Below are 112,182 nucleotides of genomic sequence, written 5' to 3'. Positions count from 1 at the left end.
CCGACTGCGATGACGACAAGCTCGACGAAGACAACCTCGATGAAGACAGGCATGACGATCGCCGTGCTCGGCGCCACCGGCATGGTCGGCAGCCGGGTGAGCACCGAGGCCCGTGCTCGCGGGCACCGGGTCCTCGCTCTGTCCCGTAACCCCGCCGGCGACGATCCGGACGTGACGCCGATCGCGGTGGACGCGACCGACTACCACGCCTTGCACGATGCGCTGGCGGGCTCCGCCGCGCACCGGGCCGCGGACGCCGTCGTGCTGACCGTACGCACCGAACCGGCCGACCAGGACTTCCTGGTCGGCGCGACCCGCACGGTACTGGACATCACCGCACAGCTCGGGATACGCGTCCTCGTGGTCGGCGGCGCCGGCGCGCTGCGCAGCCCCGACGATCCCCATCTCCTGGTCGCCGACAACCCGGCGTACGTGCCCGCCGAAGTGCAGGCGGTCGCCGCCGCCGGGGTGGCACAGTTGCGGACCTGCCAGGCCCACGCCGGTGCCGACTGGGTCTACCTCAGTCCACCGGCCCTGTTGGAGGCCGGTGAACGGACTGGCCGCTACCGGCGCGGCACCGACACCCTGCTCACCGACGCCGACGGGCGGTCATGGATCAGCGCCGAGGACCTGGCCGTCGCCGTCCTCGACGAACTCGGAGCCCCCGGCCCCGAACGCCTCGTCACCGTCGTCCACAGCGACGCAGTCGCTGGATAGGTCGAACGCCCCGACCGGTACGGCTCGTCCAGCCGCGTCAAGCACAGCCCACTCCAGCCCCGCGTCGGGACAGCCGGTTCTGCAACCGCTCGAACGCCAGACGACCTGCGGCGACCCATACGACCAGTTCACCGTCCAGCCCGGTGCCCCACGGCAGCTGTGCGAGGGCCGCCGCCCAGATCCCGGGGAACGCCGGCCCCACTCAGCGTCGAGCAGCACCACCTCCCCCCCGTGGACGGTGACGACACGCCAGCTGGTCCTCCGCTCGGGGGGGCCAGTTCCTTGCCCGGCAGACCGCCTTCGGTGAACAGTGACGCGGGTACCGGCTCGCCGTCGCCGCGAGGGTCACGACGATGCCGAAGGCGGACGGGAACGGTCAACGAGAACCGGGGGCTGGTCGTCGGACGGAGGTCAGAGCGTCGTCCGGATCGCCTGGTCCATGAGACGTTGCAGATACAGCCCGCGCGCCGCGTCGAGTTCCGTCGGCTGGTTCGTGCGTACGGCGGTGGCGAAGCTGCGCCGCAGGATCGGCCAGCACTCCTCGTGGTCGATCTCGGCCGTGTCGTAGGTCAACGGGGCTTCGCGACCGAAGAGTTCGACCCGGGTGAGCGCGCGGTCGACGGCGACGGAACCGGACAGGGACGCCTGACTGACGGCCCCGTTCTCGTGCTCGCAGGTCAGCTCGATCCACCGGCGGGGGTCGCCGGAGCCGCGTATCGCGGTGATGGGCGAGACGGCGGTGTCCAGAAGGTCGAGCAGATGCGGGCCGAGATCCAGCAGCGCCCCGTGCTCAAGGCGCCATCCGGTCGCGAAGTCGCCGCCGAGGAACGCTCCGTGGAGGTAGCAGGAGCGGGCGCCGCTGACCTCGCGACTCCGCGCGGCGTCGAGGAAGGCGTCGGTGACCGGGTGGTAGCGCTTGGTGAGGACGAGTTGCGAGACCACGCCTGCGGCGAGCACCGCGTCGGCGACACGCTGCGCCGCGGGCAGATCCGGACCGAGAGGCTTCTCCAGCAGCAGCGCCTTCCCCCGCCGCGCCGCCGACGGCGCCAACTCGGCCTGCACGGCGGGGGGAACGGCGAACGCCACAGCCTCGCACCGGTCGAGGAGGTCGTCGAAGGAGGCGGCGACGTGTGCCCCGTAGGGTGCGGCAGTCTGCCGCGCGGCGTCGGGGCGGCGGGCCCACACCGCGGCGAGCCGGGTCTCCGGCCCGGCGGCGAGCATACGGGCGTGCATGGCCCGGGCCCAGGGGCCCGCGCCCACGAGGCCGACCTCGACGGGGCGGTCCGTCCAGGAGGCAGAGATGACGGTCACGGTCTTCCTGTCTGTACGAGAGTGCTGCGAGGGCGGGGTCCGGCTGCCCCCGCCGCTGGGGCGGGTCTGCGTGGGCGGCCCGTTCAGGCCGCGAGGGAGCCGAGCCGGGCGTCGGCCCGGCCGGGGGAGTAGAGGATCTCGACGACCATGGCGGCCGCCCCTATGACGCCCGCGTGATCGCCCAGGCGTGAGGTGACGACCTGGAGGTTGGCGGTGGCCCGGGGGAACGCGCGCTGGTAGAGCAGCTCCCGGACACCGGTCATGAACGGTGCCCCGGAGAGCTCGCCGGCGATCATGAGGACGCCGGGGTTGAGCAGGCTGACCACGGTCACCAGGACCTCGCCCGCTCTCCGCCCGGCCTCCCGGGCCAGCCGGACGGCGTCGGGATGCCCTTCGGCGAGCAGGCGCTTGACATCGGAGGCCGACTCGGCGTCGGTGCCGAGGGCGCTCAGGTCCCTCGCCAGCGCCCGGCCGCTGGCGACGGCACCCAGGCAGCCGTGGGAGCCGCACATGCACAGGACGTCGGACCGGTCGTGCAGGCGGATGTGGCCGATGTCGCCGGCGCCGCCGTCGATCCCGCGGTACACCTTGCCGTCCACGACGACGCCGGCGCCGATGCCGGTGGACACCTTCACGAGGACGAACGCCGTGCAGTCCCGGTGGTTGGCCTGCTGCTCGGCCAGCGCCATGAGGTTGGCGTCGTTGTCGACGAACACGGGAACGGGCCCGTCTTCCAGGCTCCCGCCGACGTGCTCGGCGTAGGCCCTCTGCAGGCGCTGCGGGATGGGGTACCGGTCCCAGCCGGGCATGATCGGCGGTTCGATGACCCGGCCCGTCTCCCACTCCACGGGACCGGGTACGGACAGCCCGATCCCGCAGACGTGCTCGGCGTCGACACCGGCGGCGGCGATGAGGTCCGGGAACCACCCGGCCAGTTGGTCCAGCACCACCTCCGGGCCCTCGGCGATGTCCAGCGGTCCGGTGTTCTCGGCGAGGATGGTGCCACCGAGATCGAGGACCGCGGCACGGGCGTACCTGGTCTCCAGGTCCACGGCGATGACCGAGGCGTGCTTGGGGTCGAAGACGATCCGCTGGGACGGGCGGCCTCCGGTGGAGGAACCCGTGACGTGCTTGAGCCATCCCGCCCGGTTGAGCAGGTCCAGTCGCTGGCCGACGGTCGAACGGGACAGCCCGGTGATCCGCTGGAGATCGGCGCGGGTGTTCGCGTGGCCGCCGCGGATGAGCTGCAGCAGCTCGCCCGCGCTGATCTGGCTCGGTGTCAGCATCGGTTCCCTCGTGGTGTCAGCTCTTGTCGGCACCGCTGGTCAGGCCCTCGGTGAGCAGCCGCTCGGCGGCGAAGAACAGGAGTACCACAGGGATCGTCAGGACCACCGATCCCGCCATCAGCACGGTCTTCGGCACCTCGACGCCGTTGGACAGCTGGGCCAGGCCCAGCGGCACGGTCCACTTGCCCGGGTCCGCGGCGAGGAAGAGCAGGGCGAACAGGAACTCGTTCCACGCGATCATGAAGACGTACAGCCCGGTGGCCATGAGGGAGGGCAGGGCCAGGGGCAGGACCACCTTGCGGACGGTCTGCAGCCGGCTGCACCCGTCGAGCGCCGCCGCCTCCTCGATCGAGGAGGGGATGGTGACGAGGTAGTTCTTCAGCATGTAGATGGCCACCGGCACGGTCTGGGCGACGTAGACGACGGCGAGGCCGAACAGGCTGGAGGACAGGTGCAGTCTGGCGAAGACGACGAACAGCGGGACGGCCAGCAAGGTCGCCGGGAACAGGTAGACGGCGAGGAAGAGGGCGCTGACCTGACGGTGACCGAAGAACTTCAGCCGGCTGATCGCATAGGCACCGGGCACCGCGGCCAGCATGGTCAGGGCGACGGTGCCGAGCGAGACCAGCGCGGAGTTGAGCAGGAACTTCAGGAAGCCCTGGCCGCCGTCGTCGGTGGAGCGCAGTACGTCGCGGTAGGTGGAGAGGGTGAAGTCCTTCGCCGACACCCACAGGGAGCCCGGGTCGAGCAGCAGCGCGTCGATGGGCTTCAGCGACAGCAGCAGCATGTAGTAGAAGGGCACCACCGTGATCACGGCGAGGAACGCGATGACCACCCAGCGCGCGACGCCGAAGAATCTCTCCTCGAACTGAGCCCGGCTCATCACGACTCCTCCTGGACCTTGTTGCCGAAGAACTTGAAGTAGAGGCCCATCAGGATCATGAGCGAGACGGCCAGGACCAGGGCCTGGGCGGCCGCGGCGCCCACGTCGTAACGGGCGGTGAGGAAGTCGTAGACCCGCACGGCCGCGACGTCGGTGCCGGCGCCACCGCCGGTCAGCAGGTACACATCGTCGAACTTGTTGAAGGTCAGGATGAAGCGCAGGACGCACAGCAGCGCGATGACCGGCATCAGCTGGGGCAGCAGGATGTGGCGGAAGCGCTGGGTGGTGGTCGCGCCGTCCACGAGGGCGGCCTCCTCCAGCCCGCCGGGCACCGCCTGGAGCCGGGCCAGGATGAACAGGAAGGCGAAGGGGAAGTACCGCCAGGTCTCGAAGGCGATGACGGTCAGCAGGGCCAGGGGCACGTCGAAGTGCAGGCCGAGCAGGTGCACTTCGTAGGAACGGGTGGACAGGAAGGCGATCGGGTCGTCCCAGCCGAACAGCCGGTGACCCCAGTTGTTGACCACGCCGTACTGCGGGCTGAGCGCCACCTCCCAGACGAAGGAGACCGCGACGACGGGAGCGACGTACGGCAGCAGCATCGCCGCGCGCAGCAGACCACGGCCGCGGAACGGCCTGCGCAGGGCGAGCGCGGCGACCAGGCCGAGGGCGACGGAGCCGAACGTGGCGCCGGCCGTGTACAGCAGGGTGGTGGTCAGGCTGGACCAGAAACCGGCCGAGCCGAACACCTGGTCGAAGTTGTCCAGGGTCCAGTTGCCGAACAGGCCCATGCCCTGGATGTCGACCAGCTTGGCGTGCTGGAACGCCAGCAGGACGGTCCACAGGATGGGCAGGATCACCACCACGAGGACCACGACGAAGGTGGGTGAGACGAACGCGAGGCCGGCCCGGTTGGCGCGGCGGCTCGCCGTCATGGGGCGGCGGGCGCGTTCGGCGGGCCGGTCCGTGGACCTGCCGCCGGTGTGCCGGCGCTGTGGTGTGCCGGCTGGGGCTGTTGTCATGAGGGGACCTTTGCGACGTGCAGGAGGGCGGCTACTGGAGGGACTTCTGCAGGGCGGTGACCTCGTCGTCGGCCTCGCCGGCCGCCGCGGAGGGGGAGATCTGCCCGCTGGTCATGGCGCCGATCGCCTTCGGCACGGGCAGTTCGCCGTTGGTGGCGCCGACGAGCGCGCCCTCGCCCTGGGTGATGCCCCAGCGCCGCATGTCGCTGACGCCGGCGGCGAGCTGGTTGAGCAGGCTCGCGGGGTACACCTTGTCGAAGGGCTGCTTGGTGTCGACGCCGATGCTGCTGTGGCGCCAGGCCTCCAGGTAGCGTCCGGGTTGCGCGGCGGTGCCGGTCCGGACGGGGATCTTGCCCTCGGGCGCCATGCCGAACCAGGACTCGTAGCCGGTGCCCATCATGTACTCGATGAACTCGCGGGAGGCCGCCGTCTCGGCGGTCTTGGTGGTCACCCATGAGGTGATCTCGCCGAACTGGGCGGGCCGGGCGGCGTCGGGGCCCTTCATCGCGGTGACGATGCCGCTGTTGCGCGACAGGTAACGCGGGTCGTCCTTGCACTGCGGGCAGCTGGGCAGGGCGTCCTTGCGCAGGCCGGCGAGTTCGTCCAGGAGGAACGAGGACCAGAGGATCGAGGAGGACTGGCCCGCGAAGTAGGTGGCGCGGGTGGAGTCCACGGTCTGGGTGCCCGGGGCGCCATAGGTGCGGGCCAGTTCGTCGTAGGTCTTGAACGCGGTCCGGCACTGCGGCGATTCGAGGGCGACCTGGTGCCGGCCGTCGACGAGCTGGCAGTCGTCGGCGAGCGCGATGCTCTCGAAGCTCTGCGAGGTGAAGGCGTCTCCCGGGTCGGTGGCCACGGAGACGCCATAGTGCCCCTTGCCGGTCAGCGCCTTGGCGCCGGCGACCGCCCGGGCGTAGGTGTCCGGAGCCTTGAGGTGTTTCTCGTCGAACTGGTCCTTGCGGTAGACCAGCAACTGCAGCCAGGCGTCGGACGGCACGCCGAGGCTCCGGCCGCCGTCCGAGGTGAGCCTCAGCGCGTTGGCGTTGAAGGTCTGGCGGCCCAGCCCGTCGATGATCTGCCGGGGTATGTCGGTGTTGAGCAGGCCGTTGCTGTACATCTGCCAGACCTGGCCCATGGGCGCGGCGCCGATGACGTCGGGCAGCGAGCCCGAGGCGGCGGCCGACATGATCAGCTGGGGCATCTGGCCCTCGTCGACCCCGACGAGATGCACCTTGATGCCGGTCCTCTTCTCGAACCCCTTGACGATCCTCTGCGTCACGGCGACGCGATCAGGGAGGTTCTCCTGTGACCAGACCGTGATCTCCCGGTCGGGTCTGCCCGGCCCTGTACTGCTGGCGCAGCCAGTGAGCAGCCCCAGGCCCAAGGCCGCCGTGATGCCCACCGCGATCGTCTTCGATCGCCGGCTCATGGTGTGCATTGCATGTCCTTGCTACGACTTCCGTCTGTTGAAGACGCATCACAGCATCACTTTTGCTGGTTGACAAGACATAAGCTCGGGATATTGTCGACGCAACCGCACTCGCAACCCCTTCCGGAGCCATCCGTGGAACGCGTCGTCCAATTCACCGGCCCCCGTCAGGTGGAGGTAACCGAGCAGGCCGGAGCCGCTCTGCCGCCCGGCCACCTGAGGGTCCGCACCCGCTACTCGGGCATCTCGGCCGGTACCGAACTCACCGCCTACCGCGGAACCAACCCGTACCTGACGCGGACCTGGGACCCCGGGGCCCGGCTCTTCCGCGACGGCGCGGCCGGCATCCAGTACCCCGTGGCCGGCTGGGGCTACTCCGAGGTCGGGGAGGTCGTCGAGGTCGCCCCCGACCTGACCGGGACCCCGGACCTGCCGCAGGCGGGCGACCTGGTGTGGGGCATCTGGGGCCACCGCAGCGAGGGCATCGTCCCCGCCGAGCGCATGATCGGTCACACCCTGCCCGCCGGACTGGAGCCGCTCGCCGGCGCCTTCGCCCGGGTCGGTGCCATCGCCTACAACGCCGTCCTGGCCGGCGACATCCACCTCGGCGAGGACGTCGCCGTCTTCGGCCAGGGCGTCATAGGACTGCTCACCACCCGCCTGGCCCAGCTCAACGGCGCCCGCGTCACCGCCGTCGACACCCTCGACGGCCGCCTCAAGACGGCCGAGCGCTACGGAGCCCGGCACACCCTCAACGCCCGCACCGACGAGGTCGCCGAACGCATCCGGGAAGCCACCGGGGGCCTCGGCGCCGACCTCGCCATCGAGATCAGCGGCGCCTACCCCGCCCTGCACACCGCGCTGCGGTCGGTCGCCGTCGGCGGCCGGGTGGTGGCCTCCGGCTTCTACCAGGGCGACGGCATCGGCCTGCGCCTCGGCGACGAGTTCCACCACAACCGCGTGCAGCTCATCTGCTCCCAGATCGGCGGCGTCCCGCCGCAGCTGTCCCACCGCTGGACCGTGGAGCGCCTCCAGCAGACCTTCCTGCGGCTGGTCGCCGAGGGCCAGGTGGACGTCACCTCCCTGGTCAGCCATGTCGTCCCGGTCGCCGACGCCGCCGATGCCTACGTGCTGCTCGACGAGCGCCCCGCCGAGGCGCTGCAGGTCGTGCTGGAATTCTGAACGCTTCGAAAGGCCCCTCATGCTCAAGACCGCGGCGCAGGAACAACTCCTGCCCGGAGACACCCTGCAGGCCAAGTGGGAGTTCGCCCAGGAGGCGGGCTACGACGCCATCGAACTGCGCGGCAAGGGCGACTTCCACTTCGCCTCCCGTCTCGACGAACTGAAGAAGGCCCGCAAGGACGGCGTGGTCATGCCCACCGTGTGCGTCGACATGCTGCACTTCCTCGGCGCCTTCGACGCGGACCTGCGCCGCGACGCCGTCGACCAGATGAAGTCGCAGCTCACCGTGATAGCGGAGATCGGCGGCCGGGGCGCCCAGACCCCGGCCTCGTACGGCATGTTCTCCCGCCGCCTGCCGCCCTTCGAACCCCCGCGCACCGAGGAGGAGGACCGCGAGGTCCTGCTCAGCGGCCTGACCGAACTCGGGGAACACGCCCGCAAGGAAGGTGTGACGCTCTTCCTGGAACCGCTGAACCGGTACGAGGACCACATGGTCAACCGGCTGGAGCAGGCCGCCGACCTGATCCGCGCCACCGGCCTGGACTCGATCAGGATCGGCATCGACAGCTACCACATGAACATCGAGGAGAGCGACCCCGCGGCGGCGATCCTCGCCCACGCCGACGTCATCGGCCACGCCCAGGTCTCCGACTCCAACCGCTTCCAGCCCGGAGCCGGCCACCTCGACTGGTCCGCCTGGCTCGGCGCCCTGCACACCATCGGGTACGACGGCCACCTCGCCCTCGAATGCCGGCTGACCGGCGACCCCGTCGAAGCCGTCCGGTCCGTCCCCGCGTTCCTCAAGAGGTCCGGCGCGTGAAGTCCCTCCTGGACCGACCCGCGCCCACCGCCACCGCAGACCTGACCCTGCGGCGCGGTGCGGCGCGGGTCCTCATCGACAACTGGACCGGCGCCTCGACCGTTCCTTCCCGCACCCTCTACCCCCACCAGTGGAGCTGGGACTCCGCCTTCATCGCCATCGGGCTGCGCCACCTCTCGGTCCGCCGCGCCCAGCAGGAGCTGGAGTCGCTGCTGTCCGCCCAGTGGGCCGACGGACGCATACCCCACATCGTCTTCAACCCCGCCGTACCGGACGACGCCTACTTCCCGAGCCCCGACTTCTGGCGCTCCTCCACCGCCGGCCGGCCGGCGGGCGCGCCGGCGTCACCCGAGACGTCCGGCATCGTCCAGCCACCGGTGCACGCCCTGGCGGCCTGGCTCGTGCACCGCGCCGACCCAGCGGAGTCCCGCCGGCGCGGCTTCCTCACCCGGGTCCGCCCCCGCCTCGCCGCCTGGCACGACTACCTCCTGGGCCACCGTGACCTCGGCGGTGGCGGACTGGCCGCCGTGGTCCACCCCTGGGAACCGGGCATGGACAACAGCCCCTGCTGGGACGGGGCGCTGCGACGCGTGGAACCGGCCGCTCCGGACGCCTTCCGCCGCGCCGACCTCAACCACGGCCATCCCGCCGACAGACCCACCGACCTGGACTACGGCCGCTACGTCCGCCTGGTCACCGACTACCGCGACGCCGGCTACGACGACCGCGCCGCCCGGCACGCCTTCGCGGTGGAAGACCCGTGCTTCAACGCCCTGTTGATCGTCAGCGAACGGGCTCTCGCGGCCATGGCACGGGAGACCGGCGCGGACGCCTCGGCGCACTCCGCCCGCGCCGACGCCCTCACCCGCCACCTGGTGACCCGGCTGTGGGACGACAACGCGGGCCTGTTCCGCGTCCGCGACCTGGCCACCGACACCCTGGTCGGAGAAGACTCCGTCACCGGCCTGGTACCGCTCCTGGCCCCCCACCTGCCGCCGCACGTCGTCAGCCGCCTCGTCGACACACTCACCGGGCCGCGCTTCGACGCACCGGCCACCCAACTGCTCCCGAGCTACGACCTGACCGGCCACGCCTTCGACGCCCAGCGATACTGGCGCGGCCCCGCCTGGTTCAACACCGCCTGGCTGATCCACCGTGGTCTGCGCACGCACGGCCGGGAGCAGGACGCCGAACGGCTGCGGCGGGGATTCCTCAGCGAGGCGGGACGGTCCGACTTCGCCGAGTACGTCGACCCGACCACCGGTGCGGCCCGTGGCGCCCGGCACTTCTCGTGGACCGCCGCGCTCACGCTCGACCTGCTGTGCGCCGACCCCAAGGAGCCCACCCCATGACCTCGGCCGACACCCTCGTCCAACTCGTGCGGGACGCCACCTTCGCCCGTGTCGACACCGCCGGGGCCATCCACGGCAGCCGCGGCACCGCACCCGACGGACTGTTCCTGCGCGACGGCCGCCACCTCAGCCGCTGGCACCTGACCGTCGACGGCACCGAACCCGTCGCCCTGGTGCCCGCCGACGCCACGACGGACGACACGGCCGTCTGCGTCCTGACCCCGAGAGGCACCCGGGACAACCCGCCCGCCTACACCGTCTTCCGCGAACAGACCCTCGGCGCCGGTGAGCTCACCGAACACCTGCGCCTGGTCAGCAACCGTCCCGAGCCGGTCACCGCCCGCGTGGAGATCACCGCTGACGCCGACTTCGCCGACCTGTTCGAACTACGCGCGGACGACCGCCACTACGCCAAGCCCGGTGCCCGCCGCGAGACCCGCGCCACCGACGACGGAGTGGTCTTCGACTACCACCGCGCCGACTGGCACTCCCGGACCATCGTCGTCAGCCACCCGGCCCCCACCGGTCACGACACCGTCCCGGACCTGCCCACCGCCCGCACGCTACGGTGGGACCTGCCACTCGCCGCGCACGGCGAGGCCGAACTGCGGGTGACCGTCCGCGCCCTGCCGCACGCACTGCCGGCCGGGGCTCCCGCCGTCGCGCGGCCGCAGCGTGGGACGACGGCGTCGGCCGACGACCTGACCCGCACCTGCGAGCGCGGCTTGGCCGACGTGGACCTGCTGACCATCGCGGTCACCGGCCTGGACGGAGAGGAGGTCGCCGTCCCCGCCGCCGGCATCCCGTGGTTCCTCACCCTCTTCGGCCGCGATTCACTGCTGACGTCGTACTTCCTGCTGTCCGAGCGGCCCGGGACGGCAGCCGCCACCCTGAGCGCCCTCGCGGCGACCCAGGGCCGTCACCACGACCCCGTCAGCGGCGAACAGCCCGGACGCATCGTCCACGAGACACGCCACGGCGAACTCGCGTACTTCCGGCAGATCCCCTACGGCCGCTACTACGGCGCCGTCGACGCCACTCCGCTCTTCCTCGTCCTGCTCCACGCCCACTACGAGACAACCGGCGACCCGGCCCTGGCCGTACGACTGGAACGGCACGCCCGAAGGGCCGTCGACTGGATGTTCACCGACGGCGGCCTGGACGAGCACGGCTACCTCGTCTACCGGCCCGACCCGAACGGTCTGGTCAACCAGAACTGGAAGGACTCGGCGGGTGCCATCTGCTTCACCGACGGCACCCAGGCCCTGGGACCCGTCGCCGTCTCGGAAGCCCAGGGTTACGCCTACGACGCCCTGATCCGCACCGCGGAACTGGCCGCCGCGGTCTGGCAGGACCCCTCCTACGCGGACCGCCTGCGCCAAGCCGCCGCGGGCCTGCGCACCCGCTTCGCCACCGACTTCTGGATGCCGGACACCGACTTCCCCGCGCTGGCACTGGACGGCCGGGGACGCCAGGTCGACGCCCTCGCCTCCGACGCCGGCCACCTCCTGTGGTCGGGAATCCTCGATCCGGCACGGGCCCGCCGGGTCGGACAGCGGCTGCTGGAGCCGGACTTCTTCTCCGGCTGGGCGATCCGGACGCTCGCCGCGGGCCAGAAGTCCTACCACCCGCTGTCGTACCACCGCGGCAGCGCCTGGCCGCACGACAACGCGGTCATCGTACTGGGCCTGGCCCGGTACGGACTGGCCGATCACGTCCGCACAGTCGTGGACGGCCTGGTGGCGGCGGCCGCCGCCCACGGCTACCGTCTGCCCGAGGTACTGGCCGGCTACGACCGTACGGCCACGGTCCGCCCGGTGCCCTACCCCCACTCGTGTTCCCCACAGGCCTGGGCCGCGGCGACCCCGCTCGCCCTGCGAACGGCACTACGAATGCTGTGAAGCCGGCAACTCCCCCCGGACGCCTGCCGCCCCGTGTGACGGCCGAGCCTGGGTGGCATGGGCAAGCCGATGTCCGGCCCCCGGCGGCGAGAGGTGGGCACACTCGCGTCGACCTCTGCGGTGGTGCACTTCGCCGGCGTCCGCGAGAGCCTTCGCCACGATGCCCCGCCACCCGCCGAGCGCCGGGGCCCCGGCGGTTCAGCAGGCGCACCGACTTGCGACAGCCGCTGTCCCGGGCGGCGCCGCCCGCGGCACAACGCCCCAGGGCCGGGCGCAGCGGGAGCTGAGCGGGTGGGGGTGCGGCCGGCGGTGCGACTCCGCCATCGCGGTCGGCTACTGCGGTTCAAGGTCTGCCCGGTGCTCGGCGTCTGCCGATGATCCGCAGCCGCGCACCGGGGGAGCAAGGCCAGATCGGTCGAGGCGATCACGCTCGGGACCGAGTTGTGCACGATCCGGCACTGACGCCGTCTGTGATCGCTGCCGCACGCCACGTCTCCCTCAGTTGTCTCCAACGGATCCTCCAGCAACAAGCCCAGGGCGAGACAGTCGCCGCCTGGATCCGTGCTCGACGGCTGGAGGGCGCCCGCGGTGACCTGGCCGACCCCTCCCTGCGCGGTACGCCCATCTACGCCATAGCGGCACGCTGGGGCTTCCTCCGCGCTGACCTCCTCCACGCTCAACCCCGGCTTCACCCGCGGGTGCTATTCCCCCACTGTCCATGTCGGATCAGGCCAGACTCTGATCGCGGACGCGCGGCTTCGCCTCAACGGCGTTGACGAGTGGTGGAGCGCCTCCTGAGCGACCGTTCCGGCAGGATCTGGCTGCGGTGGGCACCAGCGCGGTCAGGTCCGTTGCGTGCGGCCGGACGTGGCCGCCGACCGACTCGACCTGGTCGTAACCGCCATCCGGCCCTCGCATCAGATGCGCCTCGCCATACCGCTGGTCGATGAGGAGTTGCTCCTCGTCGGCCCGCGGTCCTTGGCCCTCAACGCCCTCCACCTCGCGGTACGCCGCGGCGCGCCGGCCAACCCGGCTGGGCGGAGGCGGCGCCGCATCTACGTCATGGCGTGAGGGAGGTCAGGGTGCCCCCTTCGACCTTCAGGGCCGCGCCGGTGGTCGCCGAGGCACGGTCGGAACTGGTGAACAGGATCAGATCGGCGACCTCGGACGGCTGGATGAGCCGCTGGATCAGCGATGTCGGCCGGAACCGGGCGATGAACTCGCGCTGTGCGGCGTCGAAGGTCTCCGCCTCGGGGATGAGGGCGGTGATGTACTCCTCGATGCCTTCGGTGTGCGTGGGGCCCGGAAGCACCGAGTTGACGGTGACGCCGGTGCCGGCGGCGGCCTTGGCCAGGCCGCTGGCCACCGCCAGCAGGGCGGTCTTGGTCATGCCGTAGTGGACCATGTCGAGCGGTGTGTCGATGGCCGTCTCACTGGAGACGAAAACGATGCGGCCGAACCCGCGCTCCATCATCCCGGGCATGTACTGGCGCGCGAGCCGGACGCCGCTGAGGACGTTGACCTCGAAGAAGCGACGCCATTCCTCGTCCTGGATCTCCAGGACCGGGGTGGAGGCGAAGATGCCGGTGTTGTTCACCAGGACGTCAACCTCCGGCACCGCCTCCAGCAGTGCCTGTGCGCCCTCCGCGGTGGAGACGTCGGCGGCGACGGTGACGATGTCCGCGCCCGGCACCCGGAGGCGGATACCGTCGGCGGCCGCCTTGAGCCGGGCTTCGTCGCGCCCGTTGAGGACGGTGCGGGCCCCCGCCCGGGCGAAGGCTTCCGCGGTGGCCAGGCCGATCCCCAGCGTCGAGCCGGTGACCAGGGCGGTACGGCCGGCGAAGTCGATCTGCATGAGTCTTCCCTTGGGTGAAGCGGCGCCCGGACTGGCGCGCTTGGCGACGCATCCGATGAGACGGATCGTTCTCTCCGAGAATGAGACGGAACGTTCTCTCCTGTCAAGCACTTGCTGGAGAGAACGATCCGTCTCATAATGAGGGCGGTTCATTCCCGCTCACGCGACAGGAGGCTCCAGGTGCGACGACCGGCCGAGGAGACGCGACGGCACATCCTGGACGTAGCGGGCGACCTGTTCTACTCCCGCGGCGTCCGCGCCGTCGGCATGGACCTGGTGATCGGCACGGCAGGCGTCGCCAACGCGACGCTGTACCGCCAGTTCGCCAACAAGGACGAGCTGGTCACCGCCTACCTGGTCAACCGGAACGAGCACTGGTGGCAGCGCCTCCGCGAGGCGGCGGCAGCAGCACCCAGCCCCCGCGCCCGCATCAAAGCCCTGTTCGACCTCACCCGGCAGGACATGGCAGAGCCCGGCTACCGCGGCTGCGCCACACTGAACATCACCAGCGAGTTCCCCGACGCGGACCATCCCGCCCACGCCGCAGCCGTCGCCCACAAGACCGAGGTGCAGACCTGGCTCAGCGAACAGCTCCGCGCAGCAGGCGACGCGAACCCCGACGACACCGCCGGCAAGCTCCTGGTCATCCTCGACGGTGCCCAGGTCCTCGCGGCTGCGATGGCGACCGACACCCCAGGTGACCACATGATCCAGCTGGCGGAACAGCTCCTCGACGCGCGGCTGCCCGCACCTCTGTGACCGGATGACGACGGTCACTATCCCGGTGATGTGGGAGTGCCGTCTCGTCGTCGGCGGCCGCGACCGTCGATGACGGCCAGGCCCGGCTCCGCCACGTGCACGTCGCTGATCGGCTTCATGCCAGGCACCACGCGTCGCACCGCCCGAAGTTCTTCCCTCCTGGCGTGTTCACCCGACCGAGCAGGGCTGCCTCGCGGCGACGACGAAAGCGATGCGGCACCCGGGAAGGCCCCGAGAACTCGTAGGCACGCGGGAATGTTCGCCGGGCGGGGTGGTTGAACGACTCGTGATGGTGAAGGGAACAGTGTCCCCGGGCCTCATCCATTGCATGCGAGGACGATCGTTCGGCTGAAGCCTCGCATTGCCTTTCGCCGCGTAGGCGACCGCCCTTAACGATCACACCGCTTTGCGGGTTCGCCCCGGCCAGCACGTTGGCCGGGGCGCTCTCGTTTCAGTCCGATGTCCCACCCCGTCGGACCGGTTCGAGGGAAACGGAAGTTCGCGACCCGGCGTCTGATCTCCGCGAGAAGGTCGTCGGGTATGTGTGCCTACCGAAGTCCGGGGTCGAGTACCGGGACCCCTCGCGCAGCCGGGGTGCATACCACGCGTCGTGCCTCCCGACCGCCGCCGAGACGTTCAGCTGAAGTGGATGTCGCTGAGGTCGATGGAGACCATGACCTGATCGAGGACGGGATGGCCGTCGGCGTCGCGGCGGTAGGCCCGGCGCTTGGTGGGCAGGACGATGCCGTCCGCTTCCACGCAGTCGTAGACGTACTGAGCGGCCGGGAATCCGCCTGCGATGTCGACGTGATAGTCCTGTCGGCGCAGCAGCCGGTCGGGGCCGAAGTAGAAGTCCTGGTGGGTGCTGTGGCTGGCGATGTCGGGTGGGAACGTGGCGCGCAGTCCTCGCCAGAGTTCGTCTCCTTCCCGCCAGGGCTCGATCTCGGTGACCGTGAAGCCGGGCATGGCCAGCAGGAACGGCGTGGTGAGGTAGGTCCACAGGGCGTAGCCGTTGAAGTAGGCGCGGTCCAGCGGGTCCCAGGGCGTTTCCAGTGTGTGGCCGCTGAAGGATGCCCGCGGGTCCTCGCGAGCAGCCACCACTCGCCCGTCGAGCTTGTCGACGCTCACCCGTCCGGGCGTGAAGTCGGTTTTCTGGTCAGGAGCGCCGAAGGGCCTGACCGAGGCGTGCTCCTCGTGGAGTAGCACGGTCATTTCACGGGGTTCGGGATCCTGCGGCAGGCCCTTGGCGGCGAACAGGTGCCCTCCGCTGACAAGGGTGGCGCGCGCCTGGGCCAGGGAACGCCAGCGTGTGTTTCCGCCGTGGGCTTCGATCGCCGATGTGTTGTTCACGGCCGAGCGAGCGCGATGCGTCGTTCCGGCCGACTGCCCGGAGGCTGAAAGCCTGCGGTTCGGACGTATCCGTTGGAGTCCGCACATCCGCCTTGAGCTATTTCGATGCGGCGAGCGCTATTCGGGCTGAGCCGCCGCCACGGCTCAGGTGCACACCGAACGCGGATGTCGCCAGGCCCAGTACGGCGGCCAGGCCCCAGACGACCCGGAAGTCGTGAAGGGAGGCGGCACCGACGTGCGAGCCGACCACAGCGACCAGGACCGCGACGCCGACCGAGGTCGAGATCTGACGGACGGAGTTGACCAGCGCCGACCCGGTCGCCGCACGGTGCCCCGGAACGGCGTGCACACCGGCGGCCACCAGCGTGCCCAGGGCCAGACCGACGCCCGCACCGGTCAGCAACTGGCTGGGCAGCATCCCCCGCCAATAGTCCGGCGTGACGGAGGCGAAGCACGCGAACCACACCATGCCGCCGGCGAACAGCAAGCCGCCCGCGGCGACCAGCGGACCGTGTCCGAAGCGCTGCGCGGCGCGGGCGGTCAGGAGGGTCACGACCGGCACGAGGGCGGGGCCGGGGACGAGAGCGACACCGGTGCGCAGCGCGCTCCAGTGCCAGACGTCCTGGCACCACAGCACGTTGGACAGCAGCATGATCGCGAAGGCGACGCCGAAGACGAGGCTGCCCGCGTTCGCCGCTCCGAAGCGCGGCAGCCGCAGCAGGTCCAGTTCGAACAGCGGGTGGGGGTGTCGCAGGGACCTGAGGATGAATGCGGCGCCGCCGATCACGGCAACGGCCAGGAGCAGTACGGTCCCGCCGCTCGTCCAGCCCCAGTCGGGTGCCTGCACCAGCGCGCCGGACAGTGCTGTGACCGCAGAGATGAGCAGCAGGGCGCCGAGGAGGTCGGGCAGCGGCCCCGTCTCTCGCGTGGCCGGCTTCGGCAGGACCGATCGGCCGGCGGCGAGCGCCGCGATCCCGATGGGCAGGTTGACGGCGAAAACCCACCTCCAGTCCACCGCGGTCAGGAGTCCGCCGGCGACGGGCCCGGCGGCCGCGGCGAGTCCGCCGACCGCGGCCCAGTTGCGGGTGGCGTGGGTGCGGCGCTCGGCCGGCACCGTCGCCAGCAGCAGTGCCAGGGACGTCGGGATCTGGGCGGACGCTCCGACGGCCTGCACCACGCGGGTCACGACGAGGGTTTCCAGGTTCGGGGCCAGGGCGCAGCCCAATGACGCGAGGGTGAAGACGGCGATTCCGGTGAGGAAGACCGGCCGCTGGCCTATGCGGTCACCGGCACGCCCGGCAACGACCAGCAGAGCGGCGAAGGTGATCGCGTAGGCGTTGAGGACCCAGGACAGCGAACCGAGGCTCACGCCCCCGCCGCCCTCGGAGAAGGTCTCTCCCATGGCTGGAAGCGCGACGTTGACGATCAACAGATCGAGATTGGTCATGAAGACGGCCACCAGGACGACCGCGCCGGCCACGCCCGGCCGCTTTGAAAATCGAAGCATCTCAGTCATGTGGCAAGCCAAACACAGGTGAGTTTGGAAATCAAACCAGCCAGAGAGACAATGGGGTGGTGACCACGCGCATAGATCCCCAGGACATGACCGGACGCCCCTGCTCACTCGCCGCCGCCCTGCAGGTCATCGGTGACCGATGGGCTCTGCCGGCGATCCGCGAGGTCATGCTCGGCAACCATCGGTTCCGGCAGATCGCCAGGAACACCGGAGCCCCCTCAGACCGCCTGGCGGCACGCCTGAAGGCGCTGGTGGAGAGCGGTGTCCTCGAACGGCGCCCGCTGCCGGACGACGCACGCCACAACGGTTACTACCTGACGGAAGCGGGGCGCGATCTGGGGGGCATCACCCGTGAGCTCATCGGCTGGGGCGACCGCTGGGCCGTCACCACGCCGCCCAGCCGACTCCTCCACCGCGACCACGAACTCGTCACCCAGACGGTCTGCGAGACCTGCGGTGAGCGGGTCCATGGCGAGGACATCCACCGGGAGGAGCTCACCCCCGGCTGGGACCAGTCCGGCCCGGTGCAGTACGCGACGGCGAGCACATCTCATGAAGCCAGTCAGAGCTGAGCGCACTTCGGCCATCGGTGCGGTGCAGTGAGGGGCGATGACCGGATGGCGGTCAGCACTCCAGCAGGCGTAAGGCGTTTCACCGTGTTCTCAGCAGCAATCGGCCTCGCCCGGAAATCCTGAGCTCAACACTGGCCGAACTGCACGTGCGCAGGACTGCTTTCACCGCTTCCTCACGCCCGGTGGCCCGGTCGGTCGACGCACGCCGAAGCCTGCCGCGAGTTCCCGAGGCCGTCGCACGACCCACTCCATGATCCCCACGTGCCGGAATTTCGGTGGGCGGTCTCGTCTTCGGCCCATACCGTGCGACGTAGAACCAAGGAGGATGAGCTGGTGCGCCCAGTGCTGTTGGTGGATGTGGACGGACCGCTCAATCCGTATGCCGCAAAGCCGCACCGCCGGCCCGAGGGCTATCAGACGCACCGCCTGCTGACGCCTCGCTGGGAGGCCGCCGAGCGGCGGCGGCTGACGGAGTGGGGGCTGCCGAACGCGCCCGTGAAGCCGCTGCGGGTGTGGCTCAACCCGGATCACGGCCCGGCGCTGGATGCCCTTCCCTTCGACCTGGTGTGGGCGACGACGTGGGAGGAGGAAGCCAACGTTTTCATTGCGCCAGTTCTGGGGTTGCCCGAGCTGCCCTTCATTCCCTGGACCTCGCCGCGGACCCAGCCCGGCGGCGGTGTGTTCTGGAAGACGCCGGAGATCGTCGCGTGGGCGAAAGGCCGTGCGTTCGCTTGGATCGACGACGAGATCACACAGGCCGATCGTGCCTGGGTGGAGGAACACCACGACGGTCCCGCCCTACTGCACCGGATCGACCCCCGATGCGGCCTCGCCATCGATGACTTCGCCGCACTGACGGCATGGGCGACCGGCCTGGACTGACTTCACCGCCGGTCGGTAGCCGCCCCCGACGCCGTTCCGCACGAACATTGCGGGACGGCACAAGTAGCCGAGGGCGTCATGCGCGGTGATCAGTTCGTGGTTCTCCGTGGGGATGGCCGCCGGCGTGCGGGCGACCTCCTGGGCGTTGGCGACGTCCTCCCACGCATGCGGGTCCATGCCGCCGTGGACGTGCCTGCCGATGACGGCCTGGGGCAGCAGCCAGACCTCGTCGCCGCGCGAGCCGACGAACGCGTAGGGCTTCTCCTTCGGCACGGCCTCCTTCGCCCGGTCGAGGACGTTGAGGACGACCTTGTCGGCGCCGTGCTGCGGGCGCGCGCCGCTCTTGGCGTTGTCGGCACCGTGCTGGGTGCGCGCGCCGCTCTTGGCGTCGTCCGCGCGGACGTAGACCTTGCCGCTCTCGGGTTGAGGGTGACGTCGACATGCCCGCCGTCGGGCGAGGTCGCCCGGGAAGTGCCGAGTCGTTACCGTCCTGCCCTCCCTCCCGCAGCCGGGGAGAGCCCCGCCGCCCCCGCCCACGCGCGTGGCCGTCAGCCGGCTGCCAGCACCTCGACACCGAGCGTCCTGACCTGCTCGACGACCGTGTCGTGGGGGCCGGCATCGGTGATCAGACCGCTGACCTTCTCCCACGGCAGGACGCGGAACCGCGAGGCCGTACCGATCTTCTCCGACGAGGCGAGAATGTAGGTCTCCGCGGCCCGGGCGGCCAGGGCGCGTTTCATCGCGGCCTCCTCGGCGTCACCGGTGGTCAGACCGGCTTCGGGGTGGACGCCGGTGACGCCGAGGAAGCAGAGGTCGGCGGAGACGTTCTGTGCCGCCTCGACGGCCGCCGCACCGCAGGCGACCGCCGAGTGTTTGAAGAGGCGGCCACCGAGCAGGAAGAGTTCCGCCAGCGGATGGTCGAGCAGTGCCGCGGCGATCGTCGGACTGTGAGTGATCACGGTGCATGCAAGATCGTGCGGAAGTGCGCGCGCGACGGCGAGCGCGGTGGTGCCGCCGTCGAGGATCAGCGCACCGCCCGGCCGCAGCAGCCCGGCAGCGACCGCGGCGACCTTCCGCTTGCCGTCCGGAGCCACGGACTGCCGGGCGGCGTAGTCCGCAATGGCCGGCGAAACAGGCAGCGCCCCGCCATAGACGCGCTGGCACAGGCCTTCGGCGGCGAGGTCGCGCAGGTCGCGCCGCACACTGTCCTCGGAGATGCCCAGCCGGGCGGCGACATCCTTGGCGACGATCTTGCCCTCGCGGGCGAGCAGACCGAGCAGGTGGTCGCGACGTTCAGCAGCCAGCATGCACACTCTCTCCTGTTCTTGCACGTTTCTGCATGTAGTGTAGCCGTCATGACCGACAAGCCGATGCTGATCCTCATAGCCGGGCCCTACCGCTCCGGCACCGACGGCGACCCGCAGGCCATGGCCGCGAACCTGGCCCGCCTCGAAGCCGCCGCCTGGCCCGTGTTCGCCGCCGGGCACCTCCCGGTGATCGGGGAGTGGATCGCCCTGCCCGTGCTGCACTCCGCCGGCGCGGGCCCCACGGACCCGCTGGCCGACCAGGTGCTCTACCCGACCGCCGACCGTTTGCTCGCCCACTGCGACGCCGTGCTCCGACTCCCCGGCGACTCCACCGGCGCCGACCAGGACGTCGCCATCGCCCGCCGCCGCGGCCTGCCCGTCTACCACCACGTCGACGAGATCCCGCACCGCACCCCGCAGGAGGCCGCGTGACCGCCCGCCCCGGCATCGACATCCCCGACCACCGTGGCCGCACCGGCCTCGACCAGGCCGGACGCGGCCTGGACCGCAACCCCGACGTCGTGGTCCGCGACATCGAGCTGACCTCCCAGGGCTGGCACGTCCTGCGCCGCACCACGTTCGACTACCGCCGCCGCGACGGACGTTGGCAGACCCAGCAGCGCGAGACCTACGACCGCGGCAACGGAGCCGTCGTCCTGCCCTACGACACCGGACGCGGTTGCGTCCTGCTCACCGGCCAGTTCCGCTACCCCGCCTACGTCAACGACCACCCCGACGGCATGCTCATCGAGGCGGCCGCGGGACTGCTCGACGCGGAAGACCCGCCCGCCGCCGTCCGCCGGGAGAGCGCCGAGGAACTCGGCGTCACCCTCGGCCCGCTCACCCACGTCCTCGACGCCTACATGAGCCCCGGCTCCGTCACCGAACGCCTCCACTTCTTCGCCGCCCCCTACACCCCGGCCGACCGGACCGGAACCGGCGGCGGGCTGGAGGAGGACGGCGAGGACATCGAGGTCCTCGAACTGCCCTTCGCCGACGCCCTCGCCATGACCCGCGACGGACGCATCGTCGACGGCAAGACCATCCTGCTCCTGCAATGGGCGGCACTCCACGGACCATTCGCTCCCACGGGGCGGGGGTGACGGTCTGTCCCCCGCCGCGGCGGGCGGCCACCACGCACCGGTGCTGTTCGGGGGACCCCTCACCCCACTGGGCCGGCCTGGTTGTCACGGTCGTCACCGTGCCCGTCTCCCTCGGCCATGTGCGGCTGCGCCGCTTCGTCCTGGCCTGAGGACGGGATGCGATTCCGGCCGCCCGTCCTGCCGCTCCGCCGCGGGCTGGAGGGAGTGCCGCCGGTGGATGCCGGGGATGCCATCGGCGTCCGCGTCGAGATCCTCCTCCGCGGACAGGCGCCGGTGGACCGCGTTGCTGCGGCGCGGCAGCAGACCGGCGAGCGTGGCCGAGACGACGGAAGCGACGAGGACGGCGGCTGCGCCCCGGTCGCCGGTGGCTGGACCAGGGAAGGCAAGCTCACGGATCAGCAGAGCGACCGTGAAACCGGTGCGAAGACATCGGTCCAGGCCGGCTCCGGATTGAGCTGGGCGCGGGTGAGAAGGGCTGCCGAGTACGTGCCGAGGGAGACGCCGAGGGCCGTCAGATGCCGACCGGACTTCCCGCGAAACACCCCGCGTGATGTGCTGACGCGTCGGGCGCACCCACCCGCCCGATTCCTCCGCGAGCCCACCCAGGGTGTTGACCACGGCCTCCCTGTGGGTGGCCCTCACATGCTGGTTGTACGTGGTGGCACCACGGCGACCGGGCAGTCGGTGTGCCGGAGCACGGTCTGTGTCACGCCGTTGAGGGGCGGTCGGAGGGGCCCGTGCCGTCGAGGGGAGCCCAGGACGAGGAGGTCGGCCGTGGCGGCGTGAGCGAGCAGTACGTCGACGGCGGGGCCCTCGGCGACGACACAATGGACCGGCACGCCGGGATGCTCGCGTTCCGCGTCGCGCAGGGCGTCGTCGAGCAAGGCGGCTGCCCGCTCCTCGTGTTCGTGTGCGGGGCTCCCGACGAGCAGTGGATGTGCTGGGGGCCTGTGCGCGGGACGGTGCCAGGCACGTACGACGTGCAGCGGGCAGTGTCGGGCCTCGGCCTCTCGGAAGGCGAAGCGGACCACCACGGTGCTGCCGGCGGTGTCGCCCACGCCCACGACGATGGGCCGGTCACCCGGCGGGTTCCTCGGGATGCCGCGCACGACGACCACTGGGCAGGGCGCGCGCATCACCAGGGAACGGCTGACCGAGCCCAGCAGCGCACCGGCGATCGGTCCTCTGCCCCGGCAGCCTGTCACCACGGCGGTGGCGCGTCGGGCCTCCCGCAGAAGGGCTGCCTGGGCGTCCTCGGGAACGATCTCGCCTGCGATCTTCACACCCGGGTGATTTTCCCGGGCCCGGTCCGTGGCATGGTTGAGGATCTCCTGGACGAGCCGGTGTTCGAAAGCGGCCTCTGCGGAGTGAGTGAAGGCGGCGGGTCCCTCATAGCGTTCCCACAGGGAGGCGTGCACGAGGCGCAGTGGCAAGCGGTGCAGGGCCGCCTGGCCCACGGCCCAGTCGATCGCGCACAGGCTGCTTTCTGATCCGTCGACGCCCACGACTACAGGCAGCGTCATTGCGTCCACCGCCTAGCTTGCGCCCTTATGTACCCCTGTCGATACTTTACAAGCCTTTTAGTGTCTCTTGTGGATTATTTTGGATTGATCGGGTCGTGCAGGGATGCACAGGGGAACGCATTCCGGCCCGGGCGTCATGCGTCAGGCGGTTGCCCGGCGCCGTGCCGATGGACCGGCGGATCGGGGTCGGTCGCGCGAGCCTTCTCGGCGGGAGAAGAGTCGGGAGCCGGACCGGAGCCGGACCAGGGACGGTCATCTTCGGGGCCGGACGGGATGGGACGGGCCACGCTCAGCCCGACCGAAACGGCGAGGACGACGACGATGACGACAAGGCTGAGGAGTGAGGGGATCTCCGGGACGGCGGTGCTGATGGTCTTGTGGGACGCCTGCAGGACGAGCTTGACACCGATGAAGGCGAGGATGAGCGCCAGGCCCTTGCTGAGGTAGTGGAAGCGATCCAGCAGACCGGCGAGCATGAAGTACAAGGCGCGCAGGCCGAGGATGGCGAAGGCGTTGCTGGTGTAGACGATGAAGGCGTCACTGCTGACGGCCAGCACGGCGGGCACGCTGTCGACGGCGAAGACCAGGTCGGCGGCCTCGATCGCGGCGACGACGGCGAGCAGCGGCGTGGCGACGCGTTTCCCGGCCTCCTTCACGAAGAAGTGCGTCCCCGCGTACTCGTCGCGCACGGGGACGATCTTGCGAAGGAGCTTCACGGCGATGCTCTGGCCGGGGTCGAAACTGTCGTCCTCCTCGTGGAGGATCTTGTACGTGCTGTAGAAGAGGATCGCCGCGAAGACGAACAGGACGGCTGTGAAGCGGCTGACCACGGCCACACCGGCCGCCAGGAAGATGCCGCGGAAGACGAGGGCACCGAGGACGCCGAGAAACAGTACGCGGTGCTGGTAGGCGCGCGGCACCTTGAAGTAGCCGAAGATCAGCGCGAAGACGAAGAGGTTGTCGACCGACAGGCTCTTCTCCAAGAGCCACGCGGTCGTGTACTCGACTCCGGCGGCCGTGCCGACCACCACGAACACCAGGGCGCCGAAGGCAAGAGCCAAGCCCACCCAGACGCCGCTCCAGGCGGCGGCCTCCCGGAAACGGATGACGTGTTCCCGCCGGTGCGCGAGGAGATCGACCGTCAGCGACGCCAGCACGGTGACGGCGAAGACCATCCACAACCACAGCGGTACGTCATGCACGACTCGGACCTCTCCAGCGCGGTCGATCGGCAGTCTTCTTACGAGTGTGCTGCATGAGACGGAAGTTGTCCCTCCGGTCCGTGATCGGACACTGAGCGGCGGGGGCCCGACCTCCCCGAGGTGCGCGGGCTCGACGCACACGGATGAGGCCAGAGTGCCGTCCGGGGCGCCGGCCGGACACACGGTGGTGTGGACGGACCGGAACAACGAGATTGCCGCCGACCCCTTGACCGCCGAGCAGACCAGGCTGCACGCGATCTCCGGCGGCGTGATGGCCGCGTCCGGTGCGAGTGGTGTGGTGTCGGCTACTGCCTGGGCGGTGCGGCAGGGGCTGGAGCGGCACCGTACGGCCCGGTGGGCCTCGGAGCGGGAGCAGATGAATACGCAGAAGGGACCGAAGGCAGGCTGACCCTGTGGAAGGCACTCCACTCGCGTGGGCAGCTGCGGGCGGTAACGGTGCTTGACCCGCACTTCCGCCGGGCCAGATGCCGTGCGGCGCGTACCCGGTTCGGCGCCCCCTGTCTCGACCGCAACATCCGCTGTCTCGCCGATGACGGGCGCATCGTCATGATCGGGGGCGACGTGTCCCCGGCCAGGCTGGACGTCGCGGCATTGATGGCGCGACGCTGGAGGGTGTCGGTGACCACGCTGCGCGCCCGCGGTCACGAGCAGAAGGCGAACATCGTCCGTGCCGTACGGGCGAAGGTGTGGCCCATGGTGGAGACGGGACTCATCCGCCCCGTCGTCGACAGCGTCGTGCCGATCACGGACGCTACCCGGGCCCACCGGATCCTCGAAGAGGGACGCGCGGTGGGCAAAGTGGTCATGACCGTCTGACCTCGCGAGGCCGTCGCCTCGGGACCCGACAGGTGACGGGAGCGGATTCGTGCGGACGTCGCGAGCACAGGGAAGCCCTGGGAAGGAAGGCAGCGACCGTCATGTACCGCTGGTCACTCGCCGGGAGCGGAGGGCATGCGGCGCTGGGCGCCGGACGCGGAAGTCCCCACACGCAGCGCGACCCTCTTCACCTCGGGATCGGCATCTGCCTTCCGCACACTTGCTGCGAGCATCCGTTTCTGCCTGAAGTGCTCACGCAGCGCGGACCGTAGAAGGCGGTCGAACTGCGAGCCACGGGCGGCCTCCAGGGCCCGCAGCTCGCGTGTGCTGACCATGCCCGGCATCTCGTGACCCGCGTGGGGGTTGTCGTCGGGTATGCCGACGTCCGCCAACAGGGCCCGCAGAGCGACGAGTTCGGTGCGATGGCCCTCAGCGACGTCGGCCGCCCAGTCCAGCAGGCCCTTGTCGGCGGTCCGGCCCCGTGTCAGCCGCAGGATGTGGTGCGCCTGGTCGTCCATGGCGATCATCAGCTGGATCCAGCCGATGTCCGTGGCGTTGAGGCCGCCGTTCGCGGTGGCGGTGCCGCTCTGGTTCTCCCCGCCACCGTGAGCGGAGGCGTGCGGTGCGGCGGTCGTCGTCGCGCTCGCGGGCGGAGCGGACGGTTGCGGCGAGCCGGCGCATCCCGGCACGGTCAGGGCGCACAGCAGAGCCGCGGCAAGCAAAGTCGCCTTCGGTGCGCCGGCCGCGGCATCCGCCATGTCTGCTCCTTGACCTCGTCATTGTGCCGGACGTTCGGTGCGATGTGCGATGCACGAAATGTGCGATGTGCGATGTGTGATCCGCGATCAGGACGGATTGCCGTCCGCTCCGCACTTGACGATGGCGTTGATGCAGTTGGTGACCCTGCGGGCGAGTTCGTTCTCGGGCCAGGCGTTGAAGAAGTCACCGTGCATGGTGTAGCCGGGACCGGACGACAGTCGCAGGCCCTGGGTGCTTCCGGACACGGGATAGCGCAGGACCTGGCGGAGCTTGGGCACGGGCACCGGGTGGCTGGCCGGGCACGCGCCGTTCACCGGGTAGGCCATGTGGCTCTTGTGGTCGGCGGAGTCGAGGTCCTTGCCGTTCCAGCACTGCGGGAAGTCGAGGTACGACTCCAGCATCGAGCCCGCGGGACAGGTGACGAAGTCCTTGGAGGGGTTGACCTCGCCGTGGTGCAGGCAGGACCACCGAGCCACCGACGTCGGGTCGTCGACGCCCGTGGCCTTGGCGTTGCCGGCCACGATCCGCAGCCCCTGCGGGAACGGCCGGATGCGCTGGATGACGTCGTCCCGGACCCCCTCGCCGAGGTAGTAGAAGGTGGTGCCGGTGGGCTCGACCGGCTGATCGTTGCGGTACATCGTCGGGACCCAGTACGACGACGAGTCGGTAGCCGGGTTGCAGGTGGAGGAGGAGCCCAGCAGATCGGTCACCTCGGTGTGCGCGTTCGTCACATGGCTGCCGAAGAAGCTGTGCATGTGGGAAGCGCCAGGTAGGCCGGGAAAGACGATCGGGTCGTCCGGAAGCCGGTGACTGTACGGGCACTCCGCGAGGAACTCTGCGACACGGACGACCTGGGCGCCCTGGGGAGCGGCGTCGAGATCGGTGGTCTTCGGTCCGGTGACGGTGGACGCGGAGCCGGTGTACCAGGTGGCGAGGATCAAGCCGAGCGCAGCCAGGGCGGTCAGGCAGGCGCGTCGTGCGCGGGAACGCCCTGTGGGCGGGCGGGGAGAACGGTCGAGCACGGCATTCCTCCTGGGGGAAATGGTGGGGGTGCTCTGTCCCGGGACCGGTTCCGGAACCGGTCCCGGCCCTCACCGTGAGTGAAGCGACGTGTCATGCTGCCGTCAAGACTTCGCGCGATCCCGGATCCGACGAGCTTCGGTGCCTTCAAGAGTTCACGGCTTCCTCCGGGTGTTGACGCCGTGGGGACGCCGCTGTTTCACTCGGCGTCACACGGGTCGTCCTGGTTGCCGGTCACGGCGTCGGGTCCCGCGCGGCGGAGGGGTGCGGTGCGTATCACCATCGCGGATGTGGCCCGAGCGGCCGGTGTGAGCAAGACGACCGTCTCGCGGGTCCTCAACACCCGGGGTGAAGTGGATCGTTCGACCGCCGCCCGCGTCCGCGAGGTCATCGACCGGCTGGGGTACGTGCCCAGTTCGGGTGCGGTGGGTCTGGCCCGCGGACAGAGCCGCACGGTCGGCATGCTGGTGCCGTCGCTGACCTGGCCGTGGATGGGTGAAGTCGTCCAAGGCGTCGTCGATACGGTGGAGGCGGCGGAGTTCGGGTTGTTGCTGTTCACCTGCAACCGGGGGACGGACTCGGTCGAACGGTTCACCAGCCAGGTCTTCGCAGGAGCCTTCGACGGACTGCTGGTCGTGGAGCCGGAGAACACCCTGGCGATGCTGACGGCTCTCCACCGTAGAGGCCTCCCGGTCGTACTGATCGACGACCGCGGCCGTCATCCCGAGTTCCCCCACGTCACCGCCGCGAACCGGGAGGGAGGCGCCTCGGCTGCCCGCCATCTGCTGGCCGTCGGGCGGCGCAGACCGCTCGTCCTCGCGGGACCGCTGCGCTTCGGCTGCGTGCGCGACCGACTCGACGGCTTCCGCACGGCCTTCACCGAGAGCGGCCACCCGCTCGAACCCGCGCTCGTCGTCGAGAGCGACTTCACGGAGGCGGGCGGACGCGAGGCGGTACGCCGACTGCTGGCCGAGGGCCGCTGCTTCGACGCCGTCTTCGCCCACAACGACCTCGCGGCCATGGGCGCCATGGCCGCCCTGCGCGCCACGGGACTGCGCGTGCCGGAGGACGTCGCCGTCGTCGGTTTCGACGACATTCCGATGGCCCGCCTGACCCAGCCCCCGCTCACGACGATCCGGCAGCCGATGCGGGAGATGGGCGAGGTGGCGGCGCGCATGCTTCTCGCCCGCCTGACGGACACGGAGGCCCCCGGTCCGGTCGCTGAACTTCCGACGTCGGTCGTCATCCGCCAGTCCACGGTGAACAGCTGACCGCCACCCGCTGAACGGCCGGAGCCGGTTCCGTCATCGCCAGGAAGCTGCCGATGAAGGCTGTTCCCTCTCGGGGCCGGTAGGCGGACCCCGCCGTGAGCAGCCGGGCCGGATTTGCGGGGGGGGGTGCCCCTATCTGTTTCGTCAAGCCGGGTGAGGATGGTCGGCATGACGGATCAGGATCGGTTGGGGCGGACCGCGGTGCACTATGCGGCTGGTGGCGGGGATGTGGACGGCCTGAGGGCGCTGTTGGCTGAGGGCGCCGACCCGGGGACTGTCGACGCCGAGGGTTGGACTCCGCTGCATTTTGCTGCTCAGGCGCAAGTGCCTGCGGCCGTCGAAGTCCTGCTGGCCGCGGGTGCGGCGGTCGATGTCGTGGACCGTCATGGCAATACGCCGTTGTGGAGGGCGGTGTTCTGTTCGCGGGGCGAAGGCGGGACGATTCGGCGCCTGTTGGAAGCCGGTGCTGACCCTGACCGGGACAACGTTCATGGCCTGAGCCCGAGGGCGTTGGCGGGGCGGATCGCCAACTATGACGTCGCTGCTCACCTTCTGGCCGGGGACGGCACTTCCTCCTAGACGCCATCTGCCGTGGCTGGCTGGGGTTCGTAGAAGGTTCCGTCGCGGAGCATGGCGAAGAGGACGCCGGCCCGGCGTCGGTCATCACCGGCGAGGCCGACGTGCTGCGCGACGAGGGCGAGGCCTACGCCAACAAGCTCCGCGAGGCCGGTGTGCCGGTCACCGCCGTCCGCTTCCAGGGCATCATCCACGACTTCGTGATGCTCAACGCCCTGCGTGGCACCCACGCCGCCGAAGGCGCCATCAGCCAGGCCGTCGCCACACTGCGCACCGCACTCGGCACCGCCTGATCCAACCGGCCTGCGGCCACCTGCCGCCGGCCCACCGCCCTCCCCAGAGGACAAACCACGAGTGACTCGAAGAAGGTCCTGTCCGACTTGGTCCTGTCCGCCTCGACGGAGCACGCGCCGGTCGACGCGCCCTGGAACGCGATCGACATCGCCGACTGGCTGCTGAACCTGCCGGACAAGGAGTACCAGCGGTGTGCCCCGCCCGATCACAAGGCGGCGGGTTACACCACGACCGACGACGGCAGGCCGATGTCGATCAACGTCGAGATGATCGGTACCGGGCTGGTGATCCAGCACTACGTCGCCGAGATCGCCGAGAAGCACCACTGCCACATGGTGTCCCTCTCCGACGTGCTCACCCCGAACGGCTGGACGACCGTCCAGGTGATCTGGGACCTGTCGGTCAAGGACAAGTAGTTCGTCTCCGCACGCCCACGGTCATGAACGCCGCTGTCCATGAAGGAGGGCGGCCCCCAGCGGGGTGAGCGTGTGCAGCACGCTGTTCGCCCGGCGTCGGCTGGAGATCAGGCCCGCGTCCCGCAGGGCCGTGGTGTGATGAGTGGCGGTTCCGGTCGAGACCCCGGCCTGACGTGCCGCTTCGCTGGTGGTGACTCCCGTGGCGGCCGCCCGGAGGATAGCGGCACGCGTGCGACCGAGGAGCGTCTGCAGGGCGCGCTCCGGTACGGGCGGCGTTGTCGGAGCGTGCAGCGCGGGGTAGATGAGCACCGGCGGGAGGCCGGGGTCCGCCAGGGCAATGGGTGACTTCCAGCAGAAGTAGGACGGGATGAGCAGCAGCCCGCGACCTTTCAGCTGCACATCACTGACAGCCGGATAGTCCGGGACCTCCAGCACGGGATGACGCCAGCGCACCGCCGGTGAGAGGTCGGACAGGAGCCCGGCCGTGCCATCGGCAAGCAGGGTTCGGGCGTGGCGGGCGCGCTCGGCCTGAAGGACTTCCTGAATGTGTGGCTCGTGCTGAGCGATGACTGCCGCGTGGTACGCGCGCAGCAGATCCACCACCTCTCGGCGCAGGGACGTTTCGGCGAGGCGAGAAGTCCAGGACGGCAGCCGGCTGGCCCGTGCCGCCAAGGCCATTTCACGGTTCACCTGACGATCCGGCGTCGCGAGGATCGCTTCCAAAGCGGCCTCGAGCCCTTCGACGCCCTCCGCCGGGGTCAAGAAGTCCGCGAAATAGCGAGCGCGCGGGAACAGCGGAAGCAACATCGTGCTCACCGGCCGCGTCAGACCAGATTCGTGGAGCGTCGCGCATGCGTTCCGGTACCAGTCCCCGTAGATCCATCTGCCGTTTCGGGTCTGGAATCTGTGCAGGCTGGAGGCGATCTCCCACAGCGGATGCGGTGAAGCTGCGACTCGTGTGCGCGCCAGATCCTCGGCAGTGAAATGGAATCGGAGCATCCGTGGCCTCCACGCGGGTACACCTGCGGCTCTTGAGCATCCTTCAATGAGCATGACAGGGGCGATGGTCGTGGGGAACATAGCTTCAGGCCAGCGGAGATGCGCGATTTGCCTCCCGCTCGCCACCGGCCGAGGTCGCTTCTGCGGGTGACCGAAATCAGCGTCCTCGTCGAACGCGGTTGCACGACGCGCCCGGAAACAGCCGGTCGCGCGGAAAGTCGACGGAACAGATCCGAACAGAGAGGGGTACGTAATGCTCCGAATGCGTGCGAAGGGCCTGAGGGCACGGCGGCTGGGACTCCTGGCATCCGGTGCCCTGGCCCTGTCCTTCCTCGTCCCGGCCACTGCCTCGGCCACGTCGGAAGGAACCGACCAGGCGGCAGTGAGCTGCTACGACGGCTCGGTGTCAATCAGCCTGCCCCCGAACGGATACAGCGGCACCTACACCACTAGTCCCCGCTGTAATGACATCAACCTGCGGATCGACTCCGGGGGCGGTCAGTGGGTGGCCGTGTGCTGGGCGAAGTACAACACCTGCCAGGATCACTGGACGTGGGTGGCGGAGGACGCAGGTTACAAGGTGGTCGCCACCGATGTGCTGGACGGGACCGCCTTCTACTTCGTGACCACCGGTGGAGGTGGCACGCGTACCGGGCGCACCGCCTTCTAGACCGAGCAACGGTGTCCAGCCCAGGCCATGGCTCTAGAACTGACGGCTGACTGTCAAACCCTCGACACCTGCGGTCACCAGATGCAACTGCTGCATGGTTGGCGGTGAGGCGTCGAGGGATGGCGGTGGGACTCGATGTTCACGTCTGCCGTGCGGAGGCCAGGTCTGCGGTCCGCTGATGGGACAACAGGCCGGCGATGGCCTGGATGATGTCGCTCATGTGCTCGCGGCGGGCCAGAGCCCATGAAACTTGGGAAGCGGTGGCGTGATCACCCGCCCGTCGGTCTGGGCACCCAGGCCCTGGTAACCGCATCCGCGAGGGCCGGTTGCGGATGCGGCATTGGTTCTCCGCGAACGTGCAGGTCGTCATCGACGCCGACAGCCGCCGGGTGGTGGCGTCAGTCCGGCCGGTGTCCGGGCGCAGAACAGACGCACATGCCCGACGGTGATCGCGGACGACGCTTGCAACACCCTTTGGCCGACCCCCCCTTCTTCCGCCCAGCAGCGCCGTAGGCCCGCGCGGAACGCCCCTGTTCATGACCAGCGACTGAAACGCACATCGCCATCAGCAGCCCCTGAGAGCCGGGCTGTCCTCCTACCCGGCCACGCCCGAGAAGGGCCGCCCACTGTGAGCAACGGGCACGGCCGCCGGTGTCCCTCGCCGGACGGCGGCCGTCGCGGTTGCCTGGCGGCGGCCGGCCGACGGCGACGACAAGCCGGGCTTCAGTGCCCTGGTGGGGCCGACTCGTGGACCGTGACTGCCGATTGCCGTTCAGAAGACGAGGACGAGCCTGCCGCGCACGCCACCTGCCTCGAAGCGGCGATGGGCCTCGGCCGCCTGGCTGGCGGGGTACTCGGCCGCGACCCGCGGCGTGATCCGACCCTCCTCGGCAAGCGTTCGCAGGGCATCGAGTTTGCCGTGGGCATAGCGGTAGTCGGGCACGAACACGTTGCGGACCGACACGTCCTTCGTGTCCCCCAGGGGGGTGGTGCCAGGTTCACCCTCGCTGCGCGCGAGGGCGATCTGTCCGCCGGGCCGGATGGCGGGAAGTGTTTGGGGGCCCATGACCGCGGCGTCAATGACGGCAGCCACGCCGCCGGGAACGGCCTCGCGGATCCGCTCCGCGATGCCCGGCCCACGGGCAACGACCTGATCGGCACCGAGCGAGCGAACTAGTTCCTGATCGGCAGGAGATGCGTCCGCCACGACACGCAGCCCGTCCGTCTTGGCCAGTTGCACGGCGTATCCACCCAAAGCGCCGGCGGCTCCGGTCACGGCGATCCAGTCGCCGGGGGCAAGGTCGAGCACGTCCAGGGCAAGGCGCGCGGTCAGCCCGTTCATCGGAAGAGTGGCGGCCTCGGCGTGCGTGCTTCCGGCCGGGGCCCGGACGACCTGCCGGGCGTCGAGAACGATGTACTCGGCGTAGGCTCCGCCGGAGGGGTCGATGGGGATGACAATCGCCATCACGCGGTCGCCGACCTGGAGATCGGTGACCGTGTCGGGGCCGATCTCGTCCACGACGCCTGCCGCGTCCATGCCGGGCCGGTACGGCGGTGTGAGGCGACCTGCGAGCATCTCGTCGGTGTACCCCCTGCGCAGCAGCACATCTGAGGGATTCACCGCCGCTGCGTGCACGCGCACCCGGATCTGCCCAGGCCCCACTTCCGGGACGGGGAGGTCGACGACCTCAAGTACCTCGGGGTCACCGTAGTGGAAAACTGCAACAGCCTTCATTGCGGCACTTCCTTTCTGTCTCTTCTGTAGCGGTAATTCTGGAATGAGCAATTGGGAAAAGTCCGCGGAGGCTCACGCGCAGGACTGCGCGTGTTCCTGCGGAAACTGCGTGCGGTGAGCCGCCGGCGGTTCCGCTGTGAGTGTCACCGACAGGTGAGGAGGGGAGCGGCGCAGTATCTACATGGCTGGTGGGGGAGCCCGCTGTCTGCGACCCGTCAGGCATGCGGCGTCATGGCGCCTGGCGTGCCGCGCTGACGAGGGCAGCACGCCAGGCGTGTCACTTGCCGGCCGTGGCCTGCGAAGGCGCAGCCTCCGAGGGAGTGCCCTTGGGAGGCGTCCAGTTCTCCAGCGGGTCCATCCGGAAGCGCGTCAGCAGCACGGAGTCGATCAGCCACTTGCCGTGGACCTTGCGGTAGGTCTCGTTGTACTGCCCGTAGCCGTGATGACCTTGCGGAGCGTCCTTGCCGGCCGGGAAGGTCAGCAGATCCTCCATGGACCAGATGCCGGACGCGGTGTCGCGGCCAGTGATTGTGATCTCAGGCATTGCGCCCGAGTGGACGGAAGGCGCCTTGCCCGTCAGATCACGAATGGTGTGAGCGAACTCCTGCGGCGACTTCCACGTGATCCCGTCGGTCACGATTCTGGCGTCGGGAGTGAACAACGCCGCCAGCTCGTCGTGCTTCTTCTCGTCGACGAAACGGAAGTAGCGGGCCTTGAGCTGGTGGATCTCCTCGATGTCCTCGAGGCGTTGCACCCTGTCCTTGAGGGACTGCGACGAGGTGTTGGCCGGCTGTCCGTGCGCGCTGGCGGACGGAGACGTCAGAGCCACCGCGCTCGCGCCGCCGACGACCAGCAGCGCAGCCGCTGCGGCTGTTCCAGCGATGCGGGAGCGCCACGCGGACGCCTTCGGGGATTCCTGTGAATGCATGATGCGGTTCCTTTCGCCTCCGCGAGTGGTGCCGGTCGGCCGTGGTGGCTGCGGGGCGTTCCGGAGGGAAGACGCGCGCAGTGAACTCGTACGGAGGATGAATGTGATGTGGGCCCCGATGGCCACCTGCAGGCGCAAGGCCGTCGCTCCGTGGTGGCATGGGAGAGCTGGTTCGCCGCGGAGTCCGAGTGGCTCTGGGCGGCCATGAAAGACAGTACACCTTAACAGGAACGTTCAGTCAATTATCCGCGCCGGGTTCCGGCTGGGAGTGACGAGTCGGCACCTGGCGGTGGTGCCCGATGCCAGTGCTACGACACGGCCCGGCGAGGGCCCGCTCGTCGTTCCTCCGGCGCGCGCGTCCTGTCGTGATCGCACAACCGGACGGGGACCGGAACGGATGGTCAACGTCCGTTTAGTGGTCGCCGACAAGGCGACAGCAGGGCCCGCTACTTCCGCTTCGTCGATGAGAAGAAGCACGACCAGCTGGCGGCGCTGTTCACCTCCGAAGCCAGAATCGTGACCGACGGGATCACATGGAAGTCGCCGCAGGACTTCGCCCGTGCGATCCGCGACCGGCCACATGTCGGAGATCGAGATCACGGGCCCCGACACCGCGTCCGGGATCTGGTCGATGGAGGATCTGCTGACCTTCCCGGCCGGCAAGGACGCTCCGCAGGGCCACCGCGGCTACGGGCAGTACCACGAGACCTACCGCAAGGTCCACGGCGAGTGGCTGATCGACTCGGTACTGCTGACGCGCTTCCGGATGGATCCGCCGGAGAACTGGGTTCCGGATGCCTGACCTGAACGCCGTTCCCGCGGCCCGAGCAGACGCCCTGCACAACCGGCGCCGGCTCATCGCGGCGACGCGAGAGGCCATCGCCTCGCGCGGCCTCGATGTCTCGGCCCTGGACATCGCCCGGGCGGCGGGTGTGGGGGTTGGCACCCTGTACCGGCGCTTCGGCACCAAGGAGGCCCTGCTCGACGCCGTGGTCCTCGGCCTCTACGACGAGTTGTGCGATACCGCACGCAGATGCTTGGAATGCCCGGACCCGTGGGGCGGGCCGACGGAGTTCGTGACAAAGCTCGCCAGAGCGCACCGGGAGAACCGGGGGCTTGCCGAGGTCACGACAGCCTGCGAAGGGCCGACCCCGCCCGAGATCGCGCAGCGGATCATGCGCGTTGACATTTGGTCGGACATATCGTGCCCGTGGTGCTTCATCGGTAAGGCCAGGTTCGACGAGGGACTTGCCGCGTTCACGCATCGGGACGCCATCCAAGTGGTGCACCGCTCCTTCGAGCTCGATCCCGGACTGCGGCACACGCGCCCGACGACCGGGGCGGCGCACGCGAAGAAGTACGTTGTTCGTCGATTTCCGGGACCACGGCAATACGCTGGACCTCCACCGGCTGCTGCACCTGGCTGCCGACCGGGGCTGTCAGGACAAGCTCGTCCCTGCTCTTCGAGGGCAACTTCGCTTCTGAACGGTCCGTCCACGACCCCGAGCACCAGGTGGAACTGGCCGTCCGGGCGGGACTTGCCGAGAGAGAGGTGCGTGCGGTGCTGGCCGCCGACCGCGCCTACGCAGAAGCGGTGCGCGGGGACGAGGCCGAGGCCGCGCGGTCGGGGGCCACCGGAGTCCCCTTCTTCGTCGTCGACCGGAAGTACGGCGTTGCCGGTGCCCAGCCGGTCGAGGTCTTCAGCGACGTGCTGAGACGGGCCTGGGGCGGCCGAGAACCCGCTCTGACGGTCGTCGACGTGGACGATCGGGCCGGGTGCGACGCGGAGGAGTCTGCGACGCGCCGCCCAGCGCTGAGGGAAGCACGGCGCCTGCCGACTCCCAATGGTGCTGTGCGCTGAGCTCAGGAGGAGGGGCCGAGGGCGTCGAGAGCGGCGTCGGCGATGGCCATGAGTGGCACACGGTCGGGGTTGAGGGCGCCCATGACCCGCAGACCCTGCAGTGTCACGACGAGGAGCCGGGCAAGGTTCTCCGGCGAATGCCTGCTGGAGAACTGCCCGTCCGCCTTGGCCTCCGTGATCACCTGGATGAGCGCGTCCTCCAGCATCTCTGTCGTCGACTGGACGTGGGCGCTGACCTGAGGGTCGCGCGCGATCCGCCCCACGACGGCGCCGACCATCAGACAGGCGCGTCGACTGCCGTCCAGCACGATCTCGTCCACGGCAGCGACCAGTACCTCACGCAGCAGTTCACGACCCGGGGCCCCTTCACGGAGGATGTCCACCAGCGGCAGGGCGTAGTGCTCCCGATAACGGTCCATCGCCGCCAGGTACAGTCCCTCCTTGCTGCCGAAGGCCGCGTACAGCGAGCCGCGGCCCACGCCGGTGGCGTCGACCAGGTCCTGGATGGACGTGCCGTCATAGCCGTTTCGGCTGAAGGCGTTCATCGCCGCCTCCACCGCCTTCTCGGTGTTGAACTCCCTGATGCGTGCCATAGGCCCCACTCTACCTCCACACTGGAACGATCGATCCGAAGGTTTGCTCGTGTCTCATGGCGAGAAACAGGGCTTTGTTGACCTTTCGTTCCACTGGTTGTTGACTGGCGGAACGACCTGCTTCAGGTCTGTCGGGGATCTGAAGCCCGAGTGGCTCGGCGGGGGGCGACTGGTGGCGGGCTGCCCGTACACCGCACGGGCGGCCCCCGCCCCGCAGATCACACTTCCCGGACGCCGCGCCGCGGCGCACACCTATCCGATCAAGGAATGAACGATGAACTCCAGAGCACATGTAGGGGTGACCGGCCTCGCCGTGATGGGCCGCAACCTGGCCCGTAACCTCGCCCGCCACGGCTACGCCGTGGCCGTCCACAACCGCACTGCCCAGCGGACCAGGGATCTGGTTGCCGACTACGGAGACGAAGGCACTTTCATCCCCGTCGAGAGCGCCAAGGACATGGTGGCCGCGCTCAGTCGCCCCCGTCGGCTGATCGTGATGGTGCAGGCCGGCCGGGCCACCGACGACGTGATCGCCGAGTACGCGACCCTGCTGGAGCCCGGTGACGTCATCGTCGACGGCGGCAATGCCCACTTCGCCGACACTCGTCGCCGGGAGGCCGCCCTACGCCGCTCAGGCATTCACTTCCTGGGCACGGGCATCTCAGGCGGCGAGGAAGGGGCCCTCAACGGCCCGAGCATCATGCCCGGTGGCTCATCCCATGCCTACGGCCTGCTCGCCCCCGTACTGAACGACATCGCGGCCACCACACCCGACGGCACCCCGGCCGTCGCCCACCTCGGACCCGACGGCGCCGGCCACTTTGTCAAAATGGTGCACAACGGCATCGAGTACGCCGACATGCAGCTCATCGCCGAGGCCTACCACATGATCCGGCACTCCACCGGATACCAACCGCGCAGAATCGCCGAGATCTTCCGCGAATGGAACCAGGGCCGGCTCAACTCCTACCTCATCGAGGTCACCGCCGAGGTCCTCGCTCATCACGACGCGGACACCGGGCTGCCCTTCGTCGACATCGTCGCCGACGCCGCGGAGCAGAAGGGCACCGGGCGCTGGACCGTGCAGTCGGCCCTCGACCTCGGAGTCCCGGTCTCAGGCATCGCCGAGGCCGTCTTCGCCCGCTCCACCTCCGGTCACGGCGCGCTGCGCGCCGCAGGCAGTGCACTTCCCGGGCCCGTCCCCACCATCCTCGGGGAGCGTGACGCCGCCCGTTTCATCGGACACGTCGAGCAAGCACTGTATGCCTCCAAGGTCATCTCCTACGCCCAGGGCATGCACCAGATCCAGACCGCCAGCCGGACCTACGCGTGGAACGTCGACCTCGCGGCCGTGGCCGCCGTCTGGCGCGCCGGCTGCATCATCCGCGCGTCGTTCCTGGACCGTGTGCGCGAGTCCTACGCCACGCGTCCGGACCTTCCCAGCCTGCTGGCGGATCCCGCCTTCGCCCGAGAGATCGGCGCCGCCCAGCTTCCCTGGCGCCTCGTCGTGGCTCACGCCACTCGCGACGGTGTACCGGTACCCGCCTTCGCCGCCGCGCTGGCCCACTACGACACCCTGCGCACGCCTCGTCTGCCGGCCGCCCTCACACAGGCTCAGCGCGACTACTTCGGGGCCCATACATACCGGCGCAACGACCGTCCCGGCTCCTATCACACGCGGTGGGGCCTTGATCGTTCCGAGCAGGCGACCGCCTAGACCAATCTTTACTGACTGTTCGTTCCTGAAATTGGTACACTCTCGGAGACGGTCCCGGTGCGTAGCCGGTCGTCACTGGCGCGCCCACCGGGTCGCCCTCCAACTGACTTCCTTCCGGTAAGCCGTCGATGCGGCCGTGCCGGCTTATGAACGGAGCACAAGCATGTCCCACCGTCTGCAGTCGAAGGTCATCCTCGTCACCGGAGGCACGTCCGGCATGGGTGCGGCATTCGCCAGGCGTGCCGCTTCCGAGGGCGCCACTGTGATCATCGGAGCACGTGACAAGGAGCGTGGCACCGCCACCGTCAAGGACATCACGGCGGGAGGCGGCACGGCCCTCTTCGTCCCGACGGACGTGACCGTCGAGGAGGAGGTCGCCAATCTGGTGGATGTTGCGGTCAAGGAGTTCGGGGCTCTGCACGGCGCCTTCAACAACGCGGGCGGCGGCAACAGCTTCGGAGCGGTCCGGGACATCCAGGCGTCCTTCTGGGACAGCGTCATCGCGCTGAACCTCACGAGCGTCTTCTACAGCCTCAAGCACGAGATCCCGGCGATCGTGGCCAGCGGTGGCGGTGCCATCGTCAACAACGCGTCCGTGGTCGGTGTGGTGGGCGACCCTGCCGCCGCCGCCTACTCGGCCGCCAAGCACGGAGTCGTGGGTCTCACGCGTTCCGCGGCCCTTGATGCGGCCAAGGAGGGCGTGCGTGTCAACGCCCTCGTGACGGGCCTGGTGAACACCCCGCTGTGGCGCGGCCACGTGGAGGCCGACCCGGAGTCCGCCAACGCCATCCTCAACCAGCAGCCGACGGGCCGCGCCGCCGACGAGGCCGAGATCGCAGCCTTCGCCACGTTCCTGCTCAGCGACGAGAGCCCGTTCATCACCGGAGGGGCCCTCGCGATCGACGGCGCACTGACCGCCGGCTACTGAACCGCCGTTGAGGCGATGCGAGGTCGTGCTCTACGCGGACCGCGGCTACGACCACGCCCGCCCACTACCGCAAGGAAATCCGCCTCCGCGGTGTGGTTGACCTCCTCGCGAGCTCACCGGATCTTCGCGATGCGGTGGGCTGCGACAGGTCGGCCGCAAGTCCGTCTCTCCTCGACGCCGCGGGCCGGCGGCCGGGGCGCGCTAGGGATGCACGAGCACCGTGAACAACTGTTCCAGTGTTCGGGTCAGCACGGCCTCGTCGGTGCTGTTGAGGGCGGCGTCGCCGATCACCTTGCGCATCAGCCAGAAACCGGCGATGACGGCGAGCATCATGGCTGCCCGGTCGGTGTCGCGCAGCTGTGGGGCTACTTGCAGCAGGTGGGCGTTGACATGGTTCTCGATGCCGGCGCGCAGTATCTCCGCGGCCCGGGGGTTGGGCGCCGAGCGCAGCATCAGCAGGAAGGGCGAGAGATGGTCGGCGCCGGGGGCGGTGCGGTGGACGAGAGCGACCGCCACGTCGCGGGCGAGAGTGGCGGGATCGCTGGTGAGTACGGTGCGGTCGGCCATCGAAGCTTCGACCACAGCGGCGAAGAGTCCCTCCTTGGAGCCGAAATAGCGGTTGACGAGCATGGCCGTGACGCCGGCGGCTTGCGCGATGTGGCGGACCCCGACGCCGTCGTAGCCGTGCCGGGTGAAGGCTTCCATGCCGGCGCGCAGGATGGCCTGTTTGGTGCCGGCGGCGTCGCGGCGTCGCTGTTGCGTCATGTCTACGAGTGTATACTAAGAGCTTGTCTACGACTGTAGACAAACTCTGAGCGGATGGAGGGACATCGCGATGGACCTGAAACTGACGGGCCGCCGTGCCCTGGTGACCGGATCGAGTTCCGGGCTGGGAGCGGCTATCGCCCGACTGCTGGCAGCCGAGGGCGCGGATGTGGTGGTGCACGGACGCGACGAGACGCGCGCACGCGAGGTGGCGGACGCCATCGGCGCGGTCGCCGTGGCGATCGGCGATCTCGCCACCGATGAGGGCGCCGACGCGGTGGCCACCGCCGCCGGTGACGTCGACGTCCTGGTCAACAACGCTGGCGCCTACGATCATCTTGGCTGGGAGGACGCCTCACCGGAGGTGTGGGTGCGGACGTACGAGGTCAACGTCGTCTCGGGTGTGCGCATGATCCAGCGTCTGGTGCCGGGGATGCGCGAGCGGGGCTGGGGCCGGGTGATCCAGATCGGCGGCGGCCTGGCCTCGCAGCCGTTGGCCATGTTGCCCCACTACAACGCCACTCTCGCCGCGCGGCACAACCTGGCCGTCTCCCTGGCGCGGGAGCTGAAGGACACCGGCGTGACCTCCAACGTGGTCGCTCCCGGAGCCATCCTCGTCGATGCGGTGCAGACGCTGCTGACCAGAATGGCGCCCGAGCGTGGCTGGGGGGAGTCGTGGGAGGAGATCGAACGCAATGCCGCCCGCGACTTCGTACCCAACGATGTCGGTCGCTTCGGCCGGCCGGAGGAGATCGCGGGCGCCGTGGCCTACCTGGCCAGCCCGTACGCGGACTACGTCAGCGGTGCCACACTCCGCGTGGACGGCGGAACGATCCGCTCGGTCAGTTGACCGGTCGCCCACGGGGTCCTGTGACTGAAGAAGCCCTTGACGGTCCAGGACCGGGCGACGCCGCCGATGCTCTGTCCGTCGACCATCGCCCCGCCCTGTCGAGGATGTGGCTGCAGTACAGCGGCCGGGCTGGAACGGCGGCGCGCACCTCGCCTCTTGAGGCAGGGCGGTCACCGTCGGGACGAGCGGTGGACACCGAGCCCGGTGAAAGAACGAGGTGGCGAAGGTGTCGCTTACGCGCCCGCCAGCCCATCGATGCCCGCCCTCGACGTCTGAGGATCCTGGGCCTGGATCACGGATTCCCCTGACGCCCCGGTAGTGAACCGGGGCCGCACCCCTGACCATCCGTCCGCGCCACCGAACGCATGCCGCCGTGCAGGGCAGGCGGTATCACCGCTCACCGCGCCCGGACGGCTGTGGGAGACAATTGATCCGCTCCCGGTTTCTTGAGCTCGGCTATTTCGAGTCACCTGACTGTGCCGGGCCGGTCAGCAGTACGCAGCCGTGCAGCGGCATCAAGGACGACGCAAGGGAACGTTCACGACGTGAGCGCCCGCCGTTGTGGTCAACAGCCATCGCCACCGGTCCTGGGCCACGGGTGCGTGCCCGGAAATGAGGCGGCGGCGCACGCAGGTACGCGGCTTTGCCCGGCCACCTCGTGTGCGCCCTCGGTGGTGTGGAAGCCGACGGCAGCGGGCTGTGAAGCCAGGCGCTTGTCGACGCACAGCGGGTGGCAAGGAACTCGTCGACACCGAGGTGGTGCCGGGCGACGGCACCGGAGGTCCGCTTGACTCCGACGCACCCCACCACGTTCAGCGACCGGTATCTGGGCCGGACCCATGCAGTGCGCACAGCGTACTGCTGCGTCGGCGCGACCGAACGGGCCGGCACGGTCTCGCGCTCACGAGGCCCGGCCGAGGCGCCCTCCGGAGCGGTCTCGGCCCGGGGAGCGTCGAGAGGACCAGCGGTTACCACGGCGGCCCAGCTGCGGTGCGCACCGCCCAATGGAGCACCAGATCGTCAGCGTCCACGCGGAGCGGGTCGACGCCTGTACGTACAGGCTGGGCGTCAGAGGAGACTCATTGTGAAACGATCAGTCGGAGCACCGCGCGCGGCCGGCGCAGGCTGGCACTCAGTTGAGGGCACCCAGGGCGGCGTCGACCACACTCATGAGCGAGGCGCGATCGGGGTTCGTGGCGCCCATCACGCGCAGGCCGTGCATCGTCACGATGAGGTACCGGGCCAGATCACGGGCGTCGCGCGCATCGGACAACTCACCCTCTGCCTGAGCTGTCGCGATCACGTCGCGGATGGCGTCCTCCAGAGAAACGGTCGTCGAGCGCACATGCGCTGCGACCTTGGGGTCCTGCGAAGCCCGTTCCGTCGACGCGCCCACGATCAGGCAGGACTTGCGGTCTCCGTCCCGGACGATTCCATCCACCGTTGCGACCAGCACCTCGCGCAGCAGATCACGTGCCGGGGCCCCTGCGCGCAGCATGTCAATGAGCGGTACGGCGTAGAGTTGCCGGTACCGCTCCAGCGCAGCCAGGTACAGCCCTTCCTTGCTGCCGAAAGCCCCGTACAGGGACCCACGGCCCACTCCGGTCGCGTCGACCAAGTCCTGCACCGACGTGCCTTCGTAGCCCTTGCAGCGGAAAGCCTCCATTGCTGAATGGACGGCCAATTCGGTGTCGAACTCTCTGACTCTCGCCATAGACGACAGGATACCTTATTCGGAATGAACAGTCAATTACTCTCCGTGATGGAGAGTGCGCTGCAGCCTCGCGTCACCTGCGTCACTGCCCGGAACCCCATGTCGGCCTGACCTCTCCGAGGCCTCGACATACAGAACGAGCACACAACCTAACGGCACTCGGGAGCCGACATATGAGCGGCATTGACGCGCACACCGCTACGCAGGAACCGACTACCCGCGAGGTGACCGAGGAGCCCGGCCGCCCGCGCCGGCAGTGCGAAGCCGCGCGGGAGGCCGATGGCAATGCCGAGGTCCCGTTCGCACTTGCCTTGCGCACGGGCACGTTCGTCAGTGGTCTTCCTGTTCACCAGCTGCACCACCGCCGGACAGCGGGCCGTCTGGCCTGAGCAGTCGGACGTGGTCCGGCTGCTCAACCTGACCTACTATGTCGTCGCCGAGCTGCGGCCGCTGTAGGCCCGACTCGTGAACGAGAGCGGCTGGGCGGCGCAGACTTCTGGCAGCTGAGGCCTGCCCATGCTAAGCATCCTCGGGGCTGGGCTGGCTGACACTCAGGGACGGCGAGCGGTTCCCAGCGGACCGGCCCGCAGCTGAGCCATGCGACGACGGGCGCGGGGGGGCAGGCAGCAGTGGCAACGGGCACCGTCACGGTGCGCAGGCCGTTTCAGCGGCTCGGGACCAAGGGAAGGCAAGAGATGCAGGTCTCCTTCGGCGGAGCGGTCGCCGACTCCGCCTACGCGCACGTACGGTCCGTCCTACAGCCGGCGATCGTCAACCACAGCGTGCGGGTTTGGCTGCTGGCGGATCACCTGGGCCGGCAGCACGGCCTTGAGGGGCGGGAGCGCGAAGCTCTGGCCGTCGCATGTCTGTTCCACGACGCGGGAACAGCCGATGCGTATGACGGACCGCAGCGCTTCGAGGTGGAGGGAGCGGACGCGGCCGGTGACTTCCTGTCCGAGCACGACTGGCCTGCATCGTTGGTCCAGAAGGTGTGGGAGGCCATTGCCCTGCACACGTCTCCCGGTATCGCCGAGCGCATGGGGACACTGCCCCGGCTCCTCCGGCTCGGCGTACTGGCCGACTTCGGCGCGACCGACCTGGTCGGGGCCGATGATGACGGGCAGTTGTCCGCATCGCTCGCTCGTTTCCCGCGGATGGACATCGAGGTGGTACTCGGTGACGCGGTGGTCGACCAGGCCCTGCGATGCCCCGGAAAGGCGCCGAAGTCCAGCTGGCCCGGAGGGCTGCTTGCAGCCCGTCTGGCGGACCCCGGGCACACAGGTGTCAGTCCCGCCTTTTGAGCCGCACCGAGTTCCGCCGCCCGTGTCCCACGAAGCCGGAGCGCGTGGGGGTTGACGGACCGCTCAGAACTCCAGGACGATCCGGCCCCGCACGCCACCGGCTTCCCTCAGACGATGGGCTTCGGCGGCCCGCTCGGCAGCCGACACGGGCGACGCGGGGAGTGAGTTCACCGGCTTCCACCTGCCTGAGCAGGTGGTCCAGCCTCCCCCGGTCGCCCAGGTAGTCCGGGATGAACGCGAGGTACCTGCGCAGGGACCGGCGCCGGAGTTCAGCCGGGCTGAGAGGGCGCAGTCCGTCGCCGCTGAGCGCGACGATCGCACCCCCGTCTGCCACGGCTGCGGCGACCGCCGCCGATCCGGGGCCGGCAGCGTCCACCAACCCGTCGACGCCCCCGGGCACGACGTCCAGCATCCGGTGGGCGACGCCGGGCCCACGCAGCACGACCATGTCGGCGCCGAGGGCGCGTACCAGCGCCTCGTCCGACGGCGCGGCGTCGGCGATCACGGTGAGGCCCTCGGCCCGCGCCATCTGCATGACGTATCCGCCGACCACTCCCGCAGCGCCTACGGCGAGTGTCTGACCGGCGGACACGTCGGCCAGGTCGAGCGCCAGGCGGGCGGTGAGACCGTTCATGGGCAGGGTCGCGGCCTCTGTGGGAGTGACCCCCGAGGGAGCGCGTACGACGGCGTCGGCGGGCAAGGTGAGGTATTGCGAGTACGCGCCACCGCGAGGCTCCGTCGGCATGGTCACCGCCATCACGCGATCTCCTACACGCAGGTCAGTGTCCGTCCCGGGCCCGATGTCGCAGGGGTGAGCTGCGGAGACGGAAGCAGGCCTCTACCGGTCGGTGTCAGTGGTGATCAACCGGGCCAGTTCGGCAGGCATGGACAGGAAGGGGGAGTGACTGGACGGCAGTCGGTATGAGCGCTCAGCGCGGGCAGCCATAGTCTCTTGGAGTGCCGGTGGAAGGATCTCGTCCTGTTCACAGATGATGTAAGTGGAGGGCACCGTCTTCCACGCCGGTTCGGTAAGCGGTTCGCTGAAGGATCTGACGGTCTGCGGTACCAGCCGCCGCGCGGCGCGGTCCGCGTCCTCAGGTGCGGCGTCGCCGTAGAAACGCTTCGAAGGACCCTCCGGAACGGGCAAGGTACCGGTGTCTCCGCTGGGGAGCTGCCCTCCGCTCAGGCCGGCGAGGGAGTCGCCGGCATCCAGCTGGAAGGCGGCGAGATAGATGAGGCGGGACACGTTGGTGGCAGTGGCCACGGCCTCCGTGGCGGGCAGGCCTCCGTAGGAGTGCGCGAGGACGGTCACCGGACCTTCTATGCCGTCCAGGCACGCACGGACGGCACGTGCGTCGTCATACATTCCTGCAGTGTTGCCGGGTTCGGCAGAGGTACTCGGCAGATCGACGGTGAGGACACGCCATCCCTGAGCGGTGAGTTCGGGGACGAGTTTCTCCCAGCACCAGGAGCCGTGCCAGGCGCCATGGACGAGCAGGATTGCCGGATTGTCGTGCGTTGCGGTGGTCATGGAAACCTTCGACGAAAGAGGACAGTGCTGCGCGCCGCCTGAGGGCAAAGCCGCACCCGGCTGGTGGTCACCACGGGCCGGCGCTGGACCACGGCAAGCCGAGGGCGGCGCTCGACCACGAAGCTATGGGCACAGCCGGCGTCCTGCCATGCTCCACCGTCCGCACTTCTTGCGTGATCGTCCGGCGCGGACATGCCTGTGGCCTGGCTTCTGCCGATGCACGGCCTCACCCCGTCCGGAGTTCTACGCCGAAGGTCGCGAGGCGCCCGGGGCGGTAAGGCACCATGGCGCTCCTCGCGCGGTGAGTCCGTTACATCGACGCATCCCTCGAGTGGGACCTGCGCTCCTGGACGCAGTTGCACGAGCTCGCCTTGGACGATCTTCTTGTCGCAGCAGGTCCGAGAGGCGAGGTCGCCGAGCGCCGCGAACGCCGACAGGGAGAAGGCCTGCTTGAGGGCCGATCGCCGCGGATCGACGAGGTTGATCTCCCAGTCGCCGGGGCTCCACCGGCGTAGGCGGCGAGGTTCCAGCGGTGCGCAACGTGCTGTGGAGCACGGCCGTCGGCGACCCGGTGAGGCCATCTGGGCGAGCCGACGGTGGAGCCGGTACGCGCCCCCCGTTGCTTCGCCGACCGGGTCGCCGTCGAATGCGACGATCCTCTCCAGCTCGGCGATCGTCTGGTCCTCGCCGTCGATCGTCCGCCGCGTGTGAGGCATCGCGCGTGCGACGTCCGCGATGATGGACGCGTCCCTCGCGTCCGCCATCGCCTCACCGGGTGGGACCGGCGCTATGCCGAACGCCTTCTCTCTAGCCTTCATCGGCGTGAGCGCATCCTGCCGCCGCCCAGCCGACGTCCTGCGGGCCGCTCACTTCCGCCGCCCCGCATACCACCCACTGGCGCCTGGTCAGATGAATCAGGAATGCTTGGTCAGGCACATACCCCGCATGCCAACCGGATGCTCCTGCCCGTTACGGGAGGCAACAGGTCAACTTCTCATGCCCCATACTCCCTCTCGGCGCCCGTGAGTGCGACGTAACTTGACTAAGCGTTCCAGGTACGGTGCACTGTCAGTAATTCCTCCTTGCCGGGGCGGGTTCCTGCTGAGGCACCCGCCCAACAGGTGGAACGGTGTGTCTAGCCGACATCGTCTGTGACCGCGTCAGGGAGCCGATCACGGCGCTCCTGCGCTCCCATCGGCTTCCGTGTATCTCAAAGGATCTCGATGAAGGTCGAACAACTGCTGCTCGACGGCGTGTTCGTGGAGCACGTAGCACCTGACGGACCCGCTGCATCGCCGCCCATCGTGTTCATCCACGGCGGCAGCCACGGCAGCTGGCTGTGGGACAACTGGACGCGCTACTTCGCCGGCCTCGGGCGCCACTGCTACGCCTTCAGTTGGTTCAACCACACGGGTTCGGTGGAACTCCCCACCGAAGAGTTCGTCAAGCGAAGCATGCTGGATGCGACAGAAGAGCTTGGCATCGTGGTCAAGTATGCGGGTGAGACACCCGTGCTTGTGGCACACAGCATGGGGGCAGCGGTGGCGCAGAAGTACGCGGAGGACCACGTGGTACTGGCTCAGGTACTCCTTGCGCCCGTCCCGTGCACGGACAGCAGGGGTGAGGCGATACAGATTCCCGTCGACTTGTCCCTTCCCTTCCCGCCGATGCCTTACGAGACGGCCGCGGAGTGGTTCTTCGACGGTTGCTCGGAGCAGGACGCCCGCCGTTACCACGCACTGATGCCCGACGAGTCACCGAAGGCGGTCTGGGAAGCGGCGCAGCGTGGCGCCGCTATTGAGCTGGACAGGACTCGTGCCAGTGGGCCCATGCTCATGGTCGCCGGGGGACGGGACATCGTCTCGCCCGCAGAACTCGTGCGAAAGCACGCCGCTCACTTCGGCGCAGACTACTTGTACCTGGCCGACCGGGCACACAGCCTGATCCTGGAACCTCGTTGGCGGGACGTTGCCGACCGCATCGACTCGTGGCTTGCACATGCGGCCTGGTGAGAAACCGCTCCCGCGGGCACCCGCCGACATACTCGGAGCGTGCCGCATACCTCGTGATCCAGCATCCATGACGACGGTGAGGCGTTGCCGCGGCCATCGTAGCTGTGCCGATGCCGGCGCACCGTGCAGCTTCCCCTTGCATATGGCACTCCGTCCGGGGGCCGTGTGTCTCGAATACCAAGAAGGTGAAAACATGGCGAACGGAACAAGCTTCACGATCACCGAGGGCGAGCGGTCCGAGCAGGACGTCAGGGCGGAACTGGTTGGGCGTGCCACGGCCCTTCAGCCGTTGCTGCGCAAACATGCCGCAGCCGGGGAGAAGGACCGTGTTCTCCCGGTCGAGGTTGTCGATGCGATGGCCGAGTCCGGGGTTTTTCGGTTGCTGACTCCGAAGCGTTACGGCGGCTCCCAGACCAACCTGCGCACCCTGACAGAGGTGTCCGAAGTACTGGGAGAGGGAGACGGCTCAGCCGCCTGGGTTGGGATGATCATCGCAGTAACCAACTGGCTGGCGTGTCTCTTCCCGGACAAGGCGCAGGAGGAGGTCTTCGGGGCCGATCCTGACGCGCGCACCACGGGTGTCGCGGCACCTACAGGGGTAGGGGAGCGAGTAGCGGGCGGTTGGCGGGTCAGCGGCAAGTGGTCGTACAGTTCAGGCGCCCCCTTCGCCACGTGGGCAGCAGTCGGCGCGTTGCTCAAGGACGAGAGCGGCGCGATCTCGGACCAGGCCCTTGCTCTGATCCCCGCCTCGGATCTGACCTTCGAGGACACATGGCACACCGTGGGCATGAAGGCGACAGCCAGTGGCACCCTCGTCGGACGGGACGTATTCGTGCCCGAACACCGCGTGCTGTCGGTGCCTGCAGCCGCGGAAGGCGTCTATCCGCGCTCGGCGCGTGACGAGACGTTGTACGACTCAGCGTTTGGGCCGATGCTGGTACTCTGCCTGGCCGGACCCTTGCTGGGCCTGGGCAGTGCGGCACTGACCGCCGTCCGGGAAGCAGCCGCAACGAAACCGCTGTCGTTCACTGTGTACGACAGCCAGGCGGACTCGGTCGGAATCCAGATGCAAGTCGCCGAGGCGGCGTTGAAACTCGAAAGCGCGCGCCTGCTCGTCTACCGGGCGGTGGACGAGGTGGACGAGGCCGCAGCCGGCGAGCCTTTGGGTCTTGCCGCGCGTTCGCACATCAGGGCGCGTGCGGGTTTTGCAGTGCAGCAGGTGATCGAAGCGGTCAGCGTGCTGCTGAACGCTCATGGCGCGTCCGCGTTCACCGATGACAACGCCCTGCAGCGCATCTGGCGGGATGTCAATGTCGCGGCCCGTCACGCCGGGCTGGTACCCGGCGTCGGCTTGGAGGTCTATGGCAAGTCACTTCTCGGTGTCAGCGAGCGTGTGAGCTTGATGCTCTGACGCATGGAGGCAGGTCGTCGCCGACGGGCGGAGCAGTTGGCGCGCACCGCAGAGAAGACCCCGTCCGCATGGCCGACCCATGCGCTTGTGTGTGCGTCGGCTTCGGCTGTTCCGGATGGCAGCCGGCCTGCCATCGAGTGGTAGAACCTGCCGAGGGAACGCTGGGTCGAAGCGTCGGAGGCCCGGGTGACCATCCCGCGCCGCCGGTAGCGGGCCCCCGGGACACTGGCTGTCACCCGAGCCGCGTTGCAGAAATCCCAGCGCCCTGTAGTGCGACGTCTCACACGCGAAGCTACGCTCAGAGCCCTGTCGACTTGTTGAAGTCATACAAAGGGTGGCGGTGAGATGTGCTCATACGGGATCGTCCGTCATGGTGACATCGCGCTGCCATCCGGCGTCGCCCCATTTCCCGTAGCCGAGCAGGAGGTGCTGGCCGACCCGGAGTCCGGGCCGCGCCTGGTTCTTCCAACTCATCGTGACCATCGGCTTGTCCCGCTCCTCTACCCCGACGGTCGCGCCCTCGAACGGCTTTCCCTTCGCAGTGAACGCACGCAGCATCCCGGCCAGTTCGTCGGCGTCCTTGTGCGAGCCGCTCAGGGCGCACAGCTTCGAGACGGGCTTGCCGTCGGTGCCCATCCGGGTGCCGACGGCCGCCAGCAACGCCCTGCTGTTGCGCGCGTATTTACGGTCGAAGTTCGCCGTGAAGACGGTGCCGAGGCAGTTGGCCACGGCGACGTACGACGGGTCGTCGGCCAGGGTCTTGCCCTTGGGCGCACTCATCGAGCGGTAGACGACGCTGTCCGTGAGCCGGTCGAGCCCTGCCCCCATGGAGGAGGAGGCGGCGATCGCCTTCTTGTCGAAGCGGCCCGTGAGGTAATTTCCGTCGGTCTCGTACGAGACCACGGTGTCGGGCCTGGGCCCCCTGAACAGACCGTCACGCGGCACCGCACCCGCGGCCACATCCGCCCGCCGCGCGCGGCCGTCCCGACGGAGGTCTTCAGGTGCCGTCCGATCTGCCGAAGCGGACGCGGCCGACGACACCATCGCCCGCGCGGACGCGCCCGCGTGCCCTCACGCCGGGGCGACCCGGTGGATCGCCAGCGCGTCCACGCGGTGCATCCTCGCGTCGGAGGGCGCGCACACCAGACGGCCTACTGCCGGGGAACGGCCGGGCAGCGGTTCCTGGCCGCGCAGCTCGGCCTCGACGAACAGGCGGAGCCGTTCGGCACACCTGCGATAGAACCGCAGCTGGGTGCGGCGGCCGAACAGGCGCCACCCGAGGAAGGTGATCCGGTCCAGGGTCGGGGCACCCTGCGAATGGCACGAGACGACGAACAGCACCTCGCCGGTGTCCTGCCGCTTCACCAACTCGTAGGTGGCCCGGCCGCGTTCCAAGTGGCCCTCCAGGGTCTCGTACGCCCATCCCCAGACGCGGTCGGTCCCGTCGCGCATCTCGTCGACCACCTGGGTGACGCGCACACCGCAGTAGAAGTGCATGCCGTGGAACCGAGCCTGCAGCAGCATGTCCCGGCCGAGCAGGGGTGCGGCGGGGTCGTAGAGCGCGCGCACGATCTCCGGCGGCGAGAACTCGTAGTCGCGGACCAGGCGGCAGGCCCGTTCCCATGAGCCTCCCGGCTCCGGCGGGCCCGGTCGCTCCGCCGGCAGCGCGGTGCGGTGGACGTCGATGTTCCAGGACGGCCGGCGTACCTCGTCGAGCGAGTAGTTGACGCGCGCGTCCGCGAGGTCCCGCCACACCTGTACGGCGTCGAGCCGTCCGAAGACCCAGTTGCCCAAGGAGTTCACTCGGAACCGTCGAGCGAGTCGCCGATCAGCCACAGCGTCGGCGGCCACAGACCCACGAAGAGCGCGCGCCGCTCGGCGTTCCCCCGTTGCTCCTGGTCGACGGTCTTCGCGCGCACCCACAACGTCACGCACAGGCCGACGGAGGCGAGCGAGACCAGGTGCAGATGAGTACTCCGCACACCTGCACCGCGCAGAAGCCGGACCACCATGGGAACCTCCGGGGTCGCTTGCTTGTGTCGCGAAATCTTTCAGGAGGGTGCACCTTTTACCAGGGTATACACCTAATAATGACGTTTCGCAGGGATCTAAGGGGCCGGGATGACGCCTCCACGCTGTCCACGGACACTGGCCGTCCTCGGGCGGTGGCTTCTGGGCACAGGGCTGGTCTCGTGGCGCTACCTGTGGGAGACGACGCCCCTGCACCGGGGCGGCGAGTGCCGCGGAGACGAGACGGACCTCCCACCGCCGCTGCCTCCCGCAGCGCTCGACAGTCGGGTGCAAAGGGCGCAGGACGGGTGCGGCCCCCTGTTCCACCGCCTCTTCCGCGTGCGCATCACCGAAGCCGACATCGGTCCGGGCCGGCTCATCGAATGGGTCTGCCGTGATTTCAAGCGCTTCGTGCCCTCCGAGGTGGTCGACATCCACACCGGTGAGCTTCGTGACCAGGGTCTGGACGTGGGGGACGAGCTGCTGGTGGAGATGCCGGGGCCCTGGAACGGCCCCGTCAAGGTCGTCCACCGTGACGTCGACTGCCTGCACCTGGTGACCCTGCGCGGTCACATGGAGGCCGGTCAGGTGCATTTCCGCGCGCGGGAGGAGGACGGCCTGCTGGTGTTCGAGATCGAGCTCTGGGCGTGCCCCGGCAGCCGCCTGGTGCACCTTCTGTACTCGCACCTGCGCCTGGCGAAGGAGATCCAGCTCAACATGTGGGTCCGGTTCTGCCTGGCCGCCGCCGCGATGTCGGGAGGCCGGCCGGCCGACGGTGTGCACATCCACACCCGCTGGCTGGAGTCGCCGGAAGGGACATCGGTACGCCCGCCCTCTCCGGCCGGTAAGGACTCTTCGGGCGGCGCGCCGGCCCAGGAGGCACCGCCGGCGGGCCGGCTGGGTCAGCCGGGCGCGAGCGGGGACCACCGGCGGAGGGACAGCACGTGAGGGCCGGCCCGCTCCAGGACCGGACCGTCGTGATCACCGGAGCCGCACGCGGGCTGGGAGCGGCGCTGGCGCACGTACTGGCTCGGCGCGGGGCGCGCCTGGCACTCCTCGGTCATGAGGGGCCCGAACTGGATGCGTTGGCGGCCTCCCTGCCCACACCGGCACTGGCCGTCGAAGTCGACATCACCGACGACTCGGCTCTGGACGATGCGGCGGGCGAGGTCCGCGACCACCTCGGCCGGCCGTCGGTGGTCGTGGCGAACGCGGGAATCGCCGAGGGAGGCCCCTTCGCGATGTCGGACCCCGCCTCATGGCGCCGTGTCATCGACGTGAACCTGACGGGCAGTGCGCAGACGGCGCGGGTGTTCCTGCCCGATCTGAAGGCGACGGCGGGTTACTTCCTCCAGGTCGCGTCCCTCGCGTCACTCGGAGCCACTCCGATGATGAGCGCCTACTGTGCCTCCAAAGCGGGTGTGGAAGCCTTCGCCCACGCCCTGCAGGCCGAGGTGGCGCACGAGGGGATCGTGGTGGGCGTCGCCTATCCCGCCTGGGCGGACACCGACATGATCCGCGAAGCCGAGGGCTTCGCCGCCCTGCGCCAGCTGCGCGTGCACATGCCCCCCGGCGTCCGGGACATCCGTCCGGCAGAGGTGGTCGCCACCCGGCTGGCGCGCGCCGTCGAGCGCCGCAGCACCGCCGTCTACGTCCCGGCGTGGCTGCGTCTCGTCCAGCCCCTGCGCTGGGCCCTGCCGCCCGTGGTCCTACGGCTGGCCCGGCACGAACTGCCCCGCTGGGACGCCGGACGGCCACTGCGAACCACGGGCAGCCTGGGCACCGGCGGACGGGCCGACCGTGCCGCGGCCGCACCGGACGGCGACCGACGGGGCTGATCCCCCGCCCACAGCACCGAACGGGAGCGGAAGCGTGCTGCGGCGGCGCCGGTCCCGCGTCGCGGAGCCGGTCGAAAACCCCCACGCTGTTAAGAGCGGGAAGCGCAGTCACGGAAACTCCGGAGAGGACGGGTCGTGCATGGGAGGCGCCGCGGCGGAAGCGGCGGCTCACGTGCCGTAGCGACGGGTACGGGCATCGCGTGCCGCACCGTCCGGAGTTGTCCGTTCGCGCAGGGGAATCCACAGCAACCGAAGGAGTGTGCGAATGAACACCCCTCCCCGTTCCGGCGCGCTCCGGCACCGCCCCGCCGGACGCGGCCGCGACGTGAAGCTGCTCGGCATCTATCTCAACGACCACCTCGCCGTCGACACCCTCGGCGCCGAACGCGCCGCCCGTCTGGCACGCGCCTCCCGGGGCTCCGCACTCGGCCGCGCGCTCGGGCCCGTCGCCGCGGAGATCGCCCAGGACCGGACAGCGCTGCTGGGCATAATGCGGGATCTCAGTGTTCCCGTTCGCCACTACAAGGTGTGTGCCGGCTGGGCCGGCGAGAAGATGGGACGGCTCAAGCCCAACGGCCGGCTGGTACGCCCCTCCCCACTGGGCACCGTGCTGGATCTGGAGGCGCTGCGGCTGGCGGTCGAGGGCAAGGCGGCCGTCTGGCAGACCCTGCGCCGGCTCAGCGCCACGGACAGGCGACTGGACCGTGCGCGCATCGAGACGCTGCTCCAGCGTGCCCGGCGGCAGCAGGACACCATCGAGGAGTGGCGTCTGCGCCAGGCCGAGGAAACGCTGGGCTCTACGGCCGGCTGACCCGCGCTCAGCGGTGTTCCGCCGGGTTCTGCCCCTGCCGGCCGGCAGGGGCGGCCGCCGGCGGCGCGAGCGCCGGCCCGCACGTCGGGACATCAGGAGCCAGGACGTCGTCCACGGTGCGCCGGGCCTTGTCGACCGCCTGGCCGTCGCCGAGTCGCAGGGCGGTGTCGACGGCGAAGATCCGCCGCGGTCTCGGGCCGTCCGCGCTAGGGGCCGGCCCGGACGCCGGGCGGGGTCCGGGGCGGCGAGGCCGTTCAGTCGGGCGTCCGTCCCCGGGCGGTCAGGGGTTCCCAGGACACGTTGGCCGTAGGAAACCGCCCGTCGCCGCCCGTTCCATGAGCGCCACGGCAGGCCGCGGATCTGGTCGCCGGCCAGGACCAGCCGGGGGTGGGGGGCGGACGGTGGGCGGTCGCGGTAGCCGCCCACCGGGGGCAGGGGGCAGTCCTCGTGCCACTCGTGGCGGGCTGTTGAGAACCGTGGCGGTGTGGGTCGCTGGGGAGACGCGGTGGAGCTGGCCGGGGAGGCGCATTGCTCGACGTCCCGGGCGGCTCCGGGCGGTACGGCGTCGGCGTGCAGTTCGACGACCGATCCTCCGGTGCGCGCGCTCCAGCAGCGGCCTGGGCCTCGTAGCGTCCCAGCACGCTGACGTTGTCGAGGCCGCCGAAGCCACTGGTGCCGAGGAAGCCGGGCCGGTCGGGGGCGACGGGCCGGTCCAGCCACCCGTCGGCTCAGGAAGGGCGGGCGGGGCGCAGCCGTCCGATCCGTTCGCGCCAGGACGCGTCGCCCAGGTGTCCGCAGCGTTCGACCAGCGTGCGCAGGCCGCGCTGTCCCGGGCGAGGACGACCTCGCCGTAGGGCTCGCCCGGCGAGCGCGGTGGATCCGTCGCTCGTCCTGCTGCATCGGCACACGCTCTCGCCGGCATGTGTGCGGTCATCGCGCGGTTGTGGTGAGAGTACCCGCGATGAGCGTGGTGAGCAGGTCCTGCAGGGTGGGTTCGAAATCCATGCGCAGGACCGCGAGGGAGGGATCGGCCTCGTAGGCGGTGAGCATGGCTTCGGAGGGGCGTGCGTGCGTCCATATCGCGCCGATCACCAGGACGGCTTGCGCGACGAGTTGCTCGGTGTGTCCTCGCAGTTCGGGCAGGTGATGGTCGGCGAGAGCGGCGAGGGCGGCGACATTGGCCAGTGCGGCGCGCTTGTAGCGGGCGGCCACGTCTGCCGAGACGTTGTGTTCCAGGACGCCTGCCTGGGCGCTGAGCAGGTCGCACAGCACCGGGTGCCGCGCCAGGGAGTGGGTCAGGGTGGCGGCGAAGGCCCGGCCGCGCTGGAGTACTGCTGCGTCCGGTGCGACGGTGGCGTCGAGCAGTTCGGGCAGCTCGGCTGTCCATTGCCGCCAGTCGCGGTCCAGCAGTTCCAGCAGGATCGCCTCGCGTGATTCGAAGTAGCGCAGCACGTTGGACTTCGCCAGGCCTACACGTCGGCTCAGCTCGTTGAGGCTGACCGAGTTCACCGGCATCTCACTGCACATCGCCGCCGCGGTGTCGAGGATCGCCCGTCGGCGGGCCTCGCGTTGCTCCTCGTTGCGCGCCCGCTGGAAGTTGGTCATGCCTCCATGTTACGGACCGGCGGTCCGTTGACAACGGACCATCGGTCTCTTAATCTGGCCGCACAAGAATATCGGACCGGCGGTCTCATATTCGGGTGGTCACCCACATCCGTCCTCCGGGACACCGGCGTGCGGTCTCCTCCTCGCGCCTGCCGTTCATCCCGCGGGCCCGAGTACCGGACAGAGCCTCGGCGGACCTCCGGCCCCTCACCCCGCCCACTCATCGAAAGGCCACACCATGGCGACCTCCTTCCAGGTCGGCAGCTTCACCGTCACCGCGCTCAGCGACGGAGAAAGCCACCTGCCCCCGCTGTTCTACCCGGGCCTGGACTTCGACGCCCATCCCGGCCTGCTGCACCCGGACGGCACTCACCACATCCCCACGGGCTGCTTCCTGATCCAGGGCAAGGGCCTCACCGTGCTGGTCGACGCCGGCACCGGACCGAGCGCCATCGCCTTCCCCGAAACACTGGCGGCCGCCGCCGGCCTGGATGCCGCGCCGCCGTCCATCGCGACCGGCGGGGCGCTTCCCGAGGCACTGGCAGCGGCCGGGGTGACACCCCAGGACGTATCCACGGTCTTCCTCACCCACCTGCACGCCGACCACGTCGGCTGGGTGGCTCCGGGCGGAAATCCGTTCTTCCCGAAGGCCGAGGTCGTCTACGGCGCCGCCGACTGGGACGCTCTCATCGCACCCGCGCCGGCCGAGGACCCCGCCCGGATCGTGATGGAGGGTGCCAGTGCCGCCGGCGTCCTGCGCCCTGTCGACGCCCCCGTGGTGGAAATCGGTCCCGGCGTCACCGCCCACCACACCCCCGGTCACACCCCCGGCCATTACATCGTGCGGATCAGCGACGGGGGCCAGGAGGCATACCTCCTCGGTGACGCCGTCCACCACCCGCTCCAGTTGAACGACCCCCGCATCTCCTTCCTCTCCGACGCAGATGCCGAAGGCGCTCTGAAGAGCCGTGAAGAGCTCCTCGCCCGGCTCACCGGCAGCGACGCCGTCATAGGCATGGATCACTTCCCTGAGCTGCACTTCCAACGCATCACCCTGGGCGCGAAGGGGCGGGCCTGGACCGACGCCTGAATGCTCGCTCGCCGACAGCGCGTCTCTCCTCGCCGAAGGCGACGGGCACTGGACGACATCCTGGCGGCGCTCCACGGCGCCGCCACCGCAGGCGCTCGGATCACCCCGGTGTCCGCCGCTGTCCGCTCGCATGATTCCCCAGCCAGCCCCGAACCAGTCCGCACCCATGACCAGTCGGGCGCTCACCGAGTAGGCGCAGGACTCCAGCGAGCACTGGTCCGGCCGGCGAACGCCGCGGTCCGCCTGCCGCGCCGCGGTCATGCGGGCGGTGCGCCGGCGTACCGCGGCCAGGTCGACGCCCTCGCGGGCGGCGACGGCCTCAGCGGTGTCGGCTCCGGCGTCTCCGGCATCGGGCATGAGGCGGTCCACCGCGCTCGACGGCGCTGGTGGCCAGGATCCGACCGCCGACGACGGCAACGCCCCCCGGTGGGGGGCCCTCGTCCGCTGACGTTGCCGTCAAGTACCGCCGTCAGACAGCCGAGAGGCCCCTTCGGGGTCATGTCACCGAGCCCGGCCTCCGCGGTGTCGGCTCGTAGGCGGCCTCGGCGGCGATGTCCCGGAGGCACCGCGCCGCGGTGAGGAGTTCCCGGTGGGTGGTGTAGAGCGCGTTGACACCGAAGCGCAGCAGATCGGGGGCGCGCATGTCCGCGATCACGCCGTGGTCGGCGAGCGCTCGTGTCAGGGCGTGGGCGTCGGGGTGCCGCAGCGAGACCTGGCTGCCGCGGCGGTCGGGGTCGGAGGGGGTGACGGAGGTGAAGCCCAAGGGAATGAGCAGTTCGTCGGCGCAGCGCAGGAAGAACCCGGTCAGGGACAGGCTCTTGGCGCGGACCTCGGCGAGGTCCACGCCGTCGTAGGCGGTCAGGGCCGCCTCAAGGGCGAGCAGGGACAGGATCGGGGGAGTGCCGATACGGGCCCGGGCGATGCCGGGGGCGGGTGCGTAGTCCCGGCCCAGCCCGAAGGGGTCGGCGTGCCCGGTCCAGCCCGGCACCGGGGTGCGCAGGTCCCGGTGATGGCGGCGTGCCACGTACAGGTAGGCCGGGGCACCCGGGCCTCCGCAGAGGAACTTGTAGCCGCAGCCGACGGCGAGATCGACATCGAGGGCGTCGAGTTCGACCGGCAGGGCCCCGGCCGCGTGGCACAAGTCCCACAGGACCAGCGCGCCGGCGCGGTGCGCGTCCTGAGTCACGTCCCGCATGTCGTACAGCTCCCCGGTGCGGAAGTCCACGGGCGAGTAGCTGACGACGGCCACCCGGTCCCCCTCCGTCGCGAGGAAGCCGGGCAGGTCGGCCGGCGACACCCGCCGCACCTCCAGGCCGCGGCGTTCGGCGACGGCGGCGGCCACATAGCGGTCCGTAGGGAAGTGGTCGGGGTCGGTGACCAGCAGGGAGCGGCCCGGTCGGAGCGAGGCGGCCGCGTCCAGGGCGGTATGGAGCTGCACGCTGGTGGAGTCACCCGCCACCGTCTGGCCCGGCGCGGCCCCGATGAGCGCGCCGATGGCGTCGCCCACCCGCAACGGCGCCTCCCACCAGCCGTTGCCGTTCCAGGAGCCGATCAGGTCGGTGCCCCACTGCCGGGTCACGACGTCGGTGAGGACCGGCGGGACGGCGGCGGGCAGCGGGCCCAGGGAGTTGCCGTCGAGATAGACGACGTCCGGGGGGAGCAGGAAGCGGTCGCGCAGGTGAGCCAGCGGATCCTCGGCGTCGAGGCGCGCGGCGACCTCGGTCAGGTCGGTCGTCGGCATGGTGGTCATCGGTGCGCGGGCTCCTCGTGTGCCGGCCCGGGGCGCTGGGCGGGGAAGGAGGCCGCCATCTCCCGGAGGGTGTCGGCGACGGCACGGGCGCCGGGCGCGCCCGGTTCGATGAGGGTGTAGTGGCCGGTGCCGGGCAGGACGACCGTGGTGAGGTCGCGGTGGACGGCCGCGTAGTCGGTGAACTGGGTGAGGGGGACCTCCTCGTCGGCGGCGCCGTGCAGCAGCACGGTGGGCACCCCGGTCGTGCCGGCGTCGCGCAGCAGGGTCAGGGGGTCGACCTCGGCCATGCGCTCCTCGAAGTGCTCCGCCCCGCCCAGGAGTTGCAGAGCGGCGCCGTTGCTGAGGTCGTCGCGACGGGTGGCGGCGAGGTCGGTGAGGGGGGCTAGGGCGAGCACGCCGGTCGGCAGGGTGCGCGTGTGCCAGCGCGAGCCGGCCGGCAGCAGGCCGCGGGCGGCGCACCACAGGGCCAGGTGTCCGCCCGAACAGTGGCCCGCCAAGACGTACGGCCGCCCCTGCGGAAGGGTGTCGACGATCCGGGCGACGTCGTCGAAGGTCTCCGGATAGCCGCCGGCGCCCCCGGAGCGACGGAAGCCGGGCAGCAGGACGTCGAAGCCCTGTTCGGCGAGGTAGGCGGCGAAGGGGGTCAGGTGCATGCGGTCGTAGCGCCAGTAGCCACCGTGCAGCAGGATCACCAGCGGGGCGCCGGGGGTGTCCGAAGGCCAGGCGTCGTAGACCTGGTGGGGATGGTCGCCGTAGCGGCCGTGCACCGGTGCCAGGACCGGCTTCAGGCTCAGTACCCGCTGCTCCTCCTCGGCCGCGAAGGCGGAGATGACCCTAGATGTCACCGCGCACCTCCCACAGCTCGGGGAAGACCGGGCGGGCCGCGCGCTGCTCCAGCCAGGCCAGTCCCGCGGAGCCCGCGCTGCCGGGCTTCGCACCCATGGCGCGGCGCACCACCAGGACGTGCTCGAAACGCCACCGGGTGACGAGCTCGGCGATGTCGGTGAGCAGTTCGCCCAGTGCCAGGTGCGGGTGGTGCTGTGGTCCGGCGTAGATCTCCCGCCACATCTCCACCACCCCGGGGTCGGAAGTGTAGGGACCGGTCATGTCCCGCTCGCGGACGTGCAGCGGTACGTGCAGGCCCTGGCGGTGCAGGAAGGCCAGCACCTCGTCGTAGAGGGACGGTTCACGGTAGGTCTCGCCGAGTGCCTCGTGGACGGCCGGGTCGCCCCGGTGCGCGTGCAGCAGCCCGGCGGACTTGTCACCGAGGAGGAACTCCATGTGCCGGTACATCGCCGACTGGAATCCCGACGCCTTGCCGAACGCGGCCCGGAAACCGTTGAACTGGCACGGCGTCAGCGCTGCGATGGGCGCCCAGGCGCCGTTGAGCGCCGTCAGGGCCCGGCGGCTGCGGACGAGGGCGTCCATGGCCGCGCGCAGATCGTCCTTCGCGAAGGCCACCCGTGCGGTGCGCCACTCGTGCACGATCAGGGTGAACCACAGCTCCATCACCTGGGTCGTGACGAGGAAACCCATCTCGTCCGGCGCGTCGGTGAGCGGGTGCTGCATGGAGTTGAGGACGGAGGCGTGCACATAGCTGTCGTAGGGGCTCGCGCCGGTGAAGGGCCGGGTCAGGACGTCGTCCATGACCGGCTCGGCGAGAGCGGTCGTGCGGTCGTTCATCGCATCTCCTGTGCTGCGGCTGTGAGGCGGTACGGCCGCGTGAGGGTGCCGCGGATGGTGGGGAAGGGCTTCAGGAACCGGTCGGCCGGAGCCGGAGGTGGGGGTCACACGCCGAGGTGGGCTCCGCCGGAGGCGTCGATCCACTGACCGGTCACCCAGCGGGCGTCGTCGCTCGCGACGAAGGAGACCACGTCGGCGATGTCCACGGGCTGGCCGAGCCGGCTGAAGACGGATGCCTCGGAGTACCTGCGGCGGATCTCCGGGACGGCGAGCGTGGGGTTGATCTCCGTCTCGGTGTAGCCGGGGGCGACGGCGTTGACGGTGATGCCCCGGGGCCCCAGCTCCTGGGCCAGGGCGAGGGTGAGGTAGTCCAGGGCGGCCTTGGTCATGGTGTACGAGACGATGGCGGGGAACGCGACGCGGGTGGCCACGGAGGAGATGTTGACGATCCGCCCGCCGTCCCGCAGCCGGTCGAGACCGCGCTGGACGATGAAGAACGGCGCCTTGGTGTTGATCGCGAACACCCGGTCGTAGTCGGCCTCGGTCACGTCGGCGATGCGGCGCGGGACGGTGATGCCCGCGTTGTTGACGAGGATGTCGAGACCGCCGTCCGCGCCCCGGTCGGCAAGGGCCCGGTCGAAGGCGGACCAGAGGGTGTCGGCGTCGCCGTGCACGCCGAGTTCGGCGTGCACGGCGACGGCGCGGCCTCCGTCGGCCTCGATCTCCTTGACGGTCCGCTCGGCGGCGCTCGCGTCGTGGCCGTAGTGCACGGCCACCAGTGCGCCGTCCTGGGCGAGGCGACGGCTGATGGCCCGGCCGATTCCCCTGCTGCCTCCGGTGACCAGGGCGGTCTTTCCCGCAAGGCGGGCGGTGGTGCTCAACGTGCGTCTCCTTCGGTGCGTGCTGACGGGTGCGGTGGTTGAGGGCGGGTGCCCGAGTCGAACGCCGGGGCGGGTGTCATGCGTCGAAGTCGATGACCACCTCGGCGGAGTCCGGTCGTGCCCGGCACACGAGCGTGTAGCCCTCGGCGCGGTCGCGGTCGTCCAGGGCGTGCTGGCGGTCGGCTCGTACCCGTCCGGACAGGACCTTGGCGCGGCAGCTGCCGCACACACCCTCGCGGCAGGCGTACGGCACGTCCGGGTGCGCGCGCAGCAGGGCGTCCAGGATCACGGTGTCCTGCGGCCCGACGGTGGTCCGCCGGCGGTGCCCGTCGAGCAGGGCGGTGACGCGGCTCGTCCCGGCGGTCGGGGCCGGCCGCCGGGCCGGTACGGTGCCGGCGGAGGGGGGAGTGGACCCGGAGGTGAACGACTCCCAGCGCACGAGCGCCGGATCGGCACCTCGGCCGTCCAGGAACCGCCGTACGGTGTCGATCATCCCCGGTGGTCCGCACAGGGAGAACGTGGTGTCCTCGGCGGGCCGGGCGCCGATGACGGTGAGCAGGCCGGACAGCTTGTCGGCGTCCATCCGTCCGCGGAACGGCCCGCCGGTGCCCTGCTCGTCGCGGGTGAGGACGTAAAGGACGGTGAAGCGGTCGAGGAACATGTCCTTGAGGACGGCCAGTTCGTCGGCGAGCAGGGCCTGCGCGGCGGTCGGGACGGAGTGGACGAGGGACACCCGGCAGGTGGCGTCCCGGCGCAGGGCGTCGGCGGCCAGCGCGGCCAGCGGGGTGATTCCGGAGCCGCCGGCGATCAGGACGTGGTGGGCGCCGGGCAGCTCCGGCAGAGCGAAGTGGCCCGCGGGGGCGGACAGTTCGAGTCGGTCGCCGGGTGCGAGGCGGCGGACGGCGTAGGCCCCGAAACCGTCCGGGGCACCGCGTTTGATCACCAGGCGGAGGGCCGAGGTGTCGTGCGGGGGCGGGCACAGGGAGTAGGCGCGGCGCAGTTCGCCGTCGGCGCGGCGGTGGCGTACGACGACGTGCCGGCCGGGCTGGTGGGCGAAGACCTCGCGCAGGCCGGCGGGCACCTCCAGGGTGACGGCCACGGCGTCCGCGGTCAGATGGCACACCTCGCTGACCGTGGCGGGGTGCCACCGGGTACGCGTGCCCCGGCGCACGTGCCGCTCGGCGGACGTCTCCTGCCGGGCGGGCGGTGGGGTGGCGGCGGTGTTCACGGTGTGCCTCACAGCGCGGTCAGGTGGGGGAAGGGTTCGCGGCACACCGCGCACCACAGCACCGACTGGCAGCGGGACGGGCCGAAGGGACTGTGCGGCCGGGTGGCGCGCGAGCCGCAGTGCGGGCAGGCGACGGCGCCCAGCTCCACGGCGACCGGGCCGCCGGCCGCCGCGGGCACCGGCGGGGCGATGCCGTGGGCGGCGAGGGTGCGCAGTCCGCGAGGGGTGATGCGGTCGGTCGTCCAGGGCGGGGACAGCACCTGCCGCACCCGGCCGTCCGGATGGCCGCAGTCAGCCAGGACCTCGCGGACGGCCGCGGTGATCGCGGGCAGTGCGGGGCAGCCCAGGTAGGTGGGGATGATCTCCACCTCCAGGCTCCCGTCGGGTCCCGGGCCGACGGAGCCCACCACCCCCAGGTCGCCGAGACCGATCACGGGCAGTTCGGGGTCGGGCAGCGCCTCGACCCGCCTGCGTACCTCCTCCGCGGCGAGGGGCGCCGCGGTCCGTTCGGTGTCGTTCACCAGGTCCCCCCGGGGAACTGCCTGCGCACCGACTGCAGTTCGCCGATCAGGTCGGTGAACTCCTCCGTGTGCAGGCCCGAACGGCCGCCCCGGGCCTGCCAGGAGGGCACGGGCACGGTGAGCCCCGCCCCGGTGACGACCTCGGTGACGCGCTGCTCCCACACCTGGCGCAGTGGCGCGGGCGAGGGCACCGTGCCGGCGGCGGCCAGGCGTCGTACGAGGTCGTCCTCGTCGAAGAGTTCGGCGGTGTAGGGCCACACCCGCTCAAGCCCCTGCTGCATCCGGCGCGCGCTCTCGGCCGTGCCGCCGCCCAGCAGGCGGATCCAGCGGTCGGCGTGCAGCCGGTGGAAGGCGACTTCCTTGACCGCCCGCGCGCCGAAGGCGGCGAGTTCGGGGTCCGGGCAGCCGGCGAGAGCCTCGTAGTGCAGGGACGCGTAGTGGGTGTACGCGAGCTGGCGGGCGACGGTCACCGCGAAGTCGCCGTTGGGCAGCTCCGTCAACAGGGTGTTGGTGAAGTCGCGCTCGTGACGCGTGAAGGCGAGGTCGTCCTCGGTGCGGCCGGTTCCGTCGAGCCGTCCGGCGAGGGTGAGCAGGGTGCGGGCGTGGCCGATCAGGTCCAGGGCGATGTTGGACAGGGCCAGGTCTTCCTCGATCATCGGGGCGCGCGTGATCCACTGGCACAACCGCTGCCCGAGCACGAGGGCGTCGTCACCCAGGCGCAGCAGGTACGTGGCGAGGTCGGCGGGGCCGTGGGCGGCGCGCGTCGGACGACCGGGTGCGCTCACCCCGGGGGTGTCGCCGGGCGAGGTCGGAGCCGGCCGGCGGTCCACCGCGCGGTCCGCCCGCTTGTCACTGGTCGTGGTCACCTTCCGACCCCTTCTCGGTCAGCGGCGGGAAGTGCTCGGGATACCGGTACGGCTTGCCGTGGGTGCCCGCGAAGTACGGGTCGCGTTCGTCCGGGGAGACCGCGTGCACGGCGTCCGAACGCACCACCCACAGCGACAGCGGGTCGCCGCGGCGCGTGTACAGATCGCGGGCGACCGCCAGCGCCGCGTCCGGACCGGCGGCGCGCACCGAACCCACGTGCTGGTGGGCCAGGCCCCGCCGGGCTCGCAGGAAGACCTCCCAGGACGCGGGCGCGCCCTCGTCGTTGCGGTTCATACGCGTTCCTCCTGCGCCTGTCGGGGGACGACCGGGCCGGAGCCGACCACGGATCCGGCGGTCTCCGCGCGGGCGGCGTACACGGCGGCGGCCTCCCGTACCCAGGCGCCGTCCTCGTGCGCGGTCCTGCGGTGCTCGACGCGTCGGCGCGCCCAGTGGGTGTCGTCGCCCAGGACCGTGCGGTAGGTGTCCCAGTCGATCGGGGTGAAGTCGTAGTGGCTGCGTTCCTCGTTCCAGCGGATGGCCGGGTCGGGCAGTGTCAGGCCCAGGCGCTCGGCCTGCGGGACGCACTGGTCGACGAAGCGCTGGCGCAGTTCGTCGTTGGTGTGGCGCTTGATGCCCCAGGCCATCGCACGTCGGGAGACGGCGGCCCCGAGCGCGGCGGTCCGGGCGTCGGCCCCGCCCGCCTCGGTGTCGGGTGGGCCGAACATCAGCGCCACGGCCGGCAGCCACCAGCGGTTCACCGCGTCCTGCGCCATCGCCTTCTGCTCGGGCGTGCCCTCGCACAGCGCGCGCATCAGGTCGTACCCCTGACGCACGTGGAAGGCCTCCTCCTGGCAGACGCGGCGCATCGCCCGCGCGTACGGCCCGTAGGAGGTGCGGCACAGGGGGGCCTGGTTGATGACGGCGGCGCCGTCGGTCAGCCAGGCGATGGCGCCGGTGTCCGCCCAGGTCAGCGCCGGGTGGTTGAAGGTGGCCGAGGCGCGCTGGCGGCCCAGGTGCAGGGCGTCGAGCAGGTCGGCGCGATCCACGCCCAGGGTCTCGGCGGCGGAGTACAGGTACAGGCCGTGGCCGGCCTCGTCCTGGACCTTGGCGATGAGCACCGACTTGCGGTGCAGGGACGGGGCCCGGGTCAGCCAGGCCCCTTCGGGCTGCATGCCGATGATCTCGGAGTGGGCGTGCTGGGCGATCTGACGGATCAGCATGCGACGGTAGCCGTCGGGCATCCAGTCGCGCGGTTCGATCGTCCCGCCCCGGGCGATCAGCGCCTCGAAGCGCGTGAGCGACTCCTCCTGCCCGGCGTCCTCGGTGACGGCCGTCCGCGCGCTCACCCGGCACCGCCCGTGCGAGCGGGGTTCGCCGCGACGGTGGGGCGCACGGGTCGTCCTGCCGCGGACCGGACCCGTACCGGCTGCCTGGGCACGTGCATCACTCCCTGGTTCGGGGCCCGCCCGCGTCCAGCAGCAGTACGGGACGCACCGGGCGGAGCAGGTGTCTTCGTCCCGGTAAGGAGGCCGGGCGGGTGGCCCGGCTATCCCTGCCGCCCGCGGCTCGACGCGTGACAAAGCTCACGGGCCGCCCGGGGAGTGCGGGCGGCCGCGAGCGCCTCTTGAGGGGGTGACAGTTCAGCCCGCACGACGGCGGCCGGCATGCCGCGGCGAAAGGGGAACCCATGAGCACCATCAGGGAGTTGCTGGTCGAACTCACCGGCACCGCCGAGTACGCGGACGCGGTCGGCGACGACGTCGACCTCGCCGCCAGCGGGATCGACTCCGGTGACCTGGTGCGTCTGGTGCTGCTCGTCGAGCAGCGCCTCGGTGTGGAGATCACGGCCGAGGACATGGAGAAGCTGCACACGATCGCCGACTACGAGCGGTTCGTGGCCGAGCGCTCCGCCGCCGGCGCCGCCGGCGGTGCGTGATGTGGCTGACGCAGCTGCTGGAGCGCAACCGGCAGTGCTTCCCCGACCGGACCGCGCTCGTGGACGAGCAACGCAGCGTCACCTGGGCGGAGTTCCACGACCGCACGGCCGAACTCGCCCACGGTTTCGCGGAGCTGGGCATCGAGCGCGGTGACCGGGTCGCCGTCCTGTCCAAGGACCGCATCGAGGTCCTGGAGAGCTACTTCGCGCTCGCGCGCCTGGGTGCGCTGTTCGTGCCACTGAACCACAGCCTGGCCGAGCCCGAGGTCGCCGGCATCGTCGAACGCGTCGGCGCGGTGGCGGTGCTCGGCGAGTCGGACCTGCTGGACCGCCATCCCCGGCTGCCGGATTCGGTGCGCGTCCGGATGGCGCTGGACAAGCCCGCCTTCGCGACGCTGGGCACCCTGGCGGCCGAGCGGGAGCTGCCCCGGGTCGCCGACACCGACCCGATCGCCGTACTGCACACCTCGGCGACCACCGGACAGGCCAAGGGCGTCACCGTCGACAGCGGCTCGTTCCGGGCGATCGCCCTGGGCTGGCTGGTCATGGCCCGGCCCGGCGACGACATCGTCCTGGTCAACTGCTGCCCGCTGTACCACGGCAGCATGGTCGTCTCGCTCACGTACATGGCGGCCGGCGCCACCGTCGTGCTGATGCCCGGCTTCACCCCGCAGCGGGCGCTGACCGCGGTGGAACGTCACCACGCCACGCACATGTGGATGGTCCCGCAGATGCTGCGGTTCATGCTCCAGGCCAAGGCCTCGCAGCGCACCGACTTCTCCTCGCTGCGGGAGATCCTCTACGGCGCCGCGCCCATGCCGCTGGACGTGTACGCCGAGGCGGTGGAGCGGCTGGGCTGCGGCTTCCGGCAGGTGTACGGCATGACCGAGGTCGGCGGCCCCTTCGTCACCCTCGGCCCCGACGAGCACCCCGCTCCCGGGGACGTCACCGCCCGCATCCCCTGCGGGCGGGTCGTGCCGGGCATGTCGGCCCGCGCTGTCGACCGGGACGGACGGGAGGTACCGCGCGGGGAGATCGGCGAGATCGTGGTGCGCGGGCCCGGCGTCATGCAGGGCTACTGGAACGACCCGCGGGCCACCCGCGAGATCACCCTCGACGGCTGGATCCGGACGGGCGACCTCGGTTTCGTCGACGACGAGGGCCGCATCAGCCTGGTGGACCGGACCAAGGACGTCATCATCCGCGCGGGCCAGAACGTCTACCCGTCGGAGATCGAACGCGCCCTGATGACCCACCCGGCGGTCCACGACGCGGCGGTCGTCGGCACGCCCGACGAGGACTACGGCGAGGTGCCGCTGGCCTACGTCGTCCCGGAGCCGGGCACGGACGTGAGTGCGGCGGAGCTGCTGGGCCACGTCGCACGGCTGCTCGCGCCCTACAAACGCCCGCGGCACGTGGAGCTCATCGAGCAGGTGCCGCGCAACCCAGCCGGGAAGATCATCAAGAAGCTGCTGCGGGGCTGACGGTGGGCGGTGGTGCGCGGAGCGCGGCCTGTTGACCGGCCCCGGCGGGCCCGCCCTCGGCCCGGGCGCAGACCTGGGCGGGCAGGGGACGTACGGCCGCGCGGCCCCCGGCGTTCTCGCCGCGGCGCCCGGCTCCCTTCGCCGTGAGCGGGACGGGGCCTTCGCCGCCGGCGCCGAGCGCCTGCCCGCGGCCGTCGCCGCCTTGGCCCGGCTGCGCCCCCTGCCGGACGCCGCCGGGCTGGGCCTGGGGTTCGCCCATGTCGGTGAGCCGCGGTTGGGGCCGGGCGGCCCGGCGGAGGCGTCCGCGGCGGCGCCGATGCCGCCACGCCGCCGCCGGGAGTTCCTGGCCGGGCGGCAGGCCGCCCGCCGGGCCCTGCGCGCGGTGGGCCTGGACTGCGGCGAGATTCCCCGCGCGGGTCGCCTGCCGGTGTTCGCGCCCGGACGGGCGGCGTCGATCTCGCACAGTGCCGGGATTGCCGTCGCCGTGGCCCGCGGGCCGGGGGAGAACGCCCCGCTCGGCTGCGACCTGGAGCTGCGGCTGCTGCCGGCCGGCGCGGCACGCCTGGTGCTGCGCGCGGACGAGGCACGGCTGGCGGACACCGCTGCCGGGCCGGACGGCACGCCCTGGCCGTTGACAGCCCTGTTCTCGGCCAAGGAGGCCGCGTGGAAGGCGCTGTACCTCGCGGTGGGGCAGGCCACGGCCACGTCGATGAGGACGCTGCGGGACCTGTGGGCCAGGCCGAGCGGCGAGGAGCTGCGGATCGGTCTGCGCGCGGATCCCGCGTACGCGGTGCGGGTGCGCTCGCTGCCCGTCGGCGCGGGCGTGTTCAGTTACGTGGTGGGCTGGGCCGACGCCGTGCCCGCATCGGCCGACGGCAGGTGCGACGCGGCTGATTAGGGGGTGCCGGTCCGCTCGCGCCGAGGAAGCCGTCGGCCATGGGGACACCCCCGGCCCGCCGGAGCAGGAGCACCGCGCACGCGTGTCCTCTGCCAGCCCGGCTCGCCGACCGTCCGAGCAGCGGACGACCGCCTTCCGGCAGAGCCGTCGACGCGCGCCCGGAGGCGTGAGCGCTTCCCTCCGGGCAGCCGGTGGACCGGGCCGATCTCGTGGAAGGCGAGAGCGAGGGCAGCCGCTTCGGCCGCACCCACGGAGAGCGCGGGCCCACGTCACCGTCGTAGCCGGTGGTGCCGCTGCGGCTGACGACCATACCGCCGCTGTCGAACAGGTGCGGGGACGTGGGTACGGTGTCGCAGCCCGAGCGCTCCGGCACGACGCGCGCGTTGCGGCGCTCACCGAGCACGTTCCGGAAGCGCCGGCGAAGGCGCGGGCGCCGCTCACCCACCGACTCATGGCCCCCCACGTCGGAGATGTCCGGCAGCCGGCCCCAGTGCTCGGCCTCGTGCCGGCCCCGGGCTCACCCGGCGCCGCCCGGACGGGTGGCGGCCGACGCCCGTCGCCACCACCTCCACCGCGACCTGCCCGCGGCCGAACGGGTGGGACGTCCACCCCGTCGGTGCGGGAGGCGTCGGCGGACTCGGTGGACCGGGGGGCGCGTGGGCGGCGGTCCGGGGTCGGTCACGAGCGCGGGCGGCCGTGGGCTCAGTACCTCAGGGCGCGCAGGGCCTTGGCGACCGTTTCGCCGATGCGGGCGATCGGCTCCGGCTCGGTCATCTCGTAATGACCGCACGGCACCTGGTGGTCGTGAAGGGTGCCGTCGACGTACGGGCGCCAGCCGTCGGCCTTGCCGGGCTGCACCGCGAGGTCGCCGGAGAACTCCGTGGCCGGCTCCTGGGCCGCGCTGAAGAACAGCACGTCACCGCGGAAGCGACCGGGGGCGAACTGCGGTGCGATGCGCAGGTTGTTGCGCATGACGGCGGCGATGGCGGCGGCCTCCGCGCGCGTGACGGGGGAACTGGCCGGATCGGCGGCCAGGGCGGCGTCGATGCGGTCCAGGACCGACTCCACCTCCGGCGCGGCCCCGGGTGGCAGGGGCAGGCCGGCGACCCGCGCCAGCAGGGCGGCGACCTGTCGTTCGGCCGTCTCGGGGTCGTAGCTGGTGCCGCGGGGCTGGGGCGCGTCGAGCATGGCGAGGAGTTCGACCCGTTCACCGGCCTCCTGGAGGGCGCAGGCCATGGCGTGTGCCACAAACCCTCCGTAGGACCAGCCCAGCAGCCGGTAGGGACCGTGCGGCTGCACCTCGCGCACCAGGTCGAGGTAGGCGCCGACCATGGCGGCGGCGTCGGCCGCGGGCGGCCGGGTGCCGTCAAGACCCAGGGCCTGGACGCCGTAGACGGGCTGGTCGCCGCCCAGGTGGGGCAGCAGGCCCGCGTAGCGCCAGGACACGCCCGCCCCGGGGTGGAGGCAGAACAGCGGGGTGGCGGTGCCCTCCGTGCGCAGGGGCAGCAGCGGGCCCAGCGCGGTGACGGGGCGGGCGTCCGGCGCCCCGCCTGCCGGTTCCTCGGCGAGCAGGCCGGCGACCGTGGGAGCGGCCAGCAGCTTCGCCGCGGGGACGTCGAGGACGCCCGTCTGGCGCAAGCGGCCGGCCAGCAGCACGGCGCGCATCGAGTCGCCGCCCAGGTCGAAGAAGTTGTCGTGCACGCCGATGCCGCCGATGCCGAGTGTCTCCTCCCACACCCGGGTGACCGCCTCCTCGCGTTCGGAGCGCGGCGGCACGTGCTCCGTCGTCAGCCGGGGGCGCGGGGCGAGGGCACTGCCGGCCGGTGCCGCGACCGGGTCGTCGGGCGCCGGGGTGTCCGTACGGACGCCGGGGGCGTCGATCCAGTGGCGGTGGCGTTCGAAGGCGTACGGCGGCAGCGGCACCCTGCGGGCGGCGCCCGGCACCGGTGGAAGAGCGGCGTCCACGCCCGCGCACCACAGCCGGCCCAGGGCCTCGGCCAGGACGAAGGAGTCGGCCGCCTCCGCCTTGGCGTGCCGCATGGTGGTCACCGTCACCGGTGCCTCGTCGGCGAGCCGGCTGACGGCCAGCTTGGTCAGCGTGTCCCCGGGGCCGATCTCCACCAGGACGGGGTGCAGGCGGTCCCACAGGGCGGCGATGCCGTCGGCGAAGCGCACGGTGTGCCGGGTGTGGTCGAGCCAGTGCTGTACGGAGGTGGCCTGCGCGTCGGTGATCCAGGCGCCGGTGACGTTGGTGACGTAGGGGATGCGCGGCGGACGCAGCGTGACCTGTCGCAGGTGGCTCTCGAAGGCCGGCAGCACGGGATCCAGGACGTGGGAGTGGGCCGCGACGGGAATGCGCAGGCGGCGGAAGGGCGTCCCCCGGCGGGCGAGGCCGGCCTCGAAGCGTTCGACCGCGTCGAGGTGTCCGGCGACGGTGCACGCGGTGGGGCCGTTGACGGCGGTCAGGGACAACTGCTCGTCGAGCAGCGGCAGGACCTCCTCCGCCGGCGCGGCGACGCCGGTCGTGGCGCCGCCCGCGGAGCTGATCAGCCGGATCCGCTCGGTGACCAGCGGCAGCATCTCCTCCAGGTCGATCACCCCGGCCAGGCAGGCCGCCGTGTACTCGCCCAGGGAGTGGCCGATGAGGGCGTCCGGGCGCACGCCCGCCTCCATCAGCGTGCGGGCCAGCGCGTACTCGGTCACCACCAGGCCCAGGAGGGCGTCGGTGTCGTCGGCCGGCCGCCGCTCGACCAGCGTGCCGCGCAGGTCGCCGCCGAGGACGGGCCGCAGGATGCGCGCGCACTCGTCGACGGTGTCGCGGTAGACGGCGTGCTCGCGGTAGAGCTCCGCCCCCATGCCGGCGTACTGGGTGCCGCCGCCCGGAAGCAGGAATGCCACCCCGGCCGGGTCGTCGCCCACCGGCGGGGTGACGGGCGCGGCGCTGCGCAGGGCCGCCACGGCCTCCTCGCGGGAGGCCGCCGTGACGGTGAGGCGGTGGCGCAGCGCGGGCCGCTCGGCGCGCAGGGAGTACGCGATGTCGTCCAGGCGCAGGCCGGGACGGCGCTCCAGGTGCCGGGCGAGCGCGTCGGCCTGGCCGCGCAGCGCGCCGGCGGTGCGTGCGGAGACCGGCAGCACCAGGCGGCGGCGGTCCTCGGCCGGGCGGGACGCGGCGGGGGTGACGGGCGGGGCCTCCTCCAGGATGACGTGGGCGTTGGTGCCGCCGATGCCGAAGGCGGAGACGGCGGCCCGGCGCGGGTGGTCGCGCTCGGGCCAGTCCTCCAGGGCCGTGGGCACCCGGAAGGGGCTGGAGTCGAAGTCGATGAGCGGGTTGGGCCGGTCGAAGTGCAGGCTCGGCGGGATCTGCCGGTGCTCCAGGGCCAGCACGGCCTTGATGAGCCCGGCGATTCCGGCCGCCGCTCCCAGGTGGCCGATGTTGGTCTTCACCGACCCCAGGGCACAGAAGCCCCGCTGGTCGGTGCTGTGCCGGAAGGCTTCGGTGAGCGCCGCGACCTCGATCGGATCGCCGAGCTTGGTGGCGGTGCCGTGCGCCTCGACCAGTCCGATGGTGTCCGCGTCGACCATCGCCTCGGCCTGGGCCGCGAGGATGACCTCGGTCTGTCCGGCGGCGCTGGGCGCGCTGAAGCCGACCTTGCGGCGCCCGTCGTTGTTGACGGCGCTGCCGCGGATGACGGCGCGGATGCGGTCGCCGTCGGCGAGGGCGTCCTCCAGGCGCTTGAGGACGACGGCGCCCACGCCGTCGCCGGAGGAGGTGCCGGCGGCGTCTGCGGCGAAGGCGCGGCAATGGCCGTCGGGGGAGAAGGGCCCGTCGGGAACGTGCCGGTAGCCCAGGGCGGCGGAGGGGTTGAGGGAGACCGCGGCCGCCAGGGCGGTGTCGCAGCGGTGGTCCAGCAGGTCCTGGCAGGCGGTGTGCACGGCGACCAGCGCGGTGGAGCAGGCCGTCTGCAGCGACACGCTCGGGCCGGTCAGGCCCAGTTCGTAGGAGACGCGGGTGGCGAGCGTGCCCAGGGAGTTGGCGGTGGCCGCGTGCACCAGGGCGACCGATCCGGGCTGCCCGGCGAAGCGGGGATGGACGTGGGCGGGGTAATAGCGGCTGTCGCCGCTGCCCGCGTACACACCGAACGCCCCGGTCGTACGGCCCTCGCCCAGGCAGCCGGCGTCCTCCAGGGCGTGGTAGGCCGTCTCCAGCAGCAGCCGCTGCTGCGGGTCGACGACGGCCGCCTCGGCGGGGCTGTAGCCGAAGAAGCCGGAGTCGAAGCGGTCCATGCCCTCCACGACGGACGCCATGCGCACCAGCGAGGGGTCGTCGAGGTCGCGCGGGTCGCCGCCCGCGGCGAGGAACTCCTCATCGCTGACGGGGCGCACCGACTCCCGGCCGGCCGTCAGGTTCTCCCAGAAGGCGTCCAGGTCGTCGGCCCCGGGGAAGCGGCCCGCCATGCCGATCACGGCGACGGCGGGGACGTCCTCGTGCGCTGCGGGGGTGTCATGCATGGCCGCGGTCCTTTCCGTGCCGTGCGGTGCGGCGGGCACGTGCCGCACGCTGCCGTTGTGCTTGTTCCTTGGCGCGGTCCAGGCCGCTGGACGCCGGCTCGGCGGGACGCTCCGCGTCGGGGCCGCCTGAGCGGCCGGCGTCGGTCCCCGGCTCCGGTGACGGCTCGGCGACGGCGGGGCCGGTGCGGGCCGCCAGGTGACGGGCCAGGTCGCGCACGGTGGGGTGGGCGAACAGGTCCACGACCGACAGATCGGTGTCGAAGGCGCTGTTGACCGCGCTCTGGGCAGTGACCAGCAGCAGCGAGTTGCCGCCCAGGTCGAAGAAGTTCTCGTCCCGTCCTACCCGGTCGCGGCCCAGCACGCCGCACCACACCTCGGCGAGCCTGCTCTCCAGCTGCCGCACGTCCTTGCCCGGCCCGTCCGCCTCCGGGCGCCCGGTGGCGCCGGCCGAGCGCAGCACCCAGTCGTCGCCCAGGCCCGCGGCGCGGGCGGCGTCGGCGGCCGCGCGGTACAAGGCGCCGAGGTCGGTGCCGTCCGAGAGGCCGACGCGCGCGACCGGACGGCGTACCTGGCGGACGGGTGCCGCCACATGACTGCGCACCCACGGGGCGGTGCGGTCGGCACCGATGAGCAGGTGCGGCTCGTCCAGCGTGCGGGCGAGATCGAAGGAGCGCAGCGCGGCGGGCACGTCCAGCAGCCGGTAGCCACGGGCCTCGGTGAGCGCGGCGAGCCGGTAACCGCGGCTCACACCCCGCTCCCGCCACATGCTCCAGGCCAGGGACTGCGCGGGCAGACCGAGGCGGCGACGGTACAGGGCGAGGGCGTCGAGGTAGGCGTTGGCGGCGGCGTAGGCGGCGTTCATGGCACCGCCGAAGTAGCCGTTCACCGAGGAGAACGTGACGAAGGAGGCGACCGGGTGGTCGGCGGTCAGCCGGTGCAGCGTCCACGCGCCGTGCGCCTTCGCCGCCAGCGCCTGCCGCCAGGTGTCGCCGTCCAGCTCGCCGACAGGGCGTTCGACGAGCGCTCCGGCCAGATGCAGCACCGAGGTCAGCGCAACGCCCCAAGCCTGGGCGGCCGCGTCCACCGCGGCGCGCACCTGCTGCTCGTCGGTGACGTCGGCGCACGCGTAGCGGACCTCGCCCAGCTCACTCAGCCGCCGCAGCAGCTCCCCGCGGTCCGGTTCGCCTGTCCCGGTGCCCAGTTCGTCCTCGGGGGTGCGGCCCAGGATCAGCAGGCGGGTGCCGGGCGCGCGCAGCAGGTGGGCCGCGACCTCGCCGCCGACACCGCCCAGTCCGCCGGTGAGGAGGGTGAAGCCGTCGCCGGGTCGCTGCCGGACGGGCGCCGGCGCGTCGGGCAACGGGGCGAGCCGGCGTACGTAGCGGTGCCCGCCGCGGTAGGCCACCTCCGCTCCCTCGGTGGCTGCTCCCGCCTCGGCCAGCACCAGGGGCAGCCGGTCCTCGCCGTCGTCCGGCGGGAGGTCGAGGTGGGTGCCGCGCAGCCGGCCCAGCTCCTCGCCGAGGGACTTGAGCAGGGCGCCCGCCATGGCCTGTTCCGGGCGGGGCCGGTCCTCGGCGCGCACGCCCTGGGCGCCCGCCGTCACATACACCAGGTCGACGGGCTGCCGCCGCTCGGGCCGGGCGGCGAGGGCACGCGCGAGGGCGAGCAGGGACAGGGCGCCGGTTGCCTCGTACGGTGTCGTGCCCGTGTCGTCCAGGGGGGCCAGGCCGCCGAGGTGCAGGACGGCGTCGACCGGCCGCTGGTCGCGCTCCAACTGCTCCAGCAGGGTGGTGATGTCGCTCTCCTCGCCGGTCCGCAGCCGGTAGCGTGCGGCGTCGAGCCGGGCGTACGAGGCCGCGTCGGTGGCCAGGGTGCACCGCCCGCCGGCGCGGCGCAGCGCGTCGGCGATCCGTCCGGCGAGCCGTTGGGTGTCCGGGTCGCCGCCCGTGAGGACGAGGGTGTGCCGGCCCGGTGCCGTCCCGCGGGGCGCGACGTGGTGGGCGCGCTGCCACACCGGGCGCAGGAACCAGTCGGGCACGGTGGCGGCGGTGCCCAGCAGCAGCTGGGCGGCGCGCACCTCCTCGTCGAAGGCGCCGGCCTCGAAGCTCTTGCGCAGCCTGGTGCGCTGGATCTTGCCGATCTCCGTCTTGGGGATCGCGTCCTGGGGGACGGGGACGAGGAAGGCGGGGCTGACGCCGATCTCCCGCGTCACCTTGCCCGCGATCTCCCGCAGGGCGGCGGCCGTGTCGCCCGCCGCGGCCTCGGGGGAGAGGTGGAGGAACAGGGCCAGTTCGTCGGTGGTCGCCGAGGGGCCGGAGCGCACGGCGACCGCGGCGGTGAAGCTGCGCACGACGTGCGGAAGTTCCTCGACGCAGGCCTCGATCTCGTGGCTGTAGTGGTTGACGCCGTTGACGATGATGACGTCCTTGGCGCGGCCGGTGATGTACAGCTCGCCCTCGCGCAGGAACGCCAGGTCGCCGGTGTCGAACCAGCCGTCCTCGGTGAACGCCTCGGCGTTGGCGCCCGGGTTGTCGTGGTAGCCGCCGGTCACGGAGGTGCCGCGGACCTGGAGGCGGCCGGTGTCGCCCTCGGCGAGCACCGTACCGGCGTCGTCGACGACGCGCATGGCGAAACCGGGGTAGGGGCGGCCGCAGCTGACGAACGTGCCCTCGCCGGGGCCGGGTTCGCCGGGCAACACGGCGTCGGTGACCACCGAGCAGGTCTCGGACATGCCCCAGCCGGGGTGCATCACGTCCTGCGGCAGGCGGAAGGGCTTGAGCGTGTGCAGGAAGCGGCGGGCCGCGGCGGCCACCACGACCTCGCCGGCGTTCATCACCAGACGCATCGGCGACAGGTCCCAGGTGCGGTCGGCGAAGCGGTCGGCCTGCTCGGCGAGCAGGCCGAAGGCGAAGTTGGGCGCCCAGGTGACGGTGACGCGGTGGCGGTCGGCGAGGTCCATCCAGCGCAGCGGGTCCTGAAGGATCCAGGAAGTGGGCGCGTGGATCTGGCGGCAGCCCAGGTACACGTCCCGCAGGTGGAACATCACCACGCCGGTGACGTGGTCGAGCGGGATCCAGTTCAAGGAGACGTCCGCGGCACCGAGCCCGTTCATCTGCTCGGTGGCGGCCGAGCGGGTCAGCACGTTGCGGTGGGTGAGCCGTACCGCCTTCGGCAGGCCGGTGCTGCCGGACGTCATCAGCATCAGGATGAGGTCGTCGGGCCGGGCGGGGTACCAGTCGCGATCCTCGGCCGCCTCGCGCAGCTTCCCGGCCGTGGTCAGCCGCAGTCCGGGCCAGTTCTGCCGGGCGGCCAGCTCGCGCAGGCCCGTCTCACGGTCGGCGGAGCACACGATCCAGGGCCGGCCGAGCATCCGCCAGATGCCCTCCAGCTTGGTCAGCGCCGCCGAAGGCGTGCCGTAGGAAGCGGGAACGGTCAGCGGGACGGCGACGAAGCCGCCCAGGATGCAGCCCCACAGCACGGCCAGGAAGTCCTCGGTGGCGTCGCACTGGAGGATGACCTGGTCGCCGGGGCGCAGTCCGGCCTCACGCAGTCCGGCCAGGACCCGGGAGGCCTCGGGGATGAGGGAGGCGTAACTGCGCCGGTGCTCGCTGCCGTCGGCGTGGACGTGGACGATGTCGCCCTGTGCCCGCTCTGCGGCGCGGCGCAGGGCCTGCGCCCAGTCGGAGACGGACGGCCCGGCGAGCGCGGGGCCCTCGCTGAGCGCCGGTACGGCGGACGACGCCCCCGTGCCGGCGGTGCCGTCAGCGGATGCCGCAGTCGCGGTGCGCTCGGGCAGACCGGTGTGGCGGCGGCCCAGTTCCTCGGGGACGTCCTCCGTCGTCACCTCGGCGGCGGTCACCCCGGGCAGGCGGACCAGGCTTTCCTGCCAGGCGGCGGCCGAGGCGCGGTCCACGGCGGGCAGAGCCCGGAGCGCGTCGGTGTCGAGCGTGCCGTCCTCGCCGAAGGGCAGGGCGTTGACGGCCGTGACGCGGACACCGTCGTGGCCCGCGCCCCGCAGGACCTCCTCGACGCGTTCCACCGCATCCGCGCGTCCCGGTACCACGTACAGGCGCGGCGCCCGGCCGTCGGCGGCCGGCAGGGCGCGGGCGTCGCGGATGCCGGGCACGGACAGCGCCGCCGCCTCCACCTCCGTGACCGCGATCGCGGGCGGGGCCGGGGCGCGTTCGGGGACCGCCGGCAACTGCCCGACGCGCACGCCGGGATCGGCGCTCACCGCGCGCAGGACGTCGCGCAGGGCGCGGGCGAACGCCTCGGCGGTGGACGCGTCGTACAGGTCGGTGGCGTACTCGACGTGCAGGGCGAGGCCGTCGGGGGCGCCTTCGCGGGTGTGCCGTTCCAGGACGTCCACGAAGAGGTCGAACTTGGCGGTGCCGTTGGCGGTCGGCCGCAACCGGGTCTGTCGCCCGTCGAGTTCGAGGACGGCGGGTTCGTTGTTCTGCAGGGCCAGCATCACCTGGAACAGCGGGTGCCGGCCGGCGCGGCGGGGCGGGTTGAGCTCGTCCACCAACCGGTCGAAGGGCAGGTCCTGGTGGTCGAGGGCGGCCAGGTCGGCGGTGCGCAGCCGGGCGAGCAGATCGCGGAAGGCGGGGTCGCCGGAGGTGTCGGCGCGCAGGACCAGGGTGTTGCTGATCAGGCCGATCAGGTGGTCCAGAGCGGGCTCGGTGCGGCCCGCGACCGGGGTGCCCAGGACGATGTCCTCACCCGCGCCGCAGCGGGTGAGCAGGGAGCTGACGGCGGCGTGCAGCACCATGAACAGGCTGGCGCCCTCGCGGTCGGCCAAGGCGAGCAGGTCACGGTGGAGGGCGGCGCCCACGACCGTCTCCACGTGCGCGCCGGTGCCGCGCGGCACCTCGGGGCGCGGCCGGTCGCCGGGCAGGCCGCACTCTTCGGGCAGGCCGGCCAGGGCCGCGCGCCAGTGGGCGGTCAGCCGTTCCAGGCGGCCCGTGCCGTCCGGGGATGGCGCGAGCAGGGCGCGCTGCCACAGGGCGTAGTCGGCGTACTGCACCGGCAGCGGATCCCAGTCGGGTGCGCGGCCGGCGCGGCGGGCCGCGTAGGCGGCGCTCAGGTCCTCGGCGAAGGGCCGCAGGGACCAGCCGTCGGCCGCGCTGTGGTGCAGCAGGAGCAGCAGCGTACGGTCGTCGGCCGGGCCCAGCAGCCAGGCGGCCAGCGGGCCTTCCGCACTCAGATCGAAGCGGTGGCGCATGGCCGCTTGGACGTGGGCGGCGCTCTCCACGGCGGGGCAGTCGATACGGCGCAGAGGCGGCCGCAGCGCGCCGGGCGCCAGGACGCGCTGGTGGGGAGCCCCGTCGTGCACGGCGAACACCGTCCGCAGGCTCTCGTGGCGGTCGGCCAGGTCGCCGAGGGCGGCTTCCAGGGCGTCGGCGTCGAGATCGGCGGGTGGCCTCACCACGAGCGGGATGTTGTACGTGGCGGCCTGCTCGTCGAGGCGGTCGAGGAACCACATGCGCTCCTGCGCGAAGGACAGCGGCACGTGGTCGGGACGGACGGCGGCGCCCAGGGCGGGCCGCGGCAGGGCGTCGACGGAGTGGGCGGCCAGCCGGGCGGCGAGGGCGGCCGGGGTCGGTGTCTCGAACAGGGCGGTGATGGGGATCTCCGCGCCGGTGTCGTGCCGCAGACGGGCCAGCAGGCGGGTGGCGAGCAGCGAGTCGCCGCCGAGGTCGAAGAAGTTCACGTCGGTGCCCACGGTGTCGCGGGGCAGCTTCAGCACGTCCTCGAACAGGGCGCACAGCAGGGCCTGGTGCGGGGTCGTCGGGCGCGCGCCGGACGCCGCGGCGGTGAAGTCCGGTGCGGGCAGCGCCCGCACGTCGAGCTTGCCGTTGGCGGTGAGCGGCAGGGCGTCGACGTCTACGCAGGCGGCCGGGACCATGTGCTCGGGGCAGGTGGGCGGCGGCGTGGGCGCGCAGCTCGGCGGGGTCGGCGGGTGCGCCGCCGGCGGCGACCGTGTAGGCGACGAGCTGCTGGGCGCCGTTGCCGGCCCGGCGGACCACGACGGCGGCCCGGGCCACGCGGGGGTGGGCGGCGAGGACGGCCTCGATCTCGCCCGGCTCGACGCGGAACCCGCGGATCTGCACCTGGGCGTCGGCACGGCCGAGGTAGTCCAGGGTGCCGTCGGGGCGGCGCCGTGCCAGGTCCCCGGAGCGGTACATGCGGGTGCCGGGCGGGCCGAAAGGGTCGTCCAGGAAACGCTCGGCGGTCAGCTCGGGCCGGTGAAGGTAGCCGGCGGCCACACCGGCACCTGAGACGTACATCTCGCCGCTCGCGCAGGGCGGCACCGGGCGCCCCTCGGCGTCGAGGAGGTGGACGCGCAGGTCGGACAGGGGCCGGCCGATGACGCTGCCACGGCGTGGGTCGTCCAGGTCCGCCCGGGTGAGGCGGTGGTGGGTGACGTGCACGGTGGTCTCGGTGATGCCGTACATGTTCACCAGCGCCGGGCGGTCCAGGCCGTGCCGGTCGGCCCAGGGCCGCAGCCGCGCCGGGCGCAGGGCCTCGCCGCCGAAGACGACGTGGCGCAGCGCCCCGCTGTCACCACCGCGTTCGAGGTCGGCGTCGATCAGCTGCTCGAACGCGGACGGCGTCTGGCTGAGGACGGTCACGCCCTCGCGGTGCAGCAGCTCCAGGAAGTCGCGGGGGGAGCGGCTGACGGCGTAAGGAACGACGACGACCCGGCCACCGTGCAGCAGGGCGCCCCACATCTCCCAGACGGAGAAGTCGAAGGCGTAGGAGTGGAACAGCGTCCAGACGTCGTCGGGACCGAAGGAGAAGTGCTCCGCGGCGGCGGCGAACAGACGCACGACGTTGGCGTGCGGCACCGGGACCCCCTTGGGGCGGCCGGTGGAGCCGGAGGTGTGGATGATGTACGCGATGTCGGCGGGGCTCGTCGGCGCGTGCCGGTCGGCGTCGGTCAGGTCGCCGGCGGGGCGGTCGGCGAGGTCCGCCGTCACCCGCGGGTCGTCCAGGAGCACCGCGGGGACCGACGCACCGGCGAGGTGGGCGTGGGCGCGCTCGGTGACCAGGACGACCGGGGCCGCGTCCTCGACGACCAGCCGCAGCCGCTCGGCCGGGTGCCCGGGGTCCAGGGGAAGGTAGGCGGCACCGGTCTTGAGGACGGCGAGCAGAGCGGGCAGCAGCCGTACCCCGCGCTCCAGGGCCAGGGCCACCACCCGGCCCGGACCCGCGCCGCGCTCGGTGAGCAGCCGGGCCAGCCGGTTGGCCTCGGCGTTGAGCTCGGCGTAGGCGAGCTGCAGGTCGCCGCAGGTGACGGCGATCCGCCCGGGGACGGTGGCCGCCTGCTCCTCGAACAGCTGCGTGAGGGTGCGCTCGACCGGATACGTGCGGACGGGCGTGTCACGGGGGTGCTCGCCCGGCAGCAGGACGTCCAGCTCCCCCAGCGCGGTCGTCGGCGCCGCCTCGGCCAGCCGGCGCAGGACGGTGAGGAACCGCTCGCGGTGCAGCGCGAGTTCGCCGTCCTCGTACAGGGCGGGGTTGGCGTCGAAGGCCAGCCACAGGCCGCCCGCCTCGGCGCCGGGCCGCACCGATATCTGCAGGTCCTCCACGGCTCCGCCGGAGAGGTGGTGCCAGGTGGTGGGGTGGCCGTCGAACACGGGCGACTCGTCGAACGGGACGATGTTCAGCACCGGTCCGTACAGCCGGCGGCCGGTGCCCAGCAGCCCCAGGTCGCGGCGCAGGTACTCACCCCGGTAGGCCTGGTGGCGGCGCAGGGCGCGCAGCTCTTCGGCGACGCTGCGGGCGAACTGGCCGAGCGGCGTTCCCGGGGTGGTGGCCACCCGCAGGGGCAGGATGTCGGAGGCGGTGCCCGGGGTGCGCAGCGCGGCGCTGCCCAGCCGGCTCATCGTGGCCAGGCCCAGCACCAGGTCCTGGCTGCCGGTCATGCGGTGCAGGTACACGGCGGTGGCGGCGGCCAGCAGGTCGGTGCGGGCGACGCCGAGCCGGGAGGCCGCCCGGTCCAGGGCTGCCACCTCGGGCGGCGTCAGCTCGGCGGTGCTGCGCAGGAACGGGGCGGTGGGGGCCGCCGTGCGCGAGGTGAGCCGCGCGGGTTCGGGCAGCCCGGCCAGGCGGTCGGCCCAATGGGCGCGGTCACGGGTGTGGCGTTCGCCGGCGCGGTACGCGGCCTCTTCCTCCTGGAGCCGGTGCACCGGTGCGAAGGTGGCGGTACCCGGCTCACGGCCCGCGGCGAGCGCGTTGTAGGTCTCGGCCAGGCGCCGTCCCAGGAGCTTGTAGCTGTACCCGTCGAGCAGGATGTGGTGGGCCCTCAGCAGCCAGATGAACCGGTCGGGCGCCAGCGTCAGGAGGGCGTGCGAGAACAGCGGGCCCTTCTCCAGGTCGACCGGGGTCGCCAGGTCCGCCCGGATCCAGTCCCAGGCGGCCGTCGTGGGATCCTCGGCGTCACGGACATCGACGTGGTGCAGGGGCCAGTCGTCGGGGTCCGCGGCGCGATGGCAGCGGGGGCCGTCCTCGGTGTCGACGAAACGCAGGGCGAAGGTGTCCGCCTCGGCGACCGTGCGGCGCAGCGCGGTCTCGAACAGTCCCGGGTCGAGCGGCCCGTGGATCTCCACCGCTTCACCGGTGTTGTACGCGGCGCTGTCCGACGCGAGCCGCCCGGCGTACCAGAGACCCTCCTGGGCCCCGGACAGCGGACGCCGCTCGTCCTGCTGGAGTGACATAGCACAACCCTCACGTGGCAAGCCGTAATGTCCCGGCCGGCGACGGCACGACCGGATCGGAGCGGTGCGGCCACCGCTTCGCGCCGCCCTCGCGTGCGGGTACGCGCCGGGCCGGTCCACGAAGCGGAAAAGGGAGGTCGCACGCCGGGGGCCCGGCGAACACCCACCCTGGCCCCGGTTCTACGGCACATCACGGTGCGCCACCGCACTCGGCCCGGTCAAGGCAGCACCGGTCCACGCGTGGCAATTCAGGGAATTCCCCAGAGAACGTCGAGCCAGGGAGTGCACGCCCGGCTCCAACTTCTAGGGAATTCACGCAACTTCACCTCCCGGAGGTCTTCCGGGTGGATTCGGCGACGACGCGCGGTGCACTCTCGAACGCGACTCCCGACGCCCGAGGCCACCAGCCGGTGACCGGCCGGTACTGCCCGCGGGCCACCCGTTGGACGATCGAGAAGAGGGCTGCCCTCATGCACCGTGCGCTGTGTCCGGTCGAGACGCTCTACGTGGGCCAGCGAAGCAGGGCCGTGCTGTCCTGCACCCTGCGCGGACGCGTCGACATCGAGGCGCTGACCGCCGCGTTCCGCGCCGTGACGCAGGCCAACCCGACCCTGCGCTCCCGCATAGTGGCGGACGGCACCGGCCATGCGCTGGCTCTGCTCGACGAGGCCGAGCGGCCTCGCCTGGAGACCCGAGCCGGAGAGCTGGCCGAGGCCTACGCGACAGAGCTGAACAGGCCCCTCCCGGTGGGCGGCCCGCTGTCGCGCGCGGTCCTCGTCAGCGCACCGGGCGGCACGGACCACCTGTTCGTCCTGGTGGTGGACCACACGGTGACCGACGGTCACAGCAGCATCACCCTGCACAACACGCTGTGGGACCATTACCGGTCGCTCGTCACCGACGAGCACCCGCAGTCCGTCCGGCCCGACGAGGCGGACGCCCCCGACTGGCCCGAGCCCGTCAGCACACTGCTCCCGCCGGCCGACGAGGCGGACACCGCCGCGTACCTCGACGCCCGCGTCACGCAGACGAAGCGGCACCCGGTCGAGCTGGTGCCCTACGACGCGGCACACACCCCGGACCAGGCGACGGCCGCCGGGGCGGGGGAGGGGCACATCGACGTGTGCCGGCTCACTCTGGACACCGAACACACCACACGCCTGCGCGAGAGGGCGCGGCAGGCCGGCGTGTCCGTGCACGCGCTCATCGCCGCGGCCCTGCTGAGCACGGCCCGACGGCGCTTCGAGGGTGAGGGCCCCCGCACCCTCGGCTGCCTGTCTCCCGTCGACCTGCGCTCCCGGCTGACGCCACCGCTGCCGGCGTCCGTCATGGTGCCGGCGGTCACCACGCATCTGCAGACTCTCCAGGTGGCCGCGAACTCCGACCCGCTGGATCTGGCGCGTACCGTCCACGCCCGGGTGAGTGACTTCATCTCCGGCGGCAGTCACTTCCACGAGATGCGCATCACCCCCGAGATCCCCCGCAACCCCGCGCTCCAACTGGCCACGGTGATCGTCACCAACATGGGTGTCGTCCCGGGACCCCGCCTGCCCGGCGACCTGCGGGTGGTCGACGTCCGCCTGGTGCCCGCCCGCGAGCACTACTTCCCGCAGGCCGGCCGCAGCCCCGTCATGGCGTGCGTGGTCTCCTTCGAAGGCCGCTTGGCCATCGAGTTCCCGCACTACACCGCCTGCTTCAGCCCGTCCTTCATGCGGGCCTTCCGCGACGAGGTGCTCGACGGCCTCCTCGCCTTCGCGTCCGCGGCCCGGCGTGAGCCCGCCACCGCCGACGCCGGCTGAACGCCACCCCACTTCCGCATCACGCCCGGTTGCCGTAAGGAGTTCTCCTGCGACATGTCCACCGTCAGCGAACTCGCCTCCCCCCTGACGCTGCTGCCGCGCGCCCAGTCGGGCGACGAGCACGCCATGAACCACCTGCTGAACCACATCACGCCCTACGTCACGCGGATCTGTCGCTCCATCACCCGTGACGACGCGGCCGATGCCACCCAGGAGGCGCTGCTGGCCATCTACCGCGGGCTGGGCCAGCTGCGCGAACCGGTGGCCTTCTACGGGTGGGTGCGCGCGGTGACGGTCCGCGAGGCCGTGCGCACCGCCAAACGCTTCGGCGAGGAACAGACCTGCGGGCAGGTCGAGTCGCAGCAGCAGGCGAACCCGTTGGACGCGGTGCACATCAGCGATGTGCTCGAACGTCTGTCGCGGGCGCACCGGCAGGTCCTGACCCTGCGTGCCTACGGTCTGAACGAGGAGGAGATCGCGGAGGTGCTCGCGCTGCCCGTGGGCACGGTACGGTCCCGCCTCTTCCGCGCCCGCCGCCGCTTTCAGGAGGCCTGGCAGCCCTCGGCGGCGTGAGCCGAGGGCACGACGACCTCCGGGGGGGGCAGGAGATGGCCCGCACCGTCCTTCACGGAGGCGGCCACGCCCTGATCCCACGGTGACCTCTCGATGGTGGCCGTGTGCGGCGCCTCCCAAGGGCGGCCGCAGGCGGCCGTACCACGAGGGCCGTGGCGTTCCTGACACCACGGCCCTCGTCCAGGGAGACTTCCGCGCCTAGGACTTGACGCGGTCCGGCCGTACGCGTGGCGGCCACTGGCCGGCGGCGAACATTCCCAGCGCGTGCGCACGAGAGACCAGCGCGGGGCGGTTGGGGGTGTCGAACCTCCGCAGCATCTGACCGATGCGGTACTCGATGCCCTGGCGGCTCAAGTACAGGCGGGAGGCCAGCTGCACCGTCGATTCGCCGCGTGCCACACCCTCCAGCACCTGCGCGTCGAGAGCGCTGAGCACAGGTGTGTCGCCGGCCGCCGGTGCGTCGTCCTGCTGCGGTGTGGGTGATGCAGGTGTGGGGGCGGCGGCGAGGCTGCGGAGAAGAACGACGACGCCGGACGTCTCACCGGACAGGCCGTGCACGGCGATGCCGGTGAGGTCCGCCCGGAAGAGTCCGCCGGCACCATCCTTGCCCATGACCTGCTCGGTGACTCGGGGCCGGCGGCCCGAGGAGAGAGCGAGGAACCGTTCCCGCAGCTGGGCGGGTGTGGGTGAGTGCACAAGGTCGAGGAGGCGATACCCGCGTATCTCTTCCGCGCTGAGGCCGAAGTGCCGGGCGAACTCCGGCTCCGCGGCCGTGATGACGAGGTCGCCGGACAGAGTGCGGGCCGTGCAGACGACCCGCGACGCGGGAGCGGGGTGTGAGCTGTTCGTGAGCGGGGCGCGGCGGAGGGGAGGGGCCGGGTGTGCGGTGGGATGGTGCTTGCGGGGCGAGGCGTCGGGGAAACTCGTGGTCGCCACGGACGTACCGTCCTTTTGCTGCGCGTAGTGGGGGCGGGGTGTGTGGTGCGGGACGGACCGGCGCGTAGGTGCCAGGGTGTCGGCGAGCGTCCGGCGCACAGGAGGGCCACCTCGTTGGCGGCCGAGGTCTGCTGTTCCGCGTGAGGGTGGGCTGGTGGGCGTGTGCGGAGGGTCCAGGACGGCTGGTCACGGAGGGCGAATGCGCCCGACGAGGTTCGGCCGATGGCCGGATAACGTTGTCACGGCCACTCGATCTCGCCAGCTGGCGTGCAGACCGATCGTGAACCGAGTGCGGCGAGCCGTAGGACGGACCTTCGCGTTGAGCCCGGTCGGGCGTGGCGCGGCACGGAGACCTCCATGAAACGAGTTGGGGGAATCGCGTCAGGACGGCACCTTCGAGGCTAAGGGGTGGCAACCCCCTTGGCAAGGGTTTGCCAGATGACCTGAGTCTCGTGCCAACTTCCCTGTCCGGAACAGTCGTTGTCGTGTCTGACGGCCACCCGTCGGCCGGTCGCCGGACAGCAACACGCCCACTGACCAGGTGAGTTGCTGCCCGGTTATCGCCTTGCCGCCCCTCAGTGGGATTCGTAAAGTGTTGACAACTCCAGATCTCCGATCGAACGGGCCGAGGAGCGGAGGTCTGGCATGCGTCACGGGAGCAGAGGTGGGAGATGCTCGAGCAGCCGCACTTCGGCCGTCGGCTCAAGAGGCTCCGGCTGGAGCGAGGCCTGAGCCAGGCAGGGCTCGTCGGCGACGGTATGTCGACGGGGTACCTGTCACGCCTGGAGTCGGGGGAGCGCCGGCCCACCGAACGCGCCACGGCATATCTCGCCGAGCGGCTGGGCGTCGACGCGTCCGCCCTCACCGCCCCTTCACCCCAGCGGTCCCTCACCTGTGAACTGGCGGCCGTGTTGTCGGCGCCGTCCGGCACCTGCGACATCGCGGCCCTCGGCAGGGCGGTCGACCAGCACGCGGACGACGATCCCGCCGCCCGCTGGCAGGCTCTGTGGTTGCTGAGCCGGGCGGCCGGCCGTCTCGGCGACTACCCGCAGGAGCGCCGGCATCTGCTGCAACTCCTTGAGCTGAGCGAGCTGTTGGAGGTGCCCGAACTGCGGGTACGGTCATACGTGCAGTACGCCCGTTGCATGCGCGCCCTGGGTGACATGCGCACGGCGGAACCGGCGGCCGCCCAGGCGTTCTCCCTCGCCCGCGCCGAGGAACTGCCCGTGTCCGACACCACGGCGGCCCTCATGGTGCTGATCGGCATCGAGACCGAGCTGGGCAGGCTGGACGTGGCCGCGCGGCACGTCGACGAACTTGAACGGGACTGGCTGCCCAGGACCGAACCGGCACAGGCGGCCGAGGGGTGGTGGACCGTCGCCATGGTCCGCAACCGCCAGGGTGACCACGTCTCCGCCCGGACCGGACTGGAAACGGCCCTGCGACTCCTTGAGGGCAGGGACGATCTGACCCTCTGGATCAGGCTCCGGGCCGCGGCCACCGCCGCCGCGCTGGAGATGTCACCGCCCCGACTGGCAGCGGCAGAGCGCTGGCTGACCGAGGCCACGTCCGTCGTGGACCTGATCGGCACGCCGGTGCAGATCCAGGAGCTGCGCGCGCTGCAGGCCCATCTGGCCTTCCACCGGGGCCGGACGGACGAGGCCCGCGCGATCAGCGGCACACTGCTGGCCGATGAGGACCTGCGTCTGTCCTACCGCGACCGGGTACGGCTGTCGGTCCTGGACGGTCGGCTGATGATCCTGTCCGGGCGTGTCGACGAGGGCATCGACCGCCTCCAGCGGCTCGGCCGTCAGGCGGCGGAGTCCCAGAACCTGGACCTGGCCGCGCACGTCTGGCAGTCCTTGGCCCAGACCCTGGCGGACCTACGCCTCCCGCCCACGGCGGACAGCGCTGACCCCACACCGCAGCCATCCGATCGAGGTGGCCGCGCCGGCCCGTGATGCGGTCCACCGCCGGCCCCGCCCTCCGCCCCCGCGCAGCCGGCCGACCGGCCCGGGAGAGACTGTCCAGCATCTCGTCTCGACGCGGAAGCCGCCGGCACGCACCGACGCCGCTTCGACACGGCAGTGCTTCGATCAGCTCCACGGGGCGATCTACCGCTGGGACGTGTGGGCAGCCGGCTACATGACTGCTCCGACGAAGCCTTCATGGACCTCCGCGCCGGCCTCATCGCCCAGGGCCGCCAGGGTGTGCTGACCGGACAGGTTGGTGACGCGGCTGGCTGGTGTTTGGCCGCTGATGCCGGTGTGGGGTCGGTGGTGGTTGTACCAGTCCAGCCAGTCGGGAAACGCTGCCTGCCGCTCGGCATCTGTGGTGTAGGGCCGCTGGTAAGCCCATTCCCGCCGCAAGGGCCAGCCGTCGTCCACGACACACCGGGCCAGACGCAGCCTGCCGGTCGGCGTCAGCGGGGCATTACGGTGGGACACGAGGGCCTCCTGCGGTCGGGCGTAGATGTCGCAATCCACACCGAACCCAGAAGGCCCTCATCTGTTCAAGCACCCAGCAGGCGTGTCACCAACGTCCCGGGACATCACAGCTAGGGCGTGTGTCGGAAGTGCTCTAGGTTGGCTGACGTGAGTGCGCGGGGGCGGAGTTACCGATACGTCGGACCGGTCGAGCTGAAGGCTGCGGTCCGGCCTGGCAGTGGCGGGTGCCGGATCAGCTCGGCAGCTGAGTTCGGCGACTGGATCGCTGGGCAATCGGCGGCGGAACTGGCCGAGCCGTTCACCTTCGTGGTCGGCGTGGACGGTGCGCTTCGGTTGGCGCCCCGACGGAGCGAGCATGTGGCCTGCGCTGGCGGAGCCATGGTCTTGAGTGCCGGCGAAATCAGTTTTGTGCGCGAGGCGGACCGGTGGGCCGTGAGCGAGGTCAGCAACCAGTCCACCGGGTATTGCCCCGGCATCGGCTCCTGGTCGGAAGTCGCTCGTGCTCTGGACGACGTAGGGCTCGAACGACCCTCCGGCTTCACCCACGAGGTGGTGTTCCGCCGGTGTCCTGGCTGCCAGGAGCACAACATCGTGCGCGAGGACGACTTCGTCTGCGTCTTCTGCGGCAGCGATCTGCCGGAGGTGTGGAACGTGGATCCCACCGCGTGATGGCCGCGGGTCACAGCCACTCGTTCATGGCCGCGACGAGGACGGTCGCCTCGTAGCGGATCGCGAGCTTGTCGCATCGCGTGGCCATGGTGCGGTTCCTCTAGGCGGTTGATCCCGCACTCCACCGCATGACGCCCGCGGTAGTCGACCGGGTTCGAAGCGCGGTGGCCGGCCACCGCGGGATCCGAGCCTTCTGCGGTTGTGCGCCTGGTCAGCCTTGTCGGGGATGGTGCAGCGGATCCCGCGGCGGCGCAGGTAGGCGCGGTTCTTGCGGGAGGCGTACGCCTTGTCCACGCGGACCCGGTTGGGGCGGGCGCGTGGCCGGCCCACCCCGATGCGCGGCACGCGGACCTTCTCCAGGACGGGCTCGAACTGCGGCGAGTCGCCACGCTGCCCGGCCGTGACCACGATCCACCTAGGCTTCTGACCTTGCTCGACAGCCAGGTGCAGCTTACTGATCATTTCAGATTGACGTGCCCAGGCGACGGAGGCAGATGAGGCAGCAGGCCAGTTCGAGCACGCCCTGGTGGAGGTCGGCCTGTCGTTCGTAGCGGGTGCGGAGCCGTGGGCAATGCTGCGTCGGGTCCCCGAGATGGTCACCGACAAACATCGGTTGTGAACGGCTGCGCGGTCCTGCGACGGTGCCGGTGTGCATTGCAGAGCGTCAACAAGGCTGACATCGAGGCGATCTTCGATCTCTTCGGCTGCGCCGGGCACGCTGCAATCGGCCGCCGGGAGACGACGCGAGCAGACGTGCGTGACCTGCTCGCGAGCCCCGGTCTGGATGTGGCGTCGCGGACGATGGTCGTGGAGTCGAAGGAGGGGCGGCTCAGCGGCTTTGTCGCCCTGCATCCGGCACCGCAGGCTGGCCAACTCCGGGCCCATCTGATCCTTGCACCCGCAGAGGGCGCTACGGACACGGCCCGAGCACTGCTTCACCTGCTCGACGAGTGGGTGCTACGGGACGCGCCACACCTCAACACCCCCGTGACCATGTTTCAGCTGCCCAGCTGCCCAGCTGCCCGGCCCATACGACTGCCCGCGCGGCCGCCTCCTGCGTGCAGTGGATCGACACCATCCCGGTCTTATGTATGCAATAGCCGTGACAGTTCGGGGCGGATCCGCTTGGCGAGGTATGCGTGGCCGGCGTTCGTGGGGTGCACATCGTCGCTTCCGATGAACTGGTGAGCGGATCCGGTGAACCACGCACGGTGCACTGGGGACAGGTGAGGCAGGTTGAGTTTCTCTGCCGCGGCCGAGACCGCCTCGTCGATCGGGTGCGAGCCGATCGGTCGCCGGAACGCGTAGATGGGCCCGATGACCAGAATGCGCGCGTGGGGCAGCCCTTCATGCAAACGGCGCAGGGTGTCTACCGCGGCGGCTCGGGTCTTCGTCGGGCTGGTGTCGTTGCGGGAGCCCTCGACCACGACCACGTCCGGCTTCGCGGCAATGGCCTGGTTGATCCGCTGTGTGTACGGCCGTCCGCCTTCTTGCCGGCCACCAGTGGTGTAGCCGGTGCCACCCTTGGCGTCGAGATTCAGCGTCAGTCCCAGTTGTTCAGCGACCAGTGAGGGCCAGCCGTGCGATCCTCTACCGCCCTGGGCGCTGCCGCCGGCAAGGCTGTCACCCAGGACATACAGCCTCAGATGTGGGGCGATGGCGTTGGCTTGAACGTTGACGCCTGCGGCCAGGAGGGAGCACAGCAGGCTCGCCAGCACCGTTGCGCGGCCTGTCAGCCGGACTGCACACATGCCCATGTTCTGAAGCTAATGCGCCTGACGGAGGTCTCACCAATGGGCTGGTCCGAATAGGGCACCGTGGGAGCGGCCACAGCGTGCACCGACCAGATGCGGGGCTTGTTGCCACTCGGCATGCCGAGTGCGAGTTCAGTAGACGATTCGCGGCCGTGGGCCGTCTGACGGCCCGACACCGTCCCATGGGGCCCTCAACGAAAACCGGCCCCTTTGTAGCGGTGTAATCCGTTCCGCGCCCACCTGCATGACTGCGGTCACTCGTGGGAGGGAGTTCCCGGCGCCGGTGTCCGGTGGCTGACGAGTCAGTCCGCAAGCTCACTGATGCGCGCTGTCCGCGGCGCAGAAATCGGTCCGTCGTCAGGGCGGACAGATACCGCTGCCTGCGCTTCAGGGGGCTGAGACCCCAGAAAGGAATCAGGGCCGGGTCCTGGTGACCTGGTTTCGGTGACGCAGCGTACTAACGAGCACCCCCCTTGTTATCGCAGTTGGCCGATTCCATTCAGGTCAGGAATCAAGCGGCCGCTCCATATTAGGAAAGGCAACAGGAGGTCACGCTCGGCGCTTTCAATGCGGCAGTGGATCTGTCCGGGTATGAGCGGCTTCACCGCTGCCGCCGCCCTCCATGGCTGTCGGCGCGTCCGGGCCTCCCGCTACAGCTACGGAATCGCCTTCCGTTCCCCATACGCAGGACAGCGAAGCCGGTACGCCACACGCGGGTGGCAACCCGGAGGGATCAGTACGCTCGCGGACAAGCTGACGACATCATGGGGGATCTCGTTCCTCCGACGGATACCTGTACGTGGCCACTGGCGACGCCTCGGAGCGCCACCTGGCCCAGGACAAGAAGTCGCTCTACGGAAGAATCCTGCGGGATACCAAGACCGGCGCCGCGGCCCCCGGGAACCCGTTCGGAAACCGCGTCTACAGCTACGGTCACCGCAATCCCCAGGAACTGGCCTGGGACCGCTGGCGACCACGCTGAGCGGCCGCCGACTGCGGCGGATGCCGATCGACGCCACCGGCCAGGACGTCGAACACGCCACCTCGGTCTACCACGGCACGTACGGCAGGCTGCGGGCGATCGCCAAGGTCCCCGGCGCCGACCAGCTCCGGATGGGCACAACCGACCAGGGCACCGGCAAGGACCGCATCCTCAAGGTGACCATCAAGTAGAGACTGGAATCGGTCCCGAGAGCCAGTGGGGGCGCGTAATCAAGCAGAACATCTCGGCGACCAGATCGATCGCCGGAACACGAAGGAGCACACAGAGCTGTCGCAGCGCGAGCTGACCGCCCTCGTGCGGGCGGCACCAACCGTGCACCTGGAGCCGCCCACCGCCCCGAGCAGGCGAGCCCAGGAAGGAGACTGGGTCCGAGACGGTCGCGGCGCTGCGGGGCTTGATCCGCTCGTGTGTGTTTGTTCGCAGGTGGTGGCGGCTACTCGGCATCGGAAGCCTGCAGTCGCAGTGAGGGACGGCGTCGACGGGACCGCGCAGAGGCAGACGGGCAAGGGGTTGGTCGCGATGACCGTCGCGCCACAGCAGGGCGGCGGAGGCGGTACCAGCGGCCTCTACGACGTCCTGGAACTCATTCTCGACCGGGGGCTGGTGATCGACGCGTACGTGCGGGTCTCCCTTCTCGGAATCGAGATACTCAAGATCGAGGTACGGGTCGTGGTCGCGAGTGTCGACACCTACCTCCGTTTCGCCGAGGCGTGCAACCGCCTCGATCTGGAAGCGGGGCCGGGCAAACCGGCCGGGCTCACGGAGCTCACGCAGTCCGGCGCCCGCGGCAAGAGCAAGCCGGCCCTGCCCGGCGCCCAGGATTCCGGCGCCTTCCAGCAGGCGGGCCGGGAGCGTCGAGGCGACCGGGCCGCGCGCGGAAGAGGGGAATGACAGATGAGCATCTACGTCTACGGGATCATCCGCGCCCCACAGTCCCCCGTCCACGAGGACCTGGAGGGCATCGGAGACCCTCCGCGGCCGGTACGGGTGCTGCGCCGGGGCGAGCTGGCCGCGCTCGTCAGTGACGCCCCCGATCAGTTGCGGCCCAAGCGCCGTGATCTCCTCGCCCACCAGCGGGTACTGGCAGAAGCCGGGGCGGGCGGCGTGGTGCTGCCGATGCGGTTTGGCAGCGCCTCCCCAGACGACGATACGGTGACCCGGGTGCTCGCCGAGCGTGCGGAGCACTTCCTGGAGCGGCTGCGGGCACTGGACGGCACAGCGGAGTACAACATCAAGGCCACCCACGACGAAGAGGCCGTTCTCCGCCTGATCATGGCCGACCACGACGACATCCGGGCCGTGGCGGCAGCGAACCGCGAGGCCGGCGGTGGCACGCAGGAAGAGAAGATTCGGCTTGGGGAAATGATCGCCGCCGCCGTCCAGGCACGCGAGGCCACTGACGCACAGCTGCTAGAGCAGGCGCTACAGCCGATGGCCAAAACAGTCAGCACCGGCCCGCCGAGCACCGGCTGGCTGGCCAATGTCTCCTTCCTGGTGGACCGCGGTTCAGCAGAGCGATTCCTGGCGGCGGTCGACCAATTCCACCAGGAGCACCCCCACCTCGAACTACGAGTCAACGGCCCGCTGCCGCCGTACAGCTTCGTCGACACCCCCTCGTCCCAGCAGGCCGAAGGCGGTACCGCGGAAGCGTTCGGAGCCGCGGCAGCCCAGCCAGACGGGTAAGGAGCTGCGAAGCCTCAGCAACGGCAACCACCCGTTGCGTGTGATGTCCGTTGGGCCGGGGCGTATCCCTGAGCACCTCCATCCAAGCGCCGTCGGTTTCTGGCCGCGCTGTACGCGTCGCCACCGCTGGTCCGCGCCGCCGAGCCGGGCCCGCCGCGACGAGCAACCGCGAAGCGATAAGGGGTCAGACGGTCCAGGATCGCAGTTGGCGGCCGATCATGCCGACTCCCAGAGTGCCGGACGCGGCATCGCGCACCAGAGAGACGGCCTCTTTGGGCGGGTAGTCGAGCCGGTGTCCGTTCAGGGCCAGGTAGGCCTCGGTGGAGTGCCAGGCGAACGCGTCGTTGGAGTGCTCCAGGCATGGCAGTCTCGCCAGTGTCTGGAGCAGCGCGGCTGCCTTGAGGTACACCGATCCGTAGATGTCGCGTTCCATCGCCCTGGCGTTGACCCGGCCGGCCGCCGCGTAGAGCGGCCCGTAGTCGTCCACCTGGGGATCACCGGGCAGCAGCTCCGCGGCGTGCAGCAGGAAGGCGACGTCCAGCGGGTGGAGCGGTTCGTTCTGCGTCACGCGGCGTGGCCCCGCTCCTGCTGCTTTTCAAGATCACGCCGCGCCTGAAGCTCGGCCTCGCGCTGCGGCGCACCGGAACCGGCTGCGCCGGCCTCCTCGGCGAACGCGTCACCGCTGTGCGACATCGACGCCCTGAACGCCTCAAGGAAGCGCTCCTCCACGGCGGTGGCCCGGGCGTAGGCAGCCGAAAGGATGTATTCCTGCAGGCTGACGCCCTCCTGCTTCGCAGCGGCCTCGATCGCGGCACGCTGCGCTGGATCGGGGAAACGCAAGTTCATGGCCTTGGTCATGGTACCGATGGTATCGCCGGTACCACTGCCTGGACAGGCCCCAAGCCCAGGACTGCCGTCAGGCGCGCCGTGATGCCTGACGACACCGCGGCGCTGACCTCTGCCCGGCTCGTGCCTGTCCGCCTGTCGTTCGCGGTCTTCCCCGCCAGCGACTGCCCGACCGTCGCGCCCGGCCGCGCCCCGCCCGCCCGGCCCGGCGCAGGCTGGGAGGCGTGATGCGGGTACCGATCGTCGTGCACCGGCCCTCCCTCCCAGGCGGCCGGAGAGTCAGCGTGCACCGCCACGGCCAGGGCGAGGTCCTCGGCACCGCCTACAGCGACCACGACCTGGTGGTGTTCCTCGAGTGCATCGGCGTCGCCGACCCCGATGCACTCCTGGACGACCCGCAGTGGGTGGAGTGGCGCGGTGGTCCCGCTCCCGAGTTCAGCCCTGACTGACGTGGCAGGCAGACACTGGTGCCTGCCGCCTGTTCTGACTTACGCCTGGCCGTCGGGTCACGGCGGTCCCTTCGCTGGTCATCGATGCTGAGGTAGCGGATCACCGGTCTACGGGGGTCGGGTGGCACTGCCCGCCCCGGACCGGGCCGGGCGCCATGATGGCACTCGACGGCGGCGGGTGCTGGCCAGAAGGGTTGCGCGGCCAGAGGAGGCAATTCCGTAACCGTCTGACCCACTCTCGATCACGCCACTCTCCCCGCGCCTCACCTGATCGCCGAGACCAGACAGGATGAGTCCACCATCCACCTGTGACCCGGGAGCACTTCTTCCTCGGGCTCGGTACTCAAAGGACCCACCCTTGTTCCATCACCGGACAGCGCCCCTGCCCCTGGTGCTCTTGGCCGTGACGCTCTCAGCATGCGCCTCGAACCAGCCCCCACCACCGAAGAGCAGCACGCAGGTAGTACGCGATCGGCTGGCCGCAGCCGACGACGCCCCGTACTCGGCTGCGCTCAAAGCCGTCACTCAGTCAGGGCCCAGACGACTCCAGCTCATGGAGGGGCGGGTCAACCTCAACGCGCCTTTCACGGGTCGCACGACAGACACAACCGAGGCGTACACCGAGGACGTCGTGATCACCCCGCAGAAGGTGTACCGGCGCGCCAGCGGAACTCATGGGGTGTGGCAGGAGTTCCCTGCATCGGCGGCAAAAGGAGGTATACCTGCGGACCGACTTCCGCAGTACGTGCGGCTCATGCTCGGTCACAGCGCCTCCGTGCACGGCGGGAGCGAGCCCTTGCGGGTATCGGCCCGCCTCACCCCGAAGGACATCGAGTCGGTGGACAGGACCGTCGGACGCAACCTGCGCCCCGCGACCGCAATCGACGCCGACGCATGGATCAACGACGAGGGCCGAGTCGTGCGTGTACGCCAGAAGATCCACTTCGCGTCCGAGTCCGACATCGAAGCGACGCTCACGCTCACCGACTTCAAGAGCTCCATGCCGGTGAACGCCCCCGTTGCATCCTGAGCGTCAGCCAGGCCACTGCGCGGACTGCTGCGCCCCGTAGCTGTCGACGGGCACGTCAAGGCCGAGCACCTGCCTGGCAAAACGCGCCAACTGCAACGCTCAGTCACACGGCCCGGTGCAGACGCAAGCCGCCTTCAACGCCATCTACCACGCGCTCGCCGCATCCCGCCCCCGCGACACCACCGCCCTGCGCCGCTGCCTGCTGCGCCTGCCCTTAGGGCTGTGGTGGCACCCCTACTGGCAGACCGCCCCCTCGGTGCAGAGCAGCGGCCGCACCGCGCCGATGACACGGGTGATGCTGGGGCGGTCGACGCCGAACCAGCAGGCCGGCATGTCGTGCGTGGTGGCGTGGCGGAGATGCACGAGCGTGGCCAGGACCCGGCAGACGACCACCAGGTAGTGCTTCGCTCCCGCGCCCCACAGCTCGCTTGCGTGGCCTGGGCGCAAGCTTGGCCTGGTGCCGAACGTGCCAGAAGGGCCTAGCTGAGCAACGAGTGCAGCATCACCCCAGCCGACAGAGCCGTGAAGTTCTGGTCACTGATGATCGCGGCACGAGACGCGTTCCCCACCACACGACCAACGATCGACGATCAGGAGCTCGACGTCTCACCGACAACTGTGCATGAGCTCGTTAGTCGACGACCTCGATCGTGACGCCGAACTGACGCCGCACGTCGTCGGCGAACTCCTGGCTTCCCCGTGGGGGAATCACGTGATGCCACCAGGCGAGTGCCTCTGGGGCGGCAAGCCGGATCCCCGCGGTTGCGATCTCGCGGAACCGTTCGTCCATGGCCCGCACCGCACGTGAGAAGTCGTCATAGCCCGGCAAGCCTCGCAGCGCACGGTGTCCTTCAGCTCAGGATTGATGCTGTCGAACACGGGTGCTTCCAGCAGCGGACGCGTGCTACGAGCAAAGACCAGGTGACCCGAAAATCCCACGGCTTCCTCCTTCAAGACGTTGCGCGCACCTTATGGGCTGCCACCGACACAGCAGGCTTGGGCCGGCTCAGCTTCTGAGCCGGCGGTAGCCGATGAGGGCGGCGGATATGCCGACGAAAGCGAGGAAGTGCTCGGCCTTGCGCTCGTAGCGGCGGTGCAGGCGTCGGCATCCGGCGAGCCAGGACACGGTTCTCTCGACGACCCAACGGTGACGGCCCAGCCGTGTCGGGGACTCGACGCTTTTGCGAGCGATCCGGTGGCGGATGCCCCTCTTGCACAACCATCGCCGCAGGTGGTCGTAGTCGTAGCCCTTGTCGGCATGGAGCTTGGCGGGACGTCGGCGACGCGGACCGCGCCGGGACCGGATGGGCGGGATCCCGCGAACCAGCGGCTTCAGACCGAGGCTGTCGTGCATGTTGGCACCAGAGATGCCCAGCGACAGGGGCAGTCCATTCCGGTCTGTGATCAGGTGGATTTTCGACCCCAGCTTGCCGCGGTCGGTCGGAATCGGTCCGGTCAGCGGCCCCTTTTGCCGCCCGCACACTGACGGAGTCGATCGCGCACCGCGACCAGTCCAGCTCACCTCTGGCACCGAGTGCGTCCAGGATGACACGGTGGAGCCGGGCCCAGACTCGATCCCGGCTCCACTGGGCGAAGCGCCGGTAGACGGTGGGCCAGGCAGGGCCGAACACGGGCGGCAGCTGCCGCCATGTGCAGCCCGACGTGGCCACGAAGATGATCGCCGCCAGGGCCTCGCGGTCGCCGGCCCGTCGCCGGCCACCACCCCGCGGGCGTTTCACCTCCGTCGGCGGCACAACCTGCCGGAACAGCACCCATAACTCGTCCGGCACTAAACGCTCAACCAGATCCCTCGTGCACGGCTCAACGAACGATCACACCATAGGAAACGACCTCGTGGACCGCGTTTGAGATCGGGCATGGGACGATCCCTCGGTGATTCGAGCCCTGAACCGTGACCGCTCCCTTGAGGAGCTGGAGAACGACCGTTGGCCGGCCCCGCCGGGCGACGTGACTCGCCTTGTGGCGACCGCGCACGCCCTTCGGCGTAAGCCGATCGGCGAGCTGACAGTTGAGGACCTAAGGCTGCTGATCAGGCAGAACGAGGGCCTGCCCTACCTCCTGCCGCTGGCGTTGGAGGTCCTGCGGCTGGATCCGGTGGCGGAGGGTCACATGTATGAGGGTGATCTGCTGGCCGCGGTGCTGAGCAGGAGTCCAGAGATCTGGAGCGAGTCACCCGAGCTCGGGCGTGAGCTTCGCCTGATCGTCTCGGATCTGAGCGATCTGACACCGGAACTCAAGCACGAGGTGGAGCGGTTTCTGGCTCTGTAGCACGCCAACGGCACCGCCCTGCAGGTGCCCAGTCCGGGGCACCGTTTACGAGACCTGTTGTACGAGCGGTCGCGGACCGGGCCGCCTCGCGGGACATCAGCGGGTGAGACGACGAACCATGACACCGATCATCGCTCATCGGATCATGGACTCCGCGTGGGCCGGACCAGGGCGTGTCTCAGAAGTCGGTGACCTGTCCGGTCGGCCGTCCGGGGAAGTCACGGGCGGCCATCCAGATGGTGAGGACGCGGGCGATGTCGTTGATACCGCTCGCCGTGGTGACCTCGTGCTCGTTGCGGGAGGCGTCACGGCGGACGATCTCGTAGCCGCCTTCATCGAGGACGGCCACGGAGGTGAACCAGACGGGGTCGTCCTCGTCGGGCTGGACGACCACGAAGGTGTTGTCGGAGTCGTTGAGGTCGCTGATCATCATGAACAGCGCGTCCTCGGAGGGGTCGTCGATGCGGTCGCCGTTCTCGCTGTCGGCGCCGTAGTACTGGGCCCCCATCGTTGCCTTCCCCTCACCTGTTCGCCTGGTCGCGGTCAGCATGGCATGAGGAGCCGACACCTCAGGCCAGTCACAGCCATTCGCCGATCGCGGCGATCATGACGGTGGCTTCGAAGCGGACGGCGAGTTTGTCGAACCGGGTGGCGACCGCCCGGTTGCGCTTGAGCTGGTTGATCCCGCACTCGACCGCGTGCCGGGCCTTGTAGTCCTCGCGATCGAAGGCCGGAGGCCGCCCGTCGGCCTTCCTCCGACGCTTGCGGTGGGCGGCCTGGTCAGCAGGCTCCGGGATCGTGCATCGGATTCCGCGCTTTCGCAGGTAGGCCCGGCTGGCGCGGGAGGAGTACGCCTTGTCACCTCGCATTCGCAGCGGGCGGACACGGGGACGGCCCGGTCCGGTGCGGGGCACCCGGATGGCATCCAGGACGGCGGCGAACTGGGGACTGTCACCTCGCTGACCCGCGGTGACCAGCAGAGACAGCGGCCGTTGGCCTTGCTCGCAGGCGAGATGGATCTTGGTGGTGAAGCCTCTCCGTGACCGGCCCAGACCGTGGTCGCCGGGCTCGGTGCGGGTGCCGCCCGGCGGTTCCTCCTGGGCCTGTCCGTCACGGCGGGCGCCGGCGGCGTGCTGATGGGCCCGGCAGATCGTGGAGTCGACGTTGACCTTCCACGTGATCAGCCCGTCCGCGTCCGCCCGGACCTGCAGCCGGGTCAGCAGTTCGGGCCAGGTGCCCGTCGCGTTGCCAGCGGCGGAAGAGTCCGTAGACGGTCTGCCACGGCCCGTACTCCTGCGGCAGATCTCTCCATGGAGCACCGGTCCGCACCCGCCATCGGATCCCGTCTATCAGCTTCCGCCGGCCCCACGACGGCCGCCCCGGCACCGCGACCGGTAACAGCGGCTCCAGCACAGCCCACTGACCGTCAGAGAGATCCCCTCGCCCCACACCGCGATCATCGCGATGCGGGACGAGGAACAGAGCCGACTTTCAAAACACGGCCCCAGAACCTGCCGATCAGGCAGGCCCCCGCAAGCGTCGGGGGATGTCTGGCGGGCGGCCTGCGGCCTTCGACCGTGATCTTGGGCATGTGACTGAAGCCGCCCGCGAGAGCGAGCCGCTGCCTACCCGGGAACCTGATCAACTCCAGGGCGTACCGGGGAACGGACGCCCCGGACCGTTGCCCGGCGTCACGATCCGTACCGACGGTGCAGGGCTCTGGCCACCAGCAGTCTGGTCCCCCGTGCTCGGGGTCGGCGCGAGTCCGGTGGCCCAGAGCTGGTCGACACGCGCGCGCTCGGTGGCGTTCGGGTAACGGTTCGTGCAGGACGGGCCGGGGCCGCCGCCCGACATCAGCTCACTGCACGGCCCGCTGTAGTCGTCCGGCAGCCCCAGCACGTGTCCGGTCTCGTGAGTGACGACGCGGATCGAGTCGTCCTGCTGGTTCTGGGCGTAGTCGAGGAAGACGGAGCCCTTTCCGTGGCCATCGGTGTCGGCGTGGGACCCCCGCGGATCGTTGCCCTCGTAGTAGGAGAAGTCGGCACCGCTCGAAGCCTCTTCGAGCTTGACGTTGGACTCGGAGCTGTTCCAGATCGAGGCCGCGCTCGATATCTGTGAACGGAAACTCGGCGCCTTGGAGGCGTCGTAGTAGAGGGTCACTGCCTGCGCGCCGGGCTGGGCGGCGCGTTTCTCGGCGACCGACTTGAGCACAGCCTCGAAAAACGCCTTGTTGTTCGCGGCTCCCTCGGCCGACCCGTCATACCGCGCCATGGAGGTACCGGCTGAAGCGGACGGGGTGGCGGCCGGCGTTGCGCTCGCCGGTACTGCCGCGCCCAGCGCGCTGGAGGCCAGACCCAGGCCGAGAGCGAGGGAGAGGAGTCTCGGGGACGTTCGGGGCAATTTCACGTGGGGGCTCCTGCTCACTCGGTGACGTCGAGCGCCGCAGTGCGCGGTCGAGTCGGCGTGAACACCGGTTCTCAACTGGGGCGACGTCCTGTGGGTCGTCATTCTTAGAACGGCTCGACAGGGTGCGCAACGGGTCTCGCCACTACGTCGCCTCGTAGGCCCCAGGACCTCGCCAGGGCAGCGCGCAGACCCCCGCTCGGAACATGGCGATGGGAGGACAAGCTGTCACGACGTCAGAAGCCGTACAGCACGGTGCAGCTGGTATGCAGGCCGACCGGGCGGAGTTCCAGACGCACGACAGAATCCACATTCACGCCAAAGCGGATATAACTCCAGATATCCCCCACGCCGCTTCTACTAAGAGCACGTGTTGATCGGCGGAGCGCCGTGACCGACGTCACGGACCATTTGCTTCCGTCTCTTCGCGCCCACCGGCCCCGAGTCCTCCCTGGGGAGTCTCCCTCGACGTCAGGCGCCGGCCTTGCGTGGCGTACTTGTCAACATCAACCACCCACGGGGCCGGGACTTCGGGTTCGGGCAATGCATCGAGCAGTCGCAACACGGCGCTGCGGCTGATGCACACTCCGAAGGCCCGTGCCCTCCGGGCGCCGGCCCGGCCGGCGAGGGCGAGATCCACCGCGGCGAGAGTCGACCGCAACCGCTTCGTCCACCTGCTGTGCCGTCGGGTCGGTCCCGGCATCTGCTCAGCGAACGTCCGCCGAGCGCACGAGGACTCCGGGCAGAAGAACCGCCGGACTCGCAGTCGGAGGACCACCAGTCGTCCCCTGCTCGGCACATCCGCGGGAAACCGCAGGTGAGAGTCGTGGACCCGGGTCGACTCGCTCCCACACTCCGGGCTGCCGCCCTGGCTGCCGTACTGCGCACGTCGATGCGTATCATCTCGTGGCTCACGTCAAGCGACAGCACCGACATGTCCGCAATGGACGGTAATAGCAGGCCTCCAGAGTCGGCGGCGTCTCTTCTCTTCCACGACGCTGCACTGTCGACCACACCGAGTCGGCCCTGGTCATTTTCAGGAAATTTCCCGGAGCCTGATCGGAGCACCAGTCGTCACTCAGCGTGCGCGCATCACGGAAGCGAGCCTGAACCCGATCTCGTGACAAAGCCACCCTGGTGTTGCAGCGCCTCGTGGGGGCCGCCCCTGCCGCCTGGACTGCCGATGTCCCCCAGGCTCCTGCCGCCCTGGTCCGGCCGGAGCTTGGCGCGTTCTGCTTCGCCGCGGCCGCGAGTGCCGCAAAGTGCCTGGCGCGCATCACCTTCCGTTGTTGAACGGCGCGGCCAGATGCCCCGTCCGCCGCCGGCTCTTGCTCGCCCTCCTCCGGCGCCTCGCCCGGGCGCGACGGCTCACCGCCCGCTGATCGTGTGCCCGAAGCCCGGACAGGACCTTGATTCCTGCTCGCGCCGGAGATGCGCGACCCTCGGCCTGTTGAGGTCGCCCAGCGGGCGGCGGCAGGGACGGTGGAGTCGCTGAAGGGATCCGGTTGGGAACGTGGCGTGCCCGCCCAGGTGAGCCCCCTTGCGATCACGTCTGTCCCCGGGTGCCCTCCATCGGGTGGGGGGCATTCTGTGGTTACGGCGCCTCCGCGGCCTGGGCCGCCCAGTCAAGTCCGAGTGCGGCGAGCCGCTGCAGCTGTTCGACGGTGTCTTCCTGGCCGTCGAGTGTGATCGTTTCGATGTGGGTACGGTTGATGACGGCGGGGTGTCGCCACGCGATTTCGTCCAGGACCCCACAACTGGACCGGGGACAGCGGGCTCGTCATAGAACTCCCGGGCCCGCTGCGCCGAGCCGTGACGGGGCGGCTGCAGCCGTGGTGGCATGTGACCGCACCTGGGCCTGAAGTGTCCGATTGGTCACCTATGGAAGCTTCGGTGGCCCAGACGCGAGATCGGGATGCGGGTGCTGCACGGTTGCCAGGCCACCAGCCATCTGGCCACCGACTCCCGCCGATCGGCGGGGTGCTGCGGACACCTGCCGGGTGGTTGAAGCGGCGATCTTCTCAGCAACCTGGAAACATGGGAGAGGTCTCACTTCGGGGCCACGTCATCCACGTCACCGGCCTCGAACGACCTTCTTACGCCTATGTCCACGACCAGTTTGCTTCTCGCCCCCCGCCACCCTGGACCTCCGCAGCGTGGTCTGGTGGCTGCCGCGCACGCTGGTCGGCCGGCCGGCGAACGGACGGGACCTGTTCAGTGGAGCAGCCAACACAACTCCTGGACACGTTCCGTCACTGCCCGAACTCCCGCCGTGCTGAGCCTGAGAACGACGGCATACAGCGCCCACTGAACGCGGACCTGACAGGAGGCGATGGGAAGATGCGCTCCGAAACCCCAGCCGCCGAGACACGTGACCGAGCGGCCGGTACCGAAGGACAGCTGGCCGATGTCCTGGCCGGGGTCTTGGGTATCGAGCGGGTACCGGTGGAGGGCGACTTCTTCCGCGAGCTCGGCGCCGACTCCATGGTGATGGCCCAATTCTGTGCCCGCGTACGCAAACGCGACGACCTTCCGACTGTGTCGATGAAGGACATCTACCAGCACCCCTCGATCCGGGGCCTGGCCGCCGCCTTCACCGACAGCGCCCCGGCACGGGCACCCGCCACCACCGGCGGCACGGCCGACTCCCCGACCGAAGCGCCCGCCGCCGACACCGAAGGGCAATTGGCCGACATCCTCGCCGGCGTCCTGCGCACCGAGCACGTACCCGTGGACGGCGACTTCTTCTCCGAGCTCGGCGCCGACTCCATGGTGATGGCCCAATTCTGCGCCCGCGTACGCAAACGCGACGACCTTCCGACTGTGTCGATGAAGGACATCTACCGGCATTCGACCGTGCGATCCCTGGCCGCCGCGTTCCCGCGCTCCGCGGGGAATATCCGGTCACCGGCAGCCGCGCCGACACCCACGCGAACTTCCTCGCCCGTCCCGGCGGGGAGCGACCTCGCCTCCGAAGAAGTCCCCCGACCTGCGTCAGGCCCGCGGCAGCACGCGCTCTGCGGGACCGCACAGCTCCTGGCCTTCCTCTTGTTCTCCGCACTCGGCGCCACGATCACCGTCCTCGGCTACGAGTGGACCGTGGAGGGCACGGGCACGGTCGGCGTCTATCTGCGGGCGGTCCTCTGCAGTGCGGTGCTCTTCCTCGGTGGCTGCGCGCTGCCCATCGCCGCCAAGTGGATGCTCGTCGGCCGCTTCACCCCGCGCAGGATCCCCATATGGAGCGCCGCCTACTTCCGCTTCTGGTGCGTGAAGTCCCTCATCCGCGCAAGTCCGGTGCGTCTGTTCACCGGGTCACCGCTCTACGCGCTGTACCTCAGGGCGCTCGGCGCGCACATCGGGAAAGGCGTCACCATCCTGACCCGCACCGTACCCGTCTGCACCGACCTGCTGTCCGTCGGGGACGGCACGGTCGTCCGCAAGGACGCGCTGATCGCCTGCTACCGGGCGGAGGGCGGCTGGATCGAGACGGGGCACGTCGTGCTCGGCAGGAACGCGACGGTCAGTGAGCAGGCCGTCATCGACATCGGGGCGTCGATGGGCGACGACTCCCAGCTGGGCCATGCCTCTTCTCTGCACTCCGGGCAGACGATCCCGGCCGGTCAGTCATGGCACGGCACGCCGGCGCAGCCGACGACCACGGACTTCCGCGCCGTCGAGCCCGCCGCGTGCAGCGCCCGCCGCAGGGTGCTCTACAGCCTGTCGCAGTTGCTCGGCCTGGTGCTGGTGTACCTGCCTTTGACGCTGGCCGGTGTGAGCCTCGTGCTGACAGCGGTGCCCCGGCTGAACGCGGTGTTCACGCCGGGACCGCTGGCCTTCACCCATCCCGCGTTCTACGTCGAGGCGCTCGTCGCGTCACTGGTGGCCTTCTTCGGCGGCATCGTGGCGGCCCTGCTTCTGGTGAGCACCCTTCCCCGGCTGCTCAGCCTCGCGATCGAGCCCGGCAGAACGTACCCGCTCTACGGCATCCACCACAGCCTCCAGCGCGCGATCACACGGCTGACCAACGTGAAGTTCTTCACCACGTTGTTCGGTGACAGTTCCGCGATCGTGCACTACCTGCAAGGCGTCGGCTACGACCTGTGCCGGGTCCAGCAGACCGGATCGAACTTCGGCTCGCTCGTCAAGCACGACATCCCCCAGCTGAGCACGGTCGGCAGAGGCACGATGATCGCCGACGGACTGTCCATCATCAACGTCGACTTCTCCAGCTCGTCCTTCCGGCTCAACCCCACCTTCATCGGGCCGAACAACTTCCTCGGCAACCGCATCGTCTACCCCCCACGCGGCCGGACCGGTGAGAACTGCCTGCTGGCGACGAAGGTCATGGTCCCCATCGACGGGCCGGAGCGCGAAGGCGTGGGACTGCTCGGCTCCCCCTGTTTCGAGATCCCCCGCTCGGTGATGCGAGACACCCGCTTCGACCATCTGGCACACGGTGACGAGCTGCGCCGCCGCCTCGCCGCCAAGAACAGGCACAACACGCTCACCGCGAGCATGTACCTGCTGGTGCGCTGGTTCCACTTCTTCGTTCTCACCTTGATCACCATGGCCGCGGTCGAGCTCTACCACAGCATCGGCGTGGCGTCGTTCGTGCTCGCTTCTCTGCTCACCTGGGTGTTCACCGTCGTGTACTTCACGGTCGTCGAGCGGACCGTGATACACATCCAGCCGGTGAAGCCGCTGTACTGCTCGATCTACGACCCCGACTTCTGGCGGCACGAACGCTTCTGGAAGCTCTCGTCCCACCACTACATGCACGCCTTCAACGGCACACCGTTCAAGCCCATGGTCTGGCGCCTCCTCGGTGTACGGATGGGCCGCCGGGTCTTCGACGACGGCTGCATCATCACCGAACGTACCCTGGTCCACATCGGAGACGACTGCATCCTCAACGCCAACTCCGTCATCCAATGTCACTCGCAGGAGGACGGTGCCTTCAAGTGCGATCGCGTGTCGATCGGTGGGGGCGTGACCCTGGGCGTGAACACCCTGGTCCACTACGGCACCAGGATCGGCGACCGGGCACGGCTCGACGCCGACACTTTCCTGATGAAGGGTGAGGAAGTACCGCCTCTGGCACGGTGGGAGGGGAATCCGGCCCGGGAAGCAGTTGCGGTCGACAAGGGGTGAACATGAAGCCCCCCGGCCGGCGTCTACTGCTTGCCGGGTGCCGTGTGGCACCGGCCGACGACTCGTCCCCCATCCAGGGAAGTCCAACGGCCGGCGTGGTTCCACGTGTGTTCCGGTCAGCAGAACGGCCGGCGGGGTCCGTGCCGAGTCGACGGGTGCGTGCGGACGGGCCTCACGGTCAGGCGCTCAGACGTGGTGGTGCCGCGTGATGTTCCGGGCCTTGCGGGCCGCCTTCTCCTCCGTGGCGGCGAGGGCGCCGCCTCTCACTCCGAACAGCCCCTGGCGAAGGAACACGGCAAGGCCGTGCGCGGCGTCGGCGACGCGCAGCAACAGGACGAACGCTTCGTCGGGATCCGGCGCCAGCCAGCGGGCCACGGGCAGCAGCAGTCCATCACCTCGTCGCCGGCCAACGCGAGCTCGGCGAACCTGGACTTGTCGAGGCCCGCGTAGAAAACAGCGCAGCCCCGAAGAACGGGTCTCGCCGCTGAGCACTTCCTGCCGGACGGTCACGTCCGGATGGCTCTCCGCGCGTCCGGCGGCGACCGCCTGGCCCAGCAGGCGCTCCGGGCTTTCCACGCCCGTGCCGGCCGGTGCGTGGTCCGGCAGCCACGCGTGCACGGCGACGAGCTCGGCTCCCCGCAACTCCGCCTCGGCGAAGGCGAATTCGACCGCCTTCTCGCCCTCGGGGGAGCCGTCGACGGCCAGCACGACGGGCCCGGAGCAGTCCGGCTCCTCGCGGACCACCAGCACCGGACAGCGGCTGTGGGCGGCCAGGGACACCGCCGTCGAGCCCAGCAGCATGCCGACGAAGCCCCCGATGCCCCGGCGGCCGACGACCACGAGGTCCGCGGCGCGTGACTCGGCCACCAGCACCGACACCGCACCGCCGATCATCACGGCTTCGCCGACCTTCACCCCGGGCGCCACACGCCGGGCGTCCTGTGCGGCGTCGTGCGCCAGTGTGTTGAGCGGGGACGTGTCCAGCGGTGCGTACATGGGCCCGACCGGCCAGCTGAAGGCGTGCACCACACGCAGCTCCGCACCACGCCGCTCCGCCTCCCGAGCGGCCTGAACCACCGCCGCATGGCTCGACGACGAGCCGTCCACCCCTACGACGACCATGCTGCCCACAGCGCCTCCTCACACACGTCGGTACCGCTGGGCCATGGCGAGCCGAGCCGTCAGGTGGGCTCCTCGCGGCTGTCTGCTGAAGGCGATGGGCTGCTGCTTGTGGCCGGGCTCAAGGTGCGCCGCTCGCACGGCGTAGGACGCCCTCCGGTTGCTCTTGCTCGTGATCGTCACCAGGGCGGCGGGCAGTCCACCGGTCCCGTTCCGGGGCAGGCTCTCGGACACGGCGTTGCCGCGGCCCTGGACGTTCTTGAGCGCACTCTCGGCGGCGGTGCCGGCCCGGGCGGCCTCGGTGTCGACGGATGCCTCGAATCCCAGGGCCCGGGCACCCGCGGAGGATGCCGCTACCGAGGCTGGCGCGCGAGCGGAGGCGATCGCGGAAGCCGCAGAAGAGGTCGGCGCCGACCGTGGCATGCCGGAAATGTGCTGACCGCCACCGCCGTGACCTGCCAGGGCGAGCGTCCCGACGGCGCAGCCACGTGGCATCGCGAGGGCTCGGTGACCGAAGCGACGGGAGCTGCCGGGGAACCATGGGGACATGTGCCATCCTTTGCGCCTTACACGGCCGAGCACACTCATCTTCCGCCCCGAGATCGCGACCGGAGAGTCGACCGTGGCCATTCGGAGGGCTTGACCAGGGGGACGAGCAAGTCGACCGGGCGATCCCGCTGGGGCGCAGGGGAGCGCTCGCGGCCTACCGGGACGCCACCGAGTTCAAGTTGATGTACGGCTGGGATACGCGGTGTACCGAGACCTCGTCGGCTGGACGTCACCGACTTCTACCGCGACCCCAGGGCCGGCCCAGGAGCTGGGCAACTTCGGTTCGCTGCACGTGCGTTCCGGTGAAGGGACCAAGGGGTCGCCGCCGCGCCGGCGCACGACGCTCAGCGTCATGCCCTGGGCCGTGGAAGCGGTCGAGGACTACGTCATCAACGCCCGGCCCCGCTACACGGCGGCCACGAGCGATCGGCGCTGTGGCTGACCGAACGAGGCGGGCGCCTTCAAGCCCGTGAGGCCGAAGAACGGTTCGGTGCGCGGACCCCTTCACCCCGCCTGACGACGGCGCGGTCTACCGCGGCAAGTCCACCGGCCCGTACGTCCATCGCACGCTGAGGGGCATCGGCCACAAGGTCCCGCAGGAGGCTCCCGAGGCGTTCACCCGGGCGGTCCTGGAAGCCGACCGCATGTGCCACCGTACGACCAGGTCTCACGCCGCTGAAGGCCGTGGCGCCGTCAGGCGGTCGTTGCGGCGGCCGCGAGCATGTCGAGGGAGGTCTGCCACAGGCGGGCCGCGTTCTGAGGGTCCACGGCGTGGGCGGCCACTCCCCGGCGCACACCGGGCCAGTGCGGGCCGGCCTCGTTGCAGTCCTCGAAGTACCGGCCGGTCACGCCCTCGACCAACGGGGAGGCCGCGAGGAGCACGGAGGTTGCCGCACCCTGCTCGATGGTCTTCCAGGACACGTCGGTGCTGGTGGGGTCGAAGGAGGCCGGGCCGTTGGAGATGTCCCCGATGTGGCGGCCGAGCCGAGTGCTGGTGATGCGGCCCGGGTTGAGGGCGTTGACGGCGATCAGGTCGGACGCCCAGCGGCGGGCCGCCTCGACCGCGAACAGGACGTTGGCGGTCTTGGACTGGCTGTAGGCCGCCCACGGGTCGTAGGGGTGCTGCTTGAAGTTGATGTCGTCGAAGAGGACGTCGCCGTTGACGTGGCCGACCGAGCTGACGGCGACCACGCGTGCGCCGTGGGCTGCTGTCAGGGCGCCGTGCAGGCCGGTCGCGAGGGCGAAGTGGCCGAGGTGGTTGGTGGCGAACTGCATTTCCCAGCCCTCCTTCGTCCACTGGAGCGGTGACGCCATCACGCCGGCGTTGAGGACCAGGATGTGCAGCGGCCCCCGCCATGCCTCCACGAAGGCGCGCACCGAGGTCTGGTCGGCGAGGTCGAGCATTGCGGCGCGCACCGTTCCGGGGCCACTCGCCGGGGCGATCTGCTCGGCGGCCTGTTCGCCCGCCGCCAGGTCACGGACGCCGATGGTCACCTCGGCGCCGGCGGCGGCCAGGGCACGCGCGGTCTCGCGCCCGATGCCGGAGCCTGCTCCGGTGACGATGGCACGTCGGCCACTGAGGTCGATACCGGCCGCACCTCGGCGGCGGTCGTCTGTGCGCCGAACGGGGTCGTGATGAGGTTGTCGTTCATGCGGCTCTTCCAGAAGGTCAGTGGTATGGGGCGCTGAGTGCACGGGCGATGGCGCGGAGGCAGGGGGACGTCGTAGGCTCGGATCCGGAACTGGTTCCGGTTCGGTTCGAGAGTAAGCGGAACCGGTTCCGGTTGCAAGTGTGCCAGGAAGGGAGTCGGGAATGACCGGCCGCGAGGGGGACGCAGCACGGCCCCGCAGGGCCCTGCGCGCCGACGCGCAGCGCAACGAGGACCGGCTGCTGGAAGCAGCAGCGGTCGCCTTCGCCCGGGAGGGCGCGGGCGCCTCGGTCAAGGACATCGCCCGTGCGGCCGGCGTCGGTGTCGGCACGCTCTACCGCCGGTTCCCGTCCAAGGAACTGTTGATCGAGGCGGTCTACCGACAGGAGGTGCAGCGCCTGTGCGAGGCGGCACCGCACCTCACGGCCGCACAGCCACCGGTGGACGCGCTGCGGACCTGGATGGAGCGCTTCATCGACTTCATGGCCGCCAAGCAGGGCATGGCCGACGCGCTGTCCGTGGTGTTGACCGACGACAGCGAGAAGCTGCACACCCGGGCTTTGCTCGCCGACGCCATCACACACCTGCTCACCGCCCTGGAGGGCCAGGCAGTGGCGCGGCCAGGTGTCGATCCCCAGGACGTTCTGATGGCCCTCGGCGGGATCAGCCTCATGGCCGCCAGCGAGGAGCGGCGCGACCTGGCCACCAGACTCATCGACCTGCTTCTGCACGGCATCGTGACGAACTGATGAGCTCGTCCTCCGGCGAGGCGGGCTGCCGACGGCGTTCATACGCGGGAGGTGGGATCTCCCGCTTCGCTGCATAGGCTGTGACCTGCGGCTTCTCGCGGTGCCTCACGCTGCTTCATCTGCGGTTGCTTCGGCGCTCGGTGCAGGCCCGCCAGGTTCGGCGGCACGGGTGTGGTTCCTCCCGTGCCGCGCGGCGCCCTCGTGATGTCAGGCGGCGTGCTTCACGTGGCGGACCAGCCACATCAGCAGGGCGTCCAGGTCGGTGGCGGCCGAGAGGACCCGGTCGACCGCCTCGGGGGTGTGCAGCCACTCCTCGCAGCCGAGGGATCGGGCGGCTGTCAGCGAGCGGTGGCGGAGCAGGTTCGTACGGGTGTGGTTCGTCGGATAGCCGCGTGGGGGGCGTTTCATCAGGTCCCCGGAGATGTCGTAGCCCTTCTTCCGCACGTCCTCGACGATGGCGGACAGTTCGCGGCCGCTCCCCTCGGAGGCCACCGCTCTGCGGAACATGTCCACCTGGCCGGGGTCGGGGTACCACCAGGCGCCCTGGACCCGCAGGCCCTCCAGGGAGAACCGGAGACCGATCTCGATCTTGCGGCCGAGCCGGATCACCGCGCTCTGGTTCTGCCACCACCAGGAGTCGGTGCGGTAGTGCCAGACGGAGAAGTCCTCGTATCGGGGGTCGGTGTCCGCGACCGCGTTGAGCAGGGCGATCATCGGCTGCCGGACCAGGCGTTCGCGGTCCGCGCGACAGCGCTCGCGGGTCGCGTGGGTCGGTTCGCCCTGGAGCTGCCACAACACGTCCATGGCCTGCTCCGGCCAACCGGTGAACTGTCCACGCATGCGGGCAGGTTAGCTCACCCACGATCCGCGCGCGGAGAGTGAGACGGGTGGGGAGCCGTGATCCCGGACAAGGCGGGAGGTGCTGCGGCGGGGCTCGTCGGCCGGTCGAGAGTGCAGTCGATGTGAAGTCGGTGTCGATGATGTGGTCGGCGACGCCGTCGGACAGGACGTGGAGCTGGTGGTCGCGGTCGGCCGCGTCGATGACGGTGGACAGGACGACGCCGCTGGTGCTGATGCCACAGACGACCAGAGTGGTGATGCCGCGCTCGCCAACTGTTGGTCGAATTCGGTGGTGGACACGCGGCTGTAGCGGAGCTTGCGCACGATGATGTCGCCGCCCTGGGGAGCCAGACGCTCGTGGATGGCGGTGGCAGGGTCCGCGTGGTGCAGGACGCGGTGTTGGGCCAGCGGGGCGAAGGACTTGTTGATGGCCGGGATCGCCTCCCCGTCGGCGTCCGTGAAGCCGACGCGTACGTAGGCGATGGTGCCGCCGTTTGCGCGAACGTGGGCGATAGCCCCTTCCACGCGACCGAGCAGCGCGTTGTGGTCCCCGCCCTCTGGCAAAGCGGCCAGGATCGCGGGCTGGTAGTCCATGACGAGAAGTGCTGTGTGCACGGGGTCAAGAACAGGAGCAGTGCTCACGTGAGTGTTCTCCTTGCTGGTGGTGTGCGACCGATCGAGGCGGACGCCTCGGCGGTCGTCTGCGGCCTGCGGCCTTCAGCGGCACGTCGCGGTGTGTCATGAGTGGCCACGAGCCAGTTCCGGCTCGTGCTGCGGCATCTGGTCGCGTCGGGGAAGCAGGAGCGGGGTGGCCAGAATGAGCAGTCCCGCGACTGTGAGAGCGGTGCGGGGGCTGGTGACGTCGGCGAGCAGCCCGGCGAGTGCGGTGAGGACGGCGATGGACGCCTGCTGGCCGATCGACCAGGCCGACAGGGTGCGGGCCACGAGATGCTTGGGGGTGTGTTCGAGCCGGTAGGTGGCGAGCACCGGGCTGTACAGGCTCATGTTGATGATGATGGCCAGCTCGACGGCCATCACAGTGACGAGACCGACGACGCCGGGACGGACGAAGGCCAGGCCGATCAGCCAGATGGCGCGCAGGGTGCCGACGGTCCGGAAGACCGCGTGCTGGCCGTAGCGGACCACGACACGGCGGGCCAGCCGGGAGCCGATGAGTCCGCCGACACAGGGCGCGGCGAAGGCGAGGCCGTACTGCCAGGGCGGGAACGCGAGCTGGCGAAGCAGGAGCACGGCCAGCAGCGGCTCGGTGGCCATGATCAGACCGCCGACGAGCATGTTGTTGAGGTAGAGCGCCCGCAGACCAGGGTGCCCCATGAGGTGTCGCCAGCCGTCGAGCAGTGCGCCCGCCCGGACCGGGCTCTTGCCGGTCGTTCGCGGTGCTTCTTCCTGGCCGCGGATCGCGGTGATGCCCAACGCGGAGAGCAGGTAGCTGAGCGCGTCGGCCACCACGGTAGTGACCGGCCCGAACAGGCCGATCGCCGCCCCGCCCAGCGGTGGCCCCACCGCGATGGAGCTCCAGTTCGTGGACTCGAACCGCGCGTTGGCGACGAGCAGGTCATCCGGTCGCACGAGGGCCTTGAGACAGGCGCCGCCGGCCGCGTTGAAGGCGATCTTGGCTGCGGCGACCACGGCCGAGACGACGAGCAGTTGGACGAAACTGAGCCACCCGAAGGCGTAGGCGACGGGGATCGTCGCCATGGCCGCGAACCGGGCCAAGTCCATCATGATCATGACCGGGCGCTTGCGCCGGAATTCCACCCAGGGCGCGAGGGGCACCGCGATCAGCGCACCCACCGCAGGCCCCACCGCGGACAGCGCGGACACCTCCGCGGGTCCGGCACGCAGCACCAGCACGGCGATCAGCGGCAACGCCCCGAACCCCAGCCCGGACCCGTACGCACTCACCGCATATGACGCCCACAGCCAACCGAACTGCCGGCCCAACCGTCTCCTGCCCACCATGCTCAGCGCCCTCCCCTTGATGGCTCCACCCGGACAAACTGACGTTGACCGATGAGAGACAAGCGGGCAGGACAACAGCACGTCAAACAACCGACCTGCCGACAATCCACAACTACTGGTTGTTCACTAAGGTGGGTCGGCGTGGATCTCGAAGCAGTACGCACCTTCGTCGCCGCCGCGGAAGCGGGCCAGTTCCAGAAAGCCGCCGCCGACCTGTCGATCACCCAGCAGGCCGTCTCCAAACGCGTGGCCGCGCTGGAGCGCACCCTCGGCGTACGGTTGTTCACCCGTGCCCCCCGCGGCGCCGAACTCACCATCGACGGTCAGGCGTTCCTGCCCCATGCACGCGAGCTGCTGCGTGTCGCCGAGCGTGCGGGCGCGTCCGTGCACCCCGGCCGCCGACCGCTGCGCGTCGACGTGATCGCGTCGCGCAGCGCGCAGTCGGGCCTGATGCGCGGCTTCCACCGTGCGCACCCCGGGATCGATCTCGACGTGGTGATGCTCTTCGACGTCGAGACGGCCGTCGCCGCCCTCCGCTCCGGCACGATCGACGCGTCCTTCCGTGCCGTCGCCGCGCCGGGCCGGCCCCTCCCCGAGGCCATCGAGTCCGTCCGGGTGCTCGACGAACCGCTCCAGCTCCTCACCGGTCCCGGCCACGCGCTGGCGGGCGCCCGGTCGGTACCCCTCGCCGAGCTCGCCGGGCACCGGATCTGGATGCCCGGCATCGTCGCCGGTACCGAGTGGGCCGCCTACTACGACGACCTCGTCGCCGAGTTCGGCCTCACCATCGAGGCGACCGGCCCCAACTTCGGCTCCGACGCGCTCCTCGACACCATCGCCGACACCCCTGCCCTGGCCACCTTCATGGGCGAGCACACCCGCCTCATCTGGCCCGCCGACCACGGCCTGCGCCGCATCCCGGTGACCGACCCGACGCCCGTCTACCCGCACTCACTCCTCTGGCACCGCGACAACCCCCACCCGGCGCTGGCCACCCTCCGCACCCACCTCGCCGCCACAGCGGCCAGCTACGACGCCGCCGGGACGTGGAGGCCGCGCTGGGTGATTCCGCGCTGAACGACGGCGCGCCTTCGATCACCGCGGCCGGAACGACGGACGGTGGTTCAGGGGCGGACGTGGCCACCGGCACACTCCTGATCTCCCCTGCATGCCTCCGCACCGCGAGTTGCAGCGACATCGCCCGCCTGGTCGAAAACCCGCCCCCCACCGCCAGAACGCCATGCTCCGCGGCCCCCGCCACCCGTCCATCCAAGTGTGAAGCCGCGTCGTCGGCAGACAGCACATCGTCTTCACGCCGCAGCGGGAAGGGGCCGCCGGGCGAGGTCACCGCCTCGTCCGCGGAGACGCCGAGCATGGGCAGGAGCATCTCGGCCATCTGCGCGGCTGCATGGTCCCGGTCGGCCTCGGGCTGATGGAACGAGAGCTGCAGGAGCGCCGGCAGGCTGCCGTTCAGCGCGGTCAGGACGATCATCGGGCCGACCACGGTGAAGCGGCCAGAAGTCATGCCCTGCTCCACGTCGTCCCGCGTCCATCGGGCCGGCCGCTATCGTGCCCCTGCGCCGGGCCTCATGACCGACCAGGGCACGGATGTGCGGTGCCGTCCGCTTCCACCTGTTGCTCGGCTCCGGCGGCTGACCGGGGCAGCACGGGTGGTGACACTGCGAGGAGGGGGCGCGGGAGAAGTCCGGTCGCCGGCTCGGTGAGTACCGGGAGTATGCCTGACGCTCGCCTCGGCGCCCTCGAGCTGGGCGCGGTTGCTCGACTGCCTGACACTGCTGCGTCCTGAGGACGTGCTGTTCGTCGGTGTCCACTGCCCGTTGGACGAGCTTGCCCGCCGCGAGCTGGCCAGGGGCGACCGCCCGCCCGGGCCTCGCGGCGCACCAGTACGACCTGGTCCACGGCCACGGTGACTACGACCTGGAGTGCGACACCGGCGCGGCAAGCCCACGTGAATGCGCGCAGCGGATCAAGGAGTTTCTCCCGCACCGCCCCAGCCCGACCGCCTTCACCCGCCTCCGCCGACGCCACCCGACTGACAACCGGGAACCGCTGACGGCATCCACGGCTGGAGTGCTGAAGACGTCGCCCGGCTCGGTGCGTCTTGGTGGCATGTAAAGACCATCCGCTTGCCTACGTCGCCGCCGCGCCGGACGGGAGTGCCTGAGCGGATGCGACCGGGTGTCAGCCCGTCGAAGCCCGCTGCCCGAGGTTGCCTGGAAGGCAACTTTGATCACGATTGGGTCAATGTCGCTCAC

103 protein-coding genes and 14 pseudogenes (1 of these 117 only partly in view) are annotated in these 112,182 nt (G+C 70.6%); 56 read left to right on the top strand and 61 right to left on the bottom strand.

Going from position 1 to position 112,182, the window contains the following annotated elements; all coding sequences use genetic code 11:
- Together C3492_RS10230 and C3492_RS10225 are read left to right on the top strand one after the other, a co-directional pair.
- A protein-coding gene (locus C3492_RS10230) for an EamA family transporter (protein WP_103811408.1) crosses the window boundary here: on the top strand, positions 1-13 show its final stretch. Its footprint begins 962 nt before the window's first position; 13 of the gene's 975 nt are visible here — the last part of the coding sequence; the start codon falls outside the window, past its left edge; it ends in the stop codon at positions 11-13.
- 38 nt (positions 14-51) lie between these two features.
- Entirely contained in the window at positions 52-717 is a 666-nt protein-coding gene (locus C3492_RS10225; RefSeq protein ID WP_103811407.1) for an NAD(P)-dependent oxidoreductase, read from the top strand.
- A 411-nt stretch (positions 718-1,128) separates the two neighbouring features.
- Here C3492_RS10225 and C3492_RS10215 read toward each other — a convergent pair whose 3' ends face one another.
- From C3492_RS10215 to C3492_RS10195, 5 genes are all read right to left on the bottom strand, one after another.
- On the bottom strand, positions 1,129-2,028 hold the full coding sequence (locus tag C3492_RS10215) for a Gfo/Idh/MocA family protein (protein ID WP_103811406.1): 900 nt from the start codon (positions 2,026-2,028) through the stop codon (positions 1,129-1,131).
- An 83-nt stretch (positions 2,029-2,111) separates the two neighbouring features.
- The gene (locus C3492_RS10210; protein WP_103811405.1) at positions 2,112-3,314 is read right to left on the bottom strand and encodes an ROK family transcriptional regulator; all 1,203 of its coding nucleotides are present in this window, start codon (positions 3,312-3,314) and stop codon (positions 2,112-2,114) included.
- Between the two features lie 16 nt (positions 3,315-3,330).
- A complete protein-coding gene (locus tag C3492_RS10205; protein ID WP_103811404.1) occupies positions 3,331-4,197 on the bottom strand; it encodes a carbohydrate ABC transporter permease in 867 nt (288 codons plus the stop codon).
- Positions 4,197-5,216, bottom strand: a complete 1,020-nt coding sequence (locus tag C3492_RS10200; RefSeq protein WP_103811403.1) for a carbohydrate ABC transporter permease — start codon at positions 5,214-5,216, stop codon at positions 4,197-4,199. The genes C3492_RS10205 and C3492_RS10200 overlap by 1 nt, the downstream gene beginning before the upstream one ends.
- Positions 5,217-5,247: 31 nt before the next feature.
- Complete coding sequence (locus C3492_RS10195; RefSeq protein WP_103811402.1) at positions 5,248-6,651, bottom strand: ABC transporter substrate-binding protein; 1,404 nt, start codon at positions 6,649-6,651, stop codon at positions 5,248-5,250.
- Between the two features lie 126 nt (positions 6,652-6,777).
- On the opposite strand from C3492_RS10195, the gene C3492_RS10190 reads away from it, so the two are divergent.
- The 6 genes and pseudogenes from C3492_RS10190 (at position 6,778) to C3492_RS44545 (ending at position 12,968) form a co-directional block, all read left to right on the top strand.
- On the top strand, positions 6,778-7,824 hold the full coding sequence (locus C3492_RS10190) for a zinc-binding alcohol dehydrogenase (protein WP_103811401.1): 1,047 nt from the start codon (positions 6,778-6,780) through the stop codon (positions 7,822-7,824).
- A gap of 19 nt (positions 7,825-7,843) precedes the next feature.
- Positions 7,844-8,644, top strand: coding sequence for a sugar phosphate isomerase/epimerase family protein (locus C3492_RS10185; RefSeq protein ID WP_103811400.1), 801 nt, complete (start codon positions 7,844-7,846; stop codon positions 8,642-8,644).
- Positions 8,641-9,996 (top strand): trehalase family glycosidase, encoded by a 1,356-nt coding sequence (locus tag C3492_RS10180; RefSeq protein ID WP_103811399.1) that lies wholly within the window; start codon positions 8,641-8,643, stop codon positions 9,994-9,996. The genes C3492_RS10185 and C3492_RS10180 overlap by 4 nt, the downstream gene beginning before the upstream one ends.
- Complete coding sequence (locus C3492_RS10175; RefSeq protein WP_103811398.1) at positions 9,993-11,897, top strand: glycogen debranching N-terminal domain-containing protein; 1,905 nt, start codon at positions 9,993-9,995, stop codon at positions 11,895-11,897. The genes C3492_RS10180 and C3492_RS10175 overlap by 4 nt, the downstream gene beginning before the upstream one ends.
- 443 nt (positions 11,898-12,340) lie before the next feature.
- Positions 12,341-12,559, top strand: a pseudogene (locus C3492_RS45555) (helix-turn-helix domain-containing protein); the annotation flags it as partial.
- 193 nt (positions 12,560-12,752) lie between these two features.
- Positions 12,753-12,968, top strand: a complete 216-nt coding sequence (locus tag C3492_RS44545) for a hypothetical protein (RefSeq protein ID WP_181140298.1) — start codon at positions 12,753-12,755, stop codon at positions 12,966-12,968.
- On the opposite strand, the gene C3492_RS10160 is transcribed toward C3492_RS44545, so the two are convergent.
- The gene (locus tag C3492_RS10160; protein WP_103811396.1) at positions 12,958-13,752 is read right to left on the bottom strand and encodes an SDR family NAD(P)-dependent oxidoreductase; all 795 of its coding nucleotides are present in this window, start codon (positions 13,750-13,752) and stop codon (positions 12,958-12,960) included. The two genes, C3492_RS44545 and C3492_RS10160, sit on opposite strands and share 11 nt — an antisense overlap.
- Positions 13,753-13,932: 180 nt before the next feature.
- Between C3492_RS10160 and C3492_RS10155 the strand changes: the two genes are divergently transcribed.
- On the top strand, positions 13,933-14,511 hold the full coding sequence (locus C3492_RS10155) for a TetR/AcrR family transcriptional regulator (protein ID WP_219822064.1): 579 nt from the start codon (positions 13,933-13,935) through the stop codon (positions 14,509-14,511).
- Between the two features lie 636 nt (positions 14,512-15,147).
- On the opposite strand, the gene C3492_RS10150 is transcribed toward C3492_RS10155, so the two are convergent.
- Together C3492_RS10150 and C3492_RS10145 are read right to left on the bottom strand one after the other, a co-directional pair.
- Complete coding sequence (locus C3492_RS10150; RefSeq protein WP_258055594.1) at positions 15,148-15,723, bottom strand: hypothetical protein; 576 nt, start codon at positions 15,721-15,723, stop codon at positions 15,148-15,150.
- Between the two features lie 235 nt (positions 15,724-15,958).
- On the bottom strand, positions 15,959-17,377 hold the full coding sequence (locus C3492_RS10145; protein WP_103811393.1) for an MFS transporter: 1,419 nt from the start codon (positions 17,375-17,377) through the stop codon (positions 15,959-15,961).
- A gap of 59 nt (positions 17,378-17,436) precedes the next feature.
- Here C3492_RS10145 and C3492_RS10140 point away from each other — a divergent pair, with 59 nt between their 5' ends.
- Positions 17,437-17,949 carry a helix-turn-helix domain-containing protein gene (locus tag C3492_RS10140; protein WP_258055593.1) on the top strand — a complete coding sequence of 171 codons (513 nt, stop codon included), beginning with the start codon at positions 17,437-17,439 and terminating at the stop codon, positions 17,947-17,949.
- Between the two features lie 330 nt (positions 17,950-18,279).
- A complete protein-coding gene (locus C3492_RS10135) occupies positions 18,280-18,831 on the top strand; it encodes a hypothetical protein (RefSeq protein ID WP_103811558.1) in 552 nt (183 codons plus the stop codon).
- Here the strand turns inward: C3492_RS10135 and C3492_RS44150 are convergent.
- Complete coding sequence (locus C3492_RS44150) at positions 18,748-19,104, bottom strand: hypothetical protein (protein ID WP_146075667.1); 357 nt, start codon at positions 19,102-19,104, stop codon at positions 18,748-18,750. The two genes, C3492_RS10135 and C3492_RS44150, sit on opposite strands and share 84 nt — an antisense overlap.
- Before the next feature lie 275 nt (positions 19,105-19,379).
- Positions 19,380-20,138, bottom strand: coding sequence for a DeoR/GlpR family DNA-binding transcription regulator (locus C3492_RS10125; protein ID WP_103811390.1), 759 nt, complete (start codon positions 20,136-20,138; stop codon positions 19,380-19,382).
- A 48-nt stretch (positions 20,139-20,186) separates the two neighbouring features.
- On the opposite strand from C3492_RS10125, the gene C3492_RS10120 reads away from it, so the two are divergent.
- The 3 genes from C3492_RS10120 to C3492_RS44540 are packed head-to-tail and all read left to right on the top strand — an operon-like array spanning position 20,187 to position 21,390.
- A complete protein-coding gene (locus C3492_RS10120) occupies positions 20,187-20,570 on the top strand; it encodes a DUF4406 domain-containing protein (protein WP_181140297.1) in 384 nt (127 codons plus the stop codon).
- Entirely contained in the window at positions 20,567-21,241 is a 675-nt protein-coding gene (locus C3492_RS10115; RefSeq protein WP_103811389.1) for an NUDIX domain-containing protein, read from the top strand. Before C3492_RS10120 ends, C3492_RS10115 begins: the two co-directional genes overlap by 4 nt.
- Entirely contained in the window at positions 21,238-21,390 is a 153-nt protein-coding gene (locus C3492_RS44540) for a hypothetical protein (RefSeq protein ID WP_181140296.1), read from the top strand. The genes C3492_RS10115 and C3492_RS44540 overlap by 4 nt, the downstream gene beginning before the upstream one ends.
- 489 nt (positions 21,391-21,879) lie before the next feature.
- Here C3492_RS44540 and C3492_RS10110 read toward each other — a convergent pair whose 3' ends face one another.
- Positions 21,880-22,764: a universal stress protein gene (locus C3492_RS10110; protein ID WP_103811388.1), complete on the bottom strand. Its 885-nt coding sequence runs from the start codon at positions 22,762-22,764 to the stop codon at positions 21,880-21,882.
- A gap of 134 nt (positions 22,765-22,898) precedes the next feature.
- Positions 22,899-23,966 (bottom strand): TerC family protein, encoded by a 1,068-nt coding sequence (locus tag C3492_RS10105; RefSeq protein WP_103811387.1) that lies wholly within the window; start codon positions 23,964-23,966, stop codon positions 22,899-22,901.
- 154 nt (positions 23,967-24,120) lie between these two features.
- On the opposite strand from C3492_RS10105, the gene C3492_RS10100 reads away from it, so the two are divergent.
- Positions 24,121-24,375, top strand: coding sequence for a hypothetical protein (locus C3492_RS10100; RefSeq protein ID WP_103811386.1), 255 nt, complete (start codon positions 24,121-24,123; stop codon positions 24,373-24,375).
- Positions 24,321-24,803, top strand: coding sequence for a zinc-binding dehydrogenase (locus tag C3492_RS10095; protein ID WP_308461135.1), 483 nt, complete (start codon positions 24,321-24,323; stop codon positions 24,801-24,803). Before C3492_RS10100 ends, C3492_RS10095 begins: the two co-directional genes overlap by 55 nt.
- Positions 24,804-24,916: 113 nt before the next feature.
- On the opposite strand, the gene C3492_RS10090 is transcribed toward C3492_RS10095, so the two are convergent.
- Together C3492_RS10090 and C3492_RS10085 are read right to left on the bottom strand one after the other, a co-directional pair.
- The gene (locus C3492_RS10090) at positions 24,917-25,561 is read right to left on the bottom strand and encodes a DUF305 domain-containing protein (protein WP_103811384.1); all 645 of its coding nucleotides are present in this window, start codon (positions 25,559-25,561) and stop codon (positions 24,917-24,919) included.
- Between the two features lie 87 nt (positions 25,562-25,648).
- Entirely contained in the window at positions 25,649-26,584 is a 936-nt protein-coding gene (locus tag C3492_RS10085) for a DUF1996 domain-containing protein (protein WP_181140295.1), read from the bottom strand.
- A gap of 267 nt (positions 26,585-26,851) precedes the next feature.
- On the opposite strand from C3492_RS10085, the gene C3492_RS10080 reads away from it, so the two are divergent.
- From C3492_RS10080 to C3492_RS10065, 4 genes and pseudogenes are all read left to right on the top strand, one after another.
- The gene (locus C3492_RS10080) at positions 26,852-27,853 is read left to right on the top strand and encodes a LacI family DNA-binding transcriptional regulator (RefSeq protein ID WP_103811383.1); all 1,002 of its coding nucleotides are present in this window, start codon (positions 26,852-26,854) and stop codon (positions 27,851-27,853) included.
- Between the two features lie 168 nt (positions 27,854-28,021).
- Positions 28,022-28,432: an ankyrin repeat domain-containing protein gene (locus tag C3492_RS10075; RefSeq protein ID WP_219822063.1), complete on the top strand. Its 411-nt coding sequence runs from the start codon at positions 28,022-28,024 to the stop codon at positions 28,430-28,432.
- A gap of 71 nt (positions 28,433-28,503) precedes the next feature.
- Positions 28,504-28,722, top strand: a pseudogene (locus C3492_RS10070) (alpha/beta hydrolase); the annotation flags it as partial.
- Positions 28,723-28,809: 87 nt separating this feature from the next.
- Positions 28,810-29,139 (top strand): hypothetical protein, encoded by a 330-nt coding sequence (locus tag C3492_RS10065; RefSeq protein ID WP_258055592.1) that lies wholly within the window; start codon positions 28,810-28,812, stop codon positions 29,137-29,139.
- Between the two features lie 21 nt (positions 29,140-29,160).
- On the opposite strand, the gene C3492_RS10060 is transcribed toward C3492_RS10065, so the two are convergent.
- Positions 29,161-30,138, bottom strand: a complete 978-nt coding sequence (locus C3492_RS10060) for a DUF5937 family protein (protein ID WP_103811381.1) — start codon at positions 30,136-30,138, stop codon at positions 29,161-29,163.
- Between the two features lie 253 nt (positions 30,139-30,391).
- On the opposite strand from C3492_RS10060, the gene C3492_RS10055 reads away from it, so the two are divergent.
- Both C3492_RS10055 and C3492_RS46855 read left to right on the top strand, forming a co-directional pair.
- Positions 30,392-30,808 (top strand): hypothetical protein, encoded by a 417-nt coding sequence (locus C3492_RS10055; RefSeq protein WP_103811380.1) that lies wholly within the window; start codon positions 30,392-30,394, stop codon positions 30,806-30,808.
- Positions 30,809-31,152: 344 nt separating this feature from the next.
- Positions 31,153-31,254: pseudogene (locus C3492_RS46855) on the top strand (IS5/IS1182 family transposase); the annotation flags it as partial.
- A 326-nt stretch (positions 31,255-31,580) separates the two neighbouring features.
- Here the strand turns inward: C3492_RS46855 and C3492_RS10050 are convergent.
- Positions 31,581-32,543 (bottom strand): NADP-dependent oxidoreductase, encoded by a 963-nt coding sequence (locus C3492_RS10050; RefSeq protein WP_103811379.1) that lies wholly within the window; start codon positions 32,541-32,543, stop codon positions 31,581-31,583.
- A 277-nt stretch (positions 32,544-32,820) separates the two neighbouring features.
- Positions 32,821-33,471 (bottom strand): nuclear transport factor 2 family protein, encoded by a 651-nt coding sequence (locus tag C3492_RS10045; RefSeq protein WP_103811378.1) that lies wholly within the window; start codon positions 33,469-33,471, stop codon positions 32,821-32,823.
- 483 nt (positions 33,472-33,954) lie between these two features.
- Here C3492_RS10045 and C3492_RS10040 point away from each other — a divergent pair.
- From C3492_RS10040 to C3492_RS10030, 3 pseudogenes are all read left to right on the top strand, one after another.
- A pseudogene (locus tag C3492_RS10040) lies at positions 33,955-34,273 on the top strand (hypothetical protein).
- Positions 34,266-34,451, top strand: a pseudogene (locus tag C3492_RS10035) (helix-turn-helix domain-containing protein); the annotation flags it as partial. The pseudogenes C3492_RS10040 and C3492_RS10035, both read left to right, overlap by 8 nt.
- Before the next feature lie 195 nt (positions 34,452-34,646).
- A pseudogene (locus C3492_RS10030) lies at positions 34,647-35,332 on the top strand (DsbA family oxidoreductase).
- A gap of 2 nt (positions 35,333-35,334) precedes the next feature.
- On the opposite strand, the gene C3492_RS10025 reads toward C3492_RS10030, so the two are convergent.
- The gene (locus tag C3492_RS10025; RefSeq protein WP_103811376.1) at positions 35,335-35,925 is read right to left on the bottom strand and encodes a TetR/AcrR family transcriptional regulator; all 591 of its coding nucleotides are present in this window, start codon (positions 35,923-35,925) and stop codon (positions 35,335-35,337) included.
- Between the two features lie 274 nt (positions 35,926-36,199).
- Here C3492_RS10025 and gndA point away from each other — a divergent pair, with 274 nt between their 5' ends.
- Together gndA and C3492_RS10015 are read left to right on the top strand one after the other, a co-directional pair.
- The gene (gene gndA / locus C3492_RS10020; protein ID WP_103811375.1) at positions 36,200-37,642 is read left to right on the top strand and encodes an NADP-dependent phosphogluconate dehydrogenase; all 1,443 of its coding nucleotides are present in this window, start codon (positions 36,200-36,202) and stop codon (positions 37,640-37,642) included.
- A gap of 163 nt (positions 37,643-37,805) precedes the next feature.
- The gene (locus tag C3492_RS10015) at positions 37,806-38,570 is read left to right on the top strand and encodes an SDR family NAD(P)-dependent oxidoreductase (protein ID WP_103811374.1); all 765 of its coding nucleotides are present in this window, start codon (positions 37,806-37,808) and stop codon (positions 38,568-38,570) included.
- Positions 38,571-38,771: 201 nt separating this feature from the next.
- Here the strand turns inward: C3492_RS10015 and C3492_RS46625 are convergent, their stop codons facing one another.
- On the bottom strand, positions 38,772-39,335 hold the full coding sequence (locus C3492_RS46625) for a TetR family transcriptional regulator (RefSeq protein WP_308461134.1): 564 nt from the start codon (positions 39,333-39,335) through the stop codon (positions 38,772-38,774).
- Between the two features lie 70 nt (positions 39,336-39,405).
- Here C3492_RS46625 and C3492_RS10005 point away from each other — a divergent pair, with 70 nt between their 5' ends.
- Positions 39,406-40,185 (top strand): SDR family NAD(P)-dependent oxidoreductase, encoded by a 780-nt coding sequence (locus tag C3492_RS10005; protein WP_103811373.1) that lies wholly within the window; start codon positions 39,406-39,408, stop codon positions 40,183-40,185.
- A 1,132-nt stretch (positions 40,186-41,317) separates the two neighbouring features.
- On the opposite strand, the gene C3492_RS10000 is transcribed toward C3492_RS10005, so the two are convergent.
- A complete protein-coding gene (locus C3492_RS10000) occupies positions 41,318-41,899 on the bottom strand; it encodes a TetR/AcrR family transcriptional regulator (RefSeq protein ID WP_103811372.1) in 582 nt (193 codons plus the stop codon).
- Between the two features lie 333 nt (positions 41,900-42,232).
- On the opposite strand from C3492_RS10000, the gene C3492_RS45545 reads away from it, so the two are divergent.
- Positions 42,233-42,355, top strand: a complete 123-nt coding sequence (locus tag C3492_RS45545) for a hypothetical protein (protein ID WP_258055591.1) — start codon at positions 42,233-42,235, stop codon at positions 42,353-42,355.
- Between the two features lie 239 nt (positions 42,356-42,594).
- Entirely contained in the window at positions 42,595-43,200 is a 606-nt protein-coding gene (locus C3492_RS09990; protein WP_103811371.1) for an HD domain-containing protein, read from the top strand.
- On the opposite strand, the gene C3492_RS09985 is transcribed toward C3492_RS09990, so the two are convergent.
- The 3 genes from C3492_RS09985 to C3492_RS46850 form a co-directional block, all read right to left on the bottom strand.
- The gene (locus tag C3492_RS09985) at positions 43,184-43,957 is read right to left on the bottom strand and encodes a zinc-binding dehydrogenase (protein WP_146075665.1); all 774 of its coding nucleotides are present in this window, start codon (positions 43,955-43,957) and stop codon (positions 43,184-43,186) included. The genes C3492_RS09990 and C3492_RS09985 overlap by 17 nt on opposite strands.
- Positions 43,958-44,038: 81 nt before the next feature.
- The gene (locus C3492_RS09980; RefSeq protein ID WP_103811369.1) at positions 44,039-44,731 is read right to left on the bottom strand and encodes an alpha/beta fold hydrolase; all 693 of its coding nucleotides are present in this window, start codon (positions 44,729-44,731) and stop codon (positions 44,039-44,041) included.
- On the bottom strand, positions 44,728-45,495 hold the full coding sequence (locus C3492_RS46850) for a transposase (RefSeq protein ID WP_374938336.1): 768 nt from the start codon (positions 45,493-45,495) through the stop codon (positions 44,728-44,730). Before C3492_RS46850 ends, C3492_RS09980 begins: the two co-directional genes overlap by 4 nt.
- Positions 45,496-45,954: 459 nt before the next feature.
- On the opposite strand from C3492_RS46850, the gene C3492_RS09965 reads away from it, so the two are divergent.
- Positions 45,955-46,743 carry an alpha/beta hydrolase gene (locus tag C3492_RS09965; protein ID WP_103811368.1) on the top strand — a complete coding sequence of 263 codons (789 nt, stop codon included), beginning with the start codon at positions 45,955-45,957 and terminating at the stop codon, positions 46,741-46,743.
- 193 nt (positions 46,744-46,936) lie between these two features.
- Entirely contained in the window at positions 46,937-48,154 is a 1,218-nt protein-coding gene (locus C3492_RS09960) for an acyl-CoA dehydrogenase family protein (RefSeq protein ID WP_103811367.1), read from the top strand.
- A gap of 351 nt (positions 48,155-48,505) precedes the next feature.
- On the opposite strand, the gene C3492_RS09955 is transcribed toward C3492_RS09960, so the two are convergent.
- From C3492_RS09955 to C3492_RS09945, 3 genes are all read right to left on the bottom strand, one after another.
- On the bottom strand, positions 48,506-49,057 hold the full coding sequence (locus tag C3492_RS09955) for a hypothetical protein (protein WP_146075664.1): 552 nt from the start codon (positions 49,055-49,057) through the stop codon (positions 48,506-48,508).
- Positions 49,058-49,225: 168 nt separating this feature from the next.
- The gene (locus C3492_RS09950) at positions 49,226-49,957 is read right to left on the bottom strand and encodes a DUF1990 family protein (protein ID WP_103811365.1); all 732 of its coding nucleotides are present in this window, start codon (positions 49,955-49,957) and stop codon (positions 49,226-49,228) included.
- Complete coding sequence (locus C3492_RS09945; protein ID WP_103811364.1) at positions 49,954-50,166, bottom strand: hypothetical protein; 213 nt, start codon at positions 50,164-50,166, stop codon at positions 49,954-49,956. Before C3492_RS09945 ends, C3492_RS09950 begins: the two co-directional genes overlap by 4 nt.
- A gap of 337 nt (positions 50,167-50,503) precedes the next feature.
- Between C3492_RS09945 and C3492_RS09940 the strand changes: the two genes are divergently transcribed.
- The 3 genes from C3492_RS09940 (at position 50,504) to C3492_RS09930 (ending at position 52,813) form a co-directional block, all read left to right on the top strand.
- Positions 50,504-51,112: a DUF1990 domain-containing protein gene (locus C3492_RS09940; protein ID WP_258055590.1), complete on the top strand. Its 609-nt coding sequence runs from the start codon at positions 50,504-50,506 to the stop codon at positions 51,110-51,112.
- Positions 51,109-52,002, top strand: coding sequence for an SDR family oxidoreductase (locus C3492_RS09935; protein ID WP_103811362.1), 894 nt, complete (start codon positions 51,109-51,111; stop codon positions 52,000-52,002). Before C3492_RS09940 ends, C3492_RS09935 begins: the two co-directional genes overlap by 4 nt.
- 265 nt (positions 52,003-52,267) lie before the next feature.
- Positions 52,268-52,813: a hypothetical protein gene (locus C3492_RS09930; protein ID WP_103811361.1), complete on the top strand. Its 546-nt coding sequence runs from the start codon at positions 52,268-52,270 to the stop codon at positions 52,811-52,813.
- Positions 52,814-53,120: 307 nt separating this feature from the next.
- On the opposite strand, the pseudogene C3492_RS45535 reads toward C3492_RS09930, so the two are convergent.
- Positions 53,121-53,666, bottom strand: a pseudogene (locus C3492_RS45535) (isorenieratene synthase); the annotation flags it as partial.
- A gap of 77 nt (positions 53,667-53,743) precedes the next feature.
- Positions 53,744-54,418 carry a TetR/AcrR family transcriptional regulator gene (locus C3492_RS09920; protein ID WP_103811360.1) on the bottom strand — a complete coding sequence of 225 codons (675 nt, stop codon included), beginning with the start codon at positions 54,416-54,418 and terminating at the stop codon, positions 53,744-53,746.
- 238 nt (positions 54,419-54,656) lie between these two features.
- On the opposite strand from C3492_RS09920, the gene C3492_RS09915 reads away from it, so the two are divergent.
- Positions 54,657-55,508, top strand: coding sequence for an MBL fold metallo-hydrolase (locus tag C3492_RS09915; protein ID WP_103811359.1), 852 nt, complete (start codon positions 54,657-54,659; stop codon positions 55,506-55,508).
- A gap of 496 nt (positions 55,509-56,004) precedes the next feature.
- On the opposite strand, the gene kynU is transcribed toward C3492_RS09915, so the two are convergent.
- From kynU to paaA, 9 genes are all read right to left on the bottom strand, one after another.
- Complete coding sequence (gene kynU / locus C3492_RS09910; protein WP_103811358.1) at positions 56,005-57,258, bottom strand: kynureninase; 1,254 nt, start codon at positions 57,256-57,258, stop codon at positions 56,005-56,007.
- Positions 57,255-58,103 (bottom strand): S9 family peptidase, encoded by an 849-nt coding sequence (locus C3492_RS09905; protein WP_103811357.1) that lies wholly within the window; start codon positions 58,101-58,103, stop codon positions 57,255-57,257. The genes kynU and C3492_RS09905 overlap by 4 nt, the downstream gene beginning before the upstream one ends.
- Positions 58,093-58,941 carry a tryptophan 2,3-dioxygenase gene (locus tag C3492_RS09900; RefSeq protein ID WP_103811356.1) on the bottom strand — a complete coding sequence of 283 codons (849 nt, stop codon included), beginning with the start codon at positions 58,939-58,941 and terminating at the stop codon, positions 58,093-58,095. Before C3492_RS09900 ends, C3492_RS09905 begins: the two co-directional genes overlap by 11 nt.
- A gap of 104 nt (positions 58,942-59,045) precedes the next feature.
- The gene (locus C3492_RS09895; protein ID WP_103811355.1) at positions 59,046-59,822 is read right to left on the bottom strand and encodes an SDR family oxidoreductase; all 777 of its coding nucleotides are present in this window, start codon (positions 59,820-59,822) and stop codon (positions 59,046-59,048) included.
- Positions 59,823-59,898: 76 nt separating this feature from the next.
- On the bottom strand, positions 59,899-61,050 hold the full coding sequence (locus tag C3492_RS09890) for a 2Fe-2S iron-sulfur cluster-binding protein (protein WP_103811554.1): 1,152 nt from the start codon (positions 61,048-61,050) through the stop codon (positions 59,899-59,901).
- Positions 61,051-61,058: 8 nt separating this feature from the next.
- Positions 61,059-61,571, bottom strand: coding sequence for a 1,2-phenylacetyl-CoA epoxidase subunit PaaD (paaD, locus tag C3492_RS09885; protein ID WP_103811354.1), 513 nt, complete (start codon positions 61,569-61,571; stop codon positions 61,059-61,061).
- Positions 61,568-62,437, bottom strand: coding sequence for a 1,2-phenylacetyl-CoA epoxidase subunit PaaC (paaC, locus tag C3492_RS09880; RefSeq protein WP_103811353.1), 870 nt, complete (start codon positions 62,435-62,437; stop codon positions 61,568-61,570). The genes paaD and paaC overlap by 4 nt, the downstream gene beginning before the upstream one ends.
- On the bottom strand, positions 62,421-62,732 hold the full coding sequence (locus tag C3492_RS09875) for a 1,2-phenylacetyl-CoA epoxidase subunit B (protein ID WP_103811352.1): 312 nt from the start codon (positions 62,730-62,732) through the stop codon (positions 62,421-62,423). Before C3492_RS09875 ends, paaC begins: the two co-directional genes overlap by 17 nt.
- On the bottom strand, positions 62,729-63,784 hold the full coding sequence (gene paaA, locus C3492_RS09870) for a 1,2-phenylacetyl-CoA epoxidase subunit PaaA (protein WP_103811351.1): 1,056 nt from the start codon (positions 63,782-63,784) through the stop codon (positions 62,729-62,731). Before paaA ends, C3492_RS09875 begins: the two co-directional genes overlap by 4 nt.
- A gap of 341 nt (positions 63,785-64,125) precedes the next feature.
- On the opposite strand from paaA, the gene C3492_RS09860 reads away from it, so the two are divergent.
- Genes C3492_RS09860 through C3492_RS09850 form a run of 3 tightly spaced genes read left to right on the top strand, consistent with a single transcriptional unit; the run spans position 64,126 to position 66,756 of the window.
- Positions 64,126-64,374 carry an acyl carrier protein gene (locus tag C3492_RS09860; RefSeq protein ID WP_014669884.1) on the top strand — a complete coding sequence of 83 codons (249 nt, stop codon included), beginning with the start codon at positions 64,126-64,128 and terminating at the stop codon, positions 64,372-64,374.
- Positions 64,374-65,858 carry a class I adenylate-forming enzyme family protein gene (locus C3492_RS09855; protein ID WP_103811349.1) on the top strand — a complete coding sequence of 495 codons (1,485 nt, stop codon included), beginning with the start codon at positions 64,374-64,376 and terminating at the stop codon, positions 65,856-65,858. The genes C3492_RS09860 and C3492_RS09855 overlap by 1 nt, the downstream gene beginning before the upstream one ends.
- Positions 65,859-65,889: 31 nt before the next feature.
- Positions 65,890-66,756 carry a 4'-phosphopantetheinyl transferase superfamily protein gene (locus C3492_RS09850; RefSeq protein ID WP_103811348.1) on the top strand — a complete coding sequence of 289 codons (867 nt, stop codon included), beginning with the start codon at positions 65,890-65,892 and terminating at the stop codon, positions 66,754-66,756.
- 702 nt (positions 66,757-67,458) lie between these two features.
- Here C3492_RS09850 and C3492_RS09845 read toward each other — a convergent pair.
- From C3492_RS09845 to C3492_RS45530, 3 genes and pseudogenes are all read right to left on the bottom strand, one after another.
- On the bottom strand, positions 67,459-71,265 hold the full coding sequence (locus C3492_RS09845; RefSeq protein ID WP_103811553.1) for a type I polyketide synthase: 3,807 nt from the start codon (positions 71,263-71,265) through the stop codon (positions 67,459-67,461).
- Complete coding sequence (locus C3492_RS09840; protein ID WP_258055589.1) at positions 71,258-77,011, bottom strand: SDR family oxidoreductase; 5,754 nt, start codon at positions 77,009-77,011, stop codon at positions 71,258-71,260. The genes C3492_RS09845 and C3492_RS09840 overlap by 8 nt, the downstream gene beginning before the upstream one ends.
- A gap of 205 nt (positions 77,012-77,216) precedes the next feature.
- Positions 77,217-79,985, bottom strand: a pseudogene (locus C3492_RS45530) (amino acid adenylation domain-containing protein); the annotation flags it as partial.
- Between the two features lie 470 nt (positions 79,986-80,455).
- Between C3492_RS45530 and C3492_RS09835 the strand changes: the two are divergent.
- Together C3492_RS09835 and C3492_RS09830 are read left to right on the top strand one after the other, a co-directional pair.
- Entirely contained in the window at positions 80,456-81,784 is a 1,329-nt protein-coding gene (locus C3492_RS09835) for a condensation domain-containing protein (protein ID WP_103811347.1), read from the top strand.
- Positions 81,785-81,838: 54 nt separating this feature from the next.
- Positions 81,839-82,357: an RNA polymerase sigma factor gene (locus C3492_RS09830; protein ID WP_103811346.1), complete on the top strand. Its 519-nt coding sequence runs from the start codon at positions 81,839-81,841 to the stop codon at positions 82,355-82,357.
- Positions 82,358-82,555: 198 nt separating this feature from the next.
- On the opposite strand, the gene C3492_RS09825 is transcribed toward C3492_RS09830, so the two are convergent.
- Positions 82,556-83,293, bottom strand: a complete 738-nt coding sequence (locus C3492_RS09825) for a PAS domain-containing protein (protein ID WP_103811345.1) — start codon at positions 83,291-83,293, stop codon at positions 82,556-82,558.
- Between the two features lie 671 nt (positions 83,294-83,964).
- Here C3492_RS09825 and C3492_RS09820 point away from each other — a divergent pair.
- Complete coding sequence (locus tag C3492_RS09820; protein ID WP_103811344.1) at positions 83,965-85,254, top strand: helix-turn-helix domain-containing protein; 1,290 nt, start codon at positions 83,965-83,967, stop codon at positions 85,252-85,254.
- Between the two features lie 249 nt (positions 85,255-85,503).
- Here the strand turns inward: C3492_RS09820 and C3492_RS09815 are convergent.
- Positions 85,504-85,653 (bottom strand): annotated as a pseudogene (locus tag C3492_RS09815) (integrase core domain-containing protein); the annotation flags it as partial.
- 234 nt (positions 85,654-85,887) lie between these two features.
- Here C3492_RS09815 and C3492_RS09810 point away from each other — a divergent pair.
- A complete protein-coding gene (locus C3492_RS09810) occupies positions 85,888-86,409 on the top strand; it encodes a hypothetical protein (protein WP_103811552.1) in 522 nt (173 codons plus the stop codon).
- A 24-nt stretch (positions 86,410-86,433) separates the two neighbouring features.
- Here C3492_RS09810 and C3492_RS09805 read toward each other — a convergent pair whose 3' ends face one another.
- From C3492_RS09805 to C3492_RS09795, 3 genes and pseudogenes are all read right to left on the bottom strand, one after another.
- Positions 86,434-86,871, bottom strand: a complete 438-nt coding sequence (locus C3492_RS09805; RefSeq protein WP_258055588.1) for a transposase — start codon at positions 86,869-86,871, stop codon at positions 86,434-86,436.
- A gap of 1 nt (position 86,872) precedes the next feature.
- Positions 86,873-86,974 (bottom strand): annotated as a pseudogene (locus C3492_RS09800) (IS5/IS1182 family transposase); the annotation flags it as partial.
- A 520-nt stretch (positions 86,975-87,494) separates the two neighbouring features.
- Positions 87,495-88,166 (bottom strand): SGNH/GDSL hydrolase family protein, encoded by a 672-nt coding sequence (locus C3492_RS09795; RefSeq protein WP_103811343.1) that lies wholly within the window; start codon positions 88,164-88,166, stop codon positions 87,495-87,497.
- Between the two features lie 796 nt (positions 88,167-88,962).
- On the opposite strand from C3492_RS09795, the gene C3492_RS45525 reads away from it, so the two are divergent.
- From C3492_RS45525 to C3492_RS09780, 4 genes are all read left to right on the top strand, one after another.
- Positions 88,963-89,145, top strand: a complete 183-nt coding sequence (locus C3492_RS45525) for a PQQ-dependent sugar dehydrogenase (RefSeq protein WP_258055587.1) — start codon at positions 88,963-88,965, stop codon at positions 89,143-89,145.
- A 20-nt stretch (positions 89,146-89,165) separates the two neighbouring features.
- Positions 89,166-89,336 carry a hypothetical protein gene (locus tag C3492_RS45520; RefSeq protein WP_258055586.1) on the top strand — a complete coding sequence of 57 codons (171 nt, stop codon included), beginning with the start codon at positions 89,166-89,168 and terminating at the stop codon, positions 89,334-89,336.
- Between the two features lie 349 nt (positions 89,337-89,685).
- A complete protein-coding gene (gvpJ, locus tag C3492_RS09785; RefSeq protein WP_103811551.1) occupies positions 89,686-90,057 on the top strand; it encodes a gas vesicle protein GvpJ in 372 nt (123 codons plus the stop codon).
- A 3-nt stretch (positions 90,058-90,060) separates the two neighbouring features.
- Positions 90,061-90,849, top strand: coding sequence for a GvpL/GvpF family gas vesicle protein (locus C3492_RS09780; RefSeq protein WP_103811342.1), 789 nt, complete (start codon positions 90,061-90,063; stop codon positions 90,847-90,849).
- 184 nt (positions 90,850-91,033) lie between these two features.
- On the opposite strand, the gene C3492_RS09775 is transcribed toward C3492_RS09780, so the two are convergent.
- Both C3492_RS09775 and C3492_RS09770 read right to left on the bottom strand, forming a co-directional pair.
- Complete coding sequence (locus tag C3492_RS09775) at positions 91,034-91,417, bottom strand: fic family toxin-antitoxin system, toxin component (protein ID WP_103811341.1); 384 nt, start codon at positions 91,415-91,417, stop codon at positions 91,034-91,036.
- Positions 91,414-91,707: a DUF1778 domain-containing protein gene (locus tag C3492_RS09770; protein WP_258055585.1), complete on the bottom strand. Its 294-nt coding sequence runs from the start codon at positions 91,705-91,707 to the stop codon at positions 91,414-91,416. Before C3492_RS09770 ends, C3492_RS09775 begins: the two co-directional genes overlap by 4 nt.
- Before the next feature lie 72 nt (positions 91,708-91,779).
- On the opposite strand from C3492_RS09770, the gene C3492_RS44535 reads away from it, so the two are divergent.
- From C3492_RS44535 to C3492_RS09760, 3 genes are all read left to right on the top strand, one after another.
- The gene (locus tag C3492_RS44535) at positions 91,780-91,923 is read left to right on the top strand and encodes a hypothetical protein (RefSeq protein WP_181140294.1); all 144 of its coding nucleotides are present in this window, start codon (positions 91,780-91,782) and stop codon (positions 91,921-91,923) included.
- Entirely contained in the window at positions 91,923-92,144 is a 222-nt protein-coding gene (locus C3492_RS09765; protein WP_374938335.1) for a hypothetical protein, read from the top strand. Before C3492_RS44535 ends, C3492_RS09765 begins: the two co-directional genes overlap by 1 nt.
- A gap of 553 nt (positions 92,145-92,697) precedes the next feature.
- Entirely contained in the window at positions 92,698-93,174 is a 477-nt protein-coding gene (locus C3492_RS09760; RefSeq protein ID WP_258055584.1) for a hypothetical protein, read from the top strand.
- A 234-nt stretch (positions 93,175-93,408) separates the two neighbouring features.
- Here C3492_RS09760 and C3492_RS45515 read toward each other — a convergent pair whose 3' ends face one another.
- The 3 genes from C3492_RS45515 to C3492_RS09745 form a co-directional block, all read right to left on the bottom strand.
- On the bottom strand, positions 93,409-93,507 hold the full coding sequence (locus C3492_RS45515) for a transposase family protein (protein ID WP_258055621.1): 99 nt from the start codon (positions 93,505-93,507) through the stop codon (positions 93,409-93,411).
- Positions 93,508-93,805: 298 nt separating this feature from the next.
- The gene (locus tag C3492_RS44530; RefSeq protein WP_181140293.1) at positions 93,806-93,964 is read right to left on the bottom strand and encodes a hypothetical protein; all 159 of its coding nucleotides are present in this window, start codon (positions 93,962-93,964) and stop codon (positions 93,806-93,808) included.
- A gap of 216 nt (positions 93,965-94,180) precedes the next feature.
- Positions 94,181-94,979 (bottom strand): IS5 family transposase gene (locus C3492_RS09745; protein ID WP_219822066.1). Its coding sequence is split into 2 segments (ribosomal slippage): positions 94,181-94,640 and positions 94,639-94,979, totalling 801 coding nucleotides; the frame shifts between segments, so codons are not numbered across the junction.
- An 88-nt stretch (positions 94,980-95,067) separates the two neighbouring features.
- On the opposite strand from C3492_RS09745, the gene C3492_RS09740 reads away from it, so the two are divergent.
- Positions 95,068-95,463: a contact-dependent growth inhibition system immunity protein gene (locus tag C3492_RS09740; protein WP_258055583.1), complete on the top strand. Its 396-nt coding sequence runs from the start codon at positions 95,068-95,070 to the stop codon at positions 95,461-95,463.
- 178 nt (positions 95,464-95,641) lie between these two features.
- Here the strand turns inward: C3492_RS09740 and C3492_RS09735 are convergent, their stop codons facing one another.
- The 4 genes from C3492_RS09735 to C3492_RS44525 all read right to left on the bottom strand — a co-directional run bounded on the left by C3492_RS09735 (position 95,642) and on the right by C3492_RS44525 (position 98,665).
- Positions 95,642-96,013, bottom strand: coding sequence for a hypothetical protein (locus tag C3492_RS09735; RefSeq protein WP_181140292.1), 372 nt, complete (start codon positions 96,011-96,013; stop codon positions 95,642-95,644).
- A 28-nt stretch (positions 96,014-96,041) separates the two neighbouring features.
- Positions 96,042-96,912, bottom strand: a protein-coding gene (locus C3492_RS09730; protein ID WP_103811335.1) for an IS5 family transposase whose coding sequence is annotated in 2 segments (ribosomal slippage) — positions 96,042-96,701 and positions 96,703-96,912 — 870 coding nt in all. Because the reading frame shifts where the segments join, the coding sequence is not laid out codon by codon here.
- Between the two features lie 192 nt (positions 96,913-97,104).
- Positions 97,105-97,869, bottom strand: a complete 765-nt coding sequence (gene snpA / locus C3492_RS09725) for a snapalysin (RefSeq protein WP_258055582.1) — start codon at positions 97,867-97,869, stop codon at positions 97,105-97,107.
- Between the two features lie 397 nt (positions 97,870-98,266).
- The gene (locus tag C3492_RS44525; RefSeq protein WP_103811333.1) at positions 98,267-98,665 is read right to left on the bottom strand and encodes a hypothetical protein; all 399 of its coding nucleotides are present in this window, start codon (positions 98,663-98,665) and stop codon (positions 98,267-98,269) included.
- A 1,541-nt stretch (positions 98,666-100,206) separates the two neighbouring features.
- Between C3492_RS44525 and C3492_RS09715 the strand changes: the two genes are divergently transcribed.
- Positions 100,207-103,017, top strand: a complete 2,811-nt coding sequence (locus C3492_RS09715; protein WP_103811332.1) for a Pls/PosA family non-ribosomal peptide synthetase — start codon at positions 100,207-100,209, stop codon at positions 103,015-103,017.
- 186 nt (positions 103,018-103,203) lie between these two features.
- Here the strand turns inward: C3492_RS09715 and C3492_RS09710 are convergent, their stop codons facing one another.
- Together C3492_RS09710 and C3492_RS09705 are read right to left on the bottom strand one after the other, a co-directional pair.
- Positions 103,204-104,139 carry a universal stress protein gene (locus C3492_RS09710; protein WP_258055618.1) on the bottom strand — a complete coding sequence of 312 codons (936 nt, stop codon included), beginning with the start codon at positions 104,137-104,139 and terminating at the stop codon, positions 103,204-103,206.
- Positions 104,140-104,157: 18 nt separating this feature from the next.
- Positions 104,158-104,559, bottom strand: coding sequence for a hypothetical protein (locus C3492_RS09705; protein WP_181140290.1), 402 nt, complete (start codon positions 104,557-104,559; stop codon positions 104,158-104,160).
- 328 nt (positions 104,560-104,887) lie between these two features.
- Between C3492_RS09705 and C3492_RS45510 the strand changes: the two genes are divergently transcribed.
- Entirely contained in the window at positions 104,888-105,127 is a 240-nt protein-coding gene (locus C3492_RS45510; RefSeq protein WP_258055581.1) for a hypothetical protein, read from the top strand.
- Between the two features lie 251 nt (positions 105,128-105,378).
- On the opposite strand, the pseudogene C3492_RS44520 reads toward C3492_RS45510, so the two are convergent.
- Positions 105,379-106,337, bottom strand: a pseudogene (locus C3492_RS44520) (SDR family NAD(P)-dependent oxidoreductase).
- A gap of 161 nt (positions 106,338-106,498) precedes the next feature.
- On the opposite strand from C3492_RS44520, the gene C3492_RS09685 reads away from it, so the two are divergent.
- On the top strand, positions 106,499-107,083 hold the full coding sequence (locus C3492_RS09685) for a TetR/AcrR family transcriptional regulator (RefSeq protein ID WP_103811331.1): 585 nt from the start codon (positions 106,499-106,501) through the stop codon (positions 107,081-107,083).
- Positions 107,084-107,290: 207 nt separating this feature from the next.
- Here C3492_RS09685 and C3492_RS09680 read toward each other — a convergent pair whose 3' ends face one another.
- The 3 genes and pseudogenes from C3492_RS09680 to C3492_RS09670 all read right to left on the bottom strand — a co-directional run bounded on the left by C3492_RS09680 (position 107,291) and on the right by C3492_RS09670 (position 109,906).
- Positions 107,291-107,923: a DUF2461 domain-containing protein gene (locus tag C3492_RS09680; protein WP_258055580.1), complete on the bottom strand. Its 633-nt coding sequence runs from the start codon at positions 107,921-107,923 to the stop codon at positions 107,291-107,293.
- A 202-nt stretch (positions 107,924-108,125) separates the two neighbouring features.
- Positions 108,126-108,517, bottom strand: a pseudogene (locus C3492_RS09675) (cysteine hydrolase family protein); the annotation flags it as partial.
- A gap of 144 nt (positions 108,518-108,661) precedes the next feature.
- Positions 108,662-109,906, bottom strand: coding sequence for an MFS transporter (locus tag C3492_RS09670; RefSeq protein WP_103811329.1), 1,245 nt, complete (start codon positions 109,904-109,906; stop codon positions 108,662-108,664).
- Between the two features lie 141 nt (positions 109,907-110,047).
- Here C3492_RS09670 and C3492_RS09665 point away from each other — a divergent pair, with 141 nt between their 5' ends.
- Entirely contained in the window at positions 110,048-110,983 is a 936-nt protein-coding gene (locus C3492_RS09665; RefSeq protein WP_103811328.1) for a LysR family transcriptional regulator, read from the top strand.
- Positions 110,984-111,314: 331 nt separating this feature from the next.
- On the opposite strand, the pseudogene C3492_RS46845 reads toward C3492_RS09665, so the two are convergent.
- A pseudogene (locus C3492_RS46845) lies at positions 111,315-111,398 on the bottom strand (hypothetical protein); the annotation flags it as partial.
- 280 nt (positions 111,399-111,678) lie between these two features.
- Here C3492_RS46845 and C3492_RS09660 point away from each other — a divergent pair.
- Positions 111,679-112,042, top strand: a pseudogene (locus C3492_RS09660) (hypothetical protein); the annotation flags it as partial.
- Positions 112,043-112,182: the final 140 nt, after the last annotated feature.

It is taken from the genome of Streptomyces sp. Ru62, from assembly GCF_002920615.1.
GTDB lineage: Bacteria > Actinomycetota > Actinomycetes > Streptomycetales > Streptomycetaceae > Streptomyces.
The sequence above is the reverse complement of the archived record's forward strand: the minus strand, read 5'-3'. Positions and strand labels throughout refer to the sequence as shown.

What these genes read in the sequence shown, in the direction of transcription:
- C3492_RS09670 (WP_103811329.1), bottom strand. Translation starts at nt 109,906, where the DNA reads ATGGTGGGCAGGAGACGGTTGGGCCGGCAGTTCGGTTGGCTGTGGGCG.
- C3492_RS10110 (WP_103811388.1), bottom strand. Translation starts at nt 22,764, where the DNA reads ATGACGCTGCCTGTAGTCGTGGGCGTCGACGGATCAGAAAGCAGCCTG.
- C3492_RS10205 (WP_103811404.1), bottom strand. Translation starts at nt 4,197, where the DNA reads ATGAGCCGGGCTCAGTTCGAGGAGAGATTCTTCGGCGTCGCGCGCTGG.
- C3492_RS10000 (WP_103811372.1), bottom strand. Translation starts at nt 41,899, where the DNA reads ATGGCGAGAGTCAGAGAGTTCGACACCGAATTGGCCGTCCATTCAGCA.
- C3492_RS09915 (WP_103811359.1), top strand. Translation starts at nt 54,657, where the DNA reads ATGGCGACCTCCTTCCAGGTCGGCAGCTTCACCGTCACCGCGCTCAGC.
- C3492_RS09705 (WP_181140290.1), bottom strand. Translation starts at nt 104,559, where the DNA reads ATGCCACGGTCGGCGCCGACCTCTTCTGCGGCTTCCGCGATCGCCTCC.
- C3492_RS45515 (WP_258055621.1), bottom strand. Translation starts at nt 93,507, where the DNA reads ATGCCGGCCTGCTGGTTCGGCGTCGACCGCCCCAGCATCACCCGTGTC.
- C3492_RS09795 (WP_103811343.1), bottom strand. Translation starts at nt 88,166, where the DNA reads ATGGGCATGTGTGCAGTCCGGCTGACAGGCCGCGCAACGGTGCTGGCG.
- C3492_RS09715 (WP_103811332.1), top strand. Translation starts at nt 100,207, where the DNA reads ATGCGCTCCGAAACCCCAGCCGCCGAGACACGTGACCGAGCGGCCGGT.
- C3492_RS09735 (WP_181140292.1), bottom strand. Translation starts at nt 96,013, where the DNA reads ATGCTGACCGCGACCAGGCGAACAGGTGAGGGGAAGGCAACGATGGGG.
- C3492_RS09900 (WP_103811356.1), bottom strand. Translation starts at nt 58,941, where the DNA reads ATGAACGACCGCACGACCGCTCTCGCCGAGCCGGTCATGGACGACGTC.
- C3492_RS09960 (WP_103811367.1), top strand. Translation starts at nt 46,937, where the DNA reads ATGGCGAACGGAACAAGCTTCACGATCACCGAGGGCGAGCGGTCCGAG.
- C3492_RS09980 (WP_103811369.1), bottom strand. Translation starts at nt 44,731, where the DNA reads ATGACCACCGCAACGCACGACAATCCGGCAATCCTGCTCGTCCATGGC.
- C3492_RS10055 (WP_103811380.1), top strand. Translation starts at nt 30,392, where the DNA reads ATGCTCCGAATGCGTGCGAAGGGCCTGAGGGCACGGCGGCTGGGACTC.
- C3492_RS09760 (WP_258055584.1), top strand. Translation starts at nt 92,698, where the DNA reads ATGGAGGGGCGGGTCAACCTCAACGCGCCTTTCACGGGTCGCACGACA.
- C3492_RS10210 (WP_103811405.1), bottom strand. Translation starts at nt 3,314, where the DNA reads ATGCTGACACCGAGCCAGATCAGCGCGGGCGAGCTGCTGCAGCTCATC.
- C3492_RS09920 (WP_103811360.1), bottom strand. Translation starts at nt 54,418, where the DNA reads ATGACCAACTTCCAGCGGGCGCGCAACGAGGAGCAACGCGAGGCCCGC.
- C3492_RS44535 (WP_181140294.1), top strand. Translation starts at nt 91,780, where the DNA reads ATGCCTGACGACACCGCGGCGCTGACCTCTGCCCGGCTCGTGCCTGTC.
- C3492_RS09765 (WP_374938335.1), top strand. Translation starts at nt 91,923, where the DNA reads ATGCGGGTACCGATCGTCGTGCACCGGCCCTCCCTCCCAGGCGGCCGG.
- C3492_RS10175 (WP_103811398.1), top strand. Translation starts at nt 9,993, where the DNA reads ATGACCTCGGCCGACACCCTCGTCCAACTCGTGCGGGACGCCACCTTC.
- C3492_RS10025 (WP_103811376.1), bottom strand. Translation starts at nt 35,925, where the DNA reads ATGGCACGCATCAGGGAGTTCAACACCGAGAAGGCGGTGGAGGCGGCG.
- C3492_RS09855 (WP_103811349.1), top strand. Translation starts at nt 64,374, where the DNA reads ATGTGGCTGACGCAGCTGCTGGAGCGCAACCGGCAGTGCTTCCCCGAC.
- C3492_RS10160 (WP_103811396.1), bottom strand. Translation starts at nt 13,752, where the DNA reads ATGCAGATCGACTTCGCCGGCCGTACCGCCCTGGTCACCGGCTCGACG.
- C3492_RS10150 (WP_258055594.1), bottom strand. Translation starts at nt 15,723, where the DNA reads ATGACCGTGCTACTCCACGAGGAGCACGCCTCGGTCAGGCCCTTCGGC.
- C3492_RS46625 (WP_308461134.1), bottom strand. Translation starts at nt 39,335, where the DNA reads ATGACGCAACAGCGACGCCGCGACGCCGCCGGCACCAAACAGGCCATC.
- C3492_RS10195 (WP_103811402.1), bottom strand. Translation starts at nt 6,651, where the DNA reads ATGCACACCATGAGCCGGCGATCGAAGACGATCGCGGTGGGCATCACG.
- gvpJ (WP_103811551.1), top strand. Translation starts at nt 89,686, where the DNA reads ATGACCGTCGCGCCACAGCAGGGCGGCGGAGGCGGTACCAGCGGCCTC.
- C3492_RS10050 (WP_103811379.1), bottom strand. Translation starts at nt 32,543, where the DNA reads ATGAAGGCTGTTGCAGTTTTCCACTACGGTGACCCCGAGGTACTTGAG.
- C3492_RS09990 (WP_103811371.1), top strand. Translation starts at nt 42,595, where the DNA reads ATGCAGGTCTCCTTCGGCGGAGCGGTCGCCGACTCCGCCTACGCGCAC.
- kynU (WP_103811358.1), bottom strand. Translation starts at nt 57,258, where the DNA reads ATGACCACCATGCCGACGACCGACCTGACCGAGGTCGCCGCGCGCCTC.
- gndA (WP_103811375.1), top strand. Translation starts at nt 36,200, where the DNA reads ATGAACTCCAGAGCACATGTAGGGGTGACCGGCCTCGCCGTGATGGGC.
- C3492_RS09835 (WP_103811347.1), top strand. Translation starts at nt 80,456, where the DNA reads ATGCACCGTGCGCTGTGTCCGGTCGAGACGCTCTACGTGGGCCAGCGA.
- C3492_RS09820 (WP_103811344.1), top strand. Translation starts at nt 83,965, where the DNA reads ATGCTCGAGCAGCCGCACTTCGGCCGTCGGCTCAAGAGGCTCCGGCTG.
- C3492_RS10090 (WP_103811384.1), bottom strand. Translation starts at nt 25,561, where the DNA reads ATGGCGGATGCCGCGGCCGGCGCACCGAAGGCGACTTTGCTTGCCGCG.
- C3492_RS10015 (WP_103811374.1), top strand. Translation starts at nt 37,806, where the DNA reads ATGTCCCACCGTCTGCAGTCGAAGGTCATCCTCGTCACCGGAGGCACG.
- C3492_RS09680 (WP_258055580.1), bottom strand. Translation starts at nt 107,923, where the DNA reads ATGCGTGGACAGTTCACCGGTTGGCCGGAGCAGGCCATGGACGTGTTG.
- C3492_RS09930 (WP_103811361.1), top strand. Translation starts at nt 52,268, where the DNA reads ATGAACACCCCTCCCCGTTCCGGCGCGCTCCGGCACCGCCCCGCCGGA.
- C3492_RS10145 (WP_103811393.1), bottom strand. Translation starts at nt 17,377, where the DNA reads ATGACTGAGATGCTTCGATTTTCAAAGCGGCCGGGCGTGGCCGGCGCG.
- C3492_RS09710 (WP_258055618.1), bottom strand. Translation starts at nt 104,139, where the DNA reads ATGGTCGTCGTAGGGGTGGACGGCTCGTCGTCGAGCCATGCGGCGGTG.
- C3492_RS10185 (WP_103811400.1), top strand. Translation starts at nt 7,844, where the DNA reads ATGCTCAAGACCGCGGCGCAGGAACAACTCCTGCCCGGAGACACCCTG.
- C3492_RS09965 (WP_103811368.1), top strand. Translation starts at nt 45,955, where the DNA reads ATGAAGGTCGAACAACTGCTGCTCGACGGCGTGTTCGTGGAGCACGTA.
- C3492_RS09805 (WP_258055588.1), bottom strand. Translation starts at nt 86,871, where the DNA reads ATGATCAGTAAGCTGCACCTGGCTGTCGAGCAAGGTCAGAAGCCTAGG.
- C3492_RS09770 (WP_258055585.1), bottom strand. Translation starts at nt 91,707, where the DNA reads ATGACCAAGGCCATGAACTTGCGTTTCCCCGATCCAGCGCAGCGTGCC.
- C3492_RS10200 (WP_103811403.1), bottom strand. Translation starts at nt 5,216, where the DNA reads ATGACAACAGCCCCAGCCGGCACACCACAGCGCCGGCACACCGGCGGC.
- C3492_RS09780 (WP_103811342.1), top strand. Translation starts at nt 90,061, where the DNA reads ATGAGCATCTACGTCTACGGGATCATCCGCGCCCCACAGTCCCCCGTC.
- C3492_RS44530 (WP_181140293.1), bottom strand. Translation starts at nt 93,964, where the DNA reads ATGGACGAACGGTTCCGCGAGATCGCAACCGCGGGGATCCGGCTTGCC.
- C3492_RS10120 (WP_181140297.1), top strand. Translation starts at nt 20,187, where the DNA reads ATGACCGACAAGCCGATGCTGATCCTCATAGCCGGGCCCTACCGCTCC.
- C3492_RS09845 (WP_103811553.1), bottom strand. Translation starts at nt 71,265, where the DNA reads ATGCATGACACCCCCGCAGCGCACGAGGACGTCCCCGCCGTCGCCGTG.
- C3492_RS10075 (WP_219822063.1), top strand. Translation starts at nt 28,022, where the DNA reads ATGACGGATCAGGATCGGTTGGGGCGGACCGCGGTGCACTATGCGGCT.
- C3492_RS09685 (WP_103811331.1), top strand. Translation starts at nt 106,499, where the DNA reads ATGACCGGCCGCGAGGGGGACGCAGCACGGCCCCGCAGGGCCCTGCGC.
- C3492_RS09860 (WP_014669884.1), top strand. Translation starts at nt 64,126, where the DNA reads ATGAGCACCATCAGGGAGTTGCTGGTCGAACTCACCGGCACCGCCGAG.
- C3492_RS45520 (WP_258055586.1), top strand. Translation starts at nt 89,166, where the DNA reads ATGCCGATCGACGCCACCGGCCAGGACGTCGAACACGCCACCTCGGTC.
- C3492_RS09985 (WP_146075665.1), bottom strand. Translation starts at nt 43,957, where the DNA reads ATGGCGGTGACCATGCCGACGGAGCCTCGCGGTGGCGCGTACTCGCAA.
- C3492_RS10125 (WP_103811390.1), bottom strand. Translation starts at nt 20,138, where the DNA reads ATGCTGGCTGCTGAACGTCGCGACCACCTGCTCGGTCTGCTCGCCCGC.
- C3492_RS10225 (WP_103811407.1), top strand. Translation starts at nt 52, where the DNA reads ATGACGATCGCCGTGCTCGGCGCCACCGGCATGGTCGGCAGCCGGGTG.
- C3492_RS09875 (WP_103811352.1), bottom strand. Translation starts at nt 62,732, where the DNA reads ATGAACCGCAACGACGAGGGCGCGCCCGCGTCCTGGGAGGTCTTCCTG.
- C3492_RS10060 (WP_103811381.1), bottom strand. Translation starts at nt 30,138, where the DNA reads ATGCTCCGATTCCATTTCACTGCCGAGGATCTGGCGCGCACACGAGTC.
- C3492_RS10045 (WP_103811378.1), bottom strand. Translation starts at nt 33,471, where the DNA reads ATGCATTCACAGGAATCCCCGAAGGCGTCCGCGTGGCGCTCCCGCATC.
- C3492_RS09945 (WP_103811364.1), bottom strand. Translation starts at nt 50,166, where the DNA reads ATGGTGGTCCGGCTTCTGCGCGGTGCAGGTGTGCGGAGTACTCATCTG.
- C3492_RS46850 (WP_374938336.1), bottom strand. Translation starts at nt 45,495, where the DNA reads ATGGCGGACGCGAGGGACGCGTCCATCATCGCGGACGTCGCACGCGCG.
- C3492_RS09830 (WP_103811346.1), top strand. Translation starts at nt 81,839, where the DNA reads ATGTCCACCGTCAGCGAACTCGCCTCCCCCCTGACGCTGCTGCCGCGC.
- C3492_RS10005 (WP_103811373.1), top strand. Translation starts at nt 39,406, where the DNA reads ATGGACCTGAAACTGACGGGCCGCCGTGCCCTGGTGACCGGATCGAGT.